Here is a 111,149-nt window from a genome sequence, read left to right as displayed (position 1 = left end):
GAGGGTCTGAAGCTGCTCGACGGCAACGTCGACAAGGCCTACGTCGCTACCCGCGAAGAACTGCGCGGCGACCTGCTGCTGCAGCTCAAGCGTAATGACGACGCCCGTGTCGCCTACGAAAAGGCCAAGGCTGCCCTGCCGGAAGACGCCGCTGTCGGCGCCCTGCAGATGAAACTCGACGACCTGGCCAAGGGAGACGCCTGAGATGTTGCGTTGGAAACACGTTGCACTGCTGGCACTGACCCTGATGGCTGTGGGTTGCAGCAGCAATAGCAAGAAAGAACTGCCGCCGGCCGAGCTGACCGATTTCAAGGAAGAGGTCCGCCTGGAGAAGCAGTGGAGCCGTTCGGTCGGTGACGGCCAGGGCGACCTGTACAACCTGCTCGAGCCCGCCGTGGATGGCCAGACCATCTACGCCGCGTCTGCCGAAGGCCGCGTCATGGCCATGCAGCGCGAAACCGGCGAAGTGCTGTGGAAGAAAGACCTCGATCTGCCGATCTCCGGCGCCGTCGGCGTGGGCAACGGCATGGTCCTGCTGGGCACCCTGCGTGGCGACGTGATCGCCCTGGACTCCGGTTCCGGCGAGCAGAAGTGGCGCGCCAAGGTCACCAGCGAAGTGCTGGCTGCCCCGGCCACCAACGGTGACGTGGTGGTGGTGCAGACCCAGGACGACAAGCTGATCGGCTTCGACGCCTCCACCGGCAACCAGCGCTGGATCTACGAAGGCACCGTACCGGTGCTGACCCTGCGCGGCACTGGCGCTCCGCTGATCGCCGGCCGCCTGGCCCTGGCCGGTCTGGCCAGCGGCAAGGTCGTCGCCGTGGACGTAGAGCGTGGCCTGCCGGTCTGGGAAGCGCGCGTTGCGATTCCGCAAGGCCGTTCCGAGCTGGACCGCGTCGTCGATATCGATGGCGGCCTGCTGCTGGTCGACAACGTTCTCTATGTCGCCAGCTACCAGGGCCGCGCTGCGGCGCTGGACATAGGCACTGGCCGCGTACTCTGGCAGCGTGAAGCTTCCAGCTACGTCGGCGTCGCCGAAGGTACCGGCAGCGTGTTCATCAGCCAGTCCAGCGGCACCGTGGAAAGCCTCGATTCCCGTGGTTCGTCCTCGCTGTGGAGCAACGATGCCCTGGCTCGCCGCCAGCTGTCCGCTCCGGCCGTGCTGTCGAGCAACGTGGTCGTCGGTGACCTGGAAGGGTACGTGCACCTGCTGAGCCAGGTGGACGGTCGTTTCGTTGGCCGCGAGAAGGTCGACGGTGACGGCGTGCGGGTTCGCCCGCTGGTAGTCGGCAGCTGGATGTACGTGTTCGGCAACAGCGGTAAGCTGGCCGCCTACACGATTCGCTAAGCTGAGTGTTACTGCCGGCCGCTGCCGTGAAAAACGGCAGCGGCCGTCGTGTTTTCTGAAAATCAAATTTCCTGGAGAGCCGCATGGTTCCCGTAATAGCCCTGGTGGGCCGCCCGAACGTCGGCAAGTCCACCCTGTTCAACCGCCTGACCCGCACCCGTGACGCCATCGTCGCCGAGTACGCAGGTCTGACCCGAGACCGCCAGTACGGCGAGGCCAAGTGGCAGGGCAAGAAATTCATCGTCATCGATACCGGTGGTATCTCCGGTGACGAAGAGGGTATCGACGCCAAGATGGCCGAGCAGTCGCTGCAGGCCATCGAAGAGGCCGATGCCGTCCTGTTCATGGTCGACTCCCGCGCCGGCCTCACCGCCGCCGACGAGATGATCGGCGAGCACCTGCGCAAGAAGAACAAGCGCACCTACCTGGTGGCGAACAAGGTCGACACCGTCGATCCGGACATCGCCCGCGCCGAGTTCAGCCCGCTGGCCCTGGGGCATGCGATCCCGATTGCCGCCGCCCACGGCCGTGGCATCACCCAGATGCTCCAGGAAGCGCTGGGCGAGATGTTCGCTCCGGAGCCCGAAGCGCCGGAAGACAACGACCTGCCCAGCGAGCTGGAAGAGGTCGCCGAGGGCGAGGAAGCCAAGCGCATTCCCGGCCCGAGCGAGAAGGATGGCATCAAGATCGCCATCATCGGTCGCCCCAACGTCGGCAAGTCCACCCTGGTCAACCGCATGCTCGGTGAAGAGCGGGTGATCGTGTACGACCAGGCCGGCACCACCCGCGACAGTATCTACATCCCCTTCGAGCGCAACGAAGAGAAGTACACCCTGATCGACACCGCCGGCGTGCGTCGCCGCGGCAAGATCTTCGAAGCGGTGGAAAAGTTCTCCGTGGTGAAGACCCTGCAGGCGATCCAGGACGCCAACGTGGTCATCTTCGTCATGGACGCCCGCGAAGGCGTGGTCGAGCACGACCTCAACCTGCTCGGCTTTGTGCTGGAGACCGGCCGTGCGCTGGTCATTGCGCTGAACAAGTGGGACGGCATGGAGTCCGCCGAGCGCGACTACGTGAAGACCGAACTCGAACGCCGGCTGATGTTCGCCGACTTCGCCGACATCCACTTCATCTCCGCGCTGCATGGCACCGGCGTTGGTCACCTGTACAAGTCGGTGCAGGATTCCTTCCGTTCCGCCGTGACCCGCTGGCCTACCAGCAAGCTCACGCAGATCCTCGAGGACGCCATCCAGGTCCACCAGCCGCCGATGGTCAACGGCCGCCGCATCAAGCTGCGCTATGCGCACCTTGGGGGCGCCAACCCGCCGCTGATCGTGATCCACGGCAACCAGGTGGACGCAGTGCCCAAGGCCTACACGCGCTACCTGGAGAAGACCTTCCGTCGCGTGCTGAAGCTGGTCGGTACGCCGATCCGCATCGAGTACAAGGGCGGTGACAACCCGTTCGAGGGCAAGAAGACCCAGCTCACCGATCGCCAGGTCAATAAGAAGCGCCGCCTGATGTCGCACCACAAGAAGGCAGAGAAGAAGAAGAAGGACAAACGTAAATAACGTCTGTCAGGCTTTAGACCGCAAGCCGCAGGCGATAGAGTAGGGACTTCCCTCTCATCGCCTGCAGCCTGTAGTCACGCCATGCTCACCAGCAAACTGCCGAATGTCGGCACCACCATCTTCACCCGCATGTCCCAGCTCGCCGCCGAAAGCGGGGCGCTGAATCTCTCGCAGGGCTTCCCGGATTTCCCCGGCCCCGCGCCGCTGCTCGAAGCGGTTGCCCGCCATGTCTTGGCCGGAAACAACCAGTACAGCCCGATGACCGGCCTGCCGGCGCTGCGTGAACAGGTCGCGCTCAAGGTCGCCAGCCTGTATGGGCGTAGCGTCAGCGCCGACTCCGAGGTGACCATCGTCCCCGGCGCGACGGAAGGGATCTTCTGTGCGGTACAGGCGCTGATCCGCCCCGGCGACGAAGCCATCGTCCTCGACCCCTGCTATGACAGCTACGAACCTTCGGTAGAACTGGCCGGCGGTCGTTGCGTGCACGTTGCGTTGAGCCAGCCCGGCTTCCGCATCGACTGGCAGCGCCTGGCCGATGCCATTACCCCGCGCACGCGCCTGATCTTCCTCAACAGCCCGCACAACCCCAGTGGTGCGCTGATCGACCGTGCCGACCTGGATCGCCTGGCCGAGCTGATTCGTGATCGCGAGATCTACCTGATCAGCGACGAGGTCTACGAGCACCTGATCTACGACGGCGTGCAGCACGCCAGCGTGCTGGCCCATGACGAGTTGTATCCGCGCGCCTTCGTCATAAGCTCCTTCGGCAAGACCTACCACGTCACTGGCTGGAAAACCGGCTACGTGGTGGCGCCGCCGGCGCTGTCGGCGGAGATGCGCAAGATCCACCAGTACGTGAACTTCTGTGGCGTGACCCCGCTTCAATGGGCGCTGGCTGACTTCATGGCCGCGCACCCGGAGCACTTGCGCGAGCTGCCGGGCTTCTACCAGGCCAAGCGCGACCTGTTCTGCGACCTGCTGGAGGGTTCGCGCTTCACCTTCCAGCGTGCCGCTGGCACCTACTTCCAGGTGGTGGACTACTCGGCGATCCGCCCGGACCTCGATGACGTCGCCATGTCCGAGTGGCTGACCCGCGAGCACGGTGTGGCCGCCATCCCGGTCTCGGTGTTCTACCAGCAGGCCCCGGCGGACATGCGCCTGGTGCGCTTCTGCTTCGCCAAGAAAGAGGAGACGCTGCGCCAGGCAGCGGAACGACTATGCGCGATCTGAGCCAACTGCCCGACCTCAAGCTTGCCCTCGTGCAGACCACCCTGGTCTGGCACGACGCCAAGGCCAACCGCGAGCGCTTCGACGCGCTGCTGGAAAGCGCCGGTGGTGCGGACGTGGTGATCCTGCCGGAGATGTTCACCACCGGCTTCTCCATGGACTCCGAGGCACTGGCCGAGGCGGAGGAGGGCGCGACCTACGCCTGGCTGCGCGAGCAGGCCTCGAGGCTCGATGCCGTGGTCTGCGGCAGCGTGATCATCCGCGCTGCCGACGGCAGCCATCGCAACCGTTTGCTGTGGGCGCGCCCGGACGGCGAGATGCTGCATTACGACAAGCGCCACCTGTTCCGCATGGCGGGTGAGCACAAGCACTACACGCCAGGCGAGCAGCAGGTGCTGCTGGAATGGAAGGGCTGGCGGATTCGCCCGTTGGTCTGTTACGACCTGCGTTTCCCGGTGTGGAGCCGCGATGCCCAGGACACCGACCTGCTGCTGTATACCGCCAACTGGCCGGCCGCGCGCCGCCAGCACTGGAACCGCCTGCTGCCGGCGCGGGCCATCGAAAACCTCTGCTATGTCGCCGCGGTCAACCGCGTCGGTGAAGACGGCAAGGGCCACGCCTATTCCGGCGACAGCCAGGTGCTGGATTTCCAGGGCGACAACCTGCTCGCGGCGGGCGATGCCGACGGGGTGTTCCAGATCGCCCTGAATGCGGCGGAGCTGGCGGCTTACCGGGAGCGCTTCCCGGCGAACCTGGATGCAGATCGGTTCGATATCCAGTTTTAATCGGATGCCAATCGCGGACGGAGTCCGCTCCTACGAAATATGACACCGCGTAGGAGCGGACTTCGTCCGCGATGTTTCCGCCCCGCTCAATACGCGCTGGCGGTGTTCAAGCGCTGCATCACCTCGTCACTGAGCTTCAGGTCCACCGCCGCGATCAGGTCCGGCAACTGCTCCAGCCTCGATGCGCTGGCAATCGGCGCGGTGATGCTCGGGCGGGCCATCAGCCAGGCCAGGGCGACCTGTGCCGGGGTGGCCTTGAGTTCGCCGGCCACGTCTTCCAGTGCATCGAGAATGGCGAAGCCGCGCTCGTTCATGAAGTTCTTCACCTTGTAGCCGCGCACGCTGCTCTTGCCCAGGTCCGCTTCGCTGCGGTACTTGCCGGTGAGGAAGCCCGCCGCCAGCGAATAGAAGCTGATGACGCCAATGCCCAACTGCTGCACCGTGGGTTCCAGGTGGGTCTCGTAGTTGGCGCGATCGTAAAGGTTGTAGTTGGGCTGCAGGCTCTGGTAGTTCGGCAGCTTCAGCCGGTCGCAGACTTCACGGGCTTCGCGCAGGCGCTTGGCGTCCAGGTTGGAGGCGCCGATGACGCGGACCTTGCCATGCTCCACGGCTTCGGCGAAGGCGCCCATGGTTTCCTCCATTGAGGTATGCGGGTCGTCGCAGTGGGACTGGTAGAGGTCGATGTAGTCGGTCTGCAGGCGCTTGAGCGAACGCCCCAGCGCCTGCTCGATGTACACCGCCGACAGCCCCTTGTGGCCGTTGCCCATGTCCATGCCGACCTTGGTGGCGATCTGCACCTGGTTGCGCTTGCCGGTCTTCTTCAGCCATTTGCCGATCAGTACTTCCGACTCGCCACCCTCGTGGCCGGGAGCCCAGCGCGAGTAGACGTCCGCGGTGTCGATGCAGTTGAGCCCGGCGTCGAGGAGGGCGTCGAGCAGGCGGAAGGAGGTCGCTTCGTCGGCGGACCAGCCGAACACATTGCCGCCGAAGACCAGCGCGGGAATCTTCAGGCCCGATTGTCCGAGTTCGCGTGTACGCATCTGCTTTGCCTCCTCTGGGATGTGCGAGAACCCTCAGTGTAGACGCCGCCTCTGCCCGCGCCGGGCGGAATAACCGGCAGCTGGCACCCAGCTGGTCTATCATGGCGGCCAGCCCAATTGCCGAGTGCCGAACATGACCACGACTCCCTACCTGCTGGACCAGCTGGAAACCGCCGATATGCTCCTGATCGACGGTCTGCATGCCTGGCAGTTCGAGCTCAACGAGGCATTGCTGGACCAGGCGGACGCCGCCGCCAACGCTGGGCAACCCTTCGCCAGCGAAGACGTGGTGCTGCAGATCGAATCCATCGACGGTCGTGACCGCCGCGAATGGCGCTTCAGCTACAACCAGGTGATGGAGGCCAGCTACCAGACCGAGGACGAGAGCTGGCTGCTGCAGGGCGGTGAACAACAGCACCGCCTGTGTTGCCTGGGCGCCGTGACGGCCAGTGGCGACGACGAGTGAACGAAGAAGGCCCCGAAAGGGGCCTTCTTCATTTCTGGGCCTTCAGAACGCCAGCGGATAGCTGGTGATGAAGCGCACCTCGTCGTAGTCGTTGGAATAGCTGCTGCGTACGCTGGAGGTGCGCATCAGGAAGGACAGCGTCTTCAACGGTCCGCCCTGGATCGTGTAGCCGATATCCGTATCGCGCTCGTACTCGTGGCCGTCTTCCTGCCCCGCTCGCGAGATGTCGGTGCCCTTGGTGTAGCGCGTCATCAGGGCCAGGCCGGGTAGCCCGAGGCTGGCGAAGTCATAGTCATAGCGCAGCTGGTAGGAGCGCTCCTGCGCCCAGAAGAACCCGCCGTTGGTGACCCAGTTGACCAGGTAGGGTTGCGGCGTGTTGCCCAGCAACATGGGGAACATGTCTTCACCCAGCATGCGCTGGTAGGTGGCTGACAACGTGTGGCCGCCGTGCTTCACGCCCAGCCGCGCCCCGTAGGCGCGGTTGTCGATACGACCGGACAACGCCTGCCCGGACTCCTCATTGTGGAAGTAGCTCAGGGTGCCGAGCAGCGCGGTGTTCTCGCCGACCGGCTGCTTGAAGTTGGCGCCGACATAGTGCTGGTCGTAGATGTCCTCGAGCTGGGCGAAGTAGTAGCTGGTGGACAGGCCGGGCGTCCACTGCGCATCGACACCGCCCAGGTTCAACTTGTTGCTGTCCTGGCTGGCGGGGCGGGTGGCCAGGTAGAACGCTTCGCGGTCGCTGGAGGCGCGGGTGCTGGTGTTCCACAGCTGCGCGGCGGTGAACTTGAAGCGCTCCGACTCCTTCGACTCCAGCATCACGCCCTGGAAGGTCTGCGGCAGTACGCGTACGTCATCCTGGAAGATCACTGGCAGACGCGGTTCCAGCAGGCCGACCTTCAACGTGGTCTTCGAATAACGCAGCTTGAGCGTGGCGCCGCCACGGCTGAAGTCATCCACCGGCTCGCCGGTCGTGCGGTCGTAGGGCAGGTTGCTGTCGTTGCTGGTGCCGGCGCCGCCGTCGAGTTTCAAGGCATAGAAACCGGTGAAGTCCACACCGACACCAATGGTGCCTTCGCTGAAGCCGGAGCTGAAGCGTTCCAGCACGGCCTGGGACCAGCTACCGGCCTGGGACTGCGGGGCATTGTCCTGGCGGTAGTCGCGCAGCATGTAGAAATTGCGCAGGGTGGTATCCAGGCGGCTGTCGTCGATCAGGTCGGCCTGGGCGCAGAGGGGCAACAGCGCGCTGGAAAGCAGCGCGCCGGTAAAGCGATTACGCAACATCGTCATCTCCTGGGCGCGTTCGCCGGGGCGCGGGGCGCCACGCCGGCAAACGGGCGTACGTCTTGTCGAGGCGGGCGCGATCAGTTCGCGGTGGCGGCGCTGTCCAGCGGTACGGCTGCAGGCTGGGCAGCCTGCTCCTGGCCCAGGCTGCGGCGGAAGTGCTTGCGTCCGTTGCCCAGCAGCCACAGGCAGAGCAAGCCGGCGAGGGTGACGATGATGCCGATGGACGAGCCGACGGCCTTCGGGTCCTTGAAGTACTGATCGGTCAGCAGTGCCACCAGCGTGGTGCCGACGCCCAGGCCGATCAGGTTGGAGACCAGCAGGAACAGTGCCGAGACTTGCGCACGCAGGCGGTTGGGCGTGAGCACCTGCATGGCGGCCGCCGAGGTGGAAATGCAGAAGGCGCAGAAGAACATCGCCGGGCCCATCAGCAGCACCGACAGCTGCAGGGTGCCGGCTGTCACCGAGCCGATGACGAAGGGAATGGTGCAGGCCACGCCGAGCATGCCGCTGATCAGCGCGGCATCGCTGCGCCCGCGCTTCTGCAGTACGTCCACCAGCCAGCCGGCGCAGAACACCCCGGCGGTGTTGAGCACCAGCAGGATGCCGCCGAGGATGTAGCCCACCTCCAGCGGCGTCAGGCCGTACTGGCGGATGTACAGGGCTGGCGCCCAGCCCATCAGCGCGTACTGGCACATGGCGAAGAAGGAGAAGCCCAGATAGTGGCAGGTGAAGGTCGCGCGGTGGCGGCGCAGGAAGCGCAGGCCGTCGCCGATGGTCGCCTTGTGCTCCGGGTTCGCCACCTTGCGCTTCGGGTCACGGATGGTCAGCGCGATCAGCAGTGCCACCAGCACGCCGGGCAGGCCGACGATGAAGAAGGCGATCTGCCAGGAGCGCACCTGGCCCAGCCAGCCCAGGTCGATGGCTGGCACGTCGCGCAGCGCCTCGATCACGTAGCCGCCGACCAGGAAGGCCAGGCCGCCGCCGAGGAAGGCGCCCATGGAGTACAGCCCCAGCGCGCGGCCGAGTTTCTCCTTGGGGAACAGATCGGCGAGCATCGAGTAGGTCGCCGGCGTCAGCGCGGCTTCGCCGACGCCCACGCTCATGCGCGCCAGGAACATCTGCAGGAAGTTCTTCGACAGCCCGCATGCGGCCGTGGCAAAGCTCCAGAAGGCCACGCCGATGGCGATGATCCTGACCCGCGAGGAGCGGTCGGCGAGATAGGCGATGGGCAGGCCCATGAAGGCGTAGAACAGCGAGAAGGCCAGCCCGCTGAGCAGGCTGAACTGGGTATCGCTGATCTGCAGGTCGGCTTTGATCGGCTCGATCATCAGCGAGAGGATCTGCCGGTCCACGAAGGAGAAGATGTACGCCACCATGCACAGCACAACGACATACCAGGAATAACGGGAAGCACGGACGGATTGCGGGTGGGGAGATTGCGGGTTCACGGTTACTGGCTCCTGAAGCGGGTGAAGGCAGATGGCCAAGCACGTCGAGCTCGTTGTTGTTGTAGGTAACCAGGCGCCTCTGTACGCAAGGCAGGGGCGGCCGAAAGTGTCTGATTGCGTGACACGGTTTTTTGTTTGCCTGCCGCTTTCACGGCAGTGCACGCAAGACTAGGGAAGGGGAGAGCGGGGAGTAATCGGGGCGAGCCCCAGCATTGCGGAGACTTCCCCCTAGGGGGCTAGGGGGAATCTTTAGGCGGAAGTCAGAGCTCTACGCCGAGGATGTAGACCAGGAAGAACGAGACGACGAGGATTACCGCGATGACGGCGAGCAGGAACAGCAGGCTGATGCCAAAGGCACGCCAGTTCGAGCGCCACTGGCCGCCAGCAACGAGGTGGCGCTCCACGGTGACGCCGAAGGTCTGCTTGGCGAGGTAGTACATGCCGACGACTGTGCCGACGGCGATGGGCGTACCGGAAGTGTTTTCCGGCAGGAAGTAGCCGAGTACCAAGATGGCGAGGGTCAAGCCGATGCCCATCAACCAGATATTGCGGGATTCGTGGCGGCGGCCCAGTGCCTTGAGGTTCTGCACGATGACCCAGGCGCCGGCGATGGGCGTGCCGAAGAAGGTGGCTATGCCGACGGCGGCGAGGCGGTAGAGCGGTTCGCCGGTGGCGGTGGTCGCCGTGTCCTGGAGGACGGCAGTGGGCGTCTGGAAGGGGTTGTCCTGCGGGGTGTCTGTCATGTTTTCGCTCCTTCGAAAACAGCCCCGGACGCACGAGGCGTCCGGGGCAAAGGGACTTTCAGGTTAGCAGAGGCTTACGCGGCTTTCGCGTGGCCCAGCGTCACCGCACGGTTCAGCGCGCTGAACAGCGCACGGAAGCTCGCGGTGGTGATGTTTTCATCGATGCCGATGCCGTGCAGCGACCGACCACCCTCGACGCGCAGCTCGATGTAGGCGGCCGCGCGGGCGTTGGTGCCGGCGCCGATGGCGTGCTCGTTGTAGTCCATGATCTCGACGTCCACCGGCAGCGAGGCGACCAGGGCTTCCAGGGTGCCCTTGCCCTTGCCGTGCCAGCGATGCTGTTCGCCCTTGTGGGTCACGTCGATATCAATGGCGCAGACGCCGTTCTCTTCCTGCAGGCGGTAGTTCTTCAGGCCGAACGGGGAAACGGCCTGCAGGTACTCGGTCTGCAGCAGGGTGTAGATCTGCTCGGCAGTCATTTCCAGGCCCAGGCGATCGGTCTCGTTCTGCACCACCTGGCTGAACTCGATCTGCATGCGACGCGGCAGGCTGATGCCGTATTCCTGTTCGAGCAGGAAGGTGATGCCACCCTTGCCGGACTGGCTGTTCACACGGATCACCGCCTCGTAGCTGCGGCCGATATCCGCCGGGTCGATCGGCAGGTACGGCACTTCCCATACCGCATCCGGCTGCTGCTGCGCGAAGCCCTTGCGGATGGCGTCCTGGTGGGAGCCGGAGAAGGCGGTGTGGACCAGGTCGCCGACGTACGGGTGACGCGGGTGCACCGGGATCTGGTTGCACTCTTCGACCACCTTGCGCACGGCGTCGATGTCGGAGAAGTCCAGCTCAGGATCGATGCCCTGGGTGTACATGTTCAGTGCCATGGTCACCAGGCAGAGGTTGCCGGTGCGCTCGCCGTTGCCGAACAGGCAGCCTTCGACGCGATCGGCACCGGCCATCAGGGCCAGTTCCGAAGCGGCCACGCCAGTGCCACGGTCGTTGTGGGTATGCAGGCTGAGCAGCACGCTGTCGCGCTTGTTGATCTGGCGGCCGAACCACTCGATCTGGTCGGCGTAGTTGTTCGGCGTGGCGCACTCGACGGTGGCGGGCAGGTTGAGGATCAGGCGGTTCGCCGGGGTCGGCTGGAACACGTCGATTACCGCGTTGCACACTTCGACGGCGAAGTCGGTCTCGGTGGAGCTGAACACTTCCGGCGAGTACTCGAAGCCCCACTGGGTTTCCGGCGCGGCTTCGGCCAGGCGCTTGATGGTCTGGCCGGCGGCCACGGCGATGGCTTTCACGCCGGCCTTGTCCTGGTTGAAGACGATCTTGCGGAAGCTCGGCGCGCAGGCGTTGTAGTAGTGGACGATGGCCTTCTTCGCGCCCTTGAGGGACTCGAAGGTGCGCTCGATGAGGTCGTCGCGGGCCTGGGTCAGCACCTGGATGGTGACGTCATCGGGAATGTGGTCGTTCTCGATCAGCTCACGCACGAAGTCGAAGTCGGTCTGCGAGGCGGACGGGAAGCCCACTTCGATTTCCTTCAGGCCGACCTGCACCAGGCACTTGAAGAAGCGCATCTTCTTCTCGGCGTCCATCGGCTCGATCAGCGACTGGTTGCCGTCGCGCAGGTCGGTGGACAACCAGATCGGCGCCTTGTCGATGATCTTGTCCGGCCAGGTGCGGTCGGGCAGGGTGATCTGGGTGAAGGCGCGGTATTTCTTCGACGGGTCTTTCAACATGCTCATGAGCGGAATCCTTGTTCTCTGCGGCCTGCGTGGCCTGCGCAAATAAAAACTGAATGAGGCGAAACGGGGGAGGGGGGCTCAGCCACGCAGTCGCGGGCTGACCAGGCGCAGGCAGGCGTGTTGGCGAAGCAGGATGAGGGTGTGTGCGGTTTTCATGAGTGCCAAGCTAAAGGCCTGGGAGACCAATGGCAAGCATTTGGAGAAATTTGGTAGAAAAAGTCCTGGTTGCCTTTCTGGCGATAGATAATTGTTGGGAATGGTCTATTTCAGCAATTTATCCTGAAGCTTAGCGCTGTGCTTAACTGATTCTGCGTCTTCGTGCCGCAGCGGAGCTTTGTAACTCCGTGCGATCATTGCGCACCCCGCCTCAGGCAGGGACCTTCCATCCGCAAGGACATTTCGTGACCCGTCGTACTCGACAAGGCGTAGGCACCTGGCTGGCGTTGTTCGCCATGCTGATGATCTATGTCGGCCCGCTGGTTTCCCAGTCGATGCCGATGGATCACGCCATGCCCATGGATCACGTCATGCCGATGGAGCATGGCAAGGCCATGGACCATGGTGCGGCGGTCGCTGCCATGGACGAGATGGCCTGTTCGGAAGGTCACCGTGCTGCTGCGCAACAGCCGGCACTGGCTTCACACGGCGAGCAGCCGCTCACTGCCGATGCCTTCATGGAGAAGTGCGGCTATTGCAGCCTGCTGATCCACAGCCCGCCGCTGACGCCGCCACCGGTAGTGCTTGACCACGGTGTCCCCGCCGTCGGCGCACCGGTTGCACTGTTCACTGCCTCCCGCATTCCTGCCTCGCCGGTCTTCCCCGGCGCTCGCTCCCGCGCTCCTCCGTTCCTGATCGGCTGACCCGCAATCCCGACTCCCCGACCCCGGCGCGGATGCCTGCATTCGCTTGCGCGCCGTGCGAGTACGTGTGGAGCGGGCGTCATCACCGATCATGGAATTCATGGAATGACCCGCATGCCCCTGCGCCGTCGGCACACTGCCGTCGGCCTGCGCGCCCTGTGCGCGCTGACCGCCCTTGGCGGTTTCACTGCTGTCCCCGTGCTGGCCGAGGAAGAAGATCACTCGGCACACACCACCAATGCGTCGGTTACCGAGCTGTCGCCCAGCGTCATCACCGCCGTGGCGCAGAGCTCACCGCTGACCATCGTCACCGACCCCAAGCAGCCGCGCCAGCCGATCCCCGCCAGCGACGGCGCCGATTACCTCAAGACCATTCCCGGCTTCTCCGCCATCCGCAACGGCGGCACCAACGGTGACCCGGTGCTGCGCGGCATGTTCGGCTCGCGCCTGAACATCCTCACCAATGGCACCACCATGCTCGGCGCCTGCCCGGCACGGATGGACGCACCCACGTCCTATATCTCGCCGGAAACCTTCGACAAGCTCACCGTGGTGAAAGGCCCGGAGACCGTGATCTGGGGCCCCGGTGCCTCGGCCGGGACCATCCGCTTCGACCGCGAGCCGGAGCGCTTCGGCGAGCTGGGTATGCGCGTCAACGGCAGCATCGTCGCCGGCTCCAACGGCCGCTTCGACCGTGTACTGGACGCAGCCGCCGGCGGACCGCTGGGCTACGTGCGGGTCACTGGCAACAAGTCGCAGTCCGATGACTACGAGGACGGCAGCGGCAATACCGTGCCCTCGCGCTGGAACAAGTGGAACGGTGACGTCGCCGTGGGCTGGACGCCGGACGCCGATACCCTCGTTGAACTCACCGCCGGCAAGGGCGACGGCGAAGCGCGTTACGCCGGACGCGGCATGGACGGCTCGCAGTTCAAGCGCGAAAGCCTCGGCCTGCGCTTCGAGAAGTCCAACATCGGCGAAGTGCTCGACAAGCTGGAGGCGCAGGTCTACTACAACTACGCCGACCACGTGATGGACAACTACAGCCTGCGCACGCCCTCGGGCATGGGCATGATGGCCGGCCCCATGGCCTCCAACGTCGACCGCCGCACCCTCGGCGGGCGCCTGGCCGCCACCTGGCGCTGGGACGACTTCAAGCTGATCACCGGCGTCGACGCGCAGACCAACGAGCACCGCGAACGCAGCGGCATGGGCATCGGCACCTACGACGAAGTGCCATGGGACAAGGACGCCGTGTTCCACAACTACGGCGCCTTCGGCGAGCTGACCTGGTACGCCGCTGACCGCGATCGCGTGATCACTGGCGCGCGCCTGGACCGCGCTTCGGTCAAGGATTACCGGCAGACCACCGGCTCGGGGATGATGGCTATGCCCAACCCCACCGCCGACGACACCCGCGCCGATACCTTGCCCAGCGGCTTCGCGCGCTACGAGCACGACCTGGCCGACACGCCGACCACCCTCTACGTCGGCCTGGGGCACGTGCAGCGCTTCCCTGACTACTGGGAGCTGTTCTCCCCGGACAAGGGGCCGACCGGCTCGGTCAATGCCTTCGACAGCATCAAGCCGGAGAAGACCACCCAGCTGGACTTCGGTGCGCAGTACGAGGACGAGAAGCTCAAGGCCTGGGCGTCGGGCTACGTCGGCGTGATCCGCGACTACATCCTGTTCGACTACATGCCCGGCGGCATGATGGGCCGCACCTCCCAGGCGCGGAACGTCGATGCACGGATCATGGGGGGCGAACTGGGCGCGGCGTATGCGCTGACCAGCAACTGGACTGCCGACGGCACCCTGGCCTACGCCTGGGGCAAGAACACCACCGACGACACTGCGCTGCCGCAGATGCCGCCGCTGGAGGCGCGTTTCGGCCTGAGCTACGAGGAAGGCGACTGGAGCGCTGGCGGCCTCTGGCGCGTGGTTGCGCATCAGGGCCGCATCGCCGAGAACCAGGGCAACGTGGTCGGCTACGACTTCGACGAAAGCCCAGGCTTTGCGGTGTTCTCGCTCAACGGTGCGTACAAGCTGAGCAAGAACCTCAAGGTCAGCACCGGCGTCGACAACCTGTTCGACAAGGACTACGCCGAGCACCTGAACCTGGCGGGCAACGCCGGCTTCGGCTACCCGGCCAACGACCCCGAATCGATCCACGAACCAGGCCGTACGTTCTGGACCAAAGTGGACTTCTCGTTCTGAAGCCCGACCGGCCCCTGCCCGTCGGGGGCCTCCTTGCGTGAGGAGATCAACGAATGCAGCACAAGACATTCGATTTCTACAACCTGGCCTGGCGCTGGCACTTCTATGCCGGGCTGTTCGTCGCGCCGTTCATGATCCTGCTGTCGCTGACCGGGATCATCTACCTGTTCAAGCCACAGCTCGACCCGCTGATGTACAGCGACCTGCTGCAGGTAAAGCCGGGAGAGGTGCGGCTGTCCGCCGATGAGCAGCTGATGCACCTGCATCACCAGAACCCGCAATTGCAGGTCAGCCAGTACCTGCCGGCGCCGGCTGCCGATCGCAGCGCGCAGTTCGTCGCCCAGCTCGATGGGCGCGAGGTGAACGCTTTCGTCGATCCCTACAGTGGCAAGCTGCTCGGCCTGCAGGACGCCAAGTCCAACCTGCAGGCCATGGCTCGCGCACTGCATGGCGAGTTGATGATCGGCACCGTCGGTGATCGGCTGATCGAGCTGGCTGCGGGCTGGGGCATCGTGCTGGTGGTCTCCGGCCTGTACCTGTGGTGGCCGCGCAAGCGTTCGCTGCGCGTGCTGCTGTGGCCGGACCTGTCGCGCCGCGGCCGTGCGCTGTGGCGTGAGGTGCACATGGTGGTCGGCTTCTGGGGCTCGCTGCTGATGCTGTTCATGCTGCTCACCGGCATGACCTGGACCGGCTTCTGGGGCAAGTCCTTCGCCGACGTCTGGAACCGCTTCCCGGTGGCCATGTGGAATGACGTGCCCAAGTCCGACCTGGAGGCGCGCACGCTCAATGAGGCGCACCGCCAGACCATCCCCTGGGCGATGGAAAACACGCCAATGCCGATGTCCGGCGGTGCCCACGCCGAGCACATGGCCCACGGCTCGGGCGGCATGGCGATGCCGCAGATCAGCCTGCAGCAGGTGGTCGATACCGCCGACCAGGCGGGCGTGGTGCCGGGCTACGCCATCGCGTTGCCCAAGGGCGCGGAGGGCGTGTTCACCGTCTCGGTATTCGCCGACGACTCGCGCAACGACGCCACCCTGCACATCGACCAGTACACCGGCAAGGTGCTCGCCGACGTGCGCTGGAAGGACTACGGCCTGGTGGCCAAGGGCGTCGAATCCGGCGTGATGCTGCATGAAGGCAAGATGTTCGGCCTGTTCAACCAGCTGCTCATGCTTGGCGTCTGCCTGATGATCCTGCTCAGTGCCGTCAGCGGCCTGTGGATCTGGTGGAAGCGCCGTCCCCAGGGCCGCCTCGGCGTGCCGCCGATGCCGCACGCGCTGCCGGTATGGAAGGGCGGGGTGCTGATAATGGTCATCCTCGGCGTCGCCTTCCCGCTGGTGGGCGCATCGCTGTTGCTGGTGTGGGCGCTGGACTGGGCCGTGCTGTCGCGGATCAAGCCGCGCAGCCCGGCGCTGGGTTGACGTGTGCGCCGTTTTACCCTGACGCCTGCCGCGAGGCAGGCTATGCTGCGGCGCGATCGTTGCGCCCGCGGCCCGATGTTTTACCGCCTTCACGGCGGATCTGATCACAAGCCAACTGGAGTCTCGAACATGCGTAAAACCCTGCTCGCTTTCGCTGTCCTGCTGGGCTTCTCCGGCGCCGCCATGGCCCACGAATACGAGGCCGGCAACCTGCACATCGACCACCCGTGGTCGCTGCTGCTGCCGGCCAACTCGGTGAACGGCGCCGCCTACTTCATCGTGCAGAACCACGGCAAGGAGGCGGACCGCCTGCTCGGCGCCGACACCGACCGCGCCGCCAGCGCCGAAGTCCACCAGCACGTGGAGAAGGACGGCATGATGAAGATGCAGAAGGTCGAGGGCGTGGATATTCCTGCCGGCGGCAAGGTCGTCTTCGCGCCCGGCCAGTACCACCTGATGCTGTTCGGCCTGAAGAAGCCGCTCACCGATGGCGAGCGCTTCCCGCTGACCCTGCACTTCCAGAAGGCCGGTGACGTGAAGGTCGAGGTCGCGGTGCAGAAGGACGCACCACTCTCTAAAGGAGCAGAGGGGGGCACCGACATGGGCCACGACATGCATGGCATGCAGATGAACTGATGAGCGACCGGCTCCTGCGCCCACTGGTCTGGGCGCAAGACGGCGAGTGGCTGCTGGGTTTCGACGGCAGCTACTCCAGCGATTCGATCCTGCGCATCGAGAGCGCCGCCGATGGTTTCATCCTGCGCGAGGAGCGCCTGGCCGAGGCGCAGACCAAGCGCTATCCCTTCGCTGATCTGAAAGATGACGTCACGGCGGCCGACTGGACCGCCGTGGTCGTCGACGAAGAAGGCGAACGCCTGGGCTTCGCCATCGCCCGCTACGAAATCTGGAATCGCCGCGCGGTACTGGACGACCTGTTCGTCCTCCCCGAGGCGCGCGGGTTGGGCGTCGGCAAGCAACTGCTGGACGGCTGCCTGGACTGGGCGCGCGGCACCGAGGCGCGCCACCTGTGGCTGGAAACCCAGAACCTCAACCTGCCGGCGGTGGGTTTCTATCGCTCCCGCGGCTTTTCTCTCAGCGGGCTGTCCACCGACCTCTACGACCCGGCGCAGGTGCTGCCCGGGGAGATGGCGCTGTTCTTCAGCTACCCGCTGGCCTGAGGGCCTGGCGCGTCTGCCGCGCCGCGAGGATCAGCGCGAAGCCGATGCAGTAGGCCAGCACGTCCAGCCAGTCCGGCGTGGCGCCCAGCACGATGCGCAGTACGCGGTTGCCGATTTGCCAGTGGAAGGTCGCGGCGAGGAACTGGCCGAATTCGATCAGCAGCCCGCAGGCCAGCGCCGCGCCGGCCAGCCAGTGCACGGGTGCATCCAGCGCGGCGCGCAGCAGGCAGTACAGCCAGATCACCGCCAGCACGTCGCCGCCGAAGCCGCGCAGCCAGCCGAGGTTCGCGCCCGCCGTGGCCAGCCAGACCAGCACGGCGAACCAGAGCAGCGCGAAGAGCGCACTGCGTCCATCGAAACGAAGTCGCATCAGGGCTTGAACGCGCCGATGAAGATCGCCGGGTCGACGCGGGCGTCGTTCAGGCTGACGTTCCAGTGCATGTGCGGCCCGGTGGCGCGGCCGGTGGCGCCGACGCGGCCAACCACGCCACCGCGCGGGACCGCGTCGCCGACTTTCACGTCGATCTTCGACATGTGGCAGAACATGCTGATGAAGCCCTGGCCGTGGTCGACGAACACGGTGTTGCCGTTGAAGAAGTAGTTGCCGATCAGGATCACCTTGCCGGCGGCCGGCGACTTGATCGGGGTGCCGGCGGGCACGGCGAAGTCGAGGCCCGAGTGCGGGTTGCGCTCCTCGCCATTGAAGAAGCGGCGCAGGCCGAAGGGGCTGGAAAGCGGGCCGTTGACGGGCTTGTCGAGCACCAGATTGCTCGGCGTGCCGGGGCTGAAGCTGCGGTACGCGGCAGTCTGCTCGGCCAGTTCACGGTTGATGCGCTTGAGGTCTTCGGGCAGCGGGTTCACCTGGCGGGTGTTCTTCAGGGTGATGCGCTGCTCTTTATAGTGCTTGGCGCCGACGCTGAAACCGAGGTTGCGGCTCGCGCCGGCCTGCTTCACGGCGATCTGCTGGCTGCCGGTCTTGGCGGTGAGCGGGATGCCGACGATGGCGATCCAGTCGCGGCCTTCCTCACGCACCACCAGCACCGGCTTGCCCTGGTAGGTGGCGGTCGGCGCGGCGGCATCCTGGCCCAGTTGGACGACAGCGACGCCGCCGGGCACCGGCTTGTTCAGCGTGCGGCTGATGAAGCCTTCGGCGTGGGCAGACAGGGTGACGAGGGAGGCGATGAGCAGGCAGGAGAGTCGGAGCATTTCGCTATCCGTGGACGTGTCGGCGGATGAAGCGGGCAGTCTACACGCGGCGCTCCGGCGGGCGGGGCGATTTCGTCGAAAGCGGAACGTCGTAACACGGCGCTTCGTGTAGGAGCGCGCCATGCGCGCGATCACGGGCATGGCCCGTTCCTACAGGGGGCTTAGGTTTTCGAGCTGCCGGCGCCACAGCTGCTCCAGCGACAGCACCTGCGCCGGCCCATAGATGGCGTGGGGCTTGCCCAGGTGCGCGGCCCACAACTGGTCGCCATAGTCGTAGTGCCACCACTCGCTGGAGAGGTTGCTGAAGCCCGCCGCCAGCATGGCGTTGAACAGGATGCGGCGGTTGTCGCGAATGAGCCGCTGCTGTTCGCTGGACTCCGCGATCTCTTCGTAATGGCGGGTATAGGAGCGTGGCGTGGCCTCGTCGAACAGGCTGCCCATGTCCAGCCAGCGCCCCTCGCTGTCGCACAGGGTCAGGTCGATGGCGCCGCCGGTGAGGTGCGGGCTGGGCGACTCGGCGCGGGTGCTGGGCGGTGCGACGAACTCGCGAGTGCGCCGGGTCAGTTCGCGCGGATCGGCGCCGGGCTCGTGCTGGCGGAGGATGTCGTAGAGCGTGTCGTAGAGGTGCTGCTGCACCGCGAAGGGCCGCCAGGCATCGAGGATCACCAGGCGGATGCCATCAGGCAGCAGGCTCGCGGCATGCAGCAGGCGTTCGAAGACTTCCATGCGGGCATAGCACTCCGGCTGCGCGTTGGGCACGCCGAGACGGTGGTACGCCGGCCACACCGCGAAGCCGGTGGCGATGCCCAGCGCCTGCAGAGGTTGGTCGCATTCGACGATGGGCACGCGGAAGGCCTCGGCCCAGTCGGGATCGGGTTGCGGCAGGATCGGCGCGAGCAGGTCGGTCATCGGCCATCAGTCCAGCAGGGAAAGGGTGACGGGCGCCTGGTGGTTGTCCTCCACCCGCACTTCCAGCTCGCCGTCGCCCAGCCTGGCCTTGAGGCGCTGGCCGTTCCTGGTCTGCGCGGCGCTGCGGATGGCCTGGCCCTTGTCGTCCAGCAGGATGCTGTAGCCACGGCCCAGGGTCGCCAGCGGGCTGACGATGTGCAGCGTCTGCATCAGGCCGTCCAGGCGCTGGCGCTGTTCGCGCAGGATCGCATGGGTGGCGCGGGGCAGGCGGGCGCTGAGGTTGTCCAGGCGCTGACGCAGCAGGGCCAGGTTTCGGCCCGGATGTTGCGCGGTGAGGCGAGTGTCCAGGCGGGCCACGCGTTCGTGGCGAATCTGCAGCTGGCGCTCGAAGGCGCGGCGCAGGCGCATGTCCAGGTCGTCCAGGCGCTGGGATTGCTGGCGCAGGCGTTCGCCGGGATGGCGCAGGCGCCGGGCGGTGCCTTCCAGGCGCAGGCGCTCGCGGGTCAGGCGGTCCTGGATGCGCAGGATCAGCCGGCGGCGCAGGCTGTCCAGGCGCTGCTGCAGGTCGCCGCTGTGGGGCGCCAGCAGCTCGGCGGCGGCCGAGGGCGTCGGTGCGCGCACGTCGGCGACGAAATCGCTGATGGACACGTCGGTCTCGTGCCCCACCGCACTGACGATGGGCGTGACACAGGCGGCGATGGCACGGGCCACCGGTTCCTCGTTGAAGCACCAGAGGTCTTCCAGCGAGCCGCCGCCACGGGCCAGGATCAGGGCGTCGAAGCCCTGCGCATCGGCCAGTTGCAGCGCGCGGACGATCTGCCCGATAGCCTCGCGGCCCTGCACGGCGGTGGGGATCAGGGTCAGCTCGACCTGCGGCGCGCGGCGGCGGAATACGCTGATGATGTCGCGGATCACCGCGCCGGTGGGCGAACTGACGATGCCGATGCGTCGGGGATGGGCAGGCAGTTCCTGCTTGCGCTCGGCGGCGAACAGGCCTTCGGCGGCGAGCTTTTCCTTCAAGGCCTCGAAGGCCAGGCGCAGTGCGCCGTCACCGGCCGGTTCGACGGTATCGGCGATCAGTTGGTAGTCGCCGCGCCCCTCGAACAGCGAAACCTTGCCGCGCACGCGCACGGCGAGGCCGTCGCGCAGGGCCTGGCGCACGCGCAGGGCGTTCTGCCGGAACAGCGCGCAGCGCACCTGGGCATTGCTGTCCTTGAGGGTGAAGTACATGTGGCCGGATGCGGGACGCGCGAGGTTGGAGATTTCGCCCTCGACCCAGACCTGCGGGAACACGTCCTCCAGCAGGTGGCGGGCGCGCTGGTTGAGCTGGCTGACGGTCAGAACCTCGCGGTCGAGGCCCAGCCGTTGGAAGGGATCTTTCTGCATGGCGAAGGATGATAAGCGGGCCTGCGGGCAGGGGCCAGCGCACGAGCTTCATAAAGGCTTCATTCAGATCGTCCGGTTGCGTTGAGCCCGACCCCCTGACTGAGATATAATGCCGCGCTTCCATTTTTCCCGATCGGGAGCCCCCGCCATGCTGCGCATCAGCCAAGAAGCCCTCACTTTCGACGACGTCCTCCTGATTCCAGGTTATTCGGAAGTCCTGCCCAAGGACGTGAGTCTCAAGACTCGCCTGACCCGTGGCATCGAACTGAACATCCCGCTGGTGTCCGCCGCGATGGATACCGTGACCGAAGCCCGCCTGGCCATCGCCATGGCACAGGAAGGCGGCATCGGCATCATCCACAAGAACATGAGCATCGAGCAGCAGGCCGCCGAGGTCCGCAAGGTCAAGAAGCACGAGACCGCCATCGTTCGCGACCCGGTCACCGTGACCCCGTCGACCAAGATCATCGAGCTGCTGCAGATCGCCCGCGAATACGGCTTCTCCGGCTTCCCGGTAGTGGAAGAGGGTGAACTGGTCGGTATCGTCACCGGCCGCGACCTGCGCGTGAAGCCGAACGTCGGCGACAGCGTGGCCGCGATCATGACCCCGAAGGACAAGCTGATCACGGCCCGCGAGAACACTCCGCTGGAAGAGATCAAGGCGGCGCTTTACGAGAATCGCATCGAGAAGATGCTGATCGTCGACGAGAACTTCTACCTCACCGGCCTGGTGACCTTCCGCGACATCGAAAAAGCCAAGACCTACCCGCTGGCATCCAAGGATGACCTGGGCCGCCTGCGCGTCGGCGCTGCCGTCGGTACCGGTGCCGATACTGGCGAGCGTGTTTCCGCCCTGGTCGCCGCGGGTGTTGACGTCGTTGTCGTCGACACCGCCCACGGCCACTCCAAAGGCGTGATCGACCGCGTGCGCTGGGTGAAGGAAACCTTCCCGCAGGTACAGGTCATCGGCGGCAACATCGCCACCGGCGAAGCCGCCAAGGCACTGGCTGACGCCGGCGCCGACGCCGTCAAGGTCGGCATCGGCCCGGGCTCCATCTGCACCACCCGTATCGTCGCGGGTGTCGGCGTGCCGCAGATCTCCGCCATCGCCAACGTTGCCGCCGCCCTCGAAGGTACCGGCGTTCCGCTGATCGCCGATGGCGGCATCCGCTTCTCCGGCGACCTGGCCAAGGCCATGGTGGCTGGCGCCTACTGCGTGATGATGGGTTCGATGTTCGCCGGTACCGAAGAGGCTCCGGGCGAGATCGAGCTGTTCCAGGGCCGCTCCTACAAATCCTACCGTGGCATGGGCTCCCTGGGCGCCATGGCTGGTTCCACCGGTTCCTCCGACCGCTACTTCCAGGACGCCTCCGCCGGCGCCGAGAAGCTGGTACCCGAAGGCATCGAGGGTCGCGTGCCCTACAAAGGCCAGCTGACCGCCATCGTCCACCAGCTGATGGGTGGCCTGCGTGCCGCCATGGGCTACACCGGCAGCGCCGATATCCAGGACATGCGCACCAAGCCGCAGTTCGTGCGCATCACCGGCGCCGGCATGGCCGAGTCCCACGTGCATGATGTGCAGATCACCAAGGAAGCCCCGAACTACCGCGTAGGTTGAGGGTTTTTCGGTTAATGAGTCGGACACGGGGCTGGTTGATACAGCCCCGTGTCGTTTAAGAATTTCGCTACGAGAGATGGCCATGGCCCAAGACATTCACGCTCACCGGATCCTGATCCTCGACTTCGGCTCCCAGTACACCCAGCTGATCGCCCGCCGCGTCCGCGAGATCGGCGTGTACTGCGAAATCCATCCGTTCGACATGAGCGACGACGAGGTTCGCGCCTTCGCCCCGCGCGGCATCATCCTGGCCGGCGGCCCGGAGTCGGTGCATGAAGCCAACAGCCCGCGCGCGCCCCAGGCCGTGTTCGACCTGAAGGTACCGCTGTTCGGCATCTGCTACGGCATGCAGACCATGGCCGAGCAGATGGGCGGCAAGGTACTGGGCTCTGACCTGCGCGAGTTCGGCTACGCCCGCGTCGACGTGGTCGGCAAGGCCCGCCTGCTGGACGGCATCGAAGATTGCGTCAGCGAAGATGGCGTGTTCGGCCTCGATGTGTGGATGAGCCACGGCGACAAGGTCACCGAGATTCCGGCCGGCTTCCACATCCTCGCCAGCACCCCGAGCTGCCCGATCGCCGCCATGGCCGACGATGCCCGCGGCTACTACGGCGTGCAGTTCCACCCGGAAGTGACCCACACCAAGCAGGGCGGTCGCATCCTCTCCCGCTTCGTGCTGGACATCTGCGGCTGCGAAGCCCTGTGGACCCCGTCCAATATCGTCAACGACGCCATCGCCACCGTGCGTGCCCAGGTCGGCAACTCCAAGGTGCTGCTGGGTCTGTCCGGCGGTGTGGATTCCTCGGTGGTTGCAGCCCTGCTGCACAAGGCCATCGGCGACCAGCTGACCTGCGTCTTCGTCGACAACGGCCTGCTGCGCCTGCACGAAGGTGACCAGGTGATGGCCATGTTCGCCGAGAACATGGGCGTCAAGGTCATCCGCGCCAACGCCGAAGAGAAGTTCCTCAGCCGCCTGGCCGGCGTCAGCGACCCGGAGCAGAAGCGCAAGATCATCGGCGGCAGCTTCATCGAAGTCTTCGATGAGGAAGCCACCAAGCTGAAGGACGTGAAGTTCCTCGCCCAGGGCACCATCTACCCCGACGTGATCGAGTCGGCCGGCGCCAAGACCGGCAAGGCCCACGTGATCAAGTCGCACCACAACGTCGGCGGCCTGCCCGAAGACATGCAGTTCGAACTGGTCGAGCCGCTGCGCGAGCTGTTCAAGGACGAAGTCCGCAAGATCGGCCTGGAGCTGGGCCTGCCCTACGACATGGTCTACCGCCACCCGTTCCCGGGCCCGGGCCTGGGCGTGCGCATCCTCGGCGAAGTGAAGAAGGAGTACGCCGACCTGCTGCGTCGCGCGGACCACATCTTCATCGAAGAACTGCGCAACTTCGACTGGTACCACAAGACCAGCCAGGCCTTCGTGGTGTTCCAGCCGGTGAAGTCCGTCGGCGTGGTCGGTGATGGCCGTCGCTACGCCTGGGTCGTGGCCCTGCGCGCGGTGGAGACCATCGACTTCATGACCGCTCGCTGGGCGCACCTGCCGTACGAGCTGCTGGAGAAGGTCTCGAACCGCATCATCAACGAGATCGAAGGCATCTCCCGCGTCACCTACGACGTGTCGAGCAAGCCGCCGGCCACCATCGAGTGGGAATGATCGGGAGCGTTTAACGTTTCCTTAACGAGGGGCGCGGCAAGCTCGCCGCGCTCCTTGCAGGCGAGGGCGGGAATACCCGTCCTTGACCTGGCGCATGAGAGGCGTTCGTGCCTTCATGCACAGTTCCCCTGTTTGCAGTGCAGCCGGCCGCAAGAGCCTGGCGCCGGGCGCGAATGCGCCAACCTCCGTGAAAGTCGATGGGGTCGCAAGTCCCTTGTTTGAGGAGTCTGGACCCATGTCGTTTACCCGTAGACAAGTACTCGGTGGCCTCGCTGGCCTGGCCGTCGTCGGCCTGGGCGCCGGCGGCGCGCGCATCTGGCTGGCACGCCCGGAAGTTGCCGCCGAACACGATTACGAACTGATCGCCGCGCCGCTCGACCTGGAGCTGGTGCCCGGCCACAAGACCCCCGGCCTGGGCTATGGCGGCCAGGCCCCCGGCGTGGAAATCCGCGCGCGCCAGGGCGACTGGCTGCGGGTGCGCTTCACCAACAAGCTGGACGAGCCGACCACCATCCACTGGCACGGCATCCGCCTGCCCATCGAGATGGACGGCGTGCCCTACATCTCGCAGCCGCCGGTGCAGCCGGGCGAGAGCTTTGTCTACCAGTTCAAGACCCCGGATGCCGGCAGCTACTGGTACCACCCGCACCTGATGAGCAGCGAGCAGCTGGGCCGCGGCCTGGTCGGGCCGTTGATCATCGACGAGCGCGAACCCACCGAGTTCACCAGCGAAAAGATCCTCAACCTGAAGACCTGGCACGTGGACGAGGAGGGCAATTTCACGCCTTTCAGCGTGCCGCGCGAGGCTGCGCGCGAAGGCACTCGCGGGCGCCTGTCGACCATCAACGGCCAACGCACGCCGGTGATCGAGCTGCCGGCCGGCGAGATCGTCCGGGTGCGCATCCTCAACGTCGACAACACCGTGACCTACCGCCTCAACCTGCCGGACGCCGACGCGAAGATCTACGCCATCGACGGCCACCCGGTGGAGCCGCGCGACTTCGGCAAGGGCCCCAACGACCAGTACTGGATCGGCCCGGGCATGCGCCTGGAGCTGGGCATTCGCGGCCCGGCGGAAGGCACCGAGCTGTCGCTGCGCAACGGCCCGGTGCGTCTGGCGACTATTCGCGGTGTGGCCAATCCCAAGGCGCCGACGGCCAAGTGGCCCGCGCCGCTGCCGCGCAACCCGGTGGCCGAGCCGGACCTGAAGAACGCCGAGACCATCAACTTCAAGTTCGAGTGGGTCGGCGCCATGTCCGACTACTCCAAGGGCCAGTCGGCGCCCTCGCTGTGGCAGATCAACGGCGTGGCCTGGCAGGGCGGTGAGGAGCACAAGCACAACTCGCCGCCGCTGGCGAAGCTCAAGGAAGGCAACAGCTACATCTTCGTGCTGCGCAACATGACCCAGTACCAGCACCCGATCCACCTGCACGGCATGGCCTTCAAGGTGCTGGATTCCGATCGTCGGGAGATCATTCCGTATTTCACCGATACCTACCTGCTGGGCAAGAATGAGACGGCACGCGTGGCGCTGGTGGCGGATAACCCCGGCCTGTGGATGTTCCACTGCCACGTGATCGATCACATGGAGACCGGGCTGATGGGAACCATCGCGGTGGGCGAGGCATGGTGCGGCTGACCAACAGCAAGGGACATCCGACGGTGAAGGGGCTGGCGCCGGTCATCGACCGCAGCCAGGACATCCCCTTCATGCGCGAAGCCATGGCGCTGGCCGAGCAGGGTGCGGCCCTGGGCGAAGTGCCGGTGGGCGCCGTGCTGGTGCTGGACGGGCAGGTCATCGGTCGCGGCTTCAACCGACCGATCACCTCCCATGATCCCAGCGCCCACGCCGAGATGGTCGCCATCCGCGAAGCTGCTGCCGCCGCGCAGAACTATCGCCTGCCCGGCAGTACCCTCTATGTGACGCTCGAACCCTGCAGCATGTGTGCCGGCCTGCTGGTGCACTCGCGCATCCAGCGCGTGGTGTTCGGCGCCACCGAGCCGAAGTCCGGCGTGGTGGTCAGCCGTGGCAACTTCTTCGAACAGGACTTCCTCAACCACCGGGTGCTGGTGGAAGGCGGGGTGCTGGGGGAAGAGTGCAGCGCGATGCTCTCGGCCTTCTTCAAGGCGCGGCGCAAGGGCTGAACGCGCTTTGTAGGGGCGAGCTTGCTCGCGAACCTGCCCAGCCTTTCGCGGCGCCTGGCCTATCGCGGACGGAGTCCGCTCTTGGGCAGTGGCTGGGCATCGGTACATTCCTTGTAGGAGCGGGCCTTGCCCGCGATCGCGCGCATGGCGCGCTCCTACAGATCGGCTCCGACGTTCCGGCAGGGCTCCTTCCGCGATTGATGCGATGTGGCACATTGGTGAACGGGTGGAGTTGAAGCCTCAGAGCTTCTGATCCCGCCCATCGTCATCATCGTTGGGCTTGGTCTTGTTCACGCCCGGCAGGTGCAGACCGCTTTCGGCGAGCTGGCCGCCTTCCATCTGCGGCTGGGTCACCCAGGTCAGGATGTCGTAGTAACGGCGCACGTTCTGCACGAAGTGCACGGTCTCGCCGCCCCGCGCGTAGCCGTAGCGCGTCTTGCGGTAGTACTGCTTCTGCGCCAGGCGCGGCAGCATCTTCTTGACGTCGAGCCACTTGTTCGGGTTCAGGCCTTCCTGCTCGGCCATCTTGCGCGCGTCGTCAAGGTGGGCACCGCCGATGTTGTAGGCGGCCAGGGCGAACCACATGCGATCCGGGTCCTTGATGCTGTCGGGCAGCTCGTCCTTGATCTGCACGTAGTACTTGCTGCCGCCCTGGATGCTCTGCTTCGGGTCCAGGCGGTTGGCCACGCCCATGGCCTGGGCGGTGCGGTTAGTCAGCATCATCAGGCCGCGCACGCCGGTCTTGGAGGTTGCGTCGGGCTGCCACATGGATTCCTGGTAGCCGATGGCGGCGAGCAGGCGCCAGTCGGCTTCGAGCTTGGTGCCGCTCTGGCGGAAGTGCGGTTCGTACTTGGGCAGACGCTGCTGCAGGTGCTGGGCGAAGGTGTAGGCACCAACATAACCCAGCACGTCCACGTGGCCGTAGTACCGGTCCTTCAGGCGCTGCAGCAGGCCGTCCTGCTTGGCCTTGTCGAGGAAGGCGTTGACCTTGTCGATCAGGCTGTTGTCGTCGCCGGCCGGCAGCGCCCAGGCCAGGCCCTTGGCATCGCCGAGGTCGAAGGCGACGCGCACGTTGGGGAAGTACACCTGGTTCATCGCCAGCTCGTTGGAATCCACCAGCGTCAGGTCGATCTCGCCGACGTCCACCATGCGCAGCAGGTCGACCATCTCGTCGGCGTCGGATTCGCGGTATTCCAGCTTGGGGTACTGCTTCTTCAGTTCGGCCAGCTGCGAGGCATGGCTGCTGCCTTTCAACACGACGATGCGCTTGCCCACCAGATCGTCGGGGCGGGTAGGGCGCTGCGCGCCGTTGCGGTACACGACCTGGGGGGTGACGTCGAGGTAGGAGTGCGAGTAGCGCACCTGGGTATCGCGCTCGCCGCCCGGCGTCAGGCCGGCGGCCGCCAGGTTCGGTCCGCCGTCGCGGCCGATGCGGTCGTAGAGGTCGTCGATGTTGTCGGCGGTTTCGATCTGCAGCTGCACGCCCAGGCTGTCGGCAAAGCGCTTGGCCAGCTCGTACTCGAAGCCGGTATCGCCGTTGCGGTCCTGGAAGTAGGTGGCCGGACTGTTGCGAGTGATCACGCGCAGCACGCCGTCCTTCTGCACGCGCTCGAGGGCCGTCGGGGCTTTCGCCTCGCTACAGCCGGAAAGCAGCAGAAAGATACAGGTCGCCAAGATCCAGGCGGTGCAGCGCACACGGGACACAGTCAGGGCAAGCATCAGGGCAGTATACGCAAAGGCCGTTGTGCGCCATATCTCGACAGCTCGAAGCTTCTCTGCTAGCTGGGGCACCGTTCGTCGGCATTATTCCTGCTGAAGGCCGCAGGGCCGGGATTTTTCCTAGGCCGCTCGAAGGCCTTCGAAGATGAATGGCGTCTTCCGCCGGAGCGGCGGCAAGGAAGGTACTTCAGAGCTGCCGTCGGGCTGCGCTTTACGGTAGAATGCACGGCCTCTGTGGGCCGGCCCGTCCGGCCCCACACACTTCCCCGTCTCCAGAGGCTGTTCCGACAATGCTGATCCTGCGCGGTGCTCCCGCCCTTTCCGCTTTCCGCCACGGCAAACTGCTCGACCTGCTGACCCAGCATGTGCCCGCCGTCACCGGGCTGTATGCCGAGTTTGCGCACTTCGCCGAGGTCACCGGAGCCCTCAACGCCGAGGAAGAACAAGTCCTGGCGCGCCTGCTGAAGTACGGTCCGAGCGTCCCCGTGCAGGATCCCGCCGGTCGTCTGTTCCTGGTTCTCCCCCGTTTCGGCACCATCTCGCCCTGGTCGAGCAAGGCCTCTGACATCGCCCGCAACTGCGGCCTGGCCAAGATCGAGCGCATCGAGCGCGGCATCGCCTACTACGTCACCGGCGAACTGAGCGAGGCCGACGCGCAAGCCGTCGCCGCCCGCCTGCACGACCGCATGACCCAGCTGGTGCTGAACCAGCTCGAAGAAGCTTCGGCTCTGTTCAGCCACGCCCAGCCCAAGCCGCTGACCGTGGTCGACATCCTCGCCGGCGGTCGCGCCGCGCTGGAGAAGGCCAACCTCGAGCTGGGCCTGGCCCTGGCCGAAGACGAGATCGACTACCTGGTGAAAAGCTTCGTCGAGATGGGTCGCAACCCGCACGACGTCGAGCTGATGATGTTCGCCCAGGCCAACTCCGAACACTGCCGCCACAAGATCTTCAACGCCAGTTGGGACATCGACGGCCAGGCTCAGGACAAGAGCCTGTTCGGCATGATCAAGAACACCTATGAAATGCACCGCGAAGGCGTGCTGTCCGCCTACAAGGACAACGCCGCGGTCATGAAGGGCTACGTCGCCGGCCGTTTCTACCCGAACGCCGAGACCCGCCAGTACGGCGCCAGCGAAGAGCCGGTGCACATCCTGATGAAGGTGGAGACCCACAACCACCCGACCGCCATCGCTCCCTTCCCCGGCGCCTCCACCGGCTCCGGCGGCGAGATCCGCGACGAAGGCGCAACCGGTCGTGGCGCCAAGCCGAAAGCCGGCCTGGTGGGCTTCACCGTCTCCAACCTGAACATCCCCGGTTTCGAGCAGCCCTGGGAAGTGCCGTACGGCAAGCCCGAGCGCATCGTTACCCCGCTGGACATCATGATCGAAGGCCCGCTGGGCGGCGCCGCGTTCAACAACGAATTCGGTCGTCCGAACCTCGCCGGCTACTTCCGTACCTTCGAGCAGGCCATCGCCACCCCGCGCGGCGAGGAAGTCCGCGGATACCACAAGCCGATCATGATCGCCGGTGGAATGGGCAACATCCGCGAAGATCACGTGCAGAAGGGCGAGATTTCGGTCGGCGCCAAGCTGATCGTGCTCGGCGGCCCGGCCATGCTGATCGGCCTGGGCGGCGGCGCTGCTTCCTCCATGGCCACCGGCGCCTCCGCCGCTGACCTGGACTTCGCCTCGGTGCAGCGCGAGAACCCGGAAATGGAACGCCGTTGCCAGGAGGTCATCGACCGCTGCTGGCAGATGGGCGAGAACAACCCGATCAAGTTCATCCACGACGTGGGTGCGGGCGGCATCTCCAACGCCCTGCCGGAACTGATCAACGACGGCGGCCGTGGCGGCCGCTTCGAACTGCGCAACGTACCCAACGACGAGCCGGGCATGAGCCCGCTGGAAATCTGGTGCAACGAGTCGCAGGAACGCTACGTGATGTCGGTCGACGCCGCCGACTTCGAGACCTTCAAGGCCATCTGCGAGCGCGAGCGCTGCCCGTTCGCCGTGGTCGGCGAGGCCACCGAAGAGCTGCAACTGACCGTCGCCGACAGCCACTTCGGCAACAAGCCGGTGGACATGCCGCTCGAAGTGCTGCTCGGCAAGCCGCCGCGCATGCACCGTTCGGTCACCCGCGAAGCCGAGCTGGGCGATGACTTCGCCGCCGCCGGCCTGGACCTGAACGAGTCCACCGAGCGCGTGCTGCGTCACCCGGCCGTGGCCAGCAAGAACTTCCTGATCACCATTGGCGACCGCACCATCACCGGCCTGGTTGCCCGCGACCAGCTGGTCGGCCCGTGGCAGGTTCCGGTGGCCGATTGCGCCGTCACCGCCACCAGCTTCGACGTCTACACCGGTGAAGCCATGGCCATGGGCGAGCGTACTCCGCTGGCCGTGATCGACGCCCCGGCCTCCGGCCGCATGGCGATCGGCGAGACCATCACCAACCTGGCCGCCGCGAGCATCGACAAGATCTCCGAGATCAAGCTCTCCGCCAACTGGATGGCCGCTGCCGGCCACCCGGGCGAGGACGCGCGCCTGTACGACACCGTCAAGGCTGTCGGCATGGAGCTGTGCCCGGCGCTGGGCATCACCATCCCGGTGGGCAAGGACTCCATGTCCATGAAGACCCGCTGGCAGGATGGCGACGCCGAGAAGAGCGTCACCTCGCCGATGTCGCTGATCATCTCCGGCTTCGCCCCGGTCAACGACGTGCGCAAGACCCTGACCCCGCAGCTGCGCCTGGACAAGGGCGAGAGCGACCTGATCGTCATCGACCTCGGCCGTGGCAAGAACCGCATGGGCGGCTCGATCCTCGCCCAGGTCAACGGCCAGATCGGCCGCGCCGCTCCGGACGTCGACGATGCCGAAGACCTGAAAGCCTTCTTCGCCGTAATCCAGGGCCTGAACGCCGACGGCCACCTGCTGGCCTACCACGACCGTTCCGACGGCGGCCTGATGGCCACCGTGGTGGAAATGGCCTTCGCCGGCCATTGCGGCCTCGACCTGAACCTCGACGCGCTGGCCGACAGCCGTGACGAGCTGACCGCCGCCCTGTTCAACGAAGAACTGGGCGCGGTGATCCAGGTTCGCACTGCGGCCACCCCGGAAGTGCTGGCCCAGTTCAGCGCCGCCGGCCTGGAAGACTGCGTTGCGGTCATCGGCCAGCCGGCCAGTGGCGCCGACATCGAGTTGTCCTTCAACGGTGAGCGCGTCTTCCATGCCCAGCGTCGCAACCTGCAGCGCATCTGGAGCGAGACCAGCTACCGCATCCAGCGCATGCGCGACAACGCCGACTGCGCCGACCAGGAATTCGACGGCCTGCTGGAAGAAGACAACCCCGGCCTGTCGGTGAAGCTGAGCTTCGACGTCAACGACAATATCGCTGCGCCTTACATCAAGAAAGGCGTGCGCCCGCAGATTGCCATCCTGCGCGAGCAGGGCGTCAACGGCCAGGTGGAAATGGCCGCGGCCTTCGACCGCGCCGGCTTCGCCGCTGTCGACGTGCACATGAGCGACATCCTCTCCGGCCGCATCAGCCTGGAGCAGTTCAAGGGCCTGGTGGCCTGCGGTGGCTTCTCCTACGGCGATGTACTGGGCGCCGGCGAAGGCTGGGCCAAGTCGATCCTGTTCAACGCCCGTGCCCGCGACGGCTTCCAGGCCTTCTTCGAGCGCAAGGACAGCTTCGCCCTCGGCGTGTGCAACGGTTGCCAGATGATGTCCAACCTGCACGAGCTGATCCCCGGCACCGAGTTCTGGCCGCACTTCGTGCGCAACCGCTCCGAGCAGTTCGAAGCGCGCGTGGCGATGGTTCAGGTGCAGGAATCGCAGTCGATCTTCCTGCAGGGCATGGCCGGTTCGCGTATGCCGATCGCCATCGCCCACGGCGAAGGCCATGCGGAGTTCGAGAGCGAGGAAGCGCTGCTGGAAGCCGACCTGTCCGGCACCGTGGCCCTGCGTTTCGTCGACAACCTGGGCAAGGTCACCGAGAGCTACCCGGCCAACCCGAACGGCTCGCCGCGTGGCATCACCGGCCTGACCAGCCGCGACGGCCGCGTCACCATCATGATGCCGCACCCGGAGCGCGTGTTCCGCGCCGTGCAGAACTCCTGGCGCCCGGACGAGTGGGAAGAGGACGGCGGCTGGATGCGCATGTTCCGCAACGCCCGCGTCTGGGTCGGTTGAGTCCGGTCTGATGCGACACGCGAAAGGGGAAAGCTTCGGCTTTCCCCTTTTTCTTTGTCCGACCATCGAGGAAGGGCGCCTTGGCTGACGACGAGATGCTGCCGGAGGTTCGCTCGGTCGAGCCGGGACAGGTCCTGCGCCTGTGCCGCTGCGGGCAGTGCGCCAGCCTGCCGGATGCCGCGGCGAGTTGTGCCGACTCGCTGGAACTGACGGTCCGGCGCGAGCGACATCTGTTGCTGTGCTGTTGCGGGCGGTCGGCAAAGCTGCCGTTCTGCGACGGCTCCCACGCCCCGGCGGCGCCAGGTCTGAAAGAGCGCTGGCGGCGCTTCACCGGTCGGTGAGCTCGAAGTCCGTCACAGATTTCGTACAAAGTTGTCCGCAAGCGAACAAGCTCGGAACCGGACGGTCGAACTTCCACGATGACTTGCAAGTCACAAGAGGCAAAGTGCCACTATTTGTGGCAGGATTTGTCACCCGTGGCGTACTTTGTCACGGCTGTGTCCCTGTTTCGATCGGAGCCTCCGATGTACAAACTGTGTTTCTACGTTCCGGAAAGCCATCTGGAACCGGTCAAGAAAGCGGTGTTCGCCGCCGGTGCAGGACGCATCGGTGCCTATGACAGCTGTTGCTGGCAGGCGCTCGGACAGGGACAGTTCCGCCCTTTGCAGGGCAGCAACCCCTACATCGGCCAGGCTGGCAGCGTCGAGCAGGTCGCCGAATGGAAGGTGGAGATGGTGGTGGCCGACGAGTTGATCCATGACTCGGTGAAGGCCCTCAAGCAGGCCCACCCGTACGAGACGCCGGCCTTCGAGGTCTGGCGGCTGTCGGACATGGTGTTCTGAGAGAAAAAAGGCGCCCGCAGGCGCCTTTTTTCATGCCCCGCTAGCTGTGGCGCAGGCTGTCGAAGGAACGCCCCAGCGCCCCCGCGCGCGCCCCGACCAGCAGGTGATAGACACCCTCGGCCACCTGGCTGACGCCCTCGCAACCCAGTTCGGTTAGACGGCCTCGCTGCAATTGCTCACCGCTCTTCACGGCCACCCGCAAGCGTGTCAGTGCGACGGTCTCCACGCTGCGCAGATTGCCCTGGCCGCCCAGCGCCTGCAGCCATTCTGCGGTTTCCTGCGACGAGACGAATTCTGGGGGCAGTTGCTCCGAATCCTCGCTGACGGATTGGGCGGCGCTCTCCTGCAGGATGCCTGCCGGCAGCGCGCGGCGGATCTCGTCGGCGATGCTGTCGGCTTCCGGGCCGACCACCACCTGCAGGCTGCCAGCCTTGCCGGGGCGGACCACGGCCATCGCGCCCAGCGCCTTGAGCTGTGTGTCCGAGGCTTTGCTGCGGTCCGTCAGCTTCAGGCGCAGGCGGGTGGTGCAGGCGTCGACCACCTCAAGGTTGGCGGCGCCGCCCAGCGCCTTGATGAAGGCCGGCGCGCGCTGCTCGGAGGAGCTGGCAGTCGTTTCGTGGTCGGTGCTTTCGTCGATCGCCTCGCGGCCGGGCGTCTTCAGCTGGAAGCGGCGGATGCAGAAATCGAACACGAAGTAGTAGGCGGCGGCATAGCACAGGCCCAGCGGCCAGAGCATCCAGCCGTTGGTGGACTTGCCCCAGCCCAGCGCCAGGTCGATGGCGCCGCCGGAGAAGGTGAAGCCCAGGCGGATGTTCAGCAGGTCGGTGATGGCCATCGACAGCCCGGTCAGCAGCGCGTGAAGCAGGTACAGCAGCGGCGCCAGGAACATGAAGGCGAATTCGATGGGCTCGGTCACGCCGGTGAGGAAGGCGGTCAGCGCCATCGAGAGCAGCAGGCCGCCGACCAGCTTGCGCCGCTCCGGGAGGGCATTGCGGTACATCGCCAGGCACGCGGCGGGCAGGCCGAACATCATTACTGGGAACATGCCGGCCATGAACTGGCCGCCCTTCGGGTCGCCAGCGAAGTAGCGGGCGAGGTCGCCGGTGATCTGCCGGCCGGTCTCCGGGTCGGTGAAGGCGCCGAAGACGAACCACATCAGGTTGTTGAGGATGTGGTGCAGGCCGGTGACGATCAGCAGGCGGTTGAGTACGCCGAAGGCGAAGGCGCCAAAGCTGCCGCTGCCCACCAGCAGGTTGCCCAGGTCGTCGATCACATGCTGGATGGGCGGCCAGATCAGCCCGAACAGCACGCCCAGGCCCAGCGCGGCGAGGCCGGTGACGATGGGCACGAAGCGCCGGCCACCGAAGAACGCCAGGTACTGCGGCAGGGCGATGTCCTTGAAGCGGTTGTACAGCGCGCCGGCCACCAGGCCGCTGATGATCCCCGAGAGCACGCCCATGTTGATGCTGGGGTCGATGGCTTTGAGCGTCGACGTCATCACCAGGTAGCCCACTGCGCCCGCCAGGCCGGCGGTGCCGTTGTTGTCGCGGGCGAAGCCGACGGAGATGCCGATGGCGAAGATCAGCGCCAGGTTGGCGAAGATCGCGTTGCCGGCATCGTGGATCAGCAGGATGTTCAGCAGGTCCTTGTCGCCCAGGCGCAGCAGCAGGCCGGCGATCGGCAGGATGGCGATCGGCAGCATCAGGGCGCGCCCCAGACGCTGCAGGGTTTCGATGAAGCCGCCGTACAACTGCGCTAGCAGCTGGCGCGGGCCTTGTGCGGTCTGGATCAGCTCAGTGGTCATGGCGGGACTCCGATTCCTGTTCTGGGGCTTCAGGGCTGCGGCCACAGGCGCGTGCAGGCTTCCCGCACGGCGCGGGCGCTGCCCAGGGCCAGCAGTTCCTGGCTGCGCCGGCGGCAGTCCTCGGCGTCGAGCTCACGGACCCGCGCCTTGATCTCGCCGACCAGTCCGGGGCTGACCGAGAGTTCCTGCACGCCCAGGCCGATCAGCACCGGCGTTGCCAGCGCTTCGCTAGCCAGGGCGCCGCAGACGCCGACCCAGCGGCCATGGCGGGCGGCGCCGGCGCAGGTCTGGGCGATCAGCCGCAGCAGTGCCGGGTGCAGCGCGTCGATGCGCGCGGCGAGCCCGGCATGGCAGCGGTCCATGGCCAGGGTGTATTGCGAAAGGTCGTTAGTGCCGATGGAGAGGAAATCGGCGTGCTCGGCCAACTGGTCGGCCAATAGGGCGGCGGAGGGCACCTCGATCATCACGCCCAGTTCGGGGCGTTGCTCGATGCCCAGGTCCTGCGCCAACTGGTCCAGGCGCCGGCGGATGGCGATCAGCTCGTCCACCTCGCTGACCATGGGGAGCAGCACGCGGCAACGGTGCAGCGGCGAGACCTGCAACAGTGCGCGCAACTGCTGGTCGAGCAACTGCGGCAGTGCCTGGCCGAGGCGGATACCGCGCAGGCCAAGTGCCGGGTTTTCCTCGGCGGGCAGCGGCAGGTAGGCAAGGTGCTTGTCGCCGCCGACATCGATGGTGCGGATGATCACCCGACGCTCGCCCATGGCGTCCAGCACGTCCTGGTAGGCGCGCTGCTGCTCCTGCTCGTTCGGCGCCTGCTGGCGGTCGAGGAAGAGGAATTCGCTGCGCAGCAGGCCGATGCCATCGGCTCCGGCAGCGAAGGCTTCGGCCGTTTCTTCCGGGTTGGCGACGTTGGCGCCAACCTCGATGGACTTGCCGTCGCGGGTCAGGGCCGGTTGCTGGGCCTGCGCGCGCTGGCGTTCGCGGGCCTGCTCGCGTTGTTCACGCTGGGCGGCGACCTGGGCAATCCGTTCGGCGCTGGGGCTGTACTCCAGCCGACCGTGATCGGCATCCAGCACCAGCGTTCGGCCTTCTTCCAGCTCCAGCAGTTGCGGGCCGAGGGCTACCAGGCAGGGCAGGCCCTTGGCGCGGGCGAGGATGGCGACGTGGGAAGTGGCGCCGCCCTCGGCCATGCACAGGCCGGCAGCGCCGGCGCGGACCAGCGGGCCGAGGTCGGACGGGGTGATTTCATGGGCGGCCACCAGGCTGCCGGACGGGACCGGCTGTTCGCCCTCGTTGCCGAGCAGGACGCGCAGCACGCGCTTCTCCAGGTCGCGCAGGTCGTTGGCGCGCTCGGCCAGCAGCGGGTTGCCCAGCGCCAGCAGAATGCCGCATTGCGCCTGCACGGCGCGGTGCCAGGCGTGGGCGGCGCTGACGCGCTGGTCGATCAGTTGGTCGGCGCCATCCAGCAAGCCGGGGTCCTCCAGCAGGGCGAGGTGGGCGGAGAAGATCGCTTCCTCGTCCGCGTGACCTTGTTTCCCGGCTTGTTGCAGCGTCACGCGTACATCATCGCGAACCCGTTCCAGCGCCTGGTCCAGTGCGCGGTGCTGTTCGTCGGGCTGGGAATCTCCGCCGTCCTGCGGGAGCTGGATGGCGCCCAGGCGGACCAGCGGGCCACTGGCCACGCCCGGGGAGGCGCAGACGCCACCCAGTACACCGGGCTCGTCCGTGCCTCGCGGCGCGGCTACCGGGACTGCGGCGACGGCAAGCGGATGGGATTCGCCATCGGCGGTACCCAGGGTTTTCAACAGCGCGTGGAGGGCCGCTTCGCTGTCCTGGCCGCGGCAGATCACTTCCACTTCGTCCTGCTCGGCGACGCCCAGCCCCATGATGCCGACCAGGCTGTCGACGCTGGCGTTGCGCCCGCCGAAATGCAGTTCGGCGCGGCAGGAGAATTCCCGTGCGGTCTTGCGTAGCAGAGCGGCGGGGCGGGCGTGGAGGCCGCCGTGCAGCGCCACGCGGACGCGGCCACGGCTTTCACGGCTACCACCGTGTGGTGCGTCGGATTCAGTTGCCGTACCGGTCGGGCTGAGGTGCAGCAGTGGCGCGCCGACGTCCACCGAAGTGGTGGTCAGCGGGCGCAGTTGGAAGCCTTCGCCGTTGGTGACGATCAGTACGGTGATCAGGCTCTTGCTGCCGCGCGCCACCTTGTCCAGGTCGAAGCGCAGCAGCGGCTGGCCTTCGCTGACCCGCGCGCCTTCCTGCACCAGCGCTTCGAAGCCCTCGCCCTGCAGCTGGACGGTGTCCAGGCCCAGATGCAGCAGCAGTTCGGCGCCGTTGTCGGCCTTCAGGGTCACGGCATGGCGAGTGCGTGCGACGTGCATGACCCTGCCGGCGCAGGGCGCATGCAGGCAGTCGTTCAGCGGGTCGATGGCGATACCATCGCCCATCGCGCCGCTGGAGAACACCGGATCGGGGACCCGGCTGAGAGGCATCACGGGACCGCTCAGGGGCGCTTTGAGAGCCAGATTGTTGTTGTTCATGGTGGCTGCGCTCAGTGGGTGCGGGTGACCTTGCTCAGGTGCCGCGGCTGGTCCGGGTTCATGCCGCGTGCTTCGGACAAGCCGGCGGCCATGACGTAGAAACTCTGGATCGCCAGGATCGGGTCCAGCGCCGGGTGGGCGGCGGTGGCGAGCGGCAGGTCACGCCCGGCGACATCGTCCGGGGCGGCCAGCAGGACGCGCGCGCCGCGCTGGCGCATGTCCTCGCTGAGGGCCAGCAGGCCGGCCTGCTCGGGGCCGCGTGGGGCGAGGATGAGCAGCGGATAGTGCTCGTCCACCAGGGCCATCGGGCCGTGGCGGACTTCGGCGCTGCTGAAGGCCTCGGCCTGGATCGCCGAGGTTTCCTTGAATTTCAGTGCGGCCTCCTGGGCCACGGCGAAGCCGGTGCCGCGGCCGATCACCATTAGCCGCTCACAGTCGCGCAGGGCGTGGATGGCCGGCGTCCAGTCCAGGGCTGCGGCGCGCCGCAGGTCGGCGCAAAGCCCGACTCCCGCTTCGAGCAGGGCCTGGTCGCGTTGCCAATGCGCCAGCAGGCGGGTGGCGGCGCAGAGGGTGGCGATGAAGCTCTTGGTGGCGGCGACACTGCGTTCGGGGCCGGCGCACAGCGGCACGGTGAACTCGGCGGCAGCTTGCAGCGGAGAGTTCTCGGCATTCACCAGGGCGACGCTGAGGGCGCCGCGCTCGCGCAGGCGGCTCAGGGTGTCGACCAGGTCCGGGCTCTGGCCGGACTGGGAAAAGGCGAACGCGACCTGACCGTCCACCTGCAGCGGCGCCTGGCGCAGGGTCACCACCGACATCGGCAGCGAGGCCACCGGCAGGCCGGCGTGCTGCATGGTCAGGTAGGCGAAGTAGCTGGCGGCGTGGTCGGAGCTGCCTCGGGCGACGGTCATCGCCAGCCTCGGCGCGATGGCGCGCAGGCGCTCGCCCAGGTCCGGCAGGCTGCTGTCCAGTACGGTGAGCTGGCGCGCGACCACGTCGGCAGCGGACAGCGCTTCTTCAAGCATCAGCGAGGTCAAACTGGTCTCCTTCGACCCAGGCGGTCTCGAGGGTCAGGGAACGGTCCAGGCGCGCGATGTCGGCCCAGGCTCCGGGGGTGAGGCGGCCACGCTCGGCGATGCCCAGGTAGTCGGCGGGGAACTGCGACAGGCGCTGGGAGGCCTCGGCGATAGGCAGGCCGATCTTCACCAGGTTGCGCAGCGCCTGGTCCATGGTCAGCGTGCTGCCGGCCAGGGTGCCGTCGGGCAGGCGCACGCCGCCCAGGCACTTGGTGACGGTGTGGCGGCCCAGCTTGTATTCACCGTCGGGCATGCCGGCTGCGGCGGTGGAGTCGGTCACGCAGTACAGGCACGGGATCGAGCGCAGGGCGACCTTGATCGCGCCGGGGTGCACGTGCAGCAGGTCGGGGATCAGCTCGGCGAACTGCGCGTGGGCCAATGCGGCACCGACCATGCCGGGTTCGCGGTGGTGCAGGCCGGTCATGGCGTTGTACAGGTGGGTGAAGCTGGTGGCACCGGCTTCCATGGCGGCCACGCCGTCCTCGTAGCTGCCCAGCGTGTGGCCGATCTGAAGGCGCACGCCGCGCTCGACCAGAGCGCTGATCAGCGGCAGGTGGCCGGCGATTTCCGGGGCAATGGTGATGACCCGGATCGGTGCCAGGCGCAGGAACTCGTCCACTTCGTCCAGTACCGCGGCATGGGCGAAGTTGGGTTGTGCACCGAGCTTGCCGGAGTTGATGAACGGGCCTTCCAGGTGCACGCCCAGCACGCGTGCGGCCTTGCCGCGTGGCGCCTGGCAGTAGTCGCCCAGCGCACCGAGCACGCCGGCGATCTCGTCGCGCGGCGCCGTCATGGTGGTGGCGAGCAGCGAGGTGGTGCCGAAGCGCAGGTGCGTGCGGGCAATGGCGGCAAAGGCGCTGGCGCCTTCCATGATGTCGTGGCCGCCGCCGCCGTGGACGTGCAGGTCGATGAAACCGGGCAGCAGGTAGGGCAGGTCGTTGTGCGACGGATCGCCGAGCGAACCTTCGATACGCTGGATGCGGCCTGCGTGCAGGTGCAGCTGGCCGACGATCCAGCCCTGGGGGGTGAGGATGTTGCCTTCGAGCATGGGTGTCGTCCCGGATCAGCGCCGCAGTTCGGCGACGAAGTCGTAGTAGTCGTTGCGGCAGTAGGTGTCGGTGAGCTCGATGGCGGTGTTGTCTTCGAGGTAACCGATACGGGTCATCAGCAGCATCGCGGTGCCGGGCCGGATGCCCACCAGCGCGGCTTCCTCGGCCGATGCGTTGACCGCCTGCACGTGTTGCAGGGCGCGGACCACCGGGCGGCCGATGGCGTCCAGGTGGGCGTAGAGGGAGTCGCCGACCGCCGTCGGGTCGCCCATCAGGCGCGCCGGCAGGCTGCTTTGCTCGATGGCCATGACCACGCCGTCGGCCTTTCGCAGGCGCTTCATGCGCACGACTTTCTCGGTGGGCGACAGGCCCAGGCGGATCACTTCCTCATGGGTCGGCAAGCTGATCTCGCGCTCCAGCCAGGTGGAGCTGGGGGTGAAGCCCTTGAGGCGAAGCATTTCGCTGAAGCTGGAGAGGCGCGACAGCGGCTGCTCCAGGCGCGGGGTGATGAAGGTGCCGGAGCCCTGGATGCGGTGCACCAGCCCTTGCTCGAGCAGGACCTCCAGTGCCTTGCGCGCGGTGACCCGTGACAGGCCGAGGTACTCGCTGAGGTGGCGCTCGGAAGGCAGGGCTTCCTCGGCGCGCCAGTGGCCGGCGTGGATGGCGCTCTCCAGGCTGCGGGCCAGTTGCAGATAGAGCGGGGTGGACAGGGTCACGTCCGGTCGCAGGGCCTGCAGGCGTTGCTCGGCGCTGATCTGGGTGGGCTGGCGGGGCATGGTCGGCTCGTTGGCGAGGTAGTGGAATTTACGCTAATACCACTTAGATACCACGTCAATGTCACCAGGCCGGTTGCCAGGCGTCAGCCGACGAAGTGCAACCCTCGTCGCAATCGGCGAAAAGTCTGCAGCGTCGGTGTAGGAAGGCTTGCTGAGGTCGGAGGCTGTTCCGGGCGCGCAACGTAGAACGCCGCCAGGGCAGGGCCGTGGCGGCGTTTTGGACGAACACTGGTATCAGTGTGGTCGCGTCAGGGGCGGATCTCGATCAGTGTGCCGTCCTTGACCAGGCTCCAGACCTCGCGCATGTCGGCATTGGTCATGGCGATGCAGCCGTTGGTCCAGTCCAGGGTCGAGAAGTACCACTCGGGGTAGTCGTCATCCATCGGCGTGCCGTGGATCATGATCATGCCGCCCGGCTGCAGGCTCTTTTCCCGCGCCTTGGCCACATCGCGGGCGTTGGGGTAGGAGATGTGCATGGAGAGGTTGTACTTGTCGCTGGTCTTGCGCCAGTCGACCCAGTAGAAGCCCTCCGGCGTGCGGTTGTCGCCCTCGGCCAGCTTCGGGCCCTGCGGGCGCTTGCCCAGGGACACGCGGTAGCTCTTGAGCACTTTGCCGTTGCTCATGAGGTGCAGTTTGCGCTCGGACTTGAGCACGAGAATCTTGTCGATGTGACCGTCGAGCGTGGGCGTCGCGTTGGCATGCGAGAACGCTGCGAAGGTCAGACAAAGTACGGCAATCAACCAGCGCATCGAGTGGTGTTCCCCGGTAGTTCCTAAAGCCTTAGAGGCGGTAAATGAGCTTATTAGTTCTTTTTCTGTGCGAGCATTGGGAGAATCCCTTCATTGCGTATCGGGAAGTTCTGAACGATCCGATCCGCCAGGAAATATTCTAAGGTACGGCCCACGGTGGGGAAAGCCAGCTCGTCCCACGGAATGTCGGATTCTTCGAAGAGTTGCACTTCCAGGCTTTCCTCGCCGGCACAGAAGTCCAGGTCGGCCAGTTCCGCGCGGAAGAAGATATAAACCTGGCTGATATGCGGAAGATCAAAGACCGTATAAAGCTGCAGGCCGCGGACCCGGGCATTGGCCTCTTCGAGGGTTTCGCGGGCGGCGGCCTGTTCCAGTGTCTCGCCGTTCTCCATGAAGCCCGCTGGCAGTGTCCAGAAACCCTGGCGCGGCTGAATGGCGCGGCGGCAGAGGAGGATTTTCCCCTCCCAGACCGGCAGGCAGCCGGCGACGATACGCGGGTTCTGGTAATGCACGGTCTGGCACTGGTCGCAGACGAAGCGCGGGCGGTTGTCGCCGCTGGGGATGCGCAGGCTCACGCTGGCGCCGCACTGGCTGCAGAATTTCATGCTGCTTCCTTGTTATTGAATGGAACAATCTTGCGCGTTGCGCGGTGCGCCCAGCAAGGGGCGGGGGTTGGGCAGGGGCGTCTTTCGTGCCATGATCGTTCCATTAGAAGAATCGGCCCCCGCAGGATGTTCGGCATGCTGGACCAGCTGCGCCAACGCATACAGACGCACACGCCAAGCGACCTTGAAACGGACCACAGCTTCCCGGAAGCGGCGGTCCTGCTCCCCATCACTCCCCAGGAAGAGCTTGTGCTCACCCTGCGCGCGACCGGGCTTTCGACCCATGGCGGGGAAGTTGCCTTCCCCGGTGGGCGCCGCGACCCGGAGGACGTGGACCTGATCCACACCGCCCTGCGTGAGGCCCAGGAGGAGATCGCCCTGCCACCGGGACTGGTGGAGGTCGTCGGGCCATTGAGTACCCTGGTGTCGAGGCACGGTATCCTGGTCAAGCCATTCGTCGGCTTCGTCCCCGATTTCGTGGAGTACCGTCCCAACGACGGCGAGATCGATGCCGTGTTCAAGGTGCCGCTGGAGTTCTTCCGCGGTGACCCGCGGGAAACCACCCACCGCATCGATTATTTCGGCCGCAGCTGGTACGTCCCGAGCTACCTGTTCGAGGGCTACAAGATCTGGGGCCTGTCCGCGATCATGCTGGTCGAGTTGCTGAACCTGCTGTACGACGCCCGCATCGACCTGCACCAGCCGCCGTCGAAGTTCATCAAGCTGAGCTGAGACCCGATAATAAAGAGCGGCACCCGCCTGAGGAGAAACCCATGAAGTACCGCCTGGGCTCGTCCCGAGTCGAAACCCATCCGGAAAGCTGGATCGCCCCCAACGCCACGGTGGTCGGCAAGGTGCGCCTCGACGCCGGCGCCAGCGTGTGGTTCAACGCTGTGCTGCGCGGCGACAACGAGCTGATCCACATCGGCGAGCACAGCAACGTGCAGGACGGCACCGTCATGCACACCGACATGGGCTTCCCGCTGACCCTGGGCAAGGGCGTGACCATCGGCCACAACGCCATGCTGCATGGCTGCCAGGTGGGCGACTACAGCCTCATCGGTATCAACGCGGTCATCCTCAACGGCGCGAAGATCGGCAAGTACTGCATCATCGGCGCCAACGCGCTGATCCCCGAGGGCAAGGAAATCCCCGACGGCTCCCTGGTCATGGGCTCCCCCGGCAAGGTGGTGCGCGAGCTGACCGAGCCGCAGAAGAAGATGCTCGAAGCCAGCGCCGCCCATTACGTCCACAACGCCCAGCGCTACGCCCGCGATCTGGCCGAGCAGGAAGATGACTGAAGAACGTCCCGTCGCCTCGCCCTGCGTGCACGTCTGCGCGCTGGACGATGCCGACATCTGTCTGGGCTGCCAGCGCAGCGCCGCCGAAATCACTCGCTGGGGCCTGATGGACAACGCCGAGCGCCGCGAGGTGCTCCTGCGTTGCGAACAGCGCGCCCGCGAGCAGGGCGTGCTGGTCTAGAGCCTGCACGCCCGAGAGCTTCCCCGTTTCGAACTTTCCCGTCCTGAGGTTTCCCGCAATGCCCTGTATTGGAACTCCCCTGTCGCCGAGCGCGACCCGCGTACTGCTCTGTGGCTCCGGCGAGCTGGGCAAGGAAGTGGCGATCGAGCTGCAGCGCCTGGGCTGCGAAGTCATCGCCGTCGACCGCTACGAGAACGCGCCGGCCATGCAGGTCGCGCACCGCAGCCACGTGATCAGCATGCTCGACGGTGTCGCCCTGCGTGCGGTGATCGAGCAGGAGAAGCCGCACTACATCGTGCCGGAGATCGAAGCCATCGCCACCGCGACCCTGGTCGAGCTGGAGAGCGAAGGCTACACCGTCATCCCCACCGCCCGTGCCGCTCAGCTGACCATGAACCGCGAGGGCATCCGTCGCCTGGCCGCCGAAGAGCTGGGCCTGCCGACCTCGCCCTACCACTTTGCCGACACCTATGAGGACTACGCCGCTGGCGTCGCCGCCGTGGGCTACCCGTGCGTGGTGAAGCCGATCATGAGTTCCTCGGGCAAGGGCCAGAGCGTGCTCAAGTCCGACGCCGACCTGAAGACCGCCTGGGACTACGCCCAGGAAGGCGGCCGCGCCGGCAAGGGCCGGGTCATCGTCGAGGGCTTCATCGACTTCGACTACGAGATCACCCTGCTGACCGTGCGCCATATTGGCGGCACTACCTTCTGCGCGCCCATCGGCCACCGCCAGGTGAAGGGCGACTACCACGAGTCCTGGCAACCCCAGGCGATGAGCCCGAAGGCGCTGGCCGAGTCCGAGCGCGTGGCCAGGGCGGTCACCGAAGCGCTGGGCGGCCGCGGCCTGTTCGGCGTGGAGCTGTTCGTCAAAGGTGACGAGGTGTGGTTCAGCGAAGTCTCGCCACGCCCGCACGACACCGGCCTGGTCACCCTGATCTCCCAGGACCTCTCCGAATTTGCCCTGCACGCCCGCGCCATCCTCGGTCTGCCGATCCCGGTGATCCGCCAGTTGGGCGATTCCGCTTCGGCGGTGATCCTGGTGGAAGGCAAGTCGCAGCAGGTTTCCTTCGGCAACCTCGGCGCCGCGCTGAGCGAGCCTGATACCGCGCTGCGCCTGTTCGGCAAGCCGGAGGTGGATGGCCAGCGCCGCATGGGCGTAGCCCTGGCGCGCGACGAGTCGATCGATGCCGCCCGCGCCAAGGCCACCCGTTCGGCCCAGGCGGTCAAAGTCGAGCTGTGAGCCGCTGGGCGGGGCTGATGTGGTGGGCGGCGGCATTGCCGCTGCTGCCGCTGGCCCTGCCCATGGCCGTGCGTACCCGGCGCACGGCCTTGCGCCTGGCTCCTGCCGCGGGCGTCTGCGAAGGCGTTGCGGGCGCAGAGTTTCCGGGCGAACCTTTTCGTCTTCTCCTGCTGGGTGAATCCACGGTCGCCGGCGTTGGTGCGTCCTGCCTGGACTTTGCCCTGGCCGGGCGGCTGGCGCTGGCGCTATCGAGCCACCTGGAGCGCCCCGTTGCCTGGCGCGCGGTCGGGGAGAACGGCATTACCGCCGCAGAGGCCTGCGAGCGCCTCCTGCCGCTGGCGACTGATCAGGATTACGAGCTGGTGGCGCTGGTCTTCGGCGTCAACGACACCACGCATTTCAGCTCCGGCCAGCGTTGGCTGGGGGGCCTTGGGCAGTTGATCGCGCACTTCCGTGGTTGCGGTGCACGGGTCGTCTGCACGGCTGTGCCGCCGTTGCAGCATTTCACGGCGCTCCCCTGGTTGTTGCGCCAGCTGCTCGGCTGGCGCGCAGCGCTGCTGGATCGACAGCTCAGCAGCCTGGCGCTGGCGCAGGGGGCAGGGTATTGCGGCGTCAGCCTGGAGATGCAGCCGCAGTTCCTTGCCATCGATGGCTATCACCCCTCGGCGCTGGGTTATCAGGTGTGGGGCGAGCATCTCGCGCAGTGGCTGGTGTCCCAGCGCTGACGCCCTTTTGTAGGAGCGAGCTTGCTCGCGAACCCGCTTCACACTGAGACGACCGGTGCAGAGCGTTCGCGAGCGAGCTCGTTCCTACAGGATTTGACCTCAGCGGATATCGTTGAGGTCATCCCCGCGCGTCTCGCGCAGGCACAGCACCGCCAGCAGGCTGAGCGCCGCCGCGACCGAAACGTAACCACCCACCCAGCTCAATCCGCCCATTCCCACCAGCTTCTGCGCGATGTACGGCGCCACCGAGGCGCCGAGGATGCCGCCCAGGTTGTAGGCCGCCGAAGCGCCGGTATAGCGCACGTGGGTGGGGAACAGTTCCGGCAGCAGTGCGCCCATGGGGGCGAAGGTCACGCCCATGAGGAACAGTTCCAGCGACAGGAACACCGCCACTTCCACCGACGAACCCTGGCTGAGCAGCGGCTCCATGGCGAAGCCCGAGGCGATGGCCGCGAGGGTGCCGACGATCAGCACCGGCTTGCGCCCGAAGCGGTCGCTCAACCAGGCGGAGACCGGCGTGGCGGCGGCCATGAAGAGCACGGCGATGCACAGCAGGCCGAGGAAGTCCTCACGGCTGTAACCCAGGGTGCTGACGCCGTAGCTCAGCGAGAACACCGTGGAGATATAGAAGAGCGCGTAGCACACCACCATCGCCAGGGCGCCCAGCAGGGTCGGCCGCCAGTGCTTGGCGAACAGCTCGGCGATCGGCAGGCTGGAACGCTCGTGGCGTTCCATGGCCTTGGCGAACACCGGGGTTTCCACCAGCTTCAGGCGTACGTACAGGCCAACGATGACCAGCACGGCGCTGAGCACGAAGGGGATGCGCCAGCCCCAGGCGCGGAACTGCTCTTCGCTGAGCAGCATGGCCAGGCAGAGGAACAGGCCGTTGGCGGCGAGAAAGCCGATCGACGGGCCCATCTGCGGGAACATGCCGAACCAGGCGCGGCGGCCCTTTGGCGCGTTCTCCGTGGCCAGCAGCGCGGCGCCGCCCCATTCGCCACCCAGTCCAAGGCCCTGGCCGAAGCGCAGCACGCAGAGCAGGATCGGCGCCCAGGCGCCAATGCTGTCGTAGCCCGGCAGCAGGCCGATCAGGGTGGTGGAGATGCCCATCAGCAGCAGCGAGGCCACCAGGGTGGATTTGCGCCCGATGCGGTCGCCGAAGTGGCCGAACAGCGCCGAGCCCAGCGGACGGGCAAGGAAGGCGATACCGAAGGTGATGAAGGCGCTGAGCGCCTGGGCGGTGCCTGAGGTCTGCGGGAAGAATACCGGGCCGATCACCAGCGCGGCGGCGGTGGCGTAGACGTAGAAATCGTAGAACTCGATGGCGGTGCCGATGAAGCTGGCCACCGCGACGCGGGTGGTGGAGTTGGTCTGTTCGGCCGGCTGTGCGGCTTCGAGGGTGGCGCTGGTCATACGGGGAATATCCCTGGCAGTCACGGCTGGCGACGACTCTCTGGTCATGTCCAGCGTCATAGGAGGCATCGCCATGGCGCGAGTGCGAGCGCGGCCCGGGATCGGGGCAGGGTGGGCGCGGCTCGCGGCGGGTCAGGGCGAGGCCGGCTGCTTCGCAAGGCAACGACGCGGGTCGAGGCTCGGCGGGGCGTGCGATTGACTGGCCGGCACGGCGTCGCGGATAGCGGCGGGCACAGGCGGGAGGCTGGGTAAGCCGTCCGGATTATAGGGGCGGGCGGGGCGGCTCAGGCAAGCTCGTCGGTGTAAGGCTCTCTTGGCGGAGCGCCAGGCAGCCACGCGCGCACACTTTTCACCCGGTTTTCGCCCGACTGGAGGATTTCCAGGCGGTAGCGGCCGATCTTCAGGCACACCGCGCAGTCGGGGATCTGCTCCAGCGCTTCGGTGACCAGGCCGTTGAGGGTCTTGGGCCCGTCGCTGGGCAGTTGCCAGCCCAGGGCGCGGTTGACGTCGCGCAGGTTGGCCGAGCCGTCGATGACGTAGGTGCCGTCGGCCTGGGGATGGATGTCCGGGTTGCGCAGGGTGTTCTGGTTGCTGAACTCGCCGACGATTTCTTCGAGGATGTCTTCCAGGGTGATGATGCCGATCACCTCGCCGTACTCGTCGACGACGATGCCGATGCGTCGCTTCTGCTTCTGGAAGTTGATCAGCTGGGTCGACAGCGGTGTGCTCTCGGGCACGAAGTAGGGCTCCAGGCACGCGGCCTTGAGGCTGTCCTTGGTCAGCTGGTTGTGGGTCAGCAGGCGGGCGATCTGGCGCATGTGCACCACGCCCTCGACCTGGTTGATGTCATTGCGGAACACCGGCAAGCGGGTGTGGGTGGTGTTGCGCAGCTGGCCGATGATGGTTTCCAGCTCGTCGTCCAGGTCGATGCCCTGGACTTCGTTGCGCGGCACCATCAGGTCGTTCACCGTGATCTTTTCCAGGTCGAGGATGCTCAGCAGCATGTCCTGGCGGTTGTGGGTGAGCTTCTCGCTGGAGTCGGTGACCACGCTGCGCAGCTCGTCATTGCTCAGCGGCTTGTTGCCGCGCTGGGTCGGGTCGAGGCCGCCCAGGCGCAGCAGGAGGTTGCTGATGCCGGTCATCAGCCAGAGCAAGGGGCTGAACAGCTTCTGCATCCAGATCAGCGGCAGGCTGGCGGGGAAGGCCACGCGCTCGGGGCGCAGGGCGGCGTAGGTCTTGGGGGTGATCTCGCCGAAGATCAGCAGGATCAGCGTCAGCACCACGGTGGCGACGGCCACGCCGGCCTCGCCCCACAGGCGCAGGGCCAGCAGGGTCGCCAGGGACGAGGCGATGATGTTGACGAAGTTGTTGCCGATCAGGATGGTGCCCAGCAGCCGGTCGGTGCGCAGCAGCAGCCAGCTGGTGCGCCGTGCGCCGCGGTTGCCCTTCTTGGACAGGTGGCGCAGGCGGTAGCGGTCGAGGCTGAGCATGCCGGTCTCGACGCTGGAGAAGAACGCCGAGCAGAGGATCAGGAAGACCAGCAGGCCGATCAGGTAGCCGGGGTGGATCTCTTCCATGCGCGCAGGTCCTTCAGCGGTGCTCGGGCGCCGCCGTAAGCGTCAGATGTGCAGGATGAATTCCTTGACCAGCTTGCTGCCGAAGTAGGCCAGCATCAGCAGGCAGAAACCCGCAAGGGTCCAGCGGATCGCCTTGTGGCCACGCCAGCCGAGCTGGTGGCGGCCCCACAGCAGTACGCCGAATACCACCCAGGCGAAGCAGGAGAGGATGGTCTTGTGCGCCAGGTGCTGGGCGAAGAGGTTATCGACGAACAGCCAGCCGGAGATCAGCGACAGCGAAAGCAGCGACCAGCCGCCCCAGAGGAAGCCGAACAGCAGGCTTTCCATGGTCTGCAGCGGCGGGAAGTTGCGGATCAGGCCCGACGGGTGCTTGTGCTTGAGCTGATGATCCTGCACCAGCAGGAGCAGCGCCTGGACCACGGCGATGGTCAGCAGGCCATAGGCGAGGATCGACAGCAGGATGTGGGCGAGGATGCCGGGCTGCTCGTTGATCGGCTCGATGGTGCCGTGGGGCATCAGCAAGGCCAGCAGGGTGGTCAGCGCGCCGAGCGGATAAAGGAAGAGCAGCAGGTTCTGCACCGGGATGCGCAGGCAGGCCAGCAGGGTCAGGGCGGTGACCGCGGCGGAGATCAGGCTGGCGGCGTTGAAGAAGTCCAGTGCCAGGCCCGCGGGCGTCAGCAGCTCCTGGCTCAGGCTGTAGGCCTGGCAGAGCAGGGCGACGAGGCCCAGCAGGAGGAGCAGCGGTTTCTGCGGCGGGGTGCGGCGGGCCAGGCTTGCGCCCTGGTAGACGGTTGTGCCGATATAAAGGACGGCGGCGATCAGGCTGGGCAGCAGAGGTTGCATAAGTCCTTGGAACAGTCCTTCGACGGGGGACCCGAAAGGTGCTGAGTTTGGCACAGATCGCCCGCGCCTAGAAAGCCGCTGAGAACAGTTCGCTTCTGGCCTGCGAAGCGCTCCGTCACATCGGGATCATCGGCGGTGTTGGCGTTGGCTGCACTTCGTTATAATCGGCGGCTTGCTGACAAGCCAAACCCAGGCCCGACCGGGCTGATTAGGAACGCGCATGTTCGAAAACCTTACAGATCGCCTCTCGCAAACGCTGCGCCACGTCACCGGCAAGGCCAAGCTGACCGAGGACAACATCAAGGACACGCTCCGCGAAGTGCGGATGGCCCTGCTGGAAGCCGACGTGGCCCTGCCGGTGGTCAAGGACTTCGTCGCCAAGATCAAGGATCGCGCGGTCGGCACCGAAGTTTCCAAGAGCCTGACCCCGGGCCAGGCCTTCGTGAAGATCGTCCAGGCCGAACTGGTCGAGCTGATGGGCGCGGCCAACGAGGACCTCGACCTGAACGCAGCCCCGCCGGCGGTCATCCTGATGGCCGGCCTGCAGGGCGCGGGCAAGACCACTACCGCCGGCAAGCTGGCGCGCTTCCTCAAGGAGCGCAAGAAGAAATCCGTGTTGCTGGTGTCTGCCGACGTCTACCGTCCGGCGGCGATCAAGCAATTGGAAACCCTGGCCAAAGACCTGGACGTGACCTTCTTCCCGTCCGATACCAGCCAGAAGCCGGTAGCGATCGCCGAAGCGGCGATCCGCGAAGCCAAGCTGAAGTTCATCGACGTGGTCATCGTCGACACCGCCGGCCGTCTGCACATCGACGCCGACATGATGGACGAGATCAAGCAGGTCCACGCGGCGATCAGGCCGGTGGAAACCCTGTTCGTGGTCGACGCCATGACCGGCCAGGACGCCGCCAACACCGCCAAGGCCTTCAATGACGCGCTGCCGCTGACCGGCGTGGTGCTGACCAAGGTCGACGGCGACGCCCGTGGCGGTGCCGCGCTGTCCGTGCGCGCCATCACCGGCAAGCCGATCAAGTTCCTCGGCATGGGCGAGAAGAGCGAAGCGCTCGATCCGTTCCACCCCGACCGCGTGGCCTCGCGCATCCTTGGCATGGGTGACGTGCTCAGCCTGATCGAGCAGGCCGAGCAGAGCATGGATCGCGAGAAGGCCGAGAAACTCGCGAAGAAGATCAAGAAGGGCAAGGGCTTCGACCTGGAAGACTTCCGCGATCAGCTGCAACAGATGAAGAACATGGGCGGCCTGGGCAGCCTCATGGACAAACTGCCGATGCTCGGCGGCGTCAACCTGTCGCAGATGGGCAACGCGCAGAACGCGGCGGAGAAGCAGTTCAAGCAGATGGAGGCGATCATCAACTCCATGACCCCTGCCGAGCGCCGTGATCCGGAAGTGATCAGCGGCTCGCGCAAGCGCCGCATCGCCATGGGTTCGGGTACCCAGGTGCAGGACGTTGGTCGCCTCATCAAGCAGCACAAGCAGATGCAGAAGATGATGAAGAAGGTCACCGCCAAGGGCGGCATGGCCAAGATGATGCGCGGCATGGGGAGCATGTTCCCCGGCGGCATGCCCAAGATGTGAGGCCAGACGGCTCGCCGCCCGGCGGGCCGGACGCGCTGCGGCTTGCGGCGCGGGGCTTTAGCTCATAGAATATGCGGCCTTTCGGGCTATGTGCCCGAGGGCTGCATTTCTTTTTTGCAAGCAAACCATAGGAACAACGTACGCATGGTAACCATTCGTCTGGCTCGTGGCGGCTCCAAGAAGCGCCCGTTCTATCACCTGACCGTGACCAACAGCCGCAACGCTCGTGACGGCCGTTTCGTCGAGCGCGTCGGCTTCTTCAACCCTGTCGCCACTGGCGCCGAAGTCAAGTTCTCGGTCAACCAGGAGCGTCTGAACTACTGGCTGAGCCAAGGCGCTCAACCCTCTGAGCGTGTTGCTCAGCTGATCAAGGACGCCGCCAAGGCTGCCTGAGATCAATGAACACGAATCCTGCTCCCGCCGAGGAGATGGTTGTTCTCGGCAAGATCGTATCGGTGCACGGTATTCGTGGTGAGGTGAAGGTGTATTCCTTTACCGATCCGTTGGACAACCTGCTGGACTATCGCCGCTGGACGCTCAAGCGTGGCAACGAAGTTCGACAGGCTGAACTGGTCCAAGGTCGCGTGCAGGGCAATGTCCTGGTCGCGAAGCTGAAGGGACTGGATGATCGCGAGATCGCCCGCACCTTCGCTGAATTCGAAATCCTGGTCCCGCGCAGCGAGCTGCCGGTGCTGGACGATGGCGAGTTCTACTGGAGTCAGTTGGAAGGTCTCAAGGTGATCGACCAGAACGGGCAACTGTTCGGGATTCTCGACCACATGCTGGAGACCGGCGCCAACGATGTGATGGTAGTCAAGCCCTGCGCAGGCAGCCTGGACGACCGTGAACGCCTGCTCCCGTATACGGATCAGTGCGTGCAGTCGGTAGACCTGGAAGCTGGCGAGATGCGGGTGGACTGGGACGCGGACTTCTAACCCATGTGGATAGGAGTAATCAGCATCTTTCCGGAGATGTTTCGCGCCATCAGCGACTATGGCATCACGAGTCGCGCGGTCAAGCAGGAGCTGATCCAGCTTCAGTGCTTCAACCCGCGAAGCAACACCGAGGACCGTCACCAGACGGTGGACGACAGGCCTTTCGGCGGTGGTCCCGGCATGGTGATGAAAATCAAGCCGCTCGAAGGCGCACTGGGCGATGCCCGGCAAGCCGCAGGCGGACCGGTGAAGGTGATCTACCTCTCGCCGCAAGGTCGCAAGCTCACGCAGGCGGCCGTGAAAGAACTGGCGAACGAGGAACGACTGATCCTGATCGCCGGGCGTTACGAAGGCATCGACGAGCGCTTCATTGAAGAGCATGTCGATGAGGAATGGTCAGTTGGCGATTATGTCCTGTCCGGGGGTGAGCTTCCGGCCATGGTGCTGATTGACGCGGTCACGCGGTTGTTGCCCGGTGCACTGGGCCACGTGGACTCCGCCGAGGAGGACTCCTTCACGGATGGCCTGCTCGACTGTCCGCACTACACCCGACCCGAGGTGTACGCAGACAAACGTGTTCCGGAGGTGCTGCTCAGCGGCAACCACGAACACATCCGGCGCTGGCGTTTGCAGCAGTCCTTAGGCAGGACCTGGGAACGACGTGCCGATCTTCTGGATTGCCGCTCGCTTTCTGGAGAAGAGAAAAAGCTGCTGGAGGAATACATCCGCCAGCGGAACGATAGTTAACGTATCGATGGCGAGCGCCGAGCGCTTGTCTTAGGAGCACGAAATGACCAACAAGATCATTCAGCAGATCGAAGCTGAACAGATGAGCAAAGAGATTCCGGCGTTCGCCCCCGGCGACACCGTAATCGTCCAGGTTAAAGTGAAGGAAGGCGACCGTCAGCGTCTGCAGGCCTTCGAAGGCGTCGTGATCGGCAAGCGTAACCGCGGCCTGAACAGCGCTTTCACCGTTCGCAAGATCTCCAACGGCGTAGGCGTCGAGCGTACCTTCCAGACCTACAGCCCGCTGGTTGACAGCGTCAGCGTCAAGCGTCGCGGCGACGTGCGCAAGGCCAAGCTGTACTACCTCCGCGAACTGTCCGGCAAGGCAGCTCGTATCAAGGAAAAACTGGCCTAATTCGCCGGTTGTTTCCGAAAAAAGCAGCCCACGGGCTGCTTTTTTCTTGCCTGGCGTTTTTGACCTTGGGTCCGGCGCCTTCATCTGCCCCGGCAGCGCATTAGAAGCACAACACCCGCAGCACCGGCAGCCACACTCATTGCATCAGGTAGCAGTGGCATGAGCCTCAGAGAGCAGGAAATCCTCCGCCGTACGGAGCTTTCCGAAACCCGCGTGACCAAGGCGATCTTCCCGCCCACCACCAACCACCACAACACCCTGTTCGGCGGCACCGCGCTGGCCTGGATGGATGAAGTCTCGTTCATCGCCGCGACGCGCTTCTGCCGCCTGCCGCTGGTGACCGTGTCCACCGACCGCATCGACTTCAAGCACCCGATTCCCGCCGGCTCCATCGTCGAGCTGATCGGCCGGGTGGTGAAGGTTGGCAACACCAGCCTCAAGGTCGAGGTGGAAGTGTTCGTCGAGAGCATGTCCGCCGACGGCCGCGAGAAGGCCATCCATGGGCTGTTCAGCTTCGTCGCCATCGACGACGAAAAGCGCCCGGTGGCGGTCCTGCCCGGCTTCGAGGCCTGAAACGCAAGAAGGCGCCCGAGGGCGCCTTCTTGCTTCATGCCTATCCGCTTTCTGTAGGAGCGAGCTCGCTCGCGAAGCTTTTCGCCGGCCAATTCGGCGCTGGGCTGTTCGCGTGCAAACTCGCTCCTGCAAAGAGAACGCCTCAGTGGCGCAGGCTGATCTTCAGCGAGGCCTGGGACAGGTCGATGTTCTGCAGGCTGAGGCTGCCCATGCTCTGGGTCTTGGGTGCTCCGGCGACACGAATGTTGTCGAAGCGCACCTCGCCGATGGAGCTGGGCAGGCGCACGTTGATCGAGCCATCGGGGTTGAGGGACGAGGAGGCGTGCGCGGTGTCGTACTGCACATCATGCAGCGAGGTCTCGGCATCGAGGCTGTCGACCACCGGCATCACCAGGCGCGACAGCTGCTTGATGGCGCCGACGCCATCGCCGCTCTCGGCGCTCACCAGCAGGCTCTGCAGCGTGTCGTCGAACCCCTGGGCACTGACGTCGCTCATCTCGCGGTCGCTCAGCGGCTTGAGGCCCTTGGGCGCTTCGTGGCGGGTAATGCTCGTTGGCGCCTGGCGCTGCACATCGGCGCTGGCCAGCTGGAACGGGCTGAGCAGGGCGGCGACCAGTGTCGCTGCCAGGCGCAGGTTGTTCTGCTTCTTCAGCGCGCGGCCGAGCTGGCGCTCGCTGATCCAGCCCTGCTGGATCAGGGTTTCGCCCAGGCGCAGTCCGTTGGTGAGCTGGAGCTGGATGGCCTTATCCAGCTGGTGGGAAGTGATCAGGCCCTTGCTGACAAGGATCTGGCCGAGACGGGAGTTCTGTTGACTGGGCATGGCGTGGGCTTCGTGGGGCGCTATGATGGCGTGGTGCAATCATTGTCTTTCGGACACATTCTGTCACCAGTCTTAAGATAGGCAGACATGGCCGGTCGTCAGGTTGTTACGGCCCGAGCCGTTTCGTTCGTACTCGCTGTGTTTCCAGGCGTCTCCTCGATGAGCGAAATCACCGTCCAGCCGGTATCGGGCGCCAGTGGGCGTTCCGGGGTGGCGATATGCAGGCGGCCGTTCGGGTCCTTGGCGAACAGCAGTAGCGCGCGGCCTTCGTGCAGGGCCTGGTAGTGCTCCCAGCCGAAATTCTCGCTGAGCAGCGTCGAGCGGATCTCCGCGCCGCGTGCGATCAGCCCGGCCATCTGTGGATAGGTGATCGCCGACTGGCCCAGCGGGCGGCCACGATGACGGTCGCTGACCCGATGCTTCTCGCTGCGGCGGCTGTCCTGGCTGCTGGGCAGGATGAAGCGCTGGCGTGGGTTGAACTCGTGGCGGAAGCTCATGCACATCAGCGCGTTCAGCTCGGCGTTGGGCGACAGGGCCAGCAGGCGACCCAGGCCGATCAGGTCAAGGTGCGCCTCGGCGTGCTGCGAGGCCGGATTGCCGAAGTAGGTGGGCAGGTTGTCCATGCGCGCGGCGCGGGTGTTCTCCCAGCTCGAGTCGGTGAGCAGTACCTCCACGCCGGCGTTCTGCAGGCCGGTGCCGATGGCGCGGGCTACCGGGTTGGCGCCGATGATCAGGAAGCCGGTAGGCACCGGCTCGGCCACCTTCAGCAGGCGCGCCAGCGGCCGCGCCGTGGCGCTCTGCAGGATCACGGTGCCAATGATCACCAGGAAGGTGAGCGGCACCAGCACGCCGGCCTGGGCGTGGCCGGCCTCCTGCAGGCGGATGGCAAAGATCGCCGAGACCGCTGCGGCAACGATTCCCCGTGGTGCGATCCAGCTCAGTAGCGCCCGTTCGCGCCAGTTCAGCGACGAGCCGGCGGTGGCGATCAGCACGTTAAGAGGCCGGGCGACGAACTGGATCAGCAGCAGTACCAGCAGAGCGATCGGCCCCAGTCCGAGCAGGGCGGGCAAATCGAGGCGAGCGGCGAGCAGCACGAAAAGACCGGAGATCAGCAGGACGCTGAGGTTCTCCTTGAAGTGCAGGATGTGCCGCACATCGACGCCCTGCATGTTGGCCATGCGCAAGCCCATCACGGTGACGGCGAGCAGGCCTGACTCGGACATCACGGTGTTGGACAGCACGAATACGCCGAGGACGACCGACAGGGAGGCCAGGTTGTGCAAGTAGTCCGGCAGCCAGTGGCGGCGCAGCGCGACGCCCAGCGCCTGGCCGCCAAGCAGGCCGAAGAGGATGCCGCAGCCGATCACGCTGATGAAGGTCAGCAGGCTGTCCGTCCAGCCCGAGCCTGCGTCGCTTGCGGCGATGAAGGTGTAGACCACCACGGCGAGGATGGCGCCGATGGGGTCGATGACGATGCCTTCCCAGCGCAGGATGTTGGCGATGGTGGCGTTGGGGCGCACCACTCGCAGCATGGGTACGATCACCGTGGGCCCGGTGACCAGGGTCAGGGTGCCGAACAGGAGCGCCATTTCCCAGGTGAAGTCCAGCAGGTAGTGGGTCGCCAGGGCGATCACGCCCCAGGTGACCAGGGCGCCGATGGTCACCATGCGGCGTACGACGGTGCCGATTTCCTTCCACTCATCCAGGTGTAGCGTCAGGCTGCCCTCGAACAGCACCAGCGCGACCGCCAGGGAAACCACGGGGAACAACAGCGGGCCGAACAGGGCCTCGGGTGACAGCACGTGCAGGACCGGGCCGACCAGGATGCCGCTCAGCAGCAGGAAGAGAATCGCCGGCAGGCGCAGGCGCCAGGCCAGCCATTGGCTGATGAGGGCGGCGATGCCGATACCGGCGAAGGCGTAGTAGGTGCTGTGTTCGTCCATGGACCGTCCGAGGTTGTGTCGCAGTGGTTAGGGGGGTGGTGTCTATGAAAGACTACCGGCGCCGCTTTTTCCTTTGTACTGGCTTGAAATGACTCCGATTGCTCATCCCCTGATCGACCGCTTCCTCGATGCCCTCTGGCTGGAGAAGGGGCTCTCCGACAACACCCGCAGTGCGTATGGGAGCGATCTCGCCCTGTTCAATGGCTGGCTGGACCAGCGCGGCGTGGTGCTGGAGGCGGCTGGTCGCGACGTGATCCTCGATCACCTGGCCTGGCGCCTGGGCGAGGGCTACAAGGCCCGCTCCACCGCACGCTTTCTCTCTGGCCTGCGGGGCTTCTACCGTTATTGCCTGCGCGAAGGCCTGATCGCCGAGGACCCGACGCTGCTGGTGGACCTGCCGCAATTGGGCAAGCCGCTGCCCAAGTCGCTGTCCGAGGCGGATGTGGAGGCACTGCTGGCGGCGCCTGAGACCGATGACCCGCTGGGCCTGCGCGACCGCACCATGCTGGAGGTGCTCTACGCCTGCGGGCTGCGCGTGAGCGAACTGGTCGGCCTGACCCTGGAGCAGGTGAACCTGCGCCAGGGAGTGGTGCGCGTGCTCGGCAAGGGCAGCAAGGAGCGCCTGGTGCCGCTGGGCGAGGAGGCGATCCGCTGGATCGAGCGCTACGTGCGTGAGGCGCGCGGCGACCTGCTGGCCGGGCGGCCCAGCGACGTGCTGTTCCCCAGCCTGCGTGGCGAGCAGATGACCCGGCAGACCTTCTGGCACCGGATCAAGCTCCACGCGAAGGTTGCCGGGATCGGCAAGAGCCTGTCGCCACACACCTTGCGCCACGCCTTCGCCACCCATCTGCTCAACCACGGCGCCGACCTGCGCGTGGTGCAGATGCTGCTGGGCCACAGCGACCTCTCTACCACGCAGATCTATACGCACATTGCCCGCGCTCGCCTGCAGGACCTGCATGCGCAGCACCACCCCCGTGGGTGAGCTTCGTTGGGTCGCTAGACATCCTTCGAACTGTGCGGCTTCACGCCAATGTTCAGCATGATCTTGTAGGAGCGAGCTGGCTCGCGAACCGGCCTGGACGACGAGGCATCAAGCGCTTCGCGCGCAAGCTCGCTCCTGCAGAAATGCCACGGAAGCAGGAAAATACCTGGAAGCTTCCCGCTACAGCCTTTGGCTCGGTCTTGCCGGCCCGGTGTGATAGTCTTCGCCGACTGACATCAGGAGTTTTCCATGCGTTTGTCTCGACTTCTGGCTGGTATGGCTATCGGCCTCGCCAGCACCCTCGCCCTGGCTGCCGAACCGGACCAGGCGATCCGTACCACCCTTCAATCCCTGCAGCCCGACCTGCCCATCGAGAACATCTCCAAGGGGCCCCTGGAAGGTATCTACCAGGTGCAGCTCAAGGGCGGTCGCATCCTCTACGCCAGCGCCGACGGCCAGTTCGTCGTGCAGGGCAATATCTACCAGGTGAAGGACGGCAAGCCGACCAACCTGACCGAGAAAGCCGAGAGCGCCGGCGTGGCCAAGACCATCAATGCCATCGCCGCCAAGGACATGGTCGTGTTCCCGGCCAAGGGCGAGACCAAGGCGCACATTACCGTCTTCACCGACACGACCTGCCCGTACTGCCAGAAGCTGCACGCCGAAGTGCCGGAACTGCAGAAACGCGGCATCGAAGTGCGCTACCTGGCCTTCCCGCGCCAGGGCCCGAACTCGCCGGGCGATGCGCAGTTGCAGGCCGTGTGGTGCTCCAAGGATCGCCAGGCGGCCATGAGCGACATGTTCCACGAGAAGGAAGTGAAGGCCGCCAAGTGTGAAAACCCGGTGGACGCGCAGTTCGCCCTGGGCCAGATGGTCGGTGTGCAGGGCACCCCGGCGATCATCCTCGCCGACGGCACCATGCTGCCGGGCTACCAGCCGGCCGGCCAGATTGCCAAGCTGGCGCTGGAAGCCAAGTAAGCCGCGGCTTGCGCTCTGATTGACTAATGCGGAACCGCTTCGTAATGTTCGGTTCCTTTTGACTAGGGAACAGGCACTTCGCCTGTTCTGACATGGTGCCTGCCCCCATGCCCGCCTCGTTGCGGGCATCGGCGTCTCAGGCGCCCCGATGCTGTAATCATGGGGAGTTTCAGCGTGAAACCGGTGAAAGTGGGAATCTGTGGGTTGGGGACCGTCGGTGGCGGTACCTTCAATGTACTCAAACGCAACGCCGAGGAGATTGCCCGCCGTGCCGGGCGTGGTATCGAGGTTGCGCAGATTGCCGCCCGTCGCCCCAATCCGAAGTGTGAAACCGGCAGTACCCCCATTACTGCCGACATCTTCGACGTGGCGAACAACCCGGAAATCGACGTGGTCATCGAGCTGATCGGTGGTTACACCCTGGCCCACGAGCTGGTGCTCAAGGCCATCGAGAACGGCAAGCACGTAGTCACCGCCAACAAGGCGCTGATCGCCGTGCATGGCAACGAGATCTTCGCCAAGGCCCGCGAGAAGGGCGTCATCGTCGCCTTCGAAGCCGCCGTGGCCGGCGGCATCCCGGTGATCAAGGCAATCCGCGAAGGCCTGGCCGCCAACCGCATCAACTGGCTGGCGGGCATCATCAACGGCACCGGCAACTTCATCCTCACCGAGATGCGCGAGAAAGGCCGCGCCTTCGCCGACGTCCTGAAGGAAGCCCAGGCGCTGGGCTACGCCGAAGCCGATCCGACCTTCGACGTCGAAGGCATCGACGCCGCGCACAAGCTGACCATCCTGGCGTCCATCGCCTTCGGCATCCCGCTGCAGTTCGACAAGGCCTACACCGAAGGCATCACCCAGCTGACCACCGCCGACGTGAACTACGCCGAGGCGCTGGGCTACCGCATCAAGCACCTGGGCGTCGCCCGCCGTACCGACAAGGGTATCGAGCTGCGCGTACACCCGACCCTGATCCCGGCCGACCGCCTGATCGCCAACGTGAACGGCGTGATGAACGCCGTCATGGTCAACGGCGATGCTGCTGGCTCCACGCTGTTCTACGGCGCTGGCGCCGGCATGGAGCCCACCGCTTCCTCGGTGGTCGCCGACCTGGTGGACGTGGTTCGCGCCATGACCGCCGACCCGGAGAACCGCGTACCGCACCTGGCCTTCCAGCCGGACTCGCTCTCCGACCACCCGATCCTGCCGATCGACGCCTGCGAAAGCGCCTACTACCTGCGCATCCAGGCCAAGGACCATCCGGGCGTACTGGCCCAGGTGGCGACCATCCTCTCCGAGCGCGGCATCAACATCGAATCGATCATGCAGATGGAAGTCGAAGAGCATGACGGTCTGGTGCCGATGATCCTGGTTACCCACCGCGTGCTCGAGTCCCGCATCATCGAAGCCATCGCCGCGCTGGAAGCGCTGGATGACGTCGTCGGCAATGTCGTACGCATCCGCGTCGAACAACTGAACTGAATCGAACGCGGCGGCGCCTGCGCGCCGCCGCCAACCCGAAGGTTTCACACCATGCGTTACATCAGTACCCGCGGCCAGGCGCCCGCGCTGAACTTCGAAGACGTGCTGCTGGCTGGCCTGGCCAGCGACGGCGGCCTCTACGTGCCGGAAAACCTGCCGCGCTTCACCGTCGAGGAGATCGCCTCCTGGGCCGGCCTGCCGTACCACGAGCTGGCCTTCCGCGTGATGCGCCCGTTCGTTGCCGGCAGCATCTCCGACGCCGACTTCAAGAAGATCCTCGAAGAGACCTACGGTGTCTTCGCCCACAACGCCGTGGCGCCGCTGCGCCAGCTCAACGGCAACGAGTGGGTGCTGGAGCTGTTCCACGGCCCGACCCTGGCCTTCAAGGACTTCGCCCTGCAACTGCTCGGCCGCCTGCTCGACCACGTGCTGACCAAGCGCGGCGAGCGCGTGGTGATCATGGGCGCCACCTCCGGCGACACCGGCTCGGCCGCCATCGAAGGCTGCAAGGCCTGCGAGAATGTCGACATCTTCATCATGCACCCGCACAACCGTGTGTCCGAGGTGCAACGCCGCCAGATGACCACCATCCTCGGCGAGAACATCCACAACATCGCCATCGAAGGCAACTTCGACGACTGCCAGGAAATGGTCAAGGCCAGCTTCGCCGACCAGGGCTTCCTCAAGGGCACCCGTCTGGTGGCGGTGAACTCGATCAACTGGGCGCGGATCATGGCCCAGATCGTCTACTACTTCCACGCCGCCCTGCAGCTCGGCGCCCCGGCCCGCTCCGTGGCCTTCTCGGTGCCCACCGGCAACTTCGGCGACATCTTCGCCGGGTACCTCGCGCGCAACATGGGCCTGCCGGTCAGCCAGCTGATCGTCGCGACCAACCGCAACGACATCCTGCACCGCTTCATGTCCGGCAACCGCTACGACAAGGACACCCTGCACGCGTCGCTGTCGCCGTCCATGGACATCATGGTCTCGTCCAACTTCGAGCGCCTGCTGTTCGACCTGCACGGTCGCAACGGCAAGTCCGTCGCCGAGCTGATGGACAACTTCAAGGCCACCGGCAAGCTGGCCGTCGAGGATGACCGCTGGACCGAAGCCCGCCGCCTGTTCGATTCCCTGGCGGTGAACGACGAAGAGACCTGCGAGACCATCGCCCAGGTCTACGCCGAGTGTGGCGAACTGCTGGACCCGCACACCGCCATCGGCGTGCGCGCCGCTCGCGAGTGCCGCCGCAGCCTGGCCGTGCCCATGGTCACCCTGGGTACCGCGCATCCGGTCAAGTTCCCGGAAGCGGTGGAGAAGGCCGGCATCGAGGCTGTTCCGGCACTGCCGGCACACCTGGCCGACCTGTTCCAGCGCGAGGAGCGTTGCACCGTTCTGCCGAACGAACTGGCCAAGGTCCAGGCCTTCGTCAGCGCCCACGGCAACCGCGGCAAACCGCTCTAAAACGCGGCTCGCTGTCCGGAAAAGCCCGCCAATCGGCGGGCTTTTTCATGCCCGCATGAGTGGGTCGTGAAACATGCCGTCATGACCAACGGTACTGAAACCCACGAACTTTATCGCCGAACGTGCGGTCTTCTTCCTGTGTTTTTTCATTTCGCAACAAGGAGATACGACATGGACCGGCTAAGCGCCCTGCTGACCGAGACCTTCGCTCCCTACGCTCCCTCCCTGGGCCCGGCACGCCCCGACGGCGGCCGTATTCTGACCCTCACCAACGACGAAGGAGACGTGGTACTGCGGCGAGTCATCGAGGGCCAGCATCTGGCCGACCATGACCAGAGTGCAGAGGCGGTGCAGACCATTCGCCGCGACCTGCTGATCTCCGAGGGCCGCATGGAGGACGACGTGGTCTCCCAATTGCGCCAGCGAGCACAGGTGCTGAGCTACGGCACCTGAACGCCAGCCAACGAAAACGCCGCCCACTGGGCGGCGTTTTTGTTTTCTGCCGCTCAGAGCTTGCCCAGGTACTTGAGCCGGGACCGGATGCCGCCGCTGGAGCGCCCATGCTCGCGGGCAATGGCTGCCACCGTCTCGCCAGCCGCGAAGCGCTCCAGCAAGGCTTTCTCTCCTGCCTCCTGCCAGGGTTTGCCGGCCTGCTGGGGCAATACGCGCGGCTTGGCCGGTGGAGCTTCCAGTGCCTGGATAGCGTGGAAGAGCGCGCGGATCACTTCCGGGGCCTGGCAGGGATCGTCTACTGCCAAGGGAGCATCGTGGCGCGGGTCGATGCCGTGGGCCAGCTTGCGCAACAGCACGAGGGATTCGGTGTAGTGGTCGGCGTTCATGGCGGCTCTCCTGGTTTTGTCCGCAGATGCTTGGCGCGCGCTTATGGGCTGTCTGTCGGCAGAGTCGGGAGAGAAGGGAGAAACGGCGGAGGAGGGCGGGCTGACTGTAGGAGTGAGCTTGCTCGCGAATGGTTTTCCCTTCAGCGCCGTCGTTGGAGGTGGTTCGCGAGCAAGCTCGCTCCTACAGGCCCCTTTCAGGGCGCCATCAAAAACGGCCCCGAAGGGCCGTTTTCTGTGCAGCGCGAGGATCAGCCGCCGAGGTATGCGTCGCGCACCTTGGGGTTCACCAGCAGGTTGGCGCCGGTGTCTTGCATGACGATGCGACCGTTCTCCAGCACGTAGCCGCGGTCGGCGAGCTTGAGCGCCTGGTTGGCGTTCTGCTCGACGAGGAAGACGGTCACGCCTTCCTGGCGCAGCTGTTCGACGATGTCGAAGATCTGCTGGATGATGATCGGCGCCAGACCCAGCGACGGCTCGTCGAGCAGCAGCAGCTTGGGCTTGCTCATCAGCGCACGGCCGATGGCGAGCATCTGCTGTTCGCCGCCGGACATGGTGCCGCCGCGCTGGTTGAAGCGTTCCTTCAGGCGCGGGAAGAGCCCCAGGACCTTGTCCATCTGTTCCTGGTAGTCACCCTTGCTGGTGAAGAAGCCGCCCATGGCGAGGTTCTCTTCCACGGTCAGGCGGGCGAACACGCGACGGCCTTCGGGCACGACGGCGATGCTCTTGCGCATGATCACGGAGGATTCCTTGCCGACCAGCTCCTCGCCCATGTAGGTGATGCTGCCGGAGGAGGCGCGCGGCGAGCCGCACAGGGTCATCAGCAGGGTCGACTTGCCGGCGCCGTTGGCGCCGATCAGGGTGACGATCTCGCCCTGCTGGACTTCCATGCTGACGTCGTGCAGCGCCTGGATCTTGCCGTAGAAGGTGGAAACCTTGTCGAACTTCAGCATGACTCAGGACTCCCCCAGATAGGCTTTGATCACATCCGGGTTGCCGCGGATTTCCTCCGGGGTGCCGTCCGCCAGGGGGGTGCCCTGGTTGATCACGTAGATATGGTCGGAAATGCTCATCACCAGCTTCATGTCGTGCTCGATGAGCAGGACGGTGACGCCGTGCTCGGAGCGCAGCATGGCGATCAGCGCCTTGAGGTCCTCGGTTTCCCGCGGGTTCAGGCCGGCTGCCGGCTCGTCCAGCATCAGCAGTTGCGGACGGGTCATCATGCAGCGGGCGATCTCCAGGCGGCGCTGCTGGCCGTAGGCGAGGGTGCCCGCCGGGCGGTTGGCGATGTCCTTGAGGTTGACGATTTCCAGCCAGTGCGAGGCGTAGTCCAGGGCCTCGGCTTCCGCGCGACGGAAGGACGGGGTCTTGAGCAGGCCGGCGAGGAAGTTGGTGTTGATGTGCCGGTGTTGCGCCACCAGCAGGTTCTCCACCGCGGTCATTTCCTTGAACAGGCGCACGTTCTGGAAAGTCCGCACCACGCCCTTGTGGGCGATCTTGTGGCCCGGCAGGCCCTGGATGGGCTCGCCGCGCAGCAGGATCTCGCCACCGGTGGGCGCGTAGAAGCCGGTCAGGCAGTTGAACACGGTGGTCTTGCCGGCGCCGTTGGGGCCGATCATCGAGATCACCTGTTTTTCCTGGACCTTCAGGGCCACGTTGTTGACGGCCAGCAGCCCGCCGAAGCGCATGGTGAGGCCGGCTACTTCAAGAATCGGTCGGCTCATTTTCGCAACTCCAGGTGCGGGCGCTGCATGGGCAGGAGCCCCTGCGGACGCCAGATCATCATCAGCACCATGAGGGCGCCGAACATCAGCATGCGGTACTCGCTGAACTCACGCATCAGTTCGGGCAGCAGGATCATCACCACGGCGGCCAGGATGACGCCGAGCTGGGAACCCATGCCACCCAGCACCACGATGGCGAGGATGATGGCCGATTCGATGAAGGTGAACGACTCCGGGGTGACCAGGCCCTGGCGCGCGGCGAAGAAGCTGCCGGCGAAACCGGCGAAGCAGGCGCCGAGGGTGAAGGCGGAGAGCTTGATCAGCGTCGGGTTCAGGCCCAGTGCGCGGCAGGCAATCTCGTCTTCGCGCAGGGCTTCCCAGGCGCGGCCCAGGGGCATGCGCAGCAGGCGGTTGATGACGAACAGCACCAGCAGCACCAGCAGCAACGCGACCAGGTAGAGGAACACGACCTTGTAGTTCGAGTTGTAGGCGATGCCGAAGAACTCGTGGAAGGTCTGCATGCCCTCGGGGGCGCGGCGCTCGAAGGTCAGGCCGAACAGGGTCGGCTTCTCGATGTTGCTGATGCCGTTGGGGCCGCCGGTGAGCCAGGTCATGTTGCGCAGCAGGATGCGGATGATCTCGCCGAAGCCCAGGGTCACGATCGCGAGGTAGTCGCCGCGCAACCTCAACACCGGGAAGCCGAGGATGAAGCCGAAGAACGCGGCCATCAGGCCGGCGATCGGCAGGCACACCCAGAAGCCCAGGCCGTAGTAGTGCGACAGCAGCGCGTAGCTGTAGGCGCCCACGGCATAGAAGCCGACGTAGCCGAGGTCGAGCAGGCCCGCCAGGCCCACCACGATGTTCAGGCCCAGGCCCAGCAGCACGTAGATCAGGATCAGGGTGGCGATGTCCACCGCGCCGCGCGAGCCGAAGAACGGCCAGGCGAGGGCGACGAGGATCAGCACCATGATGATCTTGCGTTGCACGGAGGCGTGGGTCAGGCGTTCGGCCAGCCTGGTGTGCGGGTGCGACAGTGCCTGTTTCACGCTGCCGCCGAAGGCGAAGCGATCACGCACCAGTTGCCAGACGAACATCAGTACGGCGCAGGCGGCGATCGTCCACAGGCGGGTAGGGCTGACGTTCTCCAGCTGCAGGCCGATGCCGATCACGCTGAGCTTCACGCCCAGCACCGGATAGGCGACGGCCATCACCAGCAGGGCGCTGAAGAATGCGGTCTTGAGTTTCTGGCTCATACCTTTTCCACCTCCGGGCGACCGAGAAGGCCGGTTGGCCGGAAGAGCAGCACGAGCACCAGCAGGGTGAACGCCACCACGTCCTTGTACTGGTCACCGAACACGTCGGCACCGAAGGCTTCGGCCACGCCCAGCACCAGGCCGCCGAGCATGGCGCCCGGAATGCTGCCGATACCACCGAGCACCGCGGCGGTGAACGCCTTGATGCCGGCGAGGAAGCCGATGTGCGGGTTGATCACGCCATACTGCAGGCCCAGCAGCACCGCGGCCACGGCGGCCAGGGTGGCGCCGATGACGAAGGTCAGGGCGATGATGTTGTTGGTGTTGATGCCCAGCAGGTTGGCCATCTTCAGGTCCTCCGCACAGGCGCGGCAGGCGCGGCCCAGGCGGGAGCGGGAAATGAACATGGACAGGCCGTACATGGTCAGCAGGGTGATGATGAAGATCAGCACCTGCATGTACGAGATGGTGACGCCGCTCATCTCGTCCGGGCCGATGATGAAGTTGCCCGGCAGCAGGTTGGGGATTGCCTTGTCCTTGGAATCCTGGGCCAGCAAGACCTCGTTCTGCAGGAAGATCGACATGCCGATCGCGGAGATCAGCGGAATCAGTCGGTTGCTTCCACGCAGGGGTCGATAGGCGATCCGTTCGATGGTGTAGCCGTAGGCGCTGGTGACGATGATCGCCGCGGCGAAGGTGCAGATGATAACGACAGGGAGACTAACGATCCCCATCATGGCCAGCCCCGTGATCACGATGAAGGCTACGTACGAGCCAATCATGTACACCTCGCCATGGGCGAAGTTGATCATGCCGATGATGCCGTAGACCATGGTGTAGCCGATGGCGATCAGGGCATAGGTGCTGCCGACGGTGAGGCCGTTGATCAGCTGTTGCAGGTAGTGATAGAGCTCAGGCATTACCTAACTCCTCGGGCGTCGCGTGAAGCGGCGCTTGTGGCGCGACGGACCCCCGGAATACTCGGATAAACAAAGCCCACTGCGTGGGCAGTGGGCTTTGTGTGGAGGCGGGTGGCTTACTTGGCTTCGGTCTTGGTGCCGTCCTTGTGCCACTGGTAGACCACGAAGTTGAAGTTCTTCAGGTCGCCCTTCTCGTCGAAGGCCAGGTCACCAGTCGGGGTCGCGAAGGTGTTGGAGCGCAGCGCTGCTGCCACCTTGTCGGTGTCTTCGCTGCCGGCTTTCTTGATGCCTTCGGCGATGACCTGGACAGCGGCGTAGGCCGGGAACACGAACGGACCGCTCGGGTCTTCGTTCTTGGCCTTGAAGGCGTCAACCAGGGCCTGGTTCTTCGGATCCTGGTCGAAGGACTTCGGCAGGGTCACGTACAGGCCTTCGGAAGCCGGGCCGGCGATGGCGGAGATCTCTTTGTTACCCACGCCTTCCGGGCCCATGAAGCCGACTTTCAGGCCTTTCTCGGAAGCCTGGCGCAGGATCAGGCCCAGCTCCGGGTGGTAGCCGCCGTAGTAGACGAAGTCGACCTTGGCCTGCTTGAGCTTGGCGATCATCGCGGAGAAGTCCTTGTCGCCGGCGTTGATGCCTTCGAACAGGGCGACCTTGATGCCAGCGTCTTCCAGGGTCTTCTTCACGGCAGTGGCGATGCCTTCGCCGTACTGCTGCTTGTCGTGGATCACGGCCACGGTCTTGGGCTTGATGTGTTCGGCGATGAACTTGCCGGCGGTCGGGCCCTGCAGGCTGTCCAGACCGATGGTGCGGAAGATCAGCTTGTAGCCACGGGAGGTGATGTCCGGGCTGGTGGAAGCGGCGGTAATCATCATCACGCCTTCGTCTTCGTAGATATCCGAAGCCGGTTGGGTGGAGCTGGAGCACAGGTGGCCAACGACGAACTTGACGCCATCGTTGACGATCTTGTTGGCAACGGCCACGGCTTGTTTCGGATCGCAAGCGTCGTCGTAGACCACGCCTTCCAGTTGCTTACCGTCGACGCCGCCGGCCTTGTTGATCTGCTCAATGGCCATCTTGGCGCCAATGAACTGCATCTCCCCATACTGGGCGACTGCGCCGGTCACCGGGCCGGCCAGAGCAATCTTGATGGTGTCGGCGGCCATGGAGAAGCTGGCAACGCCGGCCAGGGCCATGGCGGTGAACAGCTGGGAAAGACGCTGAGTACCCTTTTTCATAATGCTCCACTCTTCTTGTGTTTTCGTTTTTGTAGTCCTGGTTGCCAGCGGCTCACCGGACCGGGATTGCCCCGGACAGACCCACCGGCAACTGTACCGGTACAGTGTAGAGTGCCGCCGGACCGCTTGAAAAGCAGGTGGCGGGCAGCCGATCGTGGGCATGTCGCAAGATTGAAACAAACGTACAGAAAAACGGCGCTATATGACTTTTCCTTATGGGGTTCCGTCACCAGCGAAAACGCCGTCCGAACCTTGCCTGGCGCGGTCCCGGCGCTATCATGGCGCCGTTCGTTTACCAGGTGAGATTCATGACTGAACAAGCTAGCACCCTCTATGCCAAGTTGCTTGGCGAAACCGCGAAGATTTCCTGGCAGGAGCTCGCGCCTTTTTTTGCCCGCGGCAACCTGCTCAAGGTCGCGGGTTCCGCCGATCTGGTGGAGGTCGCGATGGGCGTGGCCGAGGACGACAGGGCCAAGGTATCGGCCTGGCTGGCCAGTGGTGAGCTGAGCAAGGTCGACGAAAAGCTGGCGCAGGATTTTCTCGACCGCGACCCGGAACTCTGGGCGGTGGTGATCGCCCCCTGGGTGCTGGTACAGGAAAGAGTTCGAAAAGAGTCCGTGCACTGACACGGGGCGATTTCCAATTCGCAAAGGCCGGCTAGACTGTCGGGATTCCATCGAAGGAGATTCGCCATGTTCGAACCGGGCCATCTGCACCTCCAGTCCCTGCCGGGGCTGGGACAGCAGGAAATCGACGCTCACATCAACTATGAAGTCCGCAAGGATGTGGAAAAAGGCACCATCGTTCACTTCATCATGAAGGGCGAGATCGACGGCAATGCCTTTACCGAAGAGTGGGACATGCCCAAGGAGCAGGCCTTCAACTTTGCCAGCGATGCCACTCGCATTGCGCAGAAACATGGCCTGCATCCCCGGTTTGGCTCGATGGTGCGCAACCACAAGGAGTACGACGCGATGTTCGAGGACATCCGTCAGAAGCTCGGCACCCAGCCGGGCGACCCGATCGATCTGGACAAGGTGATCCACGGCGATTCGTAAGCGACGCATTCAATAAAAAGCCCGGCCATGTGCCGGGCTTTTTATTGCGTGCAGTTCAGCCCCGCCGGGCGGCAGCGGTTTACCTGTAGGAGCGAGCTGGCTCGCGAACGGATACACCGGTGACTTCGTCGTGGGGCGGTTCGCGAGCAGGAACCGGGCGTCCCCCTGGCTTCTACGAGCGCTAGTGGCTCACCCAGCGCTGCCGCGCCCAGGCGCTGAGCGAGTCCACGCACAGCACCAGCAGCAGCATGGCGATGATCACCGTGGCGGCCTGGGCCTGCTGGAACAGGCTGAGGCTGAAATACAGCATCTGCCCCAGGCCGCCCGCGCCGACGAAGCCGAGTACGCTGGCCATGCGGATGTTGTTTTCCCAGCGGTAAAGCATGTAGGCCACCAACTGCGGCCAGACCGCCGGAAGGGTGCCGTAGGCGAAGGCGGCGACGCGTCCGCCGCCGGCCAGGCGCACGGCTTCTGCCGGAGCGGTCGGGGTATTCTCCAGCGCCTCGGCGAACAGCCGGCCGAGCACGCCGCCGGTGTGCAGCGCCAGCGCGAGGGTGCCGGCGTTCGGGCCGAGTCCGGCGGCCAGCACCATCAGCGCGCCCCAGACCAGCTCCGGCACAGCGCGCAGGGCGTTGAGCAGCAACCGCGAAAGGCTTTGTGCGATGCGTCCGAAGCGCCCTGCCGCCGGCAGCGCCAGGAGCATGCCCAGCAGCGCCGCGAGCAGCGTGCCGATGGCGGACATGGCCAGGGTTTCCAGGGCGCCACGACCGACGGCCGTGAGGTGCGCCGCGCTCAGGTCCGGCGAGAGGAAGTCGCGGCCGTAGTCGAGCATCTGGCCGAGGCCGCGCGCGTCGAACAGCCCGCCGGTGTCCATCTCCAGGTAGGCGAAGGATGCTCCTATGGCGAGCAGGATCAGCAGCAGCCAGCCCAGGCTGCGCAGCAGGCCGGTCATTCGAGCCTCCCGCGCAGGAAGCGGCTGAGCAGGTCGGCGCCCAGCACCAGCACCAGGAAGGTCAGCAGGATGCTCGCCACTTCGCCGCCGGCGAACATGCGCAGCGACAGGTCGATCTGCTGGCCGAGGCCACCGGCGCCGACGAAGCCCATCACCACCGAGGCGCGGATCGCGCATTCCCAGCGGTAGACGGTGTAGGAGATCAGTTCCGGCGCGGCTGAGGGCAGCACGCCGTAGGCGAAGGCCTGCAGCCGCGAGCCACCGCCCAGCAGCAGGGCGCGGGTCGGGCGTGGGTCCACCGATTCGAAGATTTCCGCGTAGACCTTGCCGAGCATGCCGCCGTAGGTGATGGCGATGGCCAGCACGCCAGCGGTGGGGCCCAGGCCCACGGCGCGGACGAACAGCAGCGCCCAGACGATTTCCGGCACGCTGCGCAGCACGATCAGCAGGCCGCGCACCGGCCAGCGCAGCGCACGCGCCCACCAGGCCGGCAGTCCGCCGCGGGGCAGGGCGGAGATCGACAGCGCTCGGGTTGCCAGCAGTGCCGCGGGGAACGCAATCAGCCAGGCCAGGGCCATGCCGGCCGTGGCGATGGCCAGGGTTTCCAGGGTCGCGCGGCCGAGCAGGGCGAGGAATTTGTCGTCATGGGCCGGCGGCCAGAAGCCGCCGAGGAAGTTGGCCATGGTCCGCGCGTTGTCGCCACTGAACAGGCCGGTGATATCCAGCTCGGACAGGCGCAGGCCCGGCCACAGTAAAGCCAGGGCGAGCAGGGTGAGCAGCAGGCGCGGCAGCGCCGCCGGGTCGCGGGGCGGGCTCTTGGAAAGTGCCGGGTTCAGCATCGCGGAATCTGCACCACCACCGGTTTGCCCACCGGCGAGGAAGCGTCCTGCTGGCCGAGCTGCTCGTTGGCGTAGAGGGCGCGCAGGTCCTCGGGAGTGACGTTCTCCGCCGCCTTGTCGAAGGCGATCCGACCGTCGCGCACGCCGACGATGCGCGGAAAGTGCTCCAGCGCCAGGTCCACCGCGTGCAGGCTGGCAAGCAACGTCACGCCACGGTTCTGCGCTTCACGGGTGAGCACGCCGAGGGTGTGGCCGGCGAGCACCGGATCCATGGCCGAGACGGGTTCGTCCGCCAGCAGAATTTCGGCCTGCTGGTACAGCGCACGGGCGATGCCGACGCGTTGCAGTTGGCCGCCGGATAGCTGGTCGCAGCGCTCGAAAAGCTTGTCACCCAGGTCCAGGCGCTGCAGTTCGCTGCGAGCGCCGGCGCTGTCGACGGGGTAGAGCAGGCTGGCCAGGCTTTTCCACAGCGGCCACTGGCCGAGGCGGCCGGCGAGCACGGCGGTGACCACTCGCTGGCGCGGTGGCAGCGGCGGAGCCTGGTGCACCAGGGCAATGCGCGAGCGCAGGCGCTGGCGTGCCGGGCCGCTCAGCGCCCAGGGCTGGGTACCGAGCAGGTCGAAACTGCCGGAAGCGGGTTTCAGTGCGGTGGCGAGGATGCGCAGCAGCGTGGTCTTGCCGGCGCCCGACGGGCCGATGATCGCCACCCGTTCACCGGCAGCGACACTGAGGTCGATGCCGGCGAGCGAGCGCTGGCCGTTGGCGTGGATGTGCTCCACGCCGGTCAGTTTCAGGGTCACTTCAGCAGGCCGGCGGCGCGCGCCGATTCCTCGATGCCCTTGTAGTTGTCAGGCTGGGTCTCGATGAAGCGGCTGGCCGCCTGCAGGTCGAGGATTTCCTTGTCGCGCGGCTTGCTTGGATCAAGGGCGAGGAAGGCCTTCTTGATCTTCTCGGCCAGGGCCGGGTCGAGGTTGCCGCGTACGGTCCAGTTGTAGTCGTAATAGGTCGGGGTGGTGGCGAAGACCTTCACCTTGTTGGTGTCGACCTTGCCGCTGTCCACCAGCTTCTGCCAGACGGAGGCGTTCAGCACGCCGGCGTCGACCTTGCCGGCCTGGACCCAGGCGACGGTGGCATCGTGGGCGCCGGAATAGGCCACGCGGGAGAAGAACTGCTCGGGCACCACGCCGTCCTTCTGCATGAAATAGCGCGGCATCAGGCTGCCGGAAGTGGACGACACGGAACCGAAGGCGAAGGTCTTGCCCTTGAGGTCCTGGATCGATTTCACGTTCGGGTCGGCGGTGATGAATTTGCTGGTGAACTGCTGGTCCTGCTCGCGCTGCACCAGCGGAATGGCGTTGCCGGTCTTCAGGCGCGCCTGGACGAAGGTGAAGCCGCCCAGCCAGGCCATGTCCAGGCGATCCGAAGCCAGGGCTTCGACCACGCCGGCATAGTCGGACACCGGGATGAACTTCACCGGCATGCCCAGTTGCTCTTCCAGATAGGCACCCAGCGGCTTGAACTTGCGCAGCAGTTCGGTGGGAGCTTCATCGGGAATGGCCGAGACTTTCAGTTCTTTGGGCGTATCGGCGTGGGCGAAAGCGGCGGACAGGGACAGGGCGAAACCGGCGGCGAGCGCCAGGGTGCGTTTGAGCATGGGGAGAGTTCTCCGGGTCAATGGCGGAAAAAACTCCGGGAGTATAGTGGCGGCGCGCTTTTTCCGCAGTCGGCGATTACAGGTCTGCCGGCGTTCGTGCCTGTTAGAATGCCGCACCCCCGTGCCCGCCCTGTTGTCGAACTGGAGCTCATCCCATGTCGTCTCTTTTGCCATCCCTCGCTTTTGCCGGTCTCGGCTTGATGGGAGTACCCATGACACGCCGCCTGCTGGCCGCCGGTTACTCGCTGACGGTGTGGAACCGCTCTGCCGGCAAGCGTGAGCTGCTGGCCGCCGACGGCGCCACGGCCGTGGAAACGCCCGCACAGCTTTGCGCCGAAGCCGAAGTGGTGATGCTCTGCCTGGCCGATACCGCCGCCGTGCGCGAAGTGGTGTTCGGCGCCGGTGGCATCGTCGAGAGCGCCCGCGCCGGCCAGGTGCTGGTGGACTTCTCCAGCCTGGAACCGGCCGCTACCCGCGAGATGGCCGCCGAGCTGGAAGCGCGTACCGGCATGCGCTGGGTCGATGCTCCGGTTTCCGGCGGCACGCCGGGCGCCGAGGCCGGCACCCTGGCGATCATGGCCGGCGGCCGCGTCGAGGATGTCGAACGCGTGCGGCCGATCCTCGCCCACCTCGGCCAGCGACTGACGCGCATGGGCGACGTAGGCGCCGGGCAGGTGACCAAGGTGTGCAACCAGATGATCGTCGCCTGTAATGCGCTGGTGATCGCCGAAGTGGTGGCGCTGGCGGAGCAGTCCGGCGTCGATGCCCGTCTGATCGCCCCGGCCCTGGCTGGCGGTTTCGCCGACTCCAAGCCCCTGCAGATCCTTGCCCCGCAGATGGCCGAGAGCTGCTTCGAGCCGGTGAAGTGGCACGTCCGCACGCTGCTCAAGGATCTGGATACCGCCGTCAAGCTTTCCCGCGAGGAAGGCTCGGCCACGCCCATGAGTGGCCTCGCCGCGCAATTGATGCGCCTGCATGGCAGCCAGGGCAATCTCGAACGCGACCCGGCTACCCTGGTCGAGCAATACCGTCTTTCGAAGGAATTCCCCGCATGAAACTCTGCGCCAACCTGTCCCTGCTGTTCACCGAAGTCCCGCTGCTGCAGCGTATCGACGCCGCCGCCAAGGCCGGTTTCGAGGGCGTGGAGATCCAGTTCCCCTACGACGTTCCCGCGCAGGACCTGAAAGCTGCGCTGGACGAAGCCGGCCTGCCGCTGGTGCTGATCAACCTGCCGGCCGGTGACCTGATGCAGGGCGGCCCGGGCATCGCCGCCGTGCCGGAGCGTGCTGCCGAATTCGAAGCGGCGCTGGCCAAGGCGCTGGACTATGCGCGGATCGTCAAGCCGCAGCACGTCAATGTGCTGGCTGGCCGGCTGGTGGAAGGCCTGGAGCGTGAGGATGCGCTGCAGACCCTGGCCGAGCGCCTGCGCGCCACCTGCGATGCCTTCGCCGGCAGCGGCACCGATGTGCTGATGGAAGCCATCAACTGCCACGACATGAAGGACTTCCTGCTCAACACTCCCGAGCACCTGCAGGACATGCTCGAGCGCGTGGCGCGGGAAAACCTGCGCGCGCAGCTGGACCTCTACCACATGGCGCGCATGGGCCTGGAGCTGGTGGATTGCATCTATGCGCTGATGGGCCAGATCGGCCACGTGCAGTTCGCCGACTACCCCGAGCGCGGTGAACCGGGCTCGGGCGAGATGGAATTCGAAGTACCGCTGCAGGTGCTCGACGACGTGGGCTATGAAGGCTGGCTGGGCGCCGAGTATCGCCCCACGGGTACCACCGCCGACTCCCTGCGCTGGTTGCCGCGCTGGCGAGCGGGCAAATTCGACTTCTGATCCCTCAGGCCTGGCTGCGAATCAGTGCCGAGTCGCTGTCCTCGCGGTAAGCCTCGAGGAACTCTACCAGCGCGCTCAGGGGCAGGGGCCGGCTGAACAGATAGCCCTGGGCCAGCTCGCAATGGTTGTCACGCAGGAACGCCAGTTGTTGCGCGTGCTCCACGCCCTCGGCGATCACCTTCAGGTGCAGCTTCTGCGCCATGGCGATGATCGCCTGGGCGATCTCGCTGTCACGCCGTGATTGCGGTACATCGCGGATGAAGGAGCGGTCCACCTTCAGCGCATCCAGCGGCAGTTGGCGCAGGTAGGACAGCGACGAATAGCCGGTGCCGAAGTCGTCGATGGACAGGCTCACGCCCAGGTCGCGCAGGCGATTGAGCAGCGGGATGGCCTGGCTGATGTTGGACATCACGGCGTTCTCGGTGACCTCCATCTCCAGGTAGCGCGCGGCGAGGCCGGTGTCGGCCAGGGTCTGCTGGACCTCATCGACCAGCCCCTCGCGGCCCAGGTTGCTGGCGCAGCAGTTCACCGCCACCCGCAGGTCCTTGTAGCCCAGGTCGTGCAGGCGGCGCAGGTCCTCGCAGGCGCGGCGCATCACCCAGGCGTCCAGCGCGCCGATCAGGCCGTTGGCGGTCGCCAGCCCGATGAAACGATCCGGTGCGAGCAGGCCGTGGGTTGGGTGCCGCCAGCGCACGAGGGCTTCGAGCTGCTCCACTTCGCCGTGGTCGATGCGCAGGATCGGTTGGTAATAGAGCACCAGCTCGTCATCCCACAGCGCCTTGCGCAGTTCCTCCTCCAGCTGCAGTTCCTGGGTCGCCTTGGTTTTCAGATGCGGGCTGAAGAAATGCGTGGCATTGCGGCCGTTGCCCTTGGACTGGTACAGCGCGAGGTCGGCGTGCTTGAGCAGTTCCTCGGGCTGCTCGCTGTCGTTGGGGAAGAGGCTGATGCCGACGCTCATGGTCATCACCAGGCTGCGCCCGGCGATGCTGATCGGCTCCTTCATGCGCTGCATCAGGCGCTGGGCGAGGATGCGCGCCTCGTGGTCCTCGCCTAGGTCCGCGAGGATGCAGAACTCGTCGCCGCCAAAGCGCGCCAGCAGGTCGGTGCTGCGCAACGCGCTGCGCAGGCGTTCGGAGACGATGCACAGCAGTTCGTCGCCAGCGGCATGGCCGAGCGAGTCGTTGACCCGCTTGAAGTGGTCCAGGTCCAGCAGAATCACCGCCATGCCCTGGGCCTTCTGCCGGTTGCGTTGCAGGCGGGCCTCGAACTCGTCGTTGAGCGCGTTGCGGTTATGCAGGCCGGTGAGACCGTCGAAGCGCGCCAGTTTCTGCAGCGAGGCGTTGGCACTGTCGAGCTGGTTGAGCAGCGCGTTGACGCGGCTCAGCTCGCTTACCTTGCTTTCCAGGCTGTCCTCGATCCAGGCCGCCCAGAGCCCGGCCAGCACCACGGCGAGAGCCAGCAGGCCGACCATCAGGCCGAGCTGGATGGCGTTGTTGCGCCCCAGGTCCGCCACCGGCGCTACCCAGCTTGGCAGGGTCAGGGTCAACGCGGCCATGCCGGTGAAGTGCATGCTGGAAATGGCGCCGCCCAGCAGCAGGCTGGCGAGAATCTGGTAGACCCACTGGCGGCCTGCTGGCTGGCGATTGAGTACCGGCGCCAGCACCAGCGCGACGAAGGCCACCAGCACGGCCATCAGCACCGAGAGGGTGACCAGCAGCGGGTCGTAGTGCTGCATTGGCGGCGATTCGATGGCGGCCATGCCGGTGTAGTGCATGCTGGCGATGCTGGCACCGATGCAGCAGGCGGCCAGCAGATATTGCAGCGGGCTCAGCCCGGCGTGGGCGAGCAGGCGCATGGCGACGATGCAGATGGCGATGGCGATGAGCAGCGAAAGCAGCGTCAGGCCGCCGGCGAAGTGCAGTGGCACCGAGGCGTGGAAGGCCAGCATGGAAACGAAGTGCATCGACCAGATGCCGCTGCCCAGGCAGATGCCGCCGACCCATTGCCAGCGGTGCGCGTGTTGCGGCGCACGGACCATCCGCGCGGTGATGTTCAGCGCCACGAAGCTGGCGACGCAGGCGATGAGGATGGCCAGCAGGACCAGCCCGGGGTTGTGGGAACACTCCAGCAGCACAGCATCGGGTACGGCGTCCTGGTGCCAATCCATGGGCGGGATGCTCCGGAGGTCGGGGGAGGAGGCAGATTGATATCACTTTGTTTCAAGTCTAGGAAGCCAGGGTGGCGCTGCAAGGAACTCGTTGAATTTTCGGTGTAATGCCGGAAGGCGAGCGACGTACGGTAGTGCCAAGTGCCCAGCCTGTCCCGGATTCGACCACTGGCCGAAAGCTTGTAGCCAACTTGACACTTTTTTGACTAACTGCCCGCTAGAGTTGCGCCGCCGGCCGGCAGGGTCGGCATCCCATTTCCTATCCGACTATCGATGTAAGGAGTGCGCTCGATGTCCGAGGGCAAGCGCCGCCTCTTCCCCCAGGTCAGTTCCGCGCGGCTGGTCCTGCTGTTCTCGCTGGCACTGGTGCTGTTCTACAACTTCGCCACCTGGCGGGCGCTGAACAGCCTTGTACCCATGGAAGGCCTCTGGGGCGTGGCGTTCTTCGCCTCCTTCGGCTTCTTCCTGTGGGCTGCCTTCACCCTGCTGCTGACCCTGGTGTCGTTCCGCCCGCTGCTCAAGCCGGCGTTGACCCTGGTGGCGCTGGTTTCCGCGGCCGCGGCGTACTTCATGAACTCCTACGGTGTCGTGATCGATACCGTGATGGTGCAGAACGTCGTCGAGACCAACCCCGGCGAAGCCACCGCGTTGTTCAGTGCACGCATGTTCGGTTACCTGCTGGTCCTCGGCGTGCTGCCGGCGGCGATCATCTGGCTGACGCCAGTGCGCTACAGCCCGTTCTTCCGTGGCCTGCTGAACAAGGTGCTGGTGATCTTCGGCTGCCTGGTGGTGGTCGCCGTCTGCGTGGGGGCGTTCTATTCCACCTACGCCCCGGTGTTCCGCCAGGAAGAGAAGCTGACCCACTTCATCAACCCGACCAACTACATCTACGCGGTGAGCAAGTTCACCAAGCAGCGCCTGGGCATCAAGGAGAACCTGGTGGTGCAGCCCATCGGCGAGGACGCGGTGATGCCGCGCAAGGTAAGCGCCGATGGCCGCAAGTCGCTGATGATCTTCGTGGTCGGTGAAACCGCCCGCGCGGACCACTTCTCCCTCAACGGCTATGCCCGCGACACCAACCCGGAACTGAAGAAGCTCGATATCCTCAACTTCACCAACGTCAGCTCCTGCGGCACTTCCACCGCGGTGTCGGTGCCCTGCATGTTCTCCAAGTTCCCCCGCGAGGACTACAGCGACAAGAAGGGCAAGACCAACCAGGGCCTGCTGGACATCCTCCAGCGCGTCGGTGTGTCGGTGCTCTGGCTGGACAACAACAGCGACTGCAAGGGCACCTGCCTGCGCGTGCCCAACCGCGATATTCCCAAGGACCAGCCCGGTCCGTTCTGCGACGGCAAGAACTGCCTGGACGAAGCCCTGCTGCAGAACCTGCAGGCCTACATCGACGGCCTGAAGGACAACGCCATCATCGTCCTGCACGCCGACGGCAGCCACGGCCCGGAATACTACGACCGCTATCCCAAGTCGCTGGAGCGCTTCACCCCGGTGTGCCGCACCAACCAGCTGGGCAGTTGCAGCAGCGAGGAGCTGGTGAACGTCTACGACAACACCATCCTCTACACCGACTTCTTCCTGTCCAAGGTGGTCGAGTTGCTCAAGCAGAACCAGGAGCGCTTCGACACCTCGATGGTCTATGTCTCGGACCACGGCGAATCACTGGGCGAGAACGGTGTCTACCTGCATGCCGCGCCCTATGCCATCGCCCCGAAGGCGCAGACCCACGTGCCCATGGTGATGTGGTTCGGCAGCGGCGCGCTGGGCGGCATGGGCGTAGATCGCGGTTGCCTGGAGAAGAAGGCCGGCGGCGCCGAGCTGAGCCACGACAACCTGTTCCATTCGGTGCTCGGCCTGTACGGCGTGCACACCAGCCTGTACCAGCCGGACCTGGATATTTTCCACTCCTGCAAACGCGACATGACTGCCGCCCAGTAAGCTTGCGGCGAGCGAAATGGCGGCCATGAAAAAGGCCCTGCGGTGCAAACCGCAGGGCCTTTTGTCTTTCCGGGGGCCGTTACTTCTCGCGAACCAGCAGCACCGGGCGGTTGCTGACGCGCAGCAGGCCTTCGGCCACGCTGCCCAGCATCAGGCGGCGCACGCCACGGCGGCCGTGGGTGCCCATGACGATGACGTCGGCCTTGGAGGCTTCGGCCTCGATCTCGATGCGCTCGGCGATCTCCTCGCTGGCACGTTCCTGGCAAACCCGCTCGAAGCTGGTTTTCACCGGGAACTCGGCGATCTTCTCCTTCGCCTTGCCGAGGATGTCATCGGCGGCCTTCAGCGCGGCTTCGCGCAGCGGCTCCGGGTTGTAGTACACGGCGTAATCGGGCAGATGGCGCAGCGGGCTGTCGACGATGGTGATGACGCGCAGCTCGCCGCCGCTCAGCTGGGCCAGCTTGGCCGCTTCGACCAGGGCACGGTCGGAAACCGGGCTGCCGTCCACCGCTACCAGAATGCGCTCGTACATGATGTGTTCCCTCAATGAGTGGCTTGGTAAGGAAACTCTATCCCCCCATGGGCGAGAATCCCTTGCGCAGCGTCAATGGTAGTCGGTGTGTCTGAATATGCCGGGAATAGAGCGGCGTAACGCGGTGTTTCGGAGCCACGGGGCGTAGGAACGGTGCCCATGAAAAAAGCCGCCACCGGTTGTCCGGTGGCGGCTTCTTCATTTCAGCGTTGCTGCGATCAGCCGGCAACCAGCACGCGGATCGCCTCCAGGCGCAGGGAGGCCTTGTCCAGCAGCGCCAGGCTGTCGTCACGCTGCTTGCGCAGGGCATCCAGCTCGCTGTCGCGCACGCTCGCGTTGACGGCCTTGAGCGCGGTCAGACGAGCCAGTTCCTCGTCCAGGGTCGCGGTCAGCTGCTGGCGGGCGGCTTCGACGCGCTCGGCATGGCGCGGGGTGATCTTGGTCTCGGCCTGGGCGAACTGCTTGGCCAGGACATCACGCTGCGCCTGCACGAACTTGTTGGCGCTGGCGCGCGGCACGCTTTCCAGCTGGTCGTTCAGGGTCTCGAAGGATACGCGCGAGGACAGGTCGTTGCCGTTGGCGTCCATCAGGCAGCGCAGCGCCACCGGTGGCAGGAAGCGGCCCAGCTGCAGCTTGCGCGGCGCCACGGCTTCACTGACGAACAGGAGCTCCAGCAGCACGGTGCCGGGCTTGAGCGCCTTGTTCTTGATCAGCGCCACGGAGGTGTTGCCCAGCGAGCCGGACAGCACCAGGTCCATGCCGCCCTGCACCATGGGGTGTTCCCAGGTGAGGAACTGCATGTCTTCGCGGGCCAGGGCCTGGGCGCGGTCGTAGGTGACGGTGACGCCTTCGTCGTCGCCCAGCGGGAAGCTGGCGTCGAGCATCTTCTCGCTCGGGCGCAGGATCAGCGCGTTCTCGGAGTGGTCCTCGCTGTCGATGCCGTAAGTGTCGAACAGGCGCTCCATGTAGATCGGCAGGGCGAACTGGTCGTCCTGTTCCTCGATCTCTTCCACCAGCGCCTCGCCTTCGCCGGCGCCGCCGGAGTTCAGCTCCAGCAGGCGGTCGCGGCCGTTGTGCATCTCCGCTTCCAGCGCTTCACGGGCGGCGGTGCCTTCGGCCAGCAGGGCCTCGAAGGCGTCGTCGTCGCCGCCGTCCAGCAGCTCCACCAGGCGCGGGCCGAAGCGGTGCTGCAGGGCGTTGCCGGTGGGGCAGGTGTTGAGGAAGGCGTTCAGCGCCTGGTGATACCACTGGAACAGGCGTTCCTGCGGGCTGTTCTCCAGGTGCGGCACGTGGATCTGGATGGTGTGCTTCTGGCCGATCCGGTCGAGGCGGCCGATGCGCTGCTCCAGCTGGTCCGGGTGGGCCGGCAGGTCGAACAGCACCAGGTGGTGGGCGAACTGGAAGTTGCGGCCTTCGCTGCCGATTTCCGAGCAGATCAGCACCTGGGCGCCGAATTCTTCATCGGCGAAGTAGGCAGCGGCGCGGTCGCGCTCGAGGATGCTCATGCCTTCGTGGAACACGGTGGCCGGGATACCGGACTTCAGGCGCAGGGCATCGCCCAGGTCCATCGCGGTCTCGGCGTGGGCGCAGATCACCAGCACCTTGTACTGCTTGAGCATCTTCAGGGTGTCGATCAGCCACTCGACGCGCGGGTCGAAGCGCCACCAGCGGTTGTTCTCGTCGACATCCTCGGATTGCGCCTGGAAGCTGACTTCCGGGTAGAGGTCCGGGTGCTCGCCCAGCGGCAACTCCATGTACTCGATCGGGTTGGTCAGCACGTAAGGGTGCAACTGGCGCTCAGGGAAGCCCTGCACGGCGGCGCGGGTATTGCGGAACAGCACGCGGCCGGTGCCGTGGCGGTCGAGCAGCTCGCGTACCAGGCGGGCGCGGGCTTCTTCATTGCCGGCCTCGACGCTGGCCAGCAACTCGTCGCCCTCGCTGCCGAGGAAGCCGTGGATGGCCTGGCGCGCGGCAGGGGAGAGAGTGCCCTGGTCGACCAGCTCCTGCACCGCCTCGGCAACCGGGCGGTACTGGCTGCTTTCGCTGCGGAAGGCTTCCAGGTCGTGGAAACGGTCCGGGTCGAGCAGGCGCAGACGGGCGAAGTGGCTGTCCAGGCCGAGCTGTTCCGGGGTCGCGGTGAGCAGCAGCACGCCGGGGATGACCTGGGACAGTTGCTCCACCAGCTGGTATTCGGCGCTGGCCTGTTCCGGGTGCCACACCAGGTGGTGGGCTTCGTCGACCACCAGCAGGTCCCACTCGGCAGCGAACAGCGCGTCCTGCGCCTTCTCGTCCTCGCGCAGCCACTCCAGCGCCACCAGGGCCAGCTGGGTGTCTTCGAAGGGGTTGCTGGCATCGCTCTCGACGAAACGCTCGCGGTCGAACAGCGCGACTTCCAGGTTGAAGCGCCGGCGCATTTCCACCAGCCACTGGTGCTGCAGGTTCTCCGGCACCAGGATCAGCACGCGGCTGGCGCGGCCGGAAAGCAGCTGGCGATGGATCACCAGGCCCGCTTCGATGGTCTTGCCCAGGCCCACTTCGTCGGCCAGCAGGACGCGCGGCGCCATGCGGTCGGCGACTTCGCGGGCGATGTGCAGCTGGTGCGCGATGGGTTGCGCGCGGGCGCCGCCCAGGCCCCAGAGCGAGGACTGCAGCAGGCGGGTGCGGTGTTCCAGGGTGTGGTAGCGCAGGCCGAACCAGGACATCGGGTCGATCTGCCCGGCGAACAGGCGGTCGCTGGCCAGGCGGAACTGGATGAAGTTCGACAGCTGGGTTTCCGGGACGGTGTGCTGCTCGTTCTGCGCGGTGAGGCCGTGATAGATCAGCAGGCCGTCGATCTCGTCCACTTCGCGGACGGTCATCTTCCAGCCTTCGAAGTGGGTGATCTGATCGCCCGGGGCGAAGCGCACACGGGTCAGCGGCGCGTTGCGCTCGGCGTACTGGCGGGTATCACCGGTGGCGGGATAGAGCACCGTGAGCATGCGGCCGTCCAGCGCAAGGATGGTCCCCAGCCCGAGCTCCGCTTCACTGTCGCTGATCCAGCGTTGACCGGGTTGATACTGCGCCATGGACACCTCCCAAAAAAGCCGGCTATGGTACCGGAACGCGCAGCGTTCAGCGATGGCCGTCGGTGCCTCCGGTCGCCCGAGTCATCGGCAGGGCCTGTTGGAGGCGCGCACTCATCGCGAATCGTGGAAAGTGTAGCGAGGCGCACTCAAGTCTGTAGCGCTCCGGCCGATAGCCTGACCAGAGGACTTGTCAGCGCACTTCTCCACAGGGCCCGCCCCAGGAACAATCGATGCTGCCGCCCATTCCCCATAGTCTGGCACCCGTCACTGCCCAGCAGGACGTGCTCAAGCCGCGACCGGATGTCACCCCGGTGTCTCCGCCTGCGCCCAGCGCGGGCAATGCCGGCGTGGAACTGGAGCGTCGCCCTGACGAGCAGGCGCTGCGCGAGGAGTACCAGCGCCGGCGCAAGCGTCGCCAGCTCGCCGACGGCACGCCCGAGGGCGAGGCGCTGGAAGAGCTGGAGGAAGTCGAGGAACTGGGCGAGGACGTGCAGGCTGCCCAGCGCAAGGGGCTTTGGATCGATGTCGAGGTCTGAACGGGCGGGGGAGTAGACTAGCCCCACCGCCGAGTACCCGAGCTTTCCATGCTGTTCGACGACGCCCCGATCCTTCTCCCCGATGCCGAGCTGCGCCTGATCCCCGACTGGTGCCCGCCGTCGTGCGCGGCCCAGTGGCTGGAGCAATTGCTCGAACAGACCCCCTGGGAACAGACCGTCGTGCACCTGCACGGGCGCGACTACCCGGTGCCGCGCCTGGTCAATTGGTACGGCGATCCCGAGGCTTTCTATACCTATTCCGGCCAGACCCACGCGCCGCTGCCCTGGACGTCGCTGCTGGCGGAAATCCGCTCGGCGGTGGAGCAGGTCGCCGGCCAGCGCTTCAACGGCGTGCTGCTCAACTACTACCGCGACGGCCAGGACTCCATGGGCTGGCACAGCGACGACGAGCCGGAACTCGGGCGCAACCCGGTGGTGGCCTCGCTGAACCTTGGCGGCACGCGGCGCTTCGATCTGCGGCGCAAGGGGCGAAACACAATCGAACACTCCATCGAGTTGTCCGGCGGATCGCTGCTGGTCATGTCCGGCGCGACACAGCATTATTGGCAACATCAGGTTGCCAAGACGCGCCGTCCGGTTGCTCCGCGCCTGAATCTGACTTTCCGCCTGGTGCATGCCCTGCCATGAGCAACGACGACAAGCTGATCGACTTCACCGCCGAGCGCGACAAGCGCATCCACGACGTGCACGAAAAGCGCCTGCAGGACGTGCGCAAGGCCTTCGAGCAGGCGCTGCCGCTGGGCAAGCCCCGCAAGAAGGGCAAGAGCAAGCCCAAGAAACGATGAAGGCTGCGGCGTGAAGTCCATATATTGATATTTTTATTTTTCGTTGTAGTCCCGCCAGTTTCGGTGGTTTTCCACCATGTCATCAAAGGTTGTAGCTTGGCCTGCCCCCCAGCTTGCTAATTCTGAGGGGTAAGGTTGACGCATGAGTATTGCTTGATAGGAACGCTTAATGGTTTCATCTCTTTCAGTTTTAGCTTCTTGGGTAGATAACCATTCCCGATGATTTTTAAGTATTTGTGCGTAATTTATAAAGTTGGTGCTGCTCCATCCACTAATTTCGTGGGTTGTTGGTTGTCGGCCAAATGTCGCTTGGTAAGATCTTTTGATTACTTCTGACCTTTAATTGGCTCCTTCAGGGCTGAATAGCCAGTATTTATTTGTGTTTACTATGTCGTCATATGAGTTGTTATTGGATGCGACCGTTCTTAACCATCCGTCGTAATTTGTATTGTATGCCTCCCAAGTTGAAGGCGGTCGTCCAAAGGATGTTTGGAATGCTTGATTAAGCCGGGAGAGAGCTTGGCTGTTTTTGGCTGAGTCACTATTGATTGGCATGTAGGCGAACAGTTTCATTTGCTCTAGCAGCGATTTGTAGGCTGGCTTTTGTAGGTCATGCCTATCAATTATTCCAAAGTGCTTTTCGCAGTCTGCTATCCATGAGGTGTCGCGGTCTCTGAATTCATAGAAAAGTGCGTGGGTTACTTTCTCTTCGGCGATGGCGGGCACTAAATCTACAAGAAATTTTTTATGTTCAGCGGTGTGCGCTGTGCTTTCGGTATTGCACGCGCCCGTGCTGGATGGCTTTCCTGTTTCAACTAGCCAGAAGTTGTTGCCGTACTTGTTGTTGAGTGTTCTCAACGTTGATTTGAAGCTTGTGAAGTTTTGTTGGTGATCATACTCGTCAGGGTATATGTCAAAGGAAAATATGTCTAGAGTTCCCTCTAGTTTGCTCATGTAGAGTTGCGCGTAGGCGTCACCTCCTGCCGCATTGGTTGTGATTTTTGCGGTTGGGTTTATGGACCTTATAGCGTTTTTTGCAGTAGAAATTGTGTTTCTTAAAGAGTTCATGTAGCTATCAGAGACGGAAACGGCTTGACCGTTTTTACAGGTGAAGTCTGTATGGTTGCATACAGGTGAGTAGTCGTCTTTATATGCATGGTTAGCCTCGTTGTAAATTTGCCATACTTCAGCTTTTGGGAATTTCGTGGCGAGTCGGGAGAATTGAAAGTTAACAGATTTTAGAAAGTCACTTTCTGAGAGGTTTAGCTTTCTTAATTCATAGGCTGGGTAGGCCGTGAAGAATACTTTCATGCCTTTGGCTAGCGCATAGTTGTAGATTTCAACTGCAGGCGTCCAGTCTTCTTCGTTGAAGGTTATGCTGGTGGGTGAGTTGTATTTTGTAATTGCAATGTCAACTCCGATTCGTAGCCACTTGACATCGTTCTTGGCAAGTTCGTCAATCATACGGCGATGAGCCGAGATTCTTTCCTGAGTGTTTGTGCTTCTGTCCCCAATGTGCGCAGTGAAACCGTACTCTGTTTGTATGCTTGGAGCTGAGCAAGCATGGTCGGTGGCTGCCATGGCCATCGAGATGGCGAAGGTGATTTTGCCTAGGGTGTTTATGTTCAGTGTTCGCATGTGCAGTTCTCGATTGATGTCGTTCCCCATATATAAATAATTTTTCCGCTGATAGTTTTACTTTTTAAAGTTGAAACGCTCATTTTCTTTGTGGGAGATATCTGTAGGTTTGTGGGTCTGTGTTTGCATTGGGCCTTGGCTATTCGTTTTTTGATCTATATCAATTTATATTTATTCGCGGGTATCCAGGGCTTCCAATATTGACCCAGGTCAATTTGTCCTGCCCGGCCGCCGGTAATCTGCACACATCCCCAGACGATGTAGGCAACAGGAGGCCAGCATCATGTTCATCGACGAAGTGGTTCTCGCAGGCATCCTTACCGTCGGACTGATGGTTGTTTTCTTCGGCGGGGTCGGAATTTTCATCTGGAAGGACAGCCACAAGAAGAGCTGATCCTTACAGAGTCACAGAGCACGCAAGGCACTTCGGGCGACTTAGGTCGCCCGTTTTTTTTGCCTCTACGAAAGTCGGGATGACACATTGTTAGCTTGCTAATAATATGATGGGTAACGATTCCGTCATCCGCTTTGCCGACTATCTTTAAGCGATAGACCCGGACCCTTTCGAGAGACCGCGTGCGACCTACGCTTCAGGCATTCCTCGCGCCGGATACGCTGGCGCTGAAATTCGCGATCAAGACCCTCCTGGCCGGTGGCCTGGCGCTCTGGTGCGCCTTCCGCTTCGACCTGGAGCAGCCGCAGTGGGCGCTGATGACGGTGTTCATCGTGTCCCAGCCGTTGTCGGGCATGGTGGTGGCCAAGGGTCTTTTCCGCCTGATCGGTACCTTGTTCGGTACGGCCATGTCGGTGGTGTTCATAGCGCTGTTCGCTCAGACGCCCTGGCTGTTCCTGTTGGCCATCTCGCTCTGGCTGGGCCTTTGCACCGCGGCCTCGACCAGCCTGCGCAACCACGTGTCCTATGCGTTCGTGCTGTCGGGGTACACCGTGGCGATCATCGGCCTGCCGGCGATCACGCACCCACTGGACGTCTTCGACCAGGCCGTGGCGCGCAGTACGGAAATCTGCCTGGGGATTCTCTGTGCCTCCGCGGTCAGTGCCATCCTCTGGCCGCGTCGGGTCGAGGCCAACCTGGGCAAGCAGGCCCATGCCACCTGGCTCACCGGCATGCAGGCTGCGCGCAGCGAGATCGATGCCGACGCGCGGCAGATCAAGGGGCTGTTGCAGGCGCTGGGCAAGATCGTCGAAGTCGATGTGCAGCGTGATCACGCCTGGTTCGAGGGTTACCGCGGCCGGATGCGCTCGCGCGCGCTGCGGATTCTTTCCCGCGACCTGCTCAGCCTGCTGCGCACTGCGCGCGGTGTGGCCCGCCAGCGCAGCGTGCTGGATGCCGAGGACCGCGCGCGCCTGCAACCCTGGTTCGAAGAGCTGCGAGCCACCCTGGAGGACCCGCAGGTCGACGCCATGCGCTCGCTGCAGGAGCGCCTGCAGGAGGCCGGCCTGGATGACAGCTACTCCAACGACCTGCGTTACTGCCTGACCCGCTGCGCGCTGCTGCTGCTCAAGGCGCTGAATTCGGAGAAGACCATGCGCGCGGTGGCGGACGGGCGGGTGGACGATGTCGCCACCGGCACGCTGTCCTGGCACCGCGACTGGCTCATGGCGCTGTTCTACGGCCTGCGCAGCGCGCTGGCGCTGCTGGGCATGTCGGCTTTCTGGATGGCGACCGCCTGGCCGGCGGCCACCGGCGGCATGCTGCTGGCGGCGGTAATCTGCAGCCTGTTCGCCAACCGCGACAACGCCGTCACCATCGGCCTGGGCTTCCTGCGCGGTATCCTCTATGCGATCCCGGCGGCGGCTGTGGTCAGCCAATGGCTGCTGCCGCAATGGAACGGCTTCCCGCTGCTCTGCCTGGCGCTGGGCGTACCGCTGTTCTTCGCCTTGCTGGGCATGGCCACGCCGGCGCTGGCGGGTACGGCGACGTCCTTCTCGATCCACTTCATCACCCTGGTGGCGCCGAGCAACGTGATGAAGTACGACCTCGCCAACCTGCTCAATTCCGCCCAGGGCATCGTCATCGGCGTGGGCTTCGCGGTGCTGGTGTTCCGCCTGCTCACCCTGCCGGCGGACTGGCTCAACCGCCGCTTGATCCAGGCCACCTGCGAGGACCTCGGGCGCCTGACCCGACGGCCGCTGGCCGAAGCCGAGAGCTGGTTCGGCGGGCGCATGGCGGACCGCCTGATCCGCCTGGCGCGGCACTACACCCTGTTGCCCAGGGAAGAGCAGAAGCGCTGGCAGGACGGCCTGCTGGCGCTGGACCTGGGTAACGAACTGATCCATCTGCGCTCCTGCCTCAGCGGAGCGCAGGGGCAACTGCGCAAGCGTCGCGACCAGTTCCTCGGTGCGCTGGGCAGCGTGCTGGAAAAAGGGCCCGGAGGCGGGCGCGAGCAACGCCTGGATAGCCTCTGCCCGCCTTTGGAGGAAGCCCTCGCGCACGATCTGCAGGGTGACAACGAACCCAACCGCCTGGCCCGCGCCGCGCTGGCGCAATTGCGTCATACCTGGCGCCAGTGGTGCCGTCTGGAGGACACCAATGGGACTGCATGAGTTCGGCTGGGGCGGAGTGTTCCTGAGCCCGCTGTTCATCTATGCGGTGCTCGCCCTGGGCCTGACGGTCGTATTGCGCCTGCTGCTGCAGGCCACCCCCTTCGGGCGCTGGATCTGGCACGAGGCGCTGTTCGACTGTGCGCTGTTCGTGCTGATTCTCTGTGCCATCACCTGGGCGCTCAGCGCAGCGCCTTGAGAGGAGAAGCTGTATGCGCGGATACCTTCGCGTAACCGTCACCATCGCCCTGGTCATTGCCGCCGTCCTGGCCGGCACCTGGCTGTGGCGCTACTACATGCTGTCGCCGTGGACCCGCGATGCGCGGGTTCGCGCCGACGTGGTGGTGATTGCCCCGGACGTCTCCGGTTGGGTCACCGACCTTGCCGTGCAGGACAACCAGCAGGTCAAGGCCGGCGACCTGATCATGCGCATCGACCACGAGCGCTACGCGGCGAACCTGGAGCAGGCCAAGGCGTTGGCCGAGACCCGGCACCAGCAGTACCTGCTGCGCGTGAGCGAGGCTTCGCGGCGCAGCAAGCTGGGCATCGCGGCGATCAGCGCCGAGGACAAGGAAACCGCGCAGATCAACGCTTCCATCGCCAAGAGCGAGTACGACGAGGCGCAGGCTCAGGTGCGCCTGGCTCAGCTGAACCTGACCCGCAGCGAAATGCGCGCCCCGCGCGACGGGCAGATCACCAACCTGCGCCTGGCCCAGGGCAACTACGTGCAGGCGGGCCAGGCGATGATGGCGCTGGTGGACCAGAAGTCCTTCTATGTCACCGCCTACTTCGAGGAAACCAAGCTGCCCGGCATTCGCGTCGGCCAGCCGGCGCAGGTGGTGTTGATGAGCGGCGACATCGCCATCGATGGCACCGTGGAAAGCATCAGCAGCGGCATCACCGACCGCAACGCGATCCCCGACAGCCAGTTGCTGGCCAATGTCGAGCCGACCTTCAACTGGGTACGCCTGGCCCAGCGCATCCCGGTGCGCATCCACCTGGACAAGGTGCCCGAGGGCGTGCACCTGAGTGCCGGCATGACCGCCAGCGTCACCGTGAAGGAGCGCTGATTCCCGCCGCCTGCGGTTCGCGCCCGAACCAGCAGGACAGTGCCGCGCACAGCACTGACGCGGCCACCAGGCTGACGCCCACCCAGGGCGTCCAGGCGATGCCGGCCAGGCTGATCACCGCGCCGCCCAGCGCCGCACCGAGGGCTACGCCCAGGTGCATCGCCGAAGTGTTCAGCGCCACCCCGGCGCTACCGCTGGCCGGATCGCTGGCCAGCAGGTAGCTCTGCACCGCCGGCGAGATCATCCAGCTGATGGTGCTCCAGACCATCAGCGCGCCGAGCAGCAGCCAGGGGTGGCCGAGGCTCAGCGGGATCGCCAGCATCGCCAGGGCGAACAGCACCGGCACCACCAGCAGCGCCCGGCGATGGCCGAGGTGATCGCTCAGCCAGCCCCCCAGGTAGCCGCCCCCGATGGCCGCCAGGCCGATCAGAAGCAGGGTGAGCGCGATGCCCTGGCTGTCGGTGATCCCAGCGACCTGCTGGAACCACGGGGTGATGTAGGCGAACAGCGTGAAGTGGCCGCCCAGCAGCAGGATCGATACCAGTTGTGCCAGGTTCAGCGCAGGATTGCGCAGCTGGCGCTGGTAAGCCGCGCCATTGGCCGGGCTATCCAGCGCGCGGCGGGGCAGGGCGATCCGCAGCAGGGCGGCCAGCGGCAGCGAGTAGAGGGCGATGGCGGCGAAGATCCAGCGCCAGCCGAACCAGTCGTTGACCAGCACACCGGCCGGCACGCCGAACACCAGCGAACCGCTGATGCCCATGAAGATCAGGCCGATGGCGCGCCCGCGCAGGGCCGGCGGCGCCAGCTCCACCGCCAGCAGGCTGGCCTGCATGATCAGCAGCCCGCAGCAGGCGGCCATGCCGATGCGCATCAGCAGCAGCGAAACGTAGCCGGGACTCAGCGCAGCGCCCGCATTGAACGCGGCGAATACCAGCAGGGTGATGACCAGCAGTCGGCGGCAGTCGGCGCCACGGGTGAGCCAGCCAAGCAAGGGCGCGGCGATGGCGAAGCTCAGGGAGAACAGGCTGGTGAGCTGCCCGGCGAGGCTGAGGGAGACGTGCAGGTCGTCGGCGAGGGAGGGCAGGATGCCGGTGAGGATGGCCTCGGCGAGGCCCGCGGCGAAGGTGCAAAGGGACAGCAACAGCAGTCGAAGGTCCATGGCGGCTCCGATTCCCGGTGAGGGGTTTCGGGCACGAAGCCTTCGGTTATCCCAAGTGGATTTAGTATGACTGGGGCAGGGTAGTCGAGCGGAAAACTGTATACAAGTTTTCGGGGCCGGATGGCCGGCCCCGACATGCGCTTCAGCCGATGGTGATCGGCGGCAGCGCGGGCAGTTCGATGTTGAGCTTCTCGGTCGGCGCCATGACTTCGGCCTCGCCCTTGACCACGGCCTTGCCGTCCTGGTTGAGCACGGTGGTGCTGATGCGCACGCGGTTCTTCGGCAGTTTCTCCAGCACTTCCAGTTCCACCGTCAGTTCGTCGCCGAGCTTCACCGGGCGGGTGAAGGCCAGGTTCTGGCCGAGGTAGATGGTGCCTGGGCCGGGCAGGGTGGTGGCGATCGCTGCGCTGATCAGCGCGCCGGTGAGCATGCCGTGGGCGATGCGTTCCTTGAACTGGGTGGTGGCGGCGTACTCGGCGTCCAGGTGCACCGGGTTGCGGTCGCCGGAGACCTCGGCGAACAGCTGGATGTCGCGCTCGGTGACGCTGCGCTGGAAGTTGGCCTTCTGGCCGACTTCGAGTTCTTCGTAGGGGACGTTCTGTACGGAAGTCATAGGGGCTCCTCGGTTTTCTCGACCTGCGGGATGGGGCAATGGGCCGCCAGCCAGTCGATCAGGTTGCGGGTGACCTCGTCGCGGTTGCTCTCGTTGAACAATTCGTGGCGAGCGTCGGGATAGATCTTCAGTTGGACGTCTCGAACCCCGGCCCGGGTCATCGCCTGGGCGAGATCGCGCAGGCGGCTGCCCTGGCTGACCGGGTCGCGCTCGCCACCGATGACCATCACCGGCAGGTCGGCGCGGATGCGCGACAGGTGTTCGACCGGGGTGATGTCGGCCAGGCCGCCGAGCAGGTCGATCCACAGCTGGTTGCTGCAGCGGAAACCGCAGAGCGGATCGGCGACGTACTTGTCGACTTCGACCGGGTCGCGGCTGAGCCAGTCGAAGGCCGTGCGGTTGGGTTTGAAGGCCTTGTTGAACGAGCCGAATGACAGGAAGTCGATCAGCGCGCTGCGTCCCAGCGGGCCCTGGCGCCAGCGCTCGAAGCGGGCGATGACGCGGGCGCTCTTGTACAGCGCCACGGGCTGGTAGTTGGAGCCGGACAGCACCGCTGCCTTCACGCTGGCGCTGTGCTGCATCAGGTAGGCGCTACCGATGTAGCTGCCCATGCTGTGGCCGAGCAGGATGATCGGCAGGTCCGGGTGTTCCTCGCGCACATGCTGGTTCAGGGTATGCAGGTCGCCGATCACCTTGCCCCAGCCGCCACGGTCGGCGTAGTGGCCCAATTCGCCGTTCTCGGCGGTGCGACCGTGGCCGCGCTGGTCGATGGCGTAGAGGTGGTACCCGGCAGCGTTCAGCGCAAGCCCCAGGCGCTCGTAGCGGCCGGCGTGCTCGGCCATGCCATGGGACAGCATCAGGGCGCCGCGGGACGGGCCTTCCGGCGCCCAGTGGCGGGTGTAGAGCGGTGTCTCGTCGCTGGCGGGGAGCCAGTAGGCGGCGTAGGGCATGGGGTCCATCCTGATTCTTGTTCGTCGATTCTTATTGGAATGGGGCCATGGAGCGGGCCGGCCGGGGCGATTCTGCCACGCCGGGACATCTTCTGTATGGATTGCTGGTAGCGCTCGGCTGATGTCGTGTAAGGCCCGTCCTAGGCGGCCGTCGGCTCTATCCCGCGCCATGCCGGGATGGTGGCGCAAGATTCACGCAGTCTATGACGCCGCCTGGAGTCTTTGCGATGACCAAAGGAACTGCTAGCTTCCGTCGAATGACCGCAATGACGGTTCGGTTTCGCTCAGGTATGAGGACAAGAATAAATGCAACCTGATTTCTGGAACGACAAACGCCCGGCCGGCGTGCCCAGCGACATTGACCTGACCGCCTACAAATCGGTGGTGGAAGTCTTCGAACGCTCCTGCAAGAAATTCGCCGACCGTCCGGCGTTCAGCAACATGGGCGTGACCCTGACCTACGCCGAACTGGACCGCCTGTCCGCCGCCTTCGGCGCCTACCTGCAGAAAAATACCGACCTCAAGCCCGGCGATCGTATCGCCGTGCAGATGCCGAACATCCTGCAATACCCCATCGCCGTGTTCGGCGCCCTGCGCGCCGGCCTCATCGTGGTCAACACCAACCCGCTCTACACCGCCCGCGAGATGCGCCACCAGTTCAAGGATTCCGGCGCCCGCGCGCTGGTCTACGTGAACCTGTTCGGCAAGCTGGTGCAGGAAGTGCTGCCCGATACCGGCATCGAGTACCTGATCGAAGCGCAGATGGGCGACCTGCAGCCCGCGCTCAAGGGCCTGCTGGTCAACACCGTGGTCAAGCACGTGAAGAAGATGGTGCCGGAGTACCACCTGCCCCAGGCCGTCTCCTTCAAGGCGGCATTGAGCCAGGGCCGTGGCCACGGCCTGCAGCCGATCAAGGTCGGCCTGGAAGACATCGCGGTGCTGCAGTACACCGGCGGCACCACGGGCGTCGCCAAGGGCGCCATGCTGACCCACGGCAATCTGGTCGCCAACATGCAGCAGGTTCACGCCTGTCTGCAGCAGCACGGCCCGGACGGCAAGCCGCTGATGCAGGTGGGCAACGAGGTGATGATCGCGCCGTTGCCGCTGTACCACATCTATGCCTTCACCGCGAACTGCATGTGCATGATGGTCAACGGCAACCACAACGTGCTGATCAGCAACCCGCGCGACATTCCCGGCTTCATCAAGGAGCTGAAGAAGTGGCGCTTCTCCGCGCTGCTGGGCCTGAACACCCTGTTCGTCGCCCTGATGGACCGCCCCGAATTCAAGGAACTGGACTTCTCCAACCTGAAGGTCACCAACTCCGGCGGCACCGCGCTGGTCACCGCCACCGCCGAGCGCTGGAAGGCCATGACCGGCTGCACCGTGGTGGAGGGCTATGGCTTGACCGAAACGTCCCCGGTGGTCAGCACCAACCCCTACGGTGATGCGGCGCGCCTGGGTACTGTCGGCCTGCCGGTGCCGGGCACCGCGCTGAAAGTCATCGACGACGACGGCAATGACGTCGGCCTGGGCGAGCGCGGCGAGCTGTGCGTGAAGGGCCCGCAGGTGATGAAAGGCTACTGGCAGCGCCCGGACGCCACCGCCGAGGTGCTGGACGCCGAAGGCTGGCTGCGCACCGGCGATATCGCGGTGATCGACCCGGACGGCTTCACCCGCATCGTCGACCGCAAGAAGGACCTGATCATCGTCTCCGGCTTCAACGTCTACCCCAACGAGATCGAAGACGTGGTCATGGCCCACCCGAAAGTCGCCAACTGCGCGGCGGTCGGCGTGCCGGACGAGAAGTCCGGCGAGGCGGTGAAGCTGTTCGTGGTGGCCCGTGAGGGCGGCGTGACCGTGGAAGAGCTCAAGGCCTACTGCAAGGAAAACTTCACCGGCTACAAGGTGCCCAAGCACATCGTGCTCAAGGATGCCCTGCCGATGACGCCGGTGGGCAAGATCCTGCGCCGGGAGCTGCGCGAAACGGCTTGAGGCGAGCGTGAATGAAAAAGGGGGCTGATCCAGGATCAGCCCCCTTTTTTATGGCTGGTTGTCGGCCAGCGCTAGTCAACCACCACAGCCGCCACAGCAGCCGTCCTTCTTGCGCAGGATCTCGTAGAGATCGTCCTTGAGTTGCAGCTTCTGCCTCTTCAGCGCTTCGATGGCGTCGTGCGATGCGGGGGTGATGCCGGCTTCCATGTTCTTGATCTCCTGGTCGAGATCGTTGTGGCTATGGAAGAGCTTGGCGAAATGCGGATCCTCGGCTTTGAGGCGAGTAATTTTTTCACGGTATTCGGGAAACATGAGGGTTCTCCAGGAGAGTGCAATAGCACTCTGCGTGATCCGCACCCGCCTGGTGTTGAGGTAGATCATTCCCGGAAGGTGATTTTGCCGTTGCCAGGCGGAAGAAGTCTTCACCGATCGGGATACCGCGACGCATGCCTTGGTGCTTTCCCGGGAGCAGGGGCCGGGGTCTGGAGCGGTGCGAAATCGTCTGCTCGAACTCCGCTGATTTGCCCAGTGACCTAAGGCGCTTTGACCGCCAATTTCCGTTCTTTTTTCCGGTTCCATTTCCCTGAAATCCATTTTGTCAGACAATCCAACAAGGCTGCGAGCCTTCTGGGACGGGCTTTTCCGACGAATGGAGCGGTGGTGACCGAAAAGCCTGTCTCTGGTCATTTTTCTTACGGACAAGCCTGTGTTTGGTGCTGGTCGCTGTTTCTCAAAGCTGATAATCTCGGCCCGCTTTTCGCTCCCCGAGCCAGGGGAAAGCGACATAAACACAACAAAGAACCGCGAACGCGGTAAAGATGAGCTGTTGCTTAGGAGTGGGCTTCCATGACCGACAATTTCTGGAAGGACAAATACCCAGTGGGGATCGCTGCCGAGATCAACGCTGACCAGTACCCGAACATCCTCGCGGTACTCAAAGAATCCTGCCAACGTTTTGCAGACAAGCCTGCCTTCAGCAACCTGGGCAAGACCCTGACCTACGGCGAGATGTACAAGCTCTCCGGGGACTTCGCCGCCTACCTGCAACAGAACACCGATCTCAAGCCCGGCGACCGCATTGCCGTGCAACTGCCCAACGTGCTCCAGTACCCGGTCGTGGTCTTCGGTGCCATGCGCGCCGGCCTGGTCGTGGTCAACACCAACCCGCTGTACACCGCGCGGGAAATGGAGCACCAGTTCAACGATTCGGGCGCCAAGGCGCTGGTGTGCCTGGCGAACATGGCCCACCTGGCCGAGGAAGTGCTGCCCAAGACCGGCATCCGCAACGTCATCGTCACCGAAGTGGGTGACATGCTGCCGCCGCTCAAGCGCTTCATCGTCAATTTCGTGGTCCGCAACATCAAGAAGATGGTGCCGGCCTACAACATCCCCAACGCGCAGAAACTCACCGACGTCCTGGCCAAGGGCCGTGGCAAGGCGGTGAAGGAAGTCTCGCCGCACAACGACGACGTTGCCGTGCTGCAGTACACCGGCGGCACCACCGGCGTGGCCAAGGGCGCGATGCTGACCCACCGCAACCTGGTCGCCAACATGCTGCAGTGCAAGGCGCTGATGGGCGCCAACCTCAATGAAGGTTGCGAGATCCTCATCACCCCGCTGCCGCTGTACCACATCTACGCCTTCACCTTCCATTGCATGGCGATGATGCTCACCGGCAACCACAACATCCTGGTGACCAACCCGCGCGACCTGGCCAGCATGGTCAAGGAGCTGTCGCAGTGGAAGTTCACCGGATTCGTCGGCCTGAACACCCTGTTCGTCGGCCTGTGCAATAACGAAGGCTTCCGCAAGCTGGACTTCTCCGCGCTGAAACTGACCCTTTCCGGCGGCATGGCCCTGCAACAGGCCGCTGCCGAGCGCTGGAAGGACGTCACCGGCTGCGCCATCTGCGAAGGCTACGGCATGACCGAGACCAGCCCGGTGGTGTCGGTGAACCCGTTCCAGAACATCCAGATCGGCACCATCGGCATCCCGGTTCCGTCGACCCAGTGCAAGGTCATCAGCGATGACGGCCAGGACCTGCCGCTGGGCGAGCGTGGCGAGCTGTGCGTCAAGGGCCCGCAGGTGATGAAAGGCTACTGGCAGCGCCAGGAAGCCACCGACGAGATCCTCGACAAGGACGGCTGGCTGCGTACCGGCGACATCGCGATCATCCAGGACGACGGCTACATGCGTATCGTCGACCGCAAGAAGGACATGATCCTGGTGTCGGGCTTCAACGTGTACCCCAACGAGCTGGAAGACGTGCTCGCCACCCTGCCGGGCGTGCTGCAGTGCGCCGCCATCGGTATCCCGGACGAGAAATCCGGCGAGGCGATCAAGGTCTTCGTGGTGTCCAAGCCGGGCGTCACCCTGACCAAGGAGCAAGTCATGCAGCACATGCACGACAACCTCACCGGCTACAAGCGTCCCAAGTCCGTGGAGTTCCGCGACAGCCTGCCGACCACCAACGTCGGCAAGATCCTGCGCCGCGAATTGCGCGACGAAGAGCTCAAGAAGATCAGGGCCTGAGCCGATAGATAAGAAACCCGCCGCAAGGCGGGTTTTTTGATGGGGCAAGGAAGCCATGTCCCTTATCCGCCTGAGGTGAACGCCTTGAACACTGCACTCCGTTTGCGCGCCAAGGTCCTGCTCCTGGCCATCGTGCCGATCCTGATCCTCACCCTGTTGCTCTGCGCCATTTCCACCGTCGCCTTGAGGCAACTGGCAACCCAGCAGGAAGCGCAGATTCGCGAGAACCTCACCCAGGACCGCGAAGTCCAGCTGAAGAATTTCGTTGACGTGGCGCTGGCGGCCGTCGGCCCGGTCTACCAGGCTGCGACGCAAGGCGATGCCCAGGCGCGCGAGCAGGGCATTGCGATCCTCAAGCGCCTCGAATATGGCAAGGGCGGCTACTTCTGGGGTTACGACACCCGTTCCGTGCGAGTCTTCCAGGGCACCAGCGACGAGCGCCTGGGCGAAGACTTCAGCGGCTATCGCGATCCCAATGGCGTCTATGCCATCCGCGAACTGGTGGCAGCGGGGCAGAGCGGCCAGCACTATGTGCGCTACAGCTTCACCCTGCCAGGCGGCAACACCATCGTGCCGAAGATCGGCTACGCCCACTTCCTGCCCAAGTGGAACCTGGTGTTCGGCACCTCGCTGAACCTCGATGATGTCGAGCGCGAAGTGAAGGAGGCTGGTGCCGCCTTCGATGCCAAGATCGACAATCTGCTACTGCTCATGGGCGGCGCGGCGCTGGCGCTGGTGGTGGTGATCGGCCTGCTTGCGGGGCTGTTCAGCCGCACCATCGTCCAGCCCATCGTCCAGGTGCGCGACAACCTCGATGACATGGCCGCCGGCGACGGCAACCTGACCCATCGTCTGAACCTTGGCCGCCACGACGAGCTGGGCGAGCTGGCCGGCTCCTTCAACCGCTTCGTCGAGAAGATCCACGTGCTGGTACAGCAGGTGGCCGGCACCACGAACCAGTTGTCCGGACTGGTGGGCGACGTGGCCCAGCAGGCGCAGCGCTCCGAGCGCGCGATGGACGGCCAGCGCCACGAGACCGACCAGGTCGCTACCGCCATCAACGAGATGACCGCCGCTGCCCAGGAAGTCGCGCGCAGCGCGCAACAGGCCGCCGATGCCGCGCAACAGACCGACCGTGAGGGCCAGGCCGCCAAGCGCGAAGTGGACCTGTGCGTCTCGCAGATCAATGATCTGGTGGGCGAGGTGCGCAGCAGCAGCGACTCCCTCGACACGCTGCGCCAGGACGTGCAGGGCATCGTCGGCGTGCTCGAAGTGATCCGCTCCATCGCCGAGCAGACCAACCTGCTGGCGCTCAACGCCGCTATCGAAGCGGCCCGCGCCGGCGAGGCCGGGCGTGGTTTCGCCGTGGTTGCCGACGAAGTCCGCGCCCTGGCCAGCCGCACCCAGCAGAGCACCGGGGAAATCCAGCAGATGATCGACCGCCTGCGCGGCACCACGGAAGGCTCGGTGAGCGCCATGCAGCGCGCCAGCGACATGGCCGAGCGCACCCGTGGCCAGGCCAACCAGGCCGGCCAGTCGCTGGACGCCATCGCTCAATTGATTGGCACCATCAACTCGATGAACGCGCAGATTGCCAGCGCCGCCGAGGAGCAGACCGCCGTGGCCGAGGAGATCAACCGCAGCGTGCACCAGATCGCTGGCGGCGTGGAGAGCGTGGCGGATGACGCGGCCAAGGGCGCGCGTACGGCGACCGAACTGAACGGCTTGGGCGAACGCCTGCGCCAGCTCGTGGGGCAGTTCCGCATCTGAGCGGAGCTGCGCACGGGCGGCGTCGCAGTGCTGGCGAGTCGGAAGCGCCCATGGAAGGGAGCTTGCGCGACGACGGGGGTGCCAGGCCGGTAGCGCATTCAGTGGCAGCCCGAACCACCGGCTGCCCGGCCGATCGCAGGCCTGCCCCCCTCAAGGGTCATCCACCGGCGCCTCGGCGCTGGAGAGAGTCAACATTCCCCGCGGTACTTTCGGAAATCACCGATATCTCCATGGCACTGCCGCTCGTAGCCTCGGCCGGCGTTCCCACTGTCACGGAGTTCTAGCGCCATGCACCTCATCTGGACAATCTGTATCGGCTTCGTTGCGGGGCTTGTAGCGCGGTGGCTGGCGCCCGGGAGCAACTCCCTGGGCTTCTTCATCACCGCAGCCCTGGGTATTGCCGGTGCGCTGCTGGCGACCTTCGCGGGCCAGGCCTTGCACTTCTACCAACCCGGCGAGTCCACGGGCTTCATTGGCGCGGTGATTGGCGCCGTCGCCCTGCTTGTCCTCTACCACTTGCTGTTCGCCAAAAAGAGCTGAGGAAATTCGCCATGAGTTTGATGGATTCATTGTTGCAGCAAGTGGTCGGTGCCGTCGGTGGCAACCTGGACGAGCACCTTGAAAATGCCCCCGCCGGCGCGCTGGGGCAGAGCATCACCGCGATGTTCCATTCCGATCAGACGCCGCCTTTCGCCAACACGGTGAGCCAGTTGTTCGGCCAGTCCAGCGATGTGCAGCGTGCGGGCATGCTGAACCAGTTACTGGCCGTCGCCGGCCCGGCACTGCTGGCCCAGATGATGAGCGGCGGCCTGGGCAAGGTGCTGCAGCCGGGCGCGACGCAACTGACGCCGGAACAGGCCGGACAGTTGAGCGCGTCGGAGGTGGAGGTGATGGCCGCCCAGGCGGAAAAGGCCAACCCTGGCGTGGTCGAAAGCATCGGCCACTTCTATGCCCAGCATCCCACGCTGATCAAGACCCTCGGTGGCGCCGCCCTGGCCATCGCCCTGGCCAAGTTGCGCGAGCACCAGCAGGCCTGACTCCCGGCGGGGCGCGACGCCCCGCCAATCCGGGCCGCGATGCATTCGGCGTGGCGGCCCTTGCCGGTCCTCTGCGACAATCCCCGGATTGTCGCCATGACAGCCCATTTCCCGGGACCGGCCTCGCTCGTTTGCGCTGCGCCGCTCCCCGCGCATACGCCAGCGAAGCCGATGACCCCAGAAACCACGCCGACTCCCGAACAGCTCCTGCAGCGCATGGATCATGCGCTGATCCGCGACCGCCATCGCCTGCGCCGGCAGCTCCACGAACTGCGCAAGCATCCGGACGACGCCAAGCTCGCCCAGTGGGCCGAACGCTTCCAGGCCTCCTGCGCCAAGGTCGAGGCGCGCCGCGCGAGCATTCCGAAGATCCGCTACGACGACAGCCTGCCCATCGCCGCCAAGCGCGACGAGATCAAGGCTGCGCTGGAAAAGAGCCAGGTGGTGGTGATCGCCGGCGAAACCGGTTCGGGCAAGACCACCCAGTTGCCGAAGATCTGCCTGGAGCTGGGCCGCGGCACCCACGGCCTGATCGGCCACACCCAGCCGCGCCGGCTGGCCGCGCGCAGCGTGGCGACCCGCGTCGCCGAGGAAATCGGCACGCCGCTGGGTTCGCTGGTCGGCTACCAGGTACGCTTCGAGGACCAGAGCGACGAGAGCACGCTGATCAAGCTGATGACCGACGGCATCCTGCTGGCCGAGACCCAGCATGACCGTTACCTCGAGCGCTACGACACGATCATCGTCGACGAAGCCCACGAGCGCAGCCTGAACATCGACTTCCTGCTCGGCTTCCTCAAGACGCTGTTGCCGCGGCGGCCCGACCTGAAGCTGATCATCACCTCGGCGACCATCGACCTGGAACGTTTCTCCAAGCATTTTGGCGATGCGCCCATCGTCGAAGTTTCCGGCCGTACCTACCCGGTGGAAACCTGGTACCGCCCGCTGGCGGCGGAAGTGGACGAGGACGGCGAAGCGCTGTTCGACGATCTCTCCGTGGACCAGGGCATTCTCCGCGCGCTGGACGAGATCGCCGCCCACGAGCGCGAAATCGGCAAGCGTCCCGGCGACGTGCTGGTATTCCTCCCCGGCGAGCGCGAGATCCGCGACGCCGCCGACATGCTGCGCAAGGCCAACCTGCGCCACACCGAGGTGCTGCCGCTGTATGCGCGCCTGACGCCGGCCGAGCAGCAGAAGATTTTCGCGCCCATGCCGGGGCGCAAGATCGTGCTCGCCACCAACGTTGCCGAAACCTCGCTGACCGTGCCGGGCATTCGCTACGTGATCGACAGCGGCACCGCGCGCATCAGCCGCTACAGCTACCGCGCCAAGGTCCAGCGCCTGCCCATCGAGGCCGTCTCGCAGGCCAGCGCCAACCAGCGCAAGGGTCGTTGCGGCCGGGTCGAGCCGGGTATCTGCGTACGCCTGTACAGTGAGGAAGACTTCAACGGCCGCCCGGCCTTCACCGATCCGGAAATCCTGCGCACCAACCTCGCGGCGGTGATCCTGCAGATGCTGCATCTGCGCCTGGGCGACATCGAGGCCTTCCCCTTCATCGAGCCGCCGGATGGCAAGGCCATCAACGACGGCTTCACCCTGTTGCAGGAGCTCTCGGCAGTGAACCGCGAGGGCCAGCTGACGCCGCTGGGCCGCCAGCTCGCGCGCCTGCCCATCGACCCGCGCCTGGGCCGCATGCTGCTGGAGGCGGCGCAACTGGGCAGCCTGCCCGAAGTGCTCACCGTGGCCAGCGCGCTGTCCGTGCAGGACCCGCGCGAGCGGCCAATGGACCGCCAGCAGGCCGCCGACCAGGCCCATGCGCAGTGGAAGGACCCGGACTCGGACTTCGCCGCGCTGATCAACCTCTGGCGCGGCTTCGAGGAACAGCGCCAGGCGCTGGGCTCCAACCCGCTGCGCAACTGGTGCCGGAAGAACTTCCTGAATTACCTGCGGCTGCGCGAGTGGCGTGATGCTCACCGCCAACTGACGCTGATCTGCCGTGAGCTGCAACTGCCCTTCACCAAATCTGACAGTGGCAGCCGTAGGAGCGAGCTTGCTCGCGAACAGCCCAATGCCGAGAAACCCCAGGACAACAAAGGCGTCGGTAAAGACTCGAAGAGCGTTCGCGAGCAAGCTCGCTCCCACAAAAGCGGCGAGCCCGAGGCTAAGCAGCGCGACATCGACTACGCCGCCGTGCACAAGGCGATCCTCTCCGGCCTGCTCAGCCAGATCGGCCAGAAGGCGGAGGAGGGCGACTACCTCGGCGCGCGCCAGCGGCGCTTCTGGATTCACCCCTCCAGTGTGATCGGCCGCAAGAAGCCGCAGTGGATCATGGCCGCCGAGCTGGTGGAAACCACCAAGCTGTTCGCCCGCATGGTCGCGAAGATCGAGCCGGACTGGCTGGAGCCGCTGGCCGGGCACCTGGTGAAGAAGAACTACCTGGAACCTCACTGGGAGAAACGCCGCGGCCAGGTGGTGGCCTACGAGCAGGTCACCCTCTACGGCCTGATCATCATCGGCCGCCGCGCCGTGCACTACGGCCCGATCGATGCGCCGGTGTCCCGCGAGATGTTCATCCGCGAGGCGCTGGTGCGCGGCGAAATCAACAGCCGCGCCAAGTGCCTGTCGGCCAACCGCCAGTTGCTGGAGAAGCTCGACGAGCTGGAAGCCAAGGCGCGCCGGCGCGACATCCTCGCCGACGAGGAAACCCTGTTCGCCTACTACGACGAGCGCCTGCCGGCGGACATCTACCAGTCCGCCAGCTTCGAGAAGTGGTACGAGCGTGAACACAAGCAGCAGCCGGACCTGCTGATCATGCGCGAGGAAGATGTCCTCGCTCGCGATGCCAGTGAAGTCACTGCCGGCCTCTACCCGGATCGCCTGCAACTGGGGGAGCTGCAACTGCCGCTGACCTACCATTTCGAGCCGGGCCACGTGCGCGACGGCGTGACCCTGCGCGTGCCGGCGCCGCTGCTGCCGCAGCTGCCCGCCGAGCGCCTGGAATGGCTGGTGCCGGGGTTGCTGGAGGCCAAGTGCATCGAGCTGGTGCGCAGCCTGCCCAAGGCCATCCGCAAGAACTTCGTGCCGGTGCCGGACTTCGTCCGCGCCGCGCTGGGCAAGATGGTCTTCGCCGAGGGCGCGTTGTCCGGAGCCCTCGGCCGCGAGCTGCAGCGAATGACCGGCAGCCGCGTGCCGGAAGAGGCCTGGGCGGAAGCCGAGACCCAGGTGGAAAGCCACCTGCGGATGAACATCGAAGTGGTCGACGCCCGTGGCAAGTTCCTCGGTGAAGGCCGCGACCTGGCCGAACTCACCGCGCGCTTCGCCGAGGCCAGCCAGGCTGCGCTGGCGATCCCGCAGGCCGACAAGCCGCAGAAACCGGTGGAAGCCAAGGGCTTCGCCGGGGTGGCGGAAAAGGTCCAGCAGAAGGTCGCCGGGCTGTCGATGACGGTCTACCCGGCGCTGGTGGAAGAGGCCGGCGTGGTCAAGGAGAACCGCTTCCCGACCCAGGCCGAGGCCGACTATCAGCACCGCCGCGCCCTGCAGCGCCTGCTCCTGCAACAACTGGCCGAGCCGGCGAAGTTCCTGCGCAGCAAGCTGCCGGGGCAGACCGACATGGGCCTGCTCTACCGCGAGCTGGGCCGGGTCGAGTCGCTGGTGGAGGACATCCTGCTGGCCAGCCTGGACAGCGCCATCCTCGACGGCGAAAACAACCTGCCGCGCGATGGCGCCGGGCTTGCGTCACTGGCCGAGAAGAAGCGCAGCGCCTGGACCGAGCACGCCGAACGCATCGCCCGCCTGACCCTGGAGATCCTCAAGCTCTGGCACGGCTTGCAGAAGCGCTTCAAGGGCAAGGTCGACCTCGCCATGACGGTGCCGCTCAATGACGTGAAGGGGCAACTGGCCAGGCTGGTCTACCCCGGCTTCGTGCGTGACACGCCGCTGGAGTGGCTGAAGGAATACCCGCGCTACCTGAAGGCGGTCGAGCAGCGCCTGGACAAGGTCGCCGGGCAGGTCCAGCGCGACCGCGTCTGGAGCGGCGAAATGGCCGGCTACTGGGAGCAGTATTCGGCGCGCCTGGCCAAGCACGCCCAGGAAGGCAAGCGCGACCCGGAGCTGGTGCTGTATCGCTGGATGCTGGAGGAGTACCGCGTCTCGCTGTTCGCCCAGCAGCTGGGAACGAAGATTCCGGTGTCGGACAAGCGCTTGTCGAAGCAGTGGAGCCAGGTCGAGGCCTGACGCTCAGGCTTTTTGTAGGAGCGANNNNGCTCGCGAACCCGCCCAGCTTCAGAACTGCCGGGAAATGGTTCGCGAGCAAGCTCGCTCCTACAGGGAGTGAACCGTTAATCCCGTTTTGGAATGCTCAGCCCACGCTGTACTGCCGGCCGCGCGAGGAAGCGTTCCAGCACGCGCTTCACGTTCTGGAAGTTCTCGAAACCGACCAGCTCGCCCGCCTCGTAGAAACCGACCAGGTTGCGAATCCACGGGAAGGTGGCAATGTCGGCGATGGTGTAGCGCTCGCCCATGATCCAGTCGCGGCCTTCCAGGCGCTGGTCGAGCACGGCCAGCAGGCGCTTGGCTTCATCGACGTAGCGCTGCAGCGGGCGCTTGTCCTCGTAGTCCTTGCCGGCGAATTTGTTGAAGAAGCCGATCTGGCCGAACATCGGGCCGATCCCGCCCATCTGGAACATCAGCCACTGCAGCGTCTCGTAGCGACCGCTGGCGCCGGGGGCGATCAGCGAGTCGGTCTTGTCGGCGAGGTAGACCAGGATCGCGCCGGATTCGAACAGCGCCAGCGGCTGGCCGTCCGGCCCGTTGGGGTCGAGGATCGCCGGAATCTTGTTGTTCGGGTTCAGCGAGAGGAACTCCGGCGACATCTGGTCGTTGCGCTCGAAGCTGACCAGGTGCGGCTCGTAGGGCAGGCCGAGCTCTTCCAGCATGATCGACACCTTCACGCCATTGGGCGTGGGCAGCGAGTACAGCTGCAGGCGGTCAGGGTGTTCGGCGGGCCATTTGCGGGTGATGGGGAACGCGGAAAGGTCTGACATGCATACTCCGGTCAGGTGAGCAGGACGTTGAGTCGGCCCTCAGGATAGCCCGCTGCGCGCCCACGGTCATGACCCGCGCGCGACAAACCGGTATGGTGCGGGCCCATACCCCGCCATCGGAAAGGAACCCACCATGAGCCTGCAAGGCACCTACGATCCGCAGAACATCTTCGCCCAGATCATTCGTGGCGAGGCTCCCTGCTACAAGCTGTACGAGGATGACGACGTGCTCGCCTTCCTCGACCTGTTCCCGCAGTCCTACGGCCATGCCCTGGTGATCCCGAAGAACTCCCCGGCGCGCAACATCCTCGAAGTCGACCCCGATGCGCTGGCCAAGGTGATGCGCGTGGTGCAGCGCCTGACCGGCGTGATCGTCGACGAACTCAATCCCGATGGCGTGCAGGTTGCCCAGTTCAACGGCGCGCCGGCCGGGCAGACGGTGTTCCATATCCACGTGCACATCGTCCCGCGCTATGCCGGCGAAGGCCTGGGGATTCACGCGGCGAACAAGGCCGATGCGGGGGAACTGGAGAAGCTGCAGGCGCGCCTCGTTGCCCGTCTGAACGGCTGAGGCGCACCTGGGCGGTCGGGCCTTACTCGACCGCCGGCTTGATGTCGAAACCGGTGCGGTTGTCGCTGACGATGCGGAAGGTGTTGTTGCCGCCCGGCTCGAGTGGCACCAGCAGTTCACGGCGCAGCATGGCCTTGCTGCAAAGGCCGTCGCCGTCCTTGTCGCCGATGATGCCGACCACGTGCTTGCCCATCGGCACGTGGAAGCTGGCCGACTCGCCCTTGCCGATGCGCGCGGCCACTTCATGGTCGATGGTGAGGGCGACGAAGCAGCCGCCGCCGATGTAGCCGACGTCGCGAGTGACATCGACCTTGACGCTGTCCTCGCCCGGTTGCTGGTAGGCCAGCAGTCGGTCGGTGGGGACAGGTTGGACTTCATCGCTCTGGTACGAAGCACAGCCGGAAAGCGCGAGCAGGGACAGGACGGCAAGGATCGAACGCATAGACTTCCTCCATGGACAATGCAGCCTAGGCTAGCCCATCTGGCCGGTTTCCGTCGGCTGGGCTACGCGCTGTGGGAAATTGGAGTAGTCTTCAGCACATGTGACACGGGCTGGAGTGCCCGAATGCCGCCATTCAGGCCGACCCGCCGGGCGGTCGAGCCAAGGAGCAGGGCTGATGCACCGCAACAGCGACCCCGACCACCTGTTCGAGTCCAGCGCCGGACCGACCGGCCTGGAGGAAGCCGACCATCGGCTGCTGATGCGGCTGATCTTCGCTTGCACCGGGGCGACCCTGGGGGTGTTCTCGATCCTGCAGTACCTCGCCGGCAATCTCTGGCTGGCGGGCGCCGAACTGGTCACCTGCGGGCTGCTGCTGTGGGCGGCGCACCGGCTGCAGCGCGTGCGTCGGCTGGTGCCGTGGATCATCGCCTACCTGCTGCCGACCTTCTGTTTCATCCTCTACATCATCGTCATGCCCAACGCCTCGGCGTCGGCCTTCGTCTGGGTCTACCTGATGCCGGTGATGGCCTACCTGCTGCTGGGCAAGTGGCGCGGCTTCCTGCTTGCCGTGCCGTTCATGCTGATCGCCACGCTGATGTACCTGCACGCCAACCACCTGCGCCTGGATGCGCCGGGGCTGATCGACATCGGCAACGGCATCTTCTGCGGCGTGCTGGTGATTGCCTTCATGCATGTCTATGAAGAGCGCCGCGCTGCCGCCTACAAGCAACTGCGGCACCTGGCGCTGACCGATGCGCTGACCGGCGTGGCCAGTCGCGAGAGCTTCCAGCGTGCGCTGAGGCGTTGCATCCAGGAAGCGGCGCGCTACGAGACGCGGCTGGTGCTGGTGGTGCTGGACGTCGACCACTTCAAGAACATCAACGACCAGTGGGGCCACGATGCCGGCGACAAGGCGCTGCAGCATCTGTGCAATCGCCTGCGCCACCGCCTGCGTGCCACCGACCTGATCGGCCGGCTGGGCGGCGAGGAGTTCGGCCTGCTGCTGCCCTTCACCGACCGCTTCGATGCCAAGCCGCTGGTGGAATCCCTGCGCCGCGATATCGACGAAGCGCCGCTGATCTACCACGGCGAGCGCATCGAGATTTCCGCCACCTTCGGCCTTGCCGAGTGGCCGGGCGACGGTCTGGATGCCGACGAGCTCTACCGCTGCACCGATCGCCGCCTGTATCGCGGCAAGGCCGAGGGGCGCAATCGCCTGGTCTACAGCGACCCGGCCTGAGCCCGTTTCGCCGCCGGCGGCCCGGCGATGCGCGCGTAGGCCGTGCGCACCTGGCGGGCCATCTTCCGTTCCACCCATTCGTAGCTCAGCCAGGACAGCAGCAGGATCGCCGGCACGCTCAGGCCGAGCGTCTGGTAGGGCGTCAGCCCCAGTCGTTCATGCAGCCAGTAGGCGGCCAGCCAGAGCACGATCACGTGCAGCAGGTACACCGAATAGGACCAGTCGCCCAGCACATGCAGCACTTTGCTGCGCTCGAACAGCGGCTCCAGCGCTACGCACGCGGCGAGCAGCGCGGCGGCCGGCAGGCCCCAGGTCAGCAGGCGCCAGGGATGGTCGGCGGGGAACAGCGCGATGGTCGTCACCGATAGCACCACCAGGCTCATGGCCAGTGGGCGCGGCCAGTTGAGCCAGCCGCGCCGGTACAGCGCCGCGAGGCCCAGGCCGAGGAGAAACTCGAAGATGATCGGGTTGCGGTAGAAGCTGCTGACCCATGGCTCACGCGCCAGCACCTGCGCCACCAGCAGCACCAGTGCGGTCACCAGCCAGGGCCGCCAGCGTTCGGCAACCAGGAAGGAGAGGGCGAACAGGCCGTAGAAGAGCATCTCGAAGTTCAGCGTCCAGCCCACCGGCAGCACCGGGTACTTGCCGAAGCCGCCGGGGTTCTCGCTGGGGATGAACAGCATGGACAGCAGCAGCGACTTGCCGCCGACGCCGTAGACCGGCATCACATCGGCGAACGCGTAGATGATCAGCGCGGTGATCGCGGTGTACAGCCAGTACGCGGGGGCGACGCGGGCCAGGCGCTGGACCAGGAAGGTCAGCGGCGACATCGGTCGGCCAGCACTGGAGAGGTGGATCACGAAGCCGCTCAACACGAAGAAGATATCCACCCCGACCTGGCCGCGGGTGGAGAGCAGTTTGCCGCCGAGGCTGTCGGCGCGGAAGTCGAAGAACACCTGCATGAAGTGATGGAACACCACCAGCCAGGCGGCCAGTGCCCGTAAAGCCTGAAGCGAAACCAGCATGGATGGGCGCGTCCTCCGTCTGTGCATAAAAGAAAGGGGCGCGACCACTGCGCGCCCCTTTCCTCGACAGTCAGGATTCGCCGATCGTTCACCGGGCCTGCTGGGCGGTGGCTGCCGGCATTGCCGGTCCACGCTCCAGGCGCAGGCACAGCAGCGCCGTGGCGATGGCCGCGACCGGCAGCAGCGCGCCGACCCACGGCAGCGCGGCGAGGCCGGGGCCGTGGTCGATGGTCATGCCGCCGAGCCAGGCACCCAGCGCATTGCCCAGGTTGAACGCGGCGATGTTGAAACTGGCCGCCACGCTCTGGCCGGCGCCATGGGCTTTCTCCAGCACCCACATCTGCAGCGGTGGCACGGTGGCGAAGCCGGCGGCGCCGATCAGGGCGATGAAGACGACCACGGCGATCTGGTTCTGCAGCGCAAAACTCATCAACCCCATGACTACCGCCAGCGCCACCAGGCTGCCAAGCAGGGCGGGCACCAGCTTGCGGTCGGCCAGCTTGCCGCCGAGCAGGTTGCCCAGCACCAGCCCGCCGCCGAACACCAGCAGCACCGGCGACACGGCGCTTTCGGAGAAGCCGGCGAGTCGGGTCAGCAGCGGCGACACGTAGCTGAACACGGTGAACACGCCGCCGAAGCCGAGCACGGTGGTCAGCAGGCCGAGCAGTACGGCCGGGCGTTTCAGCACGCGGAAGTCGTCGCGCAGGTTGCCGGCGGCCGGCGGGGCGCTGTTGCGCGGCAGGTAGATCGCCAGGATCGCCAGGGCGAGCACGCCGATGCCGGTCACCACCCAGAAGGCCGCACGCCAGCCATAGAGCTGGCCGAGCCAGGTGCCCAGCGGCACGCCGAGAATGGTGGCGACGGTGAGGCCGGTGAACATCAGGGCGATGGCCGAGGCGCGGCGCTCGGCCGGCACCAGGCTGGTGGCGACCACCGAGCCGACGCCGAAGAAGGTGCCGTGGGCGAAGGAAGTCAGCACCCGTGCCGCCATCAGTGTGGGGTAGTCCGGCGCCAGGGCGCAGGCCAGGTTGCCGAGGGTGAAGATCACCATCAGCCCCAGCAGCGTGCGGCGCTGCGGCCAGCGCGCGGTAAGGGCAGTGAGCAGCGGCGCGCCGAGCACCACGCCCAGGGCGTAGCCGGAGATCAGCAGGCCGGCAGCGGAGATCGACACGCCGAAGTCCTGGCCGACCTCCAGCAGCAATCCCATGATCACGAATTCGGTAACGCCGATGCCAAAGGCACCGGCGGTCAAGGCATACAAGGCAATGGGCACGATGGCTCTCCCTAGTGATTCGTAGAATGGGCGCCACCTTATCTCCGCGCGTATTGCTGATATAGACTGCCTTTGAGCAAATCACCTGTGAATTGAATTCAACATGGCCCGCCCCGACGTCAACCGCTTCGGCGAAATGGAAGTCTTCATCCGCGTGGTGGAAACCGGCGGCTTCACCGCCGCCGCACAGCAGTGCGGGATGACGCCCTCGGCGGTGAGCAAGCTGGTGGCGCGCCTGGAGGATCGCCTCGGTGCGCGGCTGTTCAACCGCTCCACCCGGCGCCAGCAGCTAACGGCCGAGGGTGCGGCGTTCTACGAGCGCAGCCTGCGAATCCTGGCGGACCTGGATGAAGCCGAGCGCGAGGCCTCAGTGAGTGCCGAGCCGCAGGGCCGGGTGCGGATCAGCTGCAATCTGCCGGTGGGCCGGCAGTTCCTGATTCCGGCGCTGCCGCTGTTCTTCGAGCGCTACCCCGGCGTCAACCTCGACCTGCAGTTGACCGATGAAGTGGTGGATCTGCTGGAGGTGCGCGCCGACGTCGCCGTGCGCAGCGGGCCGCTGCGGGATTCGCGGCTGGTGGCGCGTTCGTTGGGAGAGTCCGGGCACAAGATAGTCGCCGCGCCCGAGTATCTGGCGCGGCACGGTACGCCGCAGCATCCGCGCGAGCTGGGCGACTACAACTGCGTGGGCTTCAGCTACCGGCGCGTCGAGCCCGACTGGCCATTCCTCGGCAAGCCGGCGGATGTCCCCGAGCCCAGCGGCAACCTGCTGGCCAGCGACGGTGACAGCGTGCGCCACCTGGCGCTGGCCGGGTTGGGGCTGGCGCGACTGGCGGAGTTCCAGGTGCGCGAGGATATCGCCGCCGGGCGGCTGGTTGAGGTGCTGGCGGACTTCAATCCCGGCGACCGCAAACCGATGCACGCTCTCTACCTGGGCAAGCCGGGTCACCTGCCGGCGCGGGTGCGCGCGGTGCTCGACTTCCTCGCCGAGCACGTGCGCATCGATTGACTCAGGCGGCTTCGAGCAGTGCCAGGGTGTCGGCCGCGCCCATCATCTTCGCTGCGGCCAGCGCAGTCAGGCCGCTGGCGTCGCGGGCCTCGCGGTCGGCGCCGTGTTCCAGCAGGCAGCGGACGATCTCCGGGCGATTGAACATCGCCGCCATCATCAACGCGGTCTTGCCGTCGGGAGAGGCGCCTTCCACCTGGGCGCCACGGCTGAGCAGCAGGCGCACCATTTCCAGGTCGCCCTTGAAGGCGGCGCCGGCCAGCGGTGTCTGCCCGGCGTTGTTGCGCAGGTCCGGATCGGCGCCGTGATCGAGCAGCACGCCGACGGTATCGTGGTGGCCGTAGTAGCTGGCCAGCATCAGCAGACTGTCGCCCTTGTGGTTGCGCAGGTTGGCCGGCAGGCCCTGCCGGAGCAGTTCCGTCAGGCGCGGGGTATCGCCCTGGCGGGCCAGGTCGATCACCTGGTTGGCGAATTCCAGGGTCTGTTCGTCCATTTCCGGACGGTTCGCGGCACTCATCCTGAAGTCTCCTTGGCAAAGTCGGGAATGCACTGAAGGATAAGGACTAGCGCGCCTGGGCGCGCCAACACTGTGCCTATGGTGCCGGTGAAAAATTTCAATCCGTTGCTTCAGGGCAGGCGTGGCGTGATTGCTGTCCGTAAACTTGCGCAAATGCCGTCTTCGCACGGCGGCTTTTCGGCGAAAATTGCAGCATAATCAGCGATCAGCGGTTGCACCCGGGGTGACACCGCGAACCGCCGGGCGGGCAAAAGTGCCCACCGTCGGAGGGAGTGGCAAACTGCCCTGTTGCGGGGATCGCCATCCCGAAGCCTTCGCGCCAGGACGCGGAGCGACGAATATCCAGTGCCGGCCAATGGGCGGGCACCTTGATGCCTAACCTTGCCGCCCGGCCCGGCGGCGCAGATTGAGAAGAGGATTGACCGTGCATAAAGTCGTGATCAGCGGAACCGGCCTGTATACCCCGCCGTTCAGCATCTCCAACGATGAACTGGTGGAATCCTTCAACGCCTACGTCCGCAGCTACAACGACCAGCACGCCGACGCCATCGCCAAGGGCGAGGTGGAAGCGCTCTCCGAATCCAGCTCCGCGTTCATCGAAAAGGCTTCCGGCATCAAGAGCCGCTTCGTGGTGAACAAGGAAGGCATCCTCGACCCGCAACGCATGGCGCCGCGCATTCCGGAGCGCTCCAACGAAGACTGGGGCATCCTCTGCGAGATGGCGACCTCCGCCGCGAAGCAGGCCCTGCAGCGCGCCGGCCGTACGCCCGAAGACATCGACGGGGTCATCGTCGCCTGCTCCAACCTGCAGCGCGCCTACCCGGCCGTGGCCATCGAAGTGCAGGCTGCCCTCGGCATCCAGGGCTTCGGCTACGACATGAACGTCGCCTGTTCCTCGGCCACCTTCGGCATCCAGGCCGCGGTGAACAGCGTGCAGCTGGGCCAGGCCCGCGCGATCCTCATGGTCAACCCGGAAATCTGCACCGGCCACCTGAACTTCCGTGACCGCGACAGCCACTTCATCTTCGGCGACGCCGCCACCGCCGTGGTCATCGAGCGTGCCGACCAGGCCACCAGCGAGCACCAGTTCGACGTGGTCAGCACCAAGCTGCTGACCCAGTTCTCCAACAACATCCGCAACAACTTCGGCTTCCTCAACCGCGCCGCGGAAGAGGGCATCGGCAGCCGCGACAAGCTGTTCGTGCAGGAAGGCCGCAAGGTGTTCAAGGACGTCTGCCCGATGGTGGCGGAGCTGATTGGCGAGCATCTGGCGCAGAACGACATCCCGGTCAGCGACGTGAAGCGCTACTGGCTGCACCAGGCCAACCTGAACATGAACCTGCTGATCACCCGCAAGCTGATCGGCCGCGATGCCGAGGCCCACGAGGCGCCGGTGATCCTCGATACCTACGCCAACACCAGCTCCGCCGGTTCGGTCATCGCCTTCCACAAGTACCAGGACGACCTGCCCGCCGGCTCCATCGGCGTGCTGAGTTCCTTCGGCGCCGGCTACTCCATCGGCAGCGTGATCCTGCGCAAGCGCTGATCGTGCCCGCCGACGACAGCGAGCTGTTGTCGCGCCTGCTGGCCGGTGACCAGCAGGCCTTCCGCGCCCTGGTAGCCACCTACCAGGGTGCGATGCGCGCCGTGGCCATTGCCATCGTCGGCGGCGCCCATGCCGATGAAGTGGTGCAGGATGCCTGGCTTGCCGCCGTGCGCAACCTGGACGGCTTCCAGGGGCGCTCCAGCCTCAAGACCTGGCTGCTGACCATCACTGCCAATACCGCCAAGTCCCGCCTGCGCAAGGTTCGCCGCGACGTGTCGCTCGACGATCTGCCAGCGCCACACGGCAGCATCGATGATTCCCGCTTTGCCGCCGACGGCCACTGGAGCATGGCGCCGCTGGCCTGGCATGAAGACTCGCCGGAGGCCCTGCTGGCCGAAGACGAACTGCGCCAGTGTCTGGAGAAGACCCTGCTCAGCCTCTCCGAACTGCAGCGCAGCGTATTGCTGCTGCGCGAGCGCCAGGGGTTGGAGTTGGAAGAAATCTGTAATCTGCTGGAGGTTTCGCTCTCCAATGTCCGGGTGCTGCTGCACCGTGCGCGGCTGAAGGTGTTTGCCACCGTGGAGCACTTCGAGGAGACCGGGGAATGCTGACCTGCAAGGAACTGGTGGCGCGCTCCAGCGACCTGCTGGACGAACAGCTGGGCTGGCGCGAGAAGCTCGCGCTGCGCCGGCATCTGCTGCTGTGCCGCAACTGCCGGCGCTACCTGCGGCAGATGCGTCTCGCCCAGGCGACCCTGCGCCTGCTGCCGGAACCGCCGCGCCCCGAGTCGGAACGCCTGGCCGACCATCTCGCCGAACTGCGCCGGGACAGCGCGCGGCGCTGAATCGCCCGGCGATTCCCCGTAGGAGCGGGCCATGCCCGCGATGAGCTCCGCCTTCTGCCGGTGAATGAGAGGCGCGCGGGTTGTGATGGCACGGACAAGGTCCGCTTCCACCGGCAACGTTCGACGCTATTCCTGTAGGAGCGGGCCATGC

103 protein-coding genes and 1 pseudogene (1 of these 104 running past the window's edge) are annotated in these 111,149 nt (G+C 65.4%); 59 read left to right on the top strand and 45 right to left on the bottom strand.

What is annotated here, in order from left to right; all coding sequences use genetic code 11:
- From UB43_RS10955 to UB43_RS10935, 5 genes are all read left to right on the top strand, one after another.
- On the top strand, positions 1-204 hold the 3' end of the coding sequence (locus tag UB43_RS10955) for a tetratricopeptide repeat protein (RefSeq protein ID WP_082085819.1). The gene continues 441 nt to the left of window position 1, outside the view; 204 of the gene's 645 nt are visible here — the last part of the coding sequence; the start codon falls outside the window, past its left edge; it ends in the stop codon at positions 202-204.
- A 1-nt stretch (position 205) separates the two neighbouring features.
- Positions 206-1,348, top strand: coding sequence for an outer membrane protein assembly factor BamB (bamB, locus tag UB43_RS10950; RefSeq protein ID WP_045210520.1), 1,143 nt, complete (start codon positions 206-208; stop codon positions 1,346-1,348).
- Between the two features lie 83 nt (positions 1,349-1,431).
- A complete protein-coding gene (gene der / locus UB43_RS10945) occupies positions 1,432-2,919 on the top strand; it encodes a ribosome biogenesis GTPase Der (protein WP_045210518.1) in 1,488 nt (495 codons plus the stop codon).
- A gap of 81 nt (positions 2,920-3,000) precedes the next feature.
- Positions 3,001-4,149, top strand: a complete 1,149-nt coding sequence (locus UB43_RS10940; protein ID WP_045210515.1) for a pyridoxal phosphate-dependent aminotransferase — start codon at positions 3,001-3,003, stop codon at positions 4,147-4,149.
- Positions 4,137-4,931, top strand: a complete 795-nt coding sequence (locus UB43_RS10935; protein WP_045210513.1) for an amidohydrolase — start codon at positions 4,137-4,139, stop codon at positions 4,929-4,931. Before UB43_RS10940 ends, UB43_RS10935 begins: the two co-directional genes overlap by 13 nt.
- Before the next feature lie 86 nt (positions 4,932-5,017).
- Here UB43_RS10935 and UB43_RS10930 read toward each other — a convergent pair whose 3' ends face one another.
- Entirely contained in the window at positions 5,018-5,971 is a 954-nt protein-coding gene (locus tag UB43_RS10930; RefSeq protein WP_045210511.1) for an aldo/keto reductase, read from the bottom strand.
- Positions 5,972-6,104: 133 nt separating this feature from the next.
- Between UB43_RS10930 and UB43_RS10925 the strand changes: the two genes are divergently transcribed.
- On the top strand, positions 6,105-6,437 hold the full coding sequence (locus tag UB43_RS10925; RefSeq protein ID WP_045210509.1) for a DUF5629 family protein: 333 nt from the start codon (positions 6,105-6,107) through the stop codon (positions 6,435-6,437).
- A 42-nt stretch (positions 6,438-6,479) separates the two neighbouring features.
- On the opposite strand, the gene UB43_RS10920 is transcribed toward UB43_RS10925, so the two are convergent.
- The 4 genes from UB43_RS10920 to leuA form a co-directional block, all read right to left on the bottom strand.
- Complete coding sequence (locus tag UB43_RS10920) at positions 6,480-7,718, bottom strand: OprD family porin (protein ID WP_052969531.1); 1,239 nt, start codon at positions 7,716-7,718, stop codon at positions 6,480-6,482.
- A gap of 80 nt (positions 7,719-7,798) precedes the next feature.
- Positions 7,799-9,169 carry an MFS transporter gene (locus UB43_RS10915; RefSeq protein ID WP_045210505.1) on the bottom strand — a complete coding sequence of 457 codons (1,371 nt, stop codon included), beginning with the start codon at positions 9,167-9,169 and terminating at the stop codon, positions 7,799-7,801.
- 260 nt (positions 9,170-9,429) lie between these two features.
- Positions 9,430-9,912 carry a hypothetical protein gene (locus UB43_RS10910; protein ID WP_045210503.1) on the bottom strand — a complete coding sequence of 161 codons (483 nt, stop codon included), beginning with the start codon at positions 9,910-9,912 and terminating at the stop codon, positions 9,430-9,432.
- Positions 9,913-9,986: 74 nt separating this feature from the next.
- Positions 9,987-11,657 carry a 2-isopropylmalate synthase gene (leuA, locus tag UB43_RS10905; RefSeq protein ID WP_045210500.1) on the bottom strand — a complete coding sequence of 557 codons (1,671 nt, stop codon included), beginning with the start codon at positions 11,655-11,657 and terminating at the stop codon, positions 9,987-9,989.
- 401 nt (positions 11,658-12,058) lie between these two features.
- Here leuA and UB43_RS10900 point away from each other — a divergent pair, with 401 nt between their 5' ends.
- From UB43_RS10900 to UB43_RS10880, 5 genes are all read left to right on the top strand, one after another.
- A complete protein-coding gene (locus UB43_RS10900) occupies positions 12,059-12,517 on the top strand; it encodes a DUF2946 domain-containing protein (RefSeq protein WP_082085818.1) in 459 nt (152 codons plus the stop codon).
- A gap of 105 nt (positions 12,518-12,622) precedes the next feature.
- A complete protein-coding gene (locus UB43_RS10895; RefSeq protein ID WP_045210495.1) occupies positions 12,623-14,734 on the top strand; it encodes a TonB-dependent copper receptor in 2,112 nt (703 codons plus the stop codon).
- Between the two features lie 53 nt (positions 14,735-14,787).
- Complete coding sequence (locus tag UB43_RS10890; RefSeq protein ID WP_045210492.1) at positions 14,788-16,158, top strand: PepSY domain-containing protein; 1,371 nt, start codon at positions 14,788-14,790, stop codon at positions 16,156-16,158.
- A 129-nt stretch (positions 16,159-16,287) separates the two neighbouring features.
- Positions 16,288-16,794: a copper chaperone PCu(A)C gene (locus UB43_RS10885; RefSeq protein ID WP_045210490.1), complete on the top strand. Its 507-nt coding sequence runs from the start codon at positions 16,288-16,290 to the stop codon at positions 16,792-16,794.
- A complete protein-coding gene (locus UB43_RS10880; protein ID WP_045210488.1) occupies positions 16,794-17,336 on the top strand; it encodes a GNAT family N-acetyltransferase in 543 nt (180 codons plus the stop codon). The genes UB43_RS10885 and UB43_RS10880 overlap by 1 nt, the downstream gene beginning before the upstream one ends.
- On the opposite strand, the gene UB43_RS10875 is transcribed toward UB43_RS10880, so the two are convergent.
- From UB43_RS10875 to xseA, 4 genes are all read right to left on the bottom strand, one after another.
- Positions 17,317-17,706, bottom strand: coding sequence for a DUF2809 domain-containing protein (locus UB43_RS10875; protein WP_045210487.1), 390 nt, complete (start codon positions 17,704-17,706; stop codon positions 17,317-17,319). The genes UB43_RS10880 and UB43_RS10875 overlap by 20 nt on opposite strands.
- Complete coding sequence (locus UB43_RS10870) at positions 17,706-18,542, bottom strand: M23 family metallopeptidase (protein ID WP_045210486.1); 837 nt, start codon at positions 18,540-18,542, stop codon at positions 17,706-17,708. The genes UB43_RS10875 and UB43_RS10870 overlap by 1 nt, the downstream gene beginning before the upstream one ends.
- A 150-nt stretch (positions 18,543-18,692) precedes the next feature.
- Positions 18,693-19,451 (bottom strand): M15 family metallopeptidase, encoded by a 759-nt coding sequence (locus UB43_RS10865; RefSeq protein ID WP_045210485.1) that lies wholly within the window; start codon positions 19,449-19,451, stop codon positions 18,693-18,695.
- Positions 19,452-19,457: 6 nt separating this feature from the next.
- The gene (xseA, locus tag UB43_RS10860) at positions 19,458-20,837 is read right to left on the bottom strand and encodes an exodeoxyribonuclease VII large subunit (RefSeq protein WP_045210484.1); all 1,380 of its coding nucleotides are present in this window, start codon (positions 20,835-20,837) and stop codon (positions 19,458-19,460) included.
- A 148-nt stretch (positions 20,838-20,985) separates the two neighbouring features.
- Between xseA and guaB the strand changes: the two genes are divergently transcribed.
- From guaB to tadA, 4 genes are all read left to right on the top strand, one after another.
- Positions 20,986-22,455, top strand: coding sequence for an IMP dehydrogenase (gene guaB / locus UB43_RS10855; protein WP_045210483.1), 1,470 nt, complete (start codon positions 20,986-20,988; stop codon positions 22,453-22,455).
- An 82-nt stretch (positions 22,456-22,537) separates the two neighbouring features.
- Complete coding sequence (guaA, locus tag UB43_RS10850) at positions 22,538-24,115, top strand: glutamine-hydrolyzing GMP synthase (RefSeq protein WP_045211294.1); 1,578 nt, start codon at positions 22,538-22,540, stop codon at positions 24,113-24,115.
- A gap of 235 nt (positions 24,116-24,350) precedes the next feature.
- Positions 24,351-25,754 carry a multicopper oxidase family protein gene (locus UB43_RS10845; protein WP_045210482.1) on the top strand — a complete coding sequence of 468 codons (1,404 nt, stop codon included), beginning with the start codon at positions 24,351-24,353 and terminating at the stop codon, positions 25,752-25,754.
- Positions 25,742-26,260, top strand: a complete 519-nt coding sequence (gene tadA / locus UB43_RS10840) for a tRNA adenosine(34) deaminase TadA (RefSeq protein ID WP_045210481.1) — start codon at positions 25,742-25,744, stop codon at positions 26,258-26,260. The genes UB43_RS10845 and tadA overlap by 13 nt, the downstream gene beginning before the upstream one ends.
- Positions 26,261-26,500: 240 nt before the next feature.
- Here the strand turns inward: tadA and mltF are convergent, their stop codons facing one another.
- Positions 26,501-27,979 (bottom strand): membrane-bound lytic murein transglycosylase MltF, encoded by a 1,479-nt coding sequence (mltF, locus tag UB43_RS10835; protein WP_045210480.1) that lies wholly within the window; start codon positions 27,977-27,979, stop codon positions 26,501-26,503.
- 290 nt (positions 27,980-28,269) lie between these two features.
- On the opposite strand from mltF, the gene purL reads away from it, so the two are divergent.
- The 3 genes from purL to UB43_RS10825 all read left to right on the top strand — a co-directional run bounded on the left by purL (position 28,270) and on the right by UB43_RS10825 (position 33,008).
- Entirely contained in the window at positions 28,270-32,166 is a 3,897-nt protein-coding gene (purL, locus tag UB43_RS10830) for a phosphoribosylformylglycinamidine synthase (protein ID WP_045210479.1), read from the top strand.
- Positions 32,167-32,246: 80 nt separating this feature from the next.
- The gene (locus tag UB43_RS29160) at positions 32,247-32,507 is read left to right on the top strand and encodes a CDGSH iron-sulfur domain-containing protein (protein ID WP_256205146.1); all 261 of its coding nucleotides are present in this window, start codon (positions 32,247-32,249) and stop codon (positions 32,505-32,507) included.
- A 183-nt stretch (positions 32,508-32,690) separates the two neighbouring features.
- Positions 32,691-33,008 (top strand): YqfO family protein, encoded by a 318-nt coding sequence (locus UB43_RS10825; RefSeq protein WP_045210478.1) that lies wholly within the window; start codon positions 32,691-32,693, stop codon positions 33,006-33,008.
- A gap of 40 nt (positions 33,009-33,048) precedes the next feature.
- On the opposite strand, the gene nagE is transcribed toward UB43_RS10825, so the two are convergent.
- The 7 genes from nagE to UB43_RS10790 all read right to left on the bottom strand — a co-directional run bounded on the left by nagE (position 33,049) and on the right by UB43_RS10790 (position 41,607).
- Positions 33,049-34,710: an N-acetylglucosamine-specific PTS transporter subunit IIBC gene (gene nagE, locus UB43_RS10820; RefSeq protein WP_371318954.1), complete on the bottom strand. Its 1,662-nt coding sequence runs from the start codon at positions 34,708-34,710 to the stop codon at positions 33,049-33,051.
- A gap of 131 nt (positions 34,711-34,841) precedes the next feature.
- Positions 34,842-37,355: a phosphoenolpyruvate--protein phosphotransferase gene (gene ptsP / locus UB43_RS10815; RefSeq protein WP_045210477.1), complete on the bottom strand. Its 2,514-nt coding sequence runs from the start codon at positions 37,353-37,355 to the stop codon at positions 34,842-34,844.
- 11 nt (positions 37,356-37,366) lie between these two features.
- Positions 37,367-38,389 (bottom strand): SIS domain-containing protein, encoded by a 1,023-nt coding sequence (locus tag UB43_RS10810; RefSeq protein WP_156160394.1) that lies wholly within the window; start codon positions 38,387-38,389, stop codon positions 37,367-37,369.
- The gene (gene nagA / locus UB43_RS10805) at positions 38,370-39,476 is read right to left on the bottom strand and encodes an N-acetylglucosamine-6-phosphate deacetylase (RefSeq protein ID WP_045210476.1); all 1,107 of its coding nucleotides are present in this window, start codon (positions 39,474-39,476) and stop codon (positions 38,370-38,372) included. Before nagA ends, UB43_RS10810 begins: the two co-directional genes overlap by 20 nt.
- 15 nt (positions 39,477-39,491) lie before the next feature.
- A complete protein-coding gene (locus tag UB43_RS10800) occupies positions 39,492-40,253 on the bottom strand; it encodes a GntR family transcriptional regulator (RefSeq protein ID WP_045210475.1) in 762 nt (253 codons plus the stop codon).
- 248 nt (positions 40,254-40,501) lie between these two features.
- Positions 40,502-41,002: a murein L,D-transpeptidase family protein gene (locus tag UB43_RS10795; protein ID WP_045210474.1), complete on the bottom strand. Its 501-nt coding sequence runs from the start codon at positions 41,000-41,002 to the stop codon at positions 40,502-40,504.
- 53 nt (positions 41,003-41,055) lie between these two features.
- The gene (locus tag UB43_RS10790; protein WP_045210473.1) at positions 41,056-41,607 is read right to left on the bottom strand and encodes an NUDIX hydrolase; all 552 of its coding nucleotides are present in this window, start codon (positions 41,605-41,607) and stop codon (positions 41,056-41,058) included.
- Positions 41,608-41,742: 135 nt separating this feature from the next.
- On the opposite strand from UB43_RS10790, the gene UB43_RS10785 reads away from it, so the two are divergent.
- Genes UB43_RS10785 through UB43_RS10765 form a run of 5 tightly spaced genes read left to right on the top strand, consistent with a single transcriptional unit; the run spans position 41,743 to position 45,054 of the window.
- Positions 41,743-42,339 carry a CoA pyrophosphatase gene (locus tag UB43_RS10785; protein ID WP_045211286.1) on the top strand — a complete coding sequence of 199 codons (597 nt, stop codon included), beginning with the start codon at positions 41,743-41,745 and terminating at the stop codon, positions 42,337-42,339.
- A gap of 41 nt (positions 42,340-42,380) precedes the next feature.
- Positions 42,381-42,908 carry a gamma carbonic anhydrase family protein gene (locus UB43_RS10780; RefSeq protein ID WP_045210472.1) on the top strand — a complete coding sequence of 176 codons (528 nt, stop codon included), beginning with the start codon at positions 42,381-42,383 and terminating at the stop codon, positions 42,906-42,908.
- Positions 42,901-43,089: a DUF1289 domain-containing protein gene (locus tag UB43_RS10775; protein ID WP_045210471.1), complete on the top strand. Its 189-nt coding sequence runs from the start codon at positions 42,901-42,903 to the stop codon at positions 43,087-43,089. The genes UB43_RS10780 and UB43_RS10775 overlap by 8 nt, the downstream gene beginning before the upstream one ends.
- Positions 43,090-43,147: 58 nt before the next feature.
- Positions 43,148-44,329: a formate-dependent phosphoribosylglycinamide formyltransferase gene (purT, locus tag UB43_RS10770; protein WP_045210470.1), complete on the top strand. Its 1,182-nt coding sequence runs from the start codon at positions 43,148-43,150 to the stop codon at positions 44,327-44,329.
- Entirely contained in the window at positions 44,326-45,054 is a 729-nt protein-coding gene (locus UB43_RS10765; protein WP_045210469.1) for an SGNH/GDSL hydrolase family protein, read from the top strand. The genes purT and UB43_RS10765 overlap by 4 nt, the downstream gene beginning before the upstream one ends.
- 99 nt (positions 45,055-45,153) lie before the next feature.
- On the opposite strand, the gene UB43_RS10760 is transcribed toward UB43_RS10765, so the two are convergent.
- From UB43_RS10760 to UB43_RS10750, 3 genes are all read right to left on the bottom strand, one after another.
- Entirely contained in the window at positions 45,154-46,467 is a 1,314-nt protein-coding gene (locus tag UB43_RS10760; RefSeq protein ID WP_045210468.1) for an MFS transporter, read from the bottom strand.
- Between the two features lie 284 nt (positions 46,468-46,751).
- Positions 46,752-48,044: an HlyC/CorC family transporter gene (locus tag UB43_RS10755; RefSeq protein WP_045210467.1), complete on the bottom strand. Its 1,293-nt coding sequence runs from the start codon at positions 48,042-48,044 to the stop codon at positions 46,752-46,754.
- Positions 48,045-48,086: 42 nt separating this feature from the next.
- Positions 48,087-48,887, bottom strand: coding sequence for an inner membrane protein YpjD (locus UB43_RS10750; protein WP_045210466.1), 801 nt, complete (start codon positions 48,885-48,887; stop codon positions 48,087-48,089).
- Between the two features lie 220 nt (positions 48,888-49,107).
- Here UB43_RS10750 and ffh point away from each other — a divergent pair, with 220 nt between their 5' ends.
- The 6 genes from ffh to UB43_RS10720 all read left to right on the top strand — a co-directional run bounded on the left by ffh (position 49,108) and on the right by UB43_RS10720 (position 53,130).
- Positions 49,108-50,481 carry a signal recognition particle protein gene (ffh, locus tag UB43_RS10745; RefSeq protein ID WP_045210465.1) on the top strand — a complete coding sequence of 458 codons (1,374 nt, stop codon included), beginning with the start codon at positions 49,108-49,110 and terminating at the stop codon, positions 50,479-50,481.
- A 144-nt stretch (positions 50,482-50,625) separates the two neighbouring features.
- Complete coding sequence (gene rpsP / locus UB43_RS10740) at positions 50,626-50,874, top strand: 30S ribosomal protein S16 (protein WP_017522237.1); 249 nt, start codon at positions 50,626-50,628, stop codon at positions 50,872-50,874.
- A 5-nt stretch (positions 50,875-50,879) separates the two neighbouring features.
- Positions 50,880-51,416, top strand: coding sequence for a ribosome maturation factor RimM (gene rimM / locus UB43_RS10735; RefSeq protein ID WP_045210464.1), 537 nt, complete (start codon positions 50,880-50,882; stop codon positions 51,414-51,416).
- A gap of 3 nt (positions 51,417-51,419) precedes the next feature.
- Positions 51,420-52,163: a tRNA (guanosine(37)-N1)-methyltransferase TrmD gene (gene trmD / locus UB43_RS10730; protein WP_024766884.1), complete on the top strand. Its 744-nt coding sequence runs from the start codon at positions 51,420-51,422 to the stop codon at positions 52,161-52,163.
- 43 nt (positions 52,164-52,206) lie between these two features.
- Positions 52,207-52,557 carry a 50S ribosomal protein L19 gene (rplS, locus tag UB43_RS10725; protein ID WP_045210463.1) on the top strand — a complete coding sequence of 117 codons (351 nt, stop codon included), beginning with the start codon at positions 52,207-52,209 and terminating at the stop codon, positions 52,555-52,557.
- Between the two features lie 159 nt (positions 52,558-52,716).
- Positions 52,717-53,130, top strand: a complete 414-nt coding sequence (locus UB43_RS10720; RefSeq protein WP_045210462.1) for an acyl-CoA thioesterase — start codon at positions 52,717-52,719, stop codon at positions 53,128-53,130.
- Positions 53,131-53,272: 142 nt separating this feature from the next.
- On the opposite strand, the gene UB43_RS10715 is transcribed toward UB43_RS10720, so the two are convergent.
- Positions 53,273-53,950, bottom strand: coding sequence for a hypothetical protein (locus tag UB43_RS10715; protein ID WP_045210461.1), 678 nt, complete (start codon positions 53,948-53,950; stop codon positions 53,273-53,275).
- 98 nt (positions 53,951-54,048) lie between these two features.
- Positions 54,049-55,893, bottom strand: coding sequence for a sodium:proton antiporter (locus UB43_RS10710; protein ID WP_045210460.1), 1,845 nt, complete (start codon positions 55,891-55,893; stop codon positions 54,049-54,051).
- Between the two features lie 88 nt (positions 55,894-55,981).
- Between UB43_RS10710 and xerD the strand changes: the two genes are divergently transcribed.
- The 5 genes from xerD (at position 55,982) to UB43_RS10685 (ending at position 61,249) form a co-directional block, all read left to right on the top strand.
- Positions 55,982-56,878, top strand: a complete 897-nt coding sequence (gene xerD, locus UB43_RS10705) for a site-specific tyrosine recombinase XerD (RefSeq protein WP_045210459.1) — start codon at positions 55,982-55,984, stop codon at positions 56,876-56,878.
- A gap of 249 nt (positions 56,879-57,127) precedes the next feature.
- Positions 57,128-57,856 carry a thioredoxin fold domain-containing protein gene (locus UB43_RS10700; RefSeq protein ID WP_045210458.1) on the top strand — a complete coding sequence of 243 codons (729 nt, stop codon included), beginning with the start codon at positions 57,128-57,130 and terminating at the stop codon, positions 57,854-57,856.
- A gap of 174 nt (positions 57,857-58,030) precedes the next feature.
- Positions 58,031-59,335 carry a homoserine dehydrogenase gene (locus UB43_RS10695; RefSeq protein ID WP_024766890.1) on the top strand — a complete coding sequence of 435 codons (1,305 nt, stop codon included), beginning with the start codon at positions 58,031-58,033 and terminating at the stop codon, positions 59,333-59,335.
- 51 nt (positions 59,336-59,386) lie between these two features.
- Complete coding sequence (gene thrC, locus UB43_RS10690) at positions 59,387-60,796, top strand: threonine synthase (protein ID WP_045210457.1); 1,410 nt, start codon at positions 59,387-59,389, stop codon at positions 60,794-60,796.
- 171 nt (positions 60,797-60,967) lie between these two features.
- Positions 60,968-61,249 carry a DUF3509 domain-containing protein gene (locus UB43_RS10685; protein WP_045210456.1) on the top strand — a complete coding sequence of 94 codons (282 nt, stop codon included), beginning with the start codon at positions 60,968-60,970 and terminating at the stop codon, positions 61,247-61,249.
- Between the two features lie 53 nt (positions 61,250-61,302).
- Here UB43_RS10685 and UB43_RS10680 read toward each other — a convergent pair whose 3' ends face one another.
- From UB43_RS10680 to UB43_RS10655, 6 genes are all read right to left on the bottom strand, one after another.
- Entirely contained in the window at positions 61,303-61,635 is a 333-nt protein-coding gene (locus UB43_RS10680) for a hypothetical protein (RefSeq protein ID WP_045210455.1), read from the bottom strand.
- A 248-nt stretch (positions 61,636-61,883) separates the two neighbouring features.
- A complete protein-coding gene (locus UB43_RS10675; protein WP_045210454.1) occupies positions 61,884-62,585 on the bottom strand; it encodes an ABC transporter ATP-binding protein in 702 nt (233 codons plus the stop codon).
- A gap of 3 nt (positions 62,586-62,588) precedes the next feature.
- Entirely contained in the window at positions 62,589-63,356 is a 768-nt protein-coding gene (gene livG, locus UB43_RS10670; protein ID WP_045210453.1) for a high-affinity branched-chain amino acid ABC transporter ATP-binding protein LivG, read from the bottom strand.
- Complete coding sequence (locus UB43_RS10665) at positions 63,353-64,609, bottom strand: high-affinity branched-chain amino acid ABC transporter permease LivM (RefSeq protein WP_045210452.1); 1,257 nt, start codon at positions 64,607-64,609, stop codon at positions 63,353-63,355. The genes livG and UB43_RS10665 overlap by 4 nt, the downstream gene beginning before the upstream one ends.
- A complete protein-coding gene (livH, locus tag UB43_RS10660; RefSeq protein ID WP_045210451.1) occupies positions 64,606-65,529 on the bottom strand; it encodes a high-affinity branched-chain amino acid ABC transporter permease LivH in 924 nt (307 codons plus the stop codon). The genes UB43_RS10665 and livH overlap by 4 nt, the downstream gene beginning before the upstream one ends.
- A gap of 116 nt (positions 65,530-65,645) precedes the next feature.
- Positions 65,646-66,767: a branched-chain amino acid ABC transporter substrate-binding protein gene (locus UB43_RS10655; RefSeq protein WP_045210450.1), complete on the bottom strand. Its 1,122-nt coding sequence runs from the start codon at positions 66,765-66,767 to the stop codon at positions 65,646-65,648.
- A 308-nt stretch (positions 66,768-67,075) separates the two neighbouring features.
- Here UB43_RS10655 and UB43_RS10650 point away from each other — a divergent pair, with 308 nt between their 5' ends.
- Together UB43_RS10650 and UB43_RS10645 are read left to right on the top strand one after the other, a co-directional pair.
- Positions 67,076-67,393 carry a DUF2288 domain-containing protein gene (locus UB43_RS10650; RefSeq protein ID WP_045210449.1) on the top strand — a complete coding sequence of 106 codons (318 nt, stop codon included), beginning with the start codon at positions 67,076-67,078 and terminating at the stop codon, positions 67,391-67,393.
- A gap of 66 nt (positions 67,394-67,459) precedes the next feature.
- Positions 67,460-67,825, top strand: coding sequence for a DUF5064 family protein (locus UB43_RS10645; protein WP_045210448.1), 366 nt, complete (start codon positions 67,460-67,462; stop codon positions 67,823-67,825).
- A gap of 181 nt (positions 67,826-68,006) precedes the next feature.
- On the opposite strand, the gene phnE is transcribed toward UB43_RS10645, so the two are convergent.
- Genes phnE through UB43_RS10625 form a run of 4 tightly spaced genes read right to left on the bottom strand, consistent with a single transcriptional unit; the run spans position 68,007 to position 71,270 of the window.
- Positions 68,007-68,777, bottom strand: a complete 771-nt coding sequence (phnE, locus tag UB43_RS10640) for a phosphonate ABC transporter, permease protein PhnE (RefSeq protein WP_045210447.1) — start codon at positions 68,775-68,777, stop codon at positions 68,007-68,009.
- Complete coding sequence (locus tag UB43_RS10635; protein WP_045210446.1) at positions 68,774-69,616, bottom strand: ABC transporter permease; 843 nt, start codon at positions 69,614-69,616, stop codon at positions 68,774-68,776. Before UB43_RS10635 ends, phnE begins: the two co-directional genes overlap by 4 nt.
- Positions 69,610-70,416 carry a phosphonate ABC transporter ATP-binding protein gene (locus UB43_RS10630; RefSeq protein WP_045210445.1) on the bottom strand — a complete coding sequence of 269 codons (807 nt, stop codon included), beginning with the start codon at positions 70,414-70,416 and terminating at the stop codon, positions 69,610-69,612. The genes UB43_RS10635 and UB43_RS10630 overlap by 7 nt, the downstream gene beginning before the upstream one ends.
- Positions 70,413-71,270, bottom strand: a complete 858-nt coding sequence (locus UB43_RS10625) for a putative selenate ABC transporter substrate-binding protein (RefSeq protein WP_045210444.1) — start codon at positions 71,268-71,270, stop codon at positions 70,413-70,415. The genes UB43_RS10630 and UB43_RS10625 overlap by 4 nt, the downstream gene beginning before the upstream one ends.
- A gap of 155 nt (positions 71,271-71,425) precedes the next feature.
- Between UB43_RS10625 and UB43_RS10620 the strand changes: the two genes are divergently transcribed.
- Positions 71,426-72,325, top strand: coding sequence for an NAD(P)-dependent oxidoreductase (locus tag UB43_RS10620; RefSeq protein ID WP_045210443.1), 900 nt, complete (start codon positions 71,426-71,428; stop codon positions 72,323-72,325).
- Entirely contained in the window at positions 72,322-73,113 is a 792-nt protein-coding gene (locus UB43_RS10615; protein WP_045210442.1) for a hydroxypyruvate isomerase family protein, read from the top strand. The genes UB43_RS10620 and UB43_RS10615 overlap by 4 nt, the downstream gene beginning before the upstream one ends.
- Positions 73,114-73,117: 4 nt before the next feature.
- Here UB43_RS10615 and UB43_RS10610 read toward each other — a convergent pair whose 3' ends face one another.
- On the bottom strand, positions 73,118-75,280 hold the full coding sequence (locus tag UB43_RS10610) for a bifunctional diguanylate cyclase/phosphodiesterase (RefSeq protein WP_045210441.1): 2,163 nt from the start codon (positions 75,278-75,280) through the stop codon (positions 73,118-73,120).
- A gap of 291 nt (positions 75,281-75,571) precedes the next feature.
- Between UB43_RS10610 and UB43_RS10605 the strand changes: the two genes are divergently transcribed.
- A complete protein-coding gene (locus tag UB43_RS10605) occupies positions 75,572-77,230 on the top strand; it encodes a phosphoethanolamine transferase (RefSeq protein WP_045210440.1) in 1,659 nt (552 codons plus the stop codon).
- A 79-nt stretch (positions 77,231-77,309) separates the two neighbouring features.
- Here the strand turns inward: UB43_RS10605 and UB43_RS10600 are convergent, their stop codons facing one another.
- Both UB43_RS10600 and rapA read right to left on the bottom strand, forming a co-directional pair.
- Complete coding sequence (locus UB43_RS10600) at positions 77,310-77,762, bottom strand: universal stress protein (RefSeq protein WP_024764627.1); 453 nt, start codon at positions 77,760-77,762, stop codon at positions 77,310-77,312.
- Between the two features lie 218 nt (positions 77,763-77,980).
- A complete protein-coding gene (gene rapA, locus UB43_RS10595) occupies positions 77,981-80,833 on the bottom strand; it encodes an RNA polymerase-associated protein RapA (protein WP_177329789.1) in 2,853 nt (950 codons plus the stop codon).
- 224 nt (positions 80,834-81,057) lie between these two features.
- On the opposite strand from rapA, the gene UB43_RS10590 reads away from it, so the two are divergent.
- From UB43_RS10590 to UB43_RS29815, 3 genes are read left to right on the top strand one after another with little or no spacing between them, the layout of a single operon-like run.
- On the top strand, positions 81,058-81,363 hold the full coding sequence (locus UB43_RS10590) for a hypothetical protein (protein WP_045210438.1): 306 nt from the start codon (positions 81,058-81,060) through the stop codon (positions 81,361-81,363).
- A 48-nt stretch (positions 81,364-81,411) separates the two neighbouring features.
- The gene (locus UB43_RS10585; RefSeq protein ID WP_045210437.1) at positions 81,412-82,011 is read left to right on the top strand and encodes an alpha-ketoglutarate-dependent dioxygenase AlkB; all 600 of its coding nucleotides are present in this window, start codon (positions 81,412-81,414) and stop codon (positions 82,009-82,011) included.
- Positions 82,008-82,169 (top strand): hypothetical protein, encoded by a 162-nt coding sequence (locus UB43_RS29815; RefSeq protein WP_088419735.1) that lies wholly within the window; start codon positions 82,008-82,010, stop codon positions 82,167-82,169. Before UB43_RS10585 ends, UB43_RS29815 begins: the two co-directional genes overlap by 4 nt.
- A gap of 339 nt (positions 82,170-82,508) precedes the next feature.
- Here UB43_RS29815 and UB43_RS29560 read toward each other — a convergent pair whose 3' ends face one another.
- Positions 82,509-83,807 carry a glycosyl hydrolase gene (locus UB43_RS29560; RefSeq protein WP_177329788.1) on the bottom strand — a complete coding sequence of 433 codons (1,299 nt, stop codon included), beginning with the start codon at positions 83,805-83,807 and terminating at the stop codon, positions 82,509-82,511.
- 283 nt (positions 83,808-84,090) lie between these two features.
- Between UB43_RS29560 and ccoM the strand changes: the two genes are divergently transcribed.
- From ccoM to UB43_RS10565, 4 genes are all read left to right on the top strand, one after another.
- Positions 84,091-84,201 (top strand): cytochrome c oxidase subunit CcoM, encoded by a 111-nt coding sequence (gene ccoM / locus UB43_RS30200; RefSeq protein ID WP_024764625.1) that lies wholly within the window; start codon positions 84,091-84,093, stop codon positions 84,199-84,201.
- 182 nt (positions 84,202-84,383) lie between these two features.
- Positions 84,384-86,372, top strand: a complete 1,989-nt coding sequence (locus tag UB43_RS10575) for an FUSC family protein (protein ID WP_045210436.1) — start codon at positions 84,384-84,386, stop codon at positions 86,370-86,372.
- Entirely contained in the window at positions 86,359-86,568 is a 210-nt protein-coding gene (locus tag UB43_RS10570) for a DUF1656 domain-containing protein (RefSeq protein ID WP_037010214.1), read from the top strand. Before UB43_RS10575 ends, UB43_RS10570 begins: the two co-directional genes overlap by 14 nt.
- A 13-nt stretch (positions 86,569-86,581) precedes the next feature.
- Entirely contained in the window at positions 86,582-87,439 is an 858-nt protein-coding gene (locus UB43_RS10565) for an HlyD family secretion protein (RefSeq protein WP_045210435.1), read from the top strand.
- Here the strand turns inward: UB43_RS10565 and UB43_RS10560 are convergent.
- The 3 genes from UB43_RS10560 to UB43_RS10550 form a co-directional block, all read right to left on the bottom strand.
- Positions 87,420-88,598, bottom strand: a complete 1,179-nt coding sequence (locus tag UB43_RS10560) for an MFS transporter (RefSeq protein WP_045210434.1) — start codon at positions 88,596-88,598, stop codon at positions 87,420-87,422. The genes UB43_RS10565 and UB43_RS10560 overlap by 20 nt on opposite strands.
- Before the next feature lie 142 nt (positions 88,599-88,740).
- On the bottom strand, positions 88,741-89,211 hold the full coding sequence (locus UB43_RS10555; protein WP_045210433.1) for a MaoC family dehydratase: 471 nt from the start codon (positions 89,209-89,211) through the stop codon (positions 88,741-88,743).
- Complete coding sequence (locus UB43_RS10550; RefSeq protein ID WP_045210432.1) at positions 89,208-90,161, bottom strand: alpha/beta hydrolase; 954 nt, start codon at positions 90,159-90,161, stop codon at positions 89,208-89,210. The genes UB43_RS10555 and UB43_RS10550 overlap by 4 nt, the downstream gene beginning before the upstream one ends.
- Before the next feature lie 306 nt (positions 90,162-90,467).
- Here UB43_RS10550 and fadD2 point away from each other — a divergent pair, with 306 nt between their 5' ends.
- A complete protein-coding gene (gene fadD2, locus UB43_RS10545; protein WP_045210431.1) occupies positions 90,468-92,156 on the top strand; it encodes a long-chain-fatty-acid--CoA ligase FadD2 in 1,689 nt (562 codons plus the stop codon).
- 75 nt (positions 92,157-92,231) lie between these two features.
- Here fadD2 and UB43_RS10540 read toward each other — a convergent pair whose 3' ends face one another.
- Positions 92,232-92,468, bottom strand: a complete 237-nt coding sequence (locus UB43_RS10540) for a YdcH family protein (RefSeq protein WP_045210430.1) — start codon at positions 92,466-92,468, stop codon at positions 92,232-92,234.
- A gap of 534 nt (positions 92,469-93,002) precedes the next feature.
- On the opposite strand from UB43_RS10540, the gene fadD1 reads away from it, so the two are divergent.
- The 6 genes and pseudogenes from fadD1 (at position 93,003) to hrpA (ending at position 101,728) form a co-directional block, all read left to right on the top strand.
- Complete coding sequence (gene fadD1 / locus UB43_RS10535) at positions 93,003-94,688, top strand: long-chain-fatty-acid--CoA ligase FadD1 (RefSeq protein WP_045210429.1); 1,686 nt, start codon at positions 93,003-93,005, stop codon at positions 94,686-94,688.
- A 39-nt stretch (positions 94,689-94,727) separates the two neighbouring features.
- Positions 94,728-95,600: pseudogene (locus UB43_RS30315) on the top strand (cache domain-containing protein); the annotation flags it as partial.
- 102 nt (positions 95,601-95,702) lie between these two features.
- On the top strand, positions 95,703-96,458 hold the full coding sequence (locus tag UB43_RS30310) for a methyl-accepting chemotaxis protein (RefSeq protein ID WP_371318953.1): 756 nt from the start codon (positions 95,703-95,705) through the stop codon (positions 96,456-96,458).
- 288 nt (positions 96,459-96,746) lie between these two features.
- A complete protein-coding gene (locus UB43_RS10525) occupies positions 96,747-96,998 on the top strand; it encodes a GlsB/YeaQ/YmgE family stress response membrane protein (protein ID WP_045210428.1) in 252 nt (83 codons plus the stop codon).
- An 11-nt stretch (positions 96,999-97,009) separates the two neighbouring features.
- The gene (locus UB43_RS10520; RefSeq protein ID WP_045210427.1) at positions 97,010-97,495 is read left to right on the top strand and encodes a hypothetical protein; all 486 of its coding nucleotides are present in this window, start codon (positions 97,010-97,012) and stop codon (positions 97,493-97,495) included.
- A 171-nt stretch (positions 97,496-97,666) separates the two neighbouring features.
- Entirely contained in the window at positions 97,667-101,728 is a 4,062-nt protein-coding gene (gene hrpA / locus UB43_RS10515) for an ATP-dependent RNA helicase HrpA (protein ID WP_045210426.1), read from the top strand.
- 104 nt (positions 101,729-101,832) lie between these two features.
- Here the strand turns inward: hrpA and UB43_RS10510 are convergent, their stop codons facing one another.
- A complete protein-coding gene (locus tag UB43_RS10510) occupies positions 101,833-102,537 on the bottom strand; it encodes a glutathione binding-like protein (protein WP_045210425.1) in 705 nt (234 codons plus the stop codon).
- A gap of 133 nt (positions 102,538-102,670) precedes the next feature.
- Here UB43_RS10510 and UB43_RS10505 point away from each other — a divergent pair, with 133 nt between their 5' ends.
- Positions 102,671-103,108: an HIT family protein gene (locus UB43_RS10505; RefSeq protein WP_045210424.1), complete on the top strand. Its 438-nt coding sequence runs from the start codon at positions 102,671-102,673 to the stop codon at positions 103,106-103,108.
- A gap of 22 nt (positions 103,109-103,130) precedes the next feature.
- Here UB43_RS10505 and UB43_RS10500 read toward each other — a convergent pair whose 3' ends face one another.
- On the bottom strand, positions 103,131-103,550 hold the full coding sequence (locus tag UB43_RS10500; RefSeq protein WP_045210423.1) for a hypothetical protein: 420 nt from the start codon (positions 103,548-103,550) through the stop codon (positions 103,131-103,133).
- Between the two features lie 175 nt (positions 103,551-103,725).
- Between UB43_RS10500 and UB43_RS10495 the strand changes: the two genes are divergently transcribed.
- Positions 103,726-104,790 (top strand): GGDEF domain-containing protein, encoded by a 1,065-nt coding sequence (locus UB43_RS10495; RefSeq protein ID WP_045210422.1) that lies wholly within the window; start codon positions 103,726-103,728, stop codon positions 104,788-104,790.
- On the opposite strand, the gene UB43_RS10490 is transcribed toward UB43_RS10495, so the two are convergent.
- Both UB43_RS10490 and UB43_RS10485 read right to left on the bottom strand, forming a co-directional pair.
- Positions 104,772-105,815, bottom strand: coding sequence for an acyltransferase (locus UB43_RS10490; protein ID WP_045210421.1), 1,044 nt, complete (start codon positions 105,813-105,815; stop codon positions 104,772-104,774). The two genes, UB43_RS10495 and UB43_RS10490, sit on opposite strands and share 19 nt — an antisense overlap.
- A gap of 88 nt (positions 105,816-105,903) precedes the next feature.
- The gene (locus UB43_RS10485) at positions 105,904-107,088 is read right to left on the bottom strand and encodes an MFS transporter (RefSeq protein WP_045210420.1); all 1,185 of its coding nucleotides are present in this window, start codon (positions 107,086-107,088) and stop codon (positions 105,904-105,906) included.
- A gap of 103 nt (positions 107,089-107,191) precedes the next feature.
- Here UB43_RS10485 and UB43_RS10480 point away from each other — a divergent pair, with 103 nt between their 5' ends.
- Positions 107,192-108,094, top strand: a complete 903-nt coding sequence (locus UB43_RS10480; protein WP_045210419.1) for a LysR family transcriptional regulator — start codon at positions 107,192-107,194, stop codon at positions 108,092-108,094.
- Position 108,095: 1 nt separating this feature from the next.
- Here UB43_RS10480 and UB43_RS10475 read toward each other — a convergent pair whose 3' ends face one another.
- Positions 108,096-108,608 carry an ankyrin repeat domain-containing protein gene (locus tag UB43_RS10475; protein WP_045210418.1) on the bottom strand — a complete coding sequence of 171 codons (513 nt, stop codon included), beginning with the start codon at positions 108,606-108,608 and terminating at the stop codon, positions 108,096-108,098.
- A gap of 424 nt (positions 108,609-109,032) precedes the next feature.
- Between UB43_RS10475 and UB43_RS10470 the strand changes: the two genes are divergently transcribed.
- Genes UB43_RS10470 through UB43_RS10460 form a run of 3 tightly spaced genes read left to right on the top strand, consistent with a single transcriptional unit; the run spans position 109,033 to position 110,998 of the window.
- Positions 109,033-110,154: a beta-ketoacyl-ACP synthase III gene (locus tag UB43_RS10470; protein WP_045211284.1), complete on the top strand. Its 1,122-nt coding sequence runs from the start codon at positions 109,033-109,035 to the stop codon at positions 110,152-110,154.
- A complete protein-coding gene (locus UB43_RS10465) occupies positions 110,154-110,765 on the top strand; it encodes an RNA polymerase sigma factor (RefSeq protein ID WP_156160391.1) in 612 nt (203 codons plus the stop codon). Before UB43_RS10470 ends, UB43_RS10465 begins: the two co-directional genes overlap by 1 nt.
- Positions 110,759-110,998: a zf-HC2 domain-containing protein gene (locus tag UB43_RS10460; protein WP_045210416.1), complete on the top strand. Its 240-nt coding sequence runs from the start codon at positions 110,759-110,761 to the stop codon at positions 110,996-110,998. The genes UB43_RS10465 and UB43_RS10460 overlap by 7 nt, the downstream gene beginning before the upstream one ends.
- Positions 110,999-111,149 lie beyond the last annotated feature (151 nt).

The sequence above is a fragment of the Pseudomonas sp. 21 genome (genome assembly GCF_000955805.1).
In the GTDB taxonomy this organism is placed as follows: domain Bacteria; phylum Pseudomonadota; class Gammaproteobacteria; order Pseudomonadales; family Pseudomonadaceae; genus Pseudomonas.
The sequence above is the reverse complement of the archived record's forward strand: the minus strand, read 5'-3'. Positions and strand labels throughout refer to the sequence as shown.

What these genes read in the sequence shown, in the direction of transcription:
- thrC (WP_045210457.1), top strand. Translation starts at nt 59,387, where the DNA reads ATGCGTTACATCAGTACCCGCGGCCAGGCGCCCGCGCTGAACTTCGAA.
- UB43_RS10750 (WP_045210466.1), bottom strand. Translation starts at nt 48,887, where the DNA reads ATGCAACCTCTGCTGCCCAGCCTGATCGCCGCCGTCCTTTATATCGGC.
- UB43_RS10940 (WP_045210515.1), top strand. Translation starts at nt 3,001, where the DNA reads ATGCTCACCAGCAAACTGCCGAATGTCGGCACCACCATCTTCACCCGC.
- UB43_RS10710 (WP_045210460.1), bottom strand. Translation starts at nt 55,893, where the DNA reads ATGGACGAACACAGCACCTACTACGCCTTCGCCGGTATCGGCATCGCC.
- UB43_RS10775 (WP_045210471.1), top strand. Translation starts at nt 42,901, where the DNA reads ATGACTGAAGAACGTCCCGTCGCCTCGCCCTGCGTGCACGTCTGCGCG.
- rimM (WP_045210464.1), top strand. Translation starts at nt 50,880, where the DNA reads ATGAACACGAATCCTGCTCCCGCCGAGGAGATGGTTGTTCTCGGCAAG.
- UB43_RS10720 (WP_045210462.1), top strand. Translation starts at nt 52,717, where the DNA reads ATGAGCCTCAGAGAGCAGGAAATCCTCCGCCGTACGGAGCTTTCCGAA.
- UB43_RS10685 (WP_045210456.1), top strand. Translation starts at nt 60,968, where the DNA reads ATGGACCGGCTAAGCGCCCTGCTGACCGAGACCTTCGCTCCCTACGCT.
- UB43_RS10495 (WP_045210422.1), top strand. Translation starts at nt 103,726, where the DNA reads ATGCACCGCAACAGCGACCCCGACCACCTGTTCGAGTCCAGCGCCGGA.
- UB43_RS10865 (WP_045210485.1), bottom strand. Translation starts at nt 19,451, where the DNA reads ATGACCGACCTGCTCGCGCCGATCCTGCCGCAACCCGATCCCGACTGG.
- mltF (WP_045210480.1), bottom strand. Translation starts at nt 27,979, where the DNA reads ATGCTTGCCCTGACTGTGTCCCGTGTGCGCTGCACCGCCTGGATCTTG.
- UB43_RS10650 (WP_045210449.1), top strand. Translation starts at nt 67,076, where the DNA reads ATGACTGAACAAGCTAGCACCCTCTATGCCAAGTTGCTTGGCGAAACC.
- fadD1 (WP_045210429.1), top strand. Translation starts at nt 93,003, where the DNA reads ATGACCGACAATTTCTGGAAGGACAAATACCCAGTGGGGATCGCTGCC.
- UB43_RS10885 (WP_045210490.1), top strand. Translation starts at nt 16,288, where the DNA reads ATGCGTAAAACCCTGCTCGCTTTCGCTGTCCTGCTGGGCTTCTCCGGC.
- UB43_RS10925 (WP_045210509.1), top strand. Translation starts at nt 6,105, where the DNA reads ATGACCACGACTCCCTACCTGCTGGACCAGCTGGAAACCGCCGATATG.
- purL (WP_045210479.1), top strand. Translation starts at nt 28,270, where the DNA reads ATGCTGATCCTGCGCGGTGCTCCCGCCCTTTCCGCTTTCCGCCACGGC.
- UB43_RS10655 (WP_045210450.1), bottom strand. Translation starts at nt 66,767, where the DNA reads ATGAAAAAGGGTACTCAGCGTCTTTCCCAGCTGTTCACCGCCATGGCC.
- UB43_RS10505 (WP_045210424.1), top strand. Translation starts at nt 102,671, where the DNA reads ATGAGCCTGCAAGGCACCTACGATCCGCAGAACATCTTCGCCCAGATC.
- UB43_RS10620 (WP_045210443.1), top strand. Translation starts at nt 71,426, where the DNA reads ATGTCGTCTCTTTTGCCATCCCTCGCTTTTGCCGGTCTCGGCTTGATG.
- purT (WP_045210470.1), top strand. Translation starts at nt 43,148, where the DNA reads ATGCCCTGTATTGGAACTCCCCTGTCGCCGAGCGCGACCCGCGTACTG.
- UB43_RS10570 (WP_037010214.1), top strand. Translation starts at nt 86,359, where the DNA reads ATGGGACTGCATGAGTTCGGCTGGGGCGGAGTGTTCCTGAGCCCGCTG.
- UB43_RS10490 (WP_045210421.1), bottom strand. Translation starts at nt 105,815, where the DNA reads ATGCTGGTTTCGCTTCAGGCTTTACGGGCACTGGCCGCCTGGCTGGTG.
- UB43_RS10645 (WP_045210448.1), top strand. Translation starts at nt 67,460, where the DNA reads ATGTTCGAACCGGGCCATCTGCACCTCCAGTCCCTGCCGGGGCTGGGA.
- UB43_RS10520 (WP_045210427.1), top strand. Translation starts at nt 97,010, where the DNA reads ATGAGTTTGATGGATTCATTGTTGCAGCAAGTGGTCGGTGCCGTCGGT.
- UB43_RS10795 (WP_045210474.1), bottom strand. Translation starts at nt 41,002, where the DNA reads ATGCGCTGGTTGATTGCCGTACTTTGTCTGACCTTCGCAGCGTTCTCG.
- UB43_RS10500 (WP_045210423.1), bottom strand. Translation starts at nt 103,550, where the DNA reads ATGCGTTCGATCCTTGCCGTCCTGTCCCTGCTCGCGCTTTCCGGCTGT.
- UB43_RS10460 (WP_045210416.1), top strand. Translation starts at nt 110,759, where the DNA reads ATGCTGACCTGCAAGGAACTGGTGGCGCGCTCCAGCGACCTGCTGGAC.
- ffh (WP_045210465.1), top strand. Translation starts at nt 49,108, where the DNA reads ATGTTCGAAAACCTTACAGATCGCCTCTCGCAAACGCTGCGCCACGTC.
- UB43_RS10935 (WP_045210513.1), top strand. Translation starts at nt 4,137, where the DNA reads ATGCGCGATCTGAGCCAACTGCCCGACCTCAAGCTTGCCCTCGTGCAG.
- UB43_RS10540 (WP_045210430.1), bottom strand. Translation starts at nt 92,468, where the DNA reads ATGTTTCCCGAATACCGTGAAAAAATTACTCGCCTCAAAGCCGAGGAT.
- ccoM (WP_024764625.1), top strand. Translation starts at nt 84,091, where the DNA reads ATGTTCATCGACGAAGTGGTTCTCGCAGGCATCCTTACCGTCGGACTG.
- UB43_RS10525 (WP_045210428.1), top strand. Translation starts at nt 96,747, where the DNA reads ATGCACCTCATCTGGACAATCTGTATCGGCTTCGTTGCGGGGCTTGTA.
- UB43_RS10880 (WP_045210488.1), top strand. Translation starts at nt 16,794, where the DNA reads ATGAGCGACCGGCTCCTGCGCCCACTGGTCTGGGCGCAAGACGGCGAG.
- UB43_RS30310 (WP_371318953.1), top strand. Translation starts at nt 95,703, where the DNA reads ATGGACGGCCAGCGCCACGAGACCGACCAGGTCGCTACCGCCATCAAC.
- UB43_RS10665 (WP_045210452.1), bottom strand. Translation starts at nt 64,609, where the DNA reads ATGAGCCAGAAACTCAAGACCGCATTCTTCAGCGCCCTGCTGGTGATG.
- UB43_RS10755 (WP_045210467.1), bottom strand. Translation starts at nt 48,044, where the DNA reads ATGGAAGAGATCCACCCCGGCTACCTGATCGGCCTGCTGGTCTTCCTG.
- UB43_RS10930 (WP_045210511.1), bottom strand. Translation starts at nt 5,971, where the DNA reads ATGCGTACACGCGAACTCGGACAATCGGGCCTGAAGATTCCCGCGCTG.
- UB43_RS29560 (WP_177329788.1), bottom strand. Translation starts at nt 83,807, where the DNA reads ATGCGAACACTGAACATAAACACCCTAGGCAAAATCACCTTCGCCATC.
- UB43_RS10825 (WP_045210478.1), top strand. Translation starts at nt 32,691, where the DNA reads ATGTACAAACTGTGTTTCTACGTTCCGGAAAGCCATCTGGAACCGGTC.
- leuA (WP_045210500.1), bottom strand. Translation starts at nt 11,657, where the DNA reads ATGAGCATGTTGAAAGACCCGTCGAAGAAATACCGCGCCTTCACCCAG.
- UB43_RS10800 (WP_045210475.1), bottom strand. Translation starts at nt 40,253, where the DNA reads ATGCCCCGCCAGCCCACCCAGATCAGCGCCGAGCAACGCCTGCAGGCC.
- phnE (WP_045210447.1), bottom strand. Translation starts at nt 68,777, where the DNA reads ATGACCGGCCTGCTGCGCAGCCTGGGCTGGCTGCTGCTGATCCTGCTC.
- UB43_RS10790 (WP_045210473.1), bottom strand. Translation starts at nt 41,607, where the DNA reads ATGAAATTCTGCAGCCAGTGCGGCGCCAGCGTGAGCCTGCGCATCCCC.
- UB43_RS10585 (WP_045210437.1), top strand. Translation starts at nt 81,412, where the DNA reads ATGCTGTTCGACGACGCCCCGATCCTTCTCCCCGATGCCGAGCTGCGC.
- UB43_RS10550 (WP_045210432.1), bottom strand. Translation starts at nt 90,161, where the DNA reads ATGCCCTACGCCGCCTACTGGCTCCCCGCCAGCGACGAGACACCGCTC.
- nagA (WP_045210476.1), bottom strand. Translation starts at nt 39,476, where the DNA reads ATGCTCGAAGGCAACATCCTCACCCCCCAGGGCTGGATCGTCGGCCAG.
- UB43_RS10475 (WP_045210418.1), bottom strand. Translation starts at nt 108,608, where the DNA reads ATGAGTGCCGCGAACCGTCCGGAAATGGACGAACAGACCCTGGAATTC.
- UB43_RS10895 (WP_045210495.1), top strand. Translation starts at nt 12,623, where the DNA reads ATGACCCGCATGCCCCTGCGCCGTCGGCACACTGCCGTCGGCCTGCGC.
- bamB (WP_045210520.1), top strand. Translation starts at nt 206, where the DNA reads ATGTTGCGTTGGAAACACGTTGCACTGCTGGCACTGACCCTGATGGCT.
- UB43_RS10875 (WP_045210487.1), bottom strand. Translation starts at nt 17,706, where the DNA reads ATGCGACTTCGTTTCGATGGACGCAGTGCGCTCTTCGCGCTGCTCTGG.
- xseA (WP_045210484.1), bottom strand. Translation starts at nt 20,837, where the DNA reads ATGCAGAAAGATCCCTTCCAACGGCTGGGCCTCGACCGCGAGGTTCTG.
- UB43_RS10870 (WP_045210486.1), bottom strand. Translation starts at nt 18,542, where the DNA reads ATGCTCCGACTCTCCTGCCTGCTCATCGCCTCCCTCGTCACCCTGTCT.
- UB43_RS10590 (WP_045210438.1), top strand. Translation starts at nt 81,058, where the DNA reads ATGCTGCCGCCCATTCCCCATAGTCTGGCACCCGTCACTGCCCAGCAG.
- UB43_RS10680 (WP_045210455.1), bottom strand. Translation starts at nt 61,635, where the DNA reads ATGAACGCCGACCACTACACCGAATCCCTCGTGCTGTTGCGCAAGCTG.
- UB43_RS10610 (WP_045210441.1), bottom strand. Translation starts at nt 75,280, where the DNA reads ATGGATTGGCACCAGGACGCCGTACCCGATGCTGTGCTGCTGGAGTGT.
- rpsP (WP_017522237.1), top strand. Translation starts at nt 50,626, where the DNA reads ATGGTAACCATTCGTCTGGCTCGTGGCGGCTCCAAGAAGCGCCCGTTC.
- xerD (WP_045210459.1), top strand. Translation starts at nt 55,982, where the DNA reads ATGACTCCGATTGCTCATCCCCTGATCGACCGCTTCCTCGATGCCCTC.
- ptsP (WP_045210477.1), bottom strand. Translation starts at nt 37,355, where the DNA reads ATGAACAACAACAATCTGGCTCTCAAAGCGCCCCTGAGCGGTCCCGTG.
- UB43_RS10890 (WP_045210492.1), top strand. Translation starts at nt 14,788, where the DNA reads ATGCAGCACAAGACATTCGATTTCTACAACCTGGCCTGGCGCTGGCAC.
- rplS (WP_045210463.1), top strand. Translation starts at nt 52,207, where the DNA reads ATGACCAACAAGATCATTCAGCAGATCGAAGCTGAACAGATGAGCAAA.
- UB43_RS10625 (WP_045210444.1), bottom strand. Translation starts at nt 71,270, where the DNA reads ATGCTCAAACGCACCCTGGCGCTCGCCGCCGGTTTCGCCCTGTCCCTG.
- UB43_RS10555 (WP_045210433.1), bottom strand. Translation starts at nt 89,211, where the DNA reads ATGACTTCCGTACAGAACGTCCCCTACGAAGAACTCGAAGTCGGCCAG.
- UB43_RS10600 (WP_024764627.1), bottom strand. Translation starts at nt 77,762, where the DNA reads ATGTACGAGCGCATTCTGGTAGCGGTGGACGGCAGCCCGGTTTCCGAC.
- UB43_RS10715 (WP_045210461.1), bottom strand. Translation starts at nt 53,950, where the DNA reads ATGCCCAGTCAACAGAACTCCCGTCTCGGCCAGATCCTTGTCAGCAAG.
- UB43_RS10675 (WP_045210454.1), bottom strand. Translation starts at nt 62,585, where the DNA reads ATGCTGAAGTTCGACAAGGTTTCCACCTTCTACGGCAAGATCCAGGCG.
- UB43_RS10780 (WP_045210472.1), top strand. Translation starts at nt 42,381, where the DNA reads ATGAAGTACCGCCTGGGCTCGTCCCGAGTCGAAACCCATCCGGAAAGC.
- nagE (WP_371318954.1), bottom strand. Translation starts at nt 34,710, where the DNA reads ATGCTGCCGATCGCCATCCTGCCGATCGCCGGCCTGCTGCTGCGCCTG.
- UB43_RS10760 (WP_045210468.1), bottom strand. Translation starts at nt 46,467, where the DNA reads ATGACCAGCGCCACCCTCGAAGCCGCACAGCCGGCCGAACAGACCAAC.
- UB43_RS10565 (WP_045210435.1), top strand. Translation starts at nt 86,582, where the DNA reads ATGCGCGGATACCTTCGCGTAACCGTCACCATCGCCCTGGTCATTGCC.
- UB43_RS10480 (WP_045210419.1), top strand. Translation starts at nt 107,192, where the DNA reads ATGGCCCGCCCCGACGTCAACCGCTTCGGCGAAATGGAAGTCTTCATC.
- UB43_RS10700 (WP_045210458.1), top strand. Translation starts at nt 57,128, where the DNA reads ATGCGTTTGTCTCGACTTCTGGCTGGTATGGCTATCGGCCTCGCCAGC.
- UB43_RS29815 (WP_088419735.1), top strand. Translation starts at nt 82,008, where the DNA reads ATGAGCAACGACGACAAGCTGATCGACTTCACCGCCGAGCGCGACAAG.
- UB43_RS10605 (WP_045210440.1), top strand. Translation starts at nt 75,572, where the DNA reads ATGTCCGAGGGCAAGCGCCGCCTCTTCCCCCAGGTCAGTTCCGCGCGG.
- UB43_RS10920 (WP_052969531.1), bottom strand. Translation starts at nt 7,718, where the DNA reads ATGTTGCGTAATCGCTTTACCGGCGCGCTGCTTTCCAGCGCGCTGTTG.
- UB43_RS10845 (WP_045210482.1), top strand. Translation starts at nt 24,351, where the DNA reads ATGTCGTTTACCCGTAGACAAGTACTCGGTGGCCTCGCTGGCCTGGCC.
- UB43_RS10560 (WP_045210434.1), bottom strand. Translation starts at nt 88,598, where the DNA reads ATGGACCTTCGACTGCTGTTGCTGTCCCTTTGCACCTTCGCCGCGGGC.
- UB43_RS10785 (WP_045211286.1), top strand. Translation starts at nt 41,743, where the DNA reads ATGCTGGACCAGCTGCGCCAACGCATACAGACGCACACGCCAAGCGAC.
- UB43_RS10510 (WP_045210425.1), bottom strand. Translation starts at nt 102,537, where the DNA reads ATGTCAGACCTTTCCGCGTTCCCCATCACCCGCAAATGGCCCGCCGAA.
- UB43_RS10910 (WP_045210503.1), bottom strand. Translation starts at nt 9,912, where the DNA reads ATGACAGACACCCCGCAGGACAACCCCTTCCAGACGCCCACTGCCGTC.
- trmD (WP_024766884.1), top strand. Translation starts at nt 51,420, where the DNA reads ATGTGGATAGGAGTAATCAGCATCTTTCCGGAGATGTTTCGCGCCATC.
- guaA (WP_045211294.1), top strand. Translation starts at nt 22,538, where the DNA reads ATGGCCCAAGACATTCACGCTCACCGGATCCTGATCCTCGACTTCGGC.
- livH (WP_045210451.1), bottom strand. Translation starts at nt 65,529, where the DNA reads ATGCCTGAGCTCTATCACTACCTGCAACAGCTGATCAACGGCCTCACC.
- guaB (WP_045210483.1), top strand. Translation starts at nt 20,986, where the DNA reads ATGCTGCGCATCAGCCAAGAAGCCCTCACTTTCGACGACGTCCTCCTG.
- hrpA (WP_045210426.1), top strand. Translation starts at nt 97,667, where the DNA reads ATGACCCCAGAAACCACGCCGACTCCCGAACAGCTCCTGCAGCGCATG.
- der (WP_045210518.1), top strand. Translation starts at nt 1,432, where the DNA reads ATGGTTCCCGTAATAGCCCTGGTGGGCCGCCCGAACGTCGGCAAGTCC.
- UB43_RS10635 (WP_045210446.1), bottom strand. Translation starts at nt 69,616, where the DNA reads ATGCTGAACCCGGCACTTTCCAAGAGCCCGCCCCGCGACCCGGCGGCG.
- livG (WP_045210453.1), bottom strand. Translation starts at nt 63,356, where the DNA reads ATGAGCCGACCGATTCTTGAAGTAGCCGGCCTCACCATGCGCTTCGGC.
- fadD2 (WP_045210431.1), top strand. Translation starts at nt 90,468, where the DNA reads ATGCAACCTGATTTCTGGAACGACAAACGCCCGGCCGGCGTGCCCAGC.
- tadA (WP_045210481.1), top strand. Translation starts at nt 25,742, where the DNA reads ATGGTGCGGCTGACCAACAGCAAGGGACATCCGACGGTGAAGGGGCTG.
- UB43_RS10615 (WP_045210442.1), top strand. Translation starts at nt 72,322, where the DNA reads ATGAAACTCTGCGCCAACCTGTCCCTGCTGTTCACCGAAGTCCCGCTG.